Source organism: Leucobacter salsicius M1-8 (assembly GCF_000350525.1).
GTDB classification, from domain to species: domain Bacteria; phylum Actinomycetota; class Actinomycetes; order Actinomycetales; family Microbacteriaceae; genus Leucobacter; species Leucobacter salsicius.
This window is the reverse complement of the sequence record NZ_AOCN01000015.1, coordinates 1-113,891: the sequence shown is the minus strand read 5'-3', so window position 1 is coordinate 113,891 and position 113,891 is coordinate 1. Positions and strand designations below refer to the sequence as shown.

General features: G+C 65.6%; 100 protein-coding genes, 2 pseudogenes and 1 riboswitch (1 of these 103 running past the window's edge). Of the genes and pseudogenes, 35 read left to right on the top strand and 67 right to left on the bottom strand.

What is annotated here, in order from left to right:
• On the bottom strand, nt 1-317 hold the 5' portion of the coding sequence (locus tag C795_RS0105735) for a dicarboxylate/amino acid:cation symporter (RefSeq protein ID WP_017792802.1). 964 nt of this gene lie to the left of the window's left edge; the window shows 317 of its 1,281 coding nt (coding positions 1-317); it begins with the start codon at nt 315-317; the stop codon falls past the left edge of the window.
• Between the two features lie 149 nt (nt 318-466).
• On the opposite strand from C795_RS0105735, the gene C795_RS0105730 reads away from it, so the two are divergent.
• Complete coding sequence (locus tag C795_RS0105730; protein WP_017792801.1) at nt 467-1,246, top strand: SGNH/GDSL hydrolase family protein; 780 nt, start codon at nt 467-469, stop codon at nt 1,244-1,246.
• A gap of 343 nt (nt 1,247-1,589) precedes the next feature.
• Nucleotides 1,590-5,264 (top strand): efflux RND transporter permease subunit, encoded by a 3,675-nt coding sequence (locus C795_RS15315; protein ID WP_017792800.1) that lies wholly within the window; start codon nt 1,590-1,592, stop codon nt 5,262-5,264.
• Nucleotides 5,265-5,596: 332 nt separating this feature from the next.
• Here the strand turns inward: C795_RS15315 and C795_RS0105720 are convergent, their stop codons facing one another.
• From C795_RS0105720 to C795_RS0105700, 5 genes are read right to left on the bottom strand one after another with little or no spacing between them, the layout of a single operon-like run.
• Entirely contained in the window at nt 5,597-5,995 is a 399-nt protein-coding gene (locus C795_RS0105720) for a Fur family transcriptional regulator (protein ID WP_017792799.1), read from the bottom strand.
• Nucleotides 5,992-6,882: a metal ABC transporter permease gene (locus C795_RS0105715; RefSeq protein WP_017792798.1), complete on the bottom strand. Its 891-nt coding sequence runs from the start codon at nt 6,880-6,882 to the stop codon at nt 5,992-5,994. Before C795_RS0105715 ends, C795_RS0105720 begins: the two co-directional genes overlap by 4 nt.
• Complete coding sequence (locus C795_RS0105710) at nt 6,879-7,847, bottom strand: metal ABC transporter permease (RefSeq protein WP_017792797.1); 969 nt, start codon at nt 7,845-7,847, stop codon at nt 6,879-6,881. Before C795_RS0105710 ends, C795_RS0105715 begins: the two co-directional genes overlap by 4 nt.
• Nucleotides 7,844-8,629, bottom strand: a complete 786-nt coding sequence (locus tag C795_RS0105705) for a metal ABC transporter ATP-binding protein (RefSeq protein WP_017792796.1) — start codon at nt 8,627-8,629, stop codon at nt 7,844-7,846. Before C795_RS0105705 ends, C795_RS0105710 begins: the two co-directional genes overlap by 4 nt.
• Nucleotides 8,626-9,792 (bottom strand): metal ABC transporter solute-binding protein, Zn/Mn family, encoded by a 1,167-nt coding sequence (locus C795_RS0105700; protein WP_017792795.1) that lies wholly within the window; start codon nt 9,790-9,792, stop codon nt 8,626-8,628. Before C795_RS0105700 ends, C795_RS0105705 begins: the two co-directional genes overlap by 4 nt.
• A gap of 161 nt (nt 9,793-9,953) precedes the next feature.
• On the opposite strand from C795_RS0105700, the gene C795_RS0105695 reads away from it, so the two are divergent.
• Nucleotides 9,954-11,393, top strand: a complete 1,440-nt coding sequence (locus C795_RS0105695; RefSeq protein ID WP_232225443.1) for an amidase — start codon at nt 9,954-9,956, stop codon at nt 11,391-11,393.
• Here the strand turns inward: C795_RS0105695 and C795_RS0105690 are convergent.
• The 15 genes and pseudogenes from C795_RS0105690 to C795_RS0105625 all read right to left on the bottom strand — a co-directional run bounded on the left by C795_RS0105690 (nt 11,390) and on the right by C795_RS0105625 (nt 27,352).
• Nucleotides 11,390-12,451 carry a Gfo/Idh/MocA family protein gene (locus tag C795_RS0105690; RefSeq protein WP_017792793.1) on the bottom strand — a complete coding sequence of 354 codons (1,062 nt, stop codon included), beginning with the start codon at nt 12,449-12,451 and terminating at the stop codon, nt 11,390-11,392. The two genes, C795_RS0105695 and C795_RS0105690, sit on opposite strands and share 4 nt — an antisense overlap.
• A 38-nt stretch (nt 12,452-12,489) precedes the next feature.
• Nucleotides 12,490-13,119 (bottom strand): annotated as a pseudogene (locus C795_RS17835) (Gfo/Idh/MocA family protein); the annotation flags it as partial.
• A 51-nt stretch (nt 13,120-13,170) separates the two neighbouring features.
• A pseudogene (locus C795_RS17830) lies at nt 13,171-13,494 on the bottom strand (Gfo/Idh/MocA family protein); the annotation flags it as partial.
• A 51-nt stretch (nt 13,495-13,545) separates the two neighbouring features.
• A complete protein-coding gene (locus C795_RS0105680; RefSeq protein ID WP_017792791.1) occupies nt 13,546-14,352 on the bottom strand; it encodes an SDR family oxidoreductase in 807 nt (268 codons plus the stop codon).
• Nucleotides 14,353-14,449: 97 nt separating this feature from the next.
• On the bottom strand, nt 14,450-15,505 hold the full coding sequence (locus C795_RS0105675) for a Gfo/Idh/MocA family protein (RefSeq protein ID WP_017792790.1): 1,056 nt from the start codon (nt 15,503-15,505) through the stop codon (nt 14,450-14,452).
• The gene (locus C795_RS0105670) at nt 15,502-16,386 is read right to left on the bottom strand and encodes a sugar phosphate isomerase/epimerase family protein (RefSeq protein WP_017792789.1); all 885 of its coding nucleotides are present in this window, start codon (nt 16,384-16,386) and stop codon (nt 15,502-15,504) included. Before C795_RS0105670 ends, C795_RS0105675 begins: the two co-directional genes overlap by 4 nt.
• A 41-nt stretch (nt 16,387-16,427) precedes the next feature.
• On the bottom strand, nt 16,428-17,666 hold the full coding sequence (locus tag C795_RS0105665) for a Gfo/Idh/MocA family protein (RefSeq protein WP_017792788.1): 1,239 nt from the start codon (nt 17,664-17,666) through the stop codon (nt 16,428-16,430).
• A 165-nt stretch (nt 17,667-17,831) separates the two neighbouring features.
• Entirely contained in the window at nt 17,832-19,007 is a 1,176-nt protein-coding gene (locus tag C795_RS0105660; protein ID WP_017792787.1) for an MFS transporter, read from the bottom strand.
• A 127-nt stretch (nt 19,008-19,134) separates the two neighbouring features.
• The gene (locus tag C795_RS0105655) at nt 19,135-20,052 is read right to left on the bottom strand and encodes an ATP-binding cassette domain-containing protein (RefSeq protein ID WP_017792786.1); all 918 of its coding nucleotides are present in this window, start codon (nt 20,050-20,052) and stop codon (nt 19,135-19,137) included.
• Complete coding sequence (locus C795_RS0105650; RefSeq protein WP_026139483.1) at nt 20,049-21,095, bottom strand: ABC transporter permease; 1,047 nt, start codon at nt 21,093-21,095, stop codon at nt 20,049-20,051. The genes C795_RS0105655 and C795_RS0105650 overlap by 4 nt, the downstream gene beginning before the upstream one ends.
• A gap of 22 nt (nt 21,096-21,117) precedes the next feature.
• A complete protein-coding gene (locus C795_RS0105645; RefSeq protein ID WP_017792784.1) occupies nt 21,118-22,101 on the bottom strand; it encodes a substrate-binding domain-containing protein in 984 nt (327 codons plus the stop codon).
• 94 nt (nt 22,102-22,195) lie between these two features.
• Nucleotides 22,196-23,119, bottom strand: a complete 924-nt coding sequence (locus C795_RS0105640) for an NAD(P)-dependent oxidoreductase (RefSeq protein ID WP_017792783.1) — start codon at nt 23,117-23,119, stop codon at nt 22,196-22,198.
• Nucleotides 23,116-23,898 carry an HpcH/HpaI aldolase family protein gene (locus tag C795_RS0105635; protein ID WP_017792782.1) on the bottom strand — a complete coding sequence of 261 codons (783 nt, stop codon included), beginning with the start codon at nt 23,896-23,898 and terminating at the stop codon, nt 23,116-23,118. Before C795_RS0105635 ends, C795_RS0105640 begins: the two co-directional genes overlap by 4 nt.
• Entirely contained in the window at nt 23,895-25,844 is a 1,950-nt protein-coding gene (gene iolD / locus C795_RS0105630) for a 3D-(3,5/4)-trihydroxycyclohexane-1,2-dione acylhydrolase (decyclizing) (protein WP_017792781.1), read from the bottom strand. The genes C795_RS0105635 and iolD (C795_RS0105630) overlap by 4 nt, the downstream gene beginning before the upstream one ends.
• A gap of 53 nt (nt 25,845-25,897) precedes the next feature.
• Complete coding sequence (locus C795_RS0105625) at nt 25,898-27,352, bottom strand: aldehyde dehydrogenase family protein (protein WP_017792780.1); 1,455 nt, start codon at nt 27,350-27,352, stop codon at nt 25,898-25,900.
• 153 nt (nt 27,353-27,505) lie between these two features.
• Between C795_RS0105625 and C795_RS0105620 the strand changes: the two genes are divergently transcribed.
• Both C795_RS0105620 and C795_RS0105615 read left to right on the top strand, forming a co-directional pair.
• Nucleotides 27,506-28,555 (top strand): LacI family DNA-binding transcriptional regulator, encoded by a 1,050-nt coding sequence (locus tag C795_RS0105620; protein ID WP_017792779.1) that lies wholly within the window; start codon nt 27,506-27,508, stop codon nt 28,553-28,555.
• A gap of 118 nt (nt 28,556-28,673) precedes the next feature.
• Complete coding sequence (locus tag C795_RS0105615) at nt 28,674-29,555, top strand: sugar phosphate isomerase/epimerase family protein (RefSeq protein WP_017792778.1); 882 nt, start codon at nt 28,674-28,676, stop codon at nt 29,553-29,555.
• A gap of 125 nt (nt 29,556-29,680) precedes the next feature.
• Here the strand turns inward: C795_RS0105615 and C795_RS0105610 are convergent, their stop codons facing one another.
• The 3 genes from C795_RS0105610 to iolG all read right to left on the bottom strand — a co-directional run bounded on the left by C795_RS0105610 (nt 29,681) and on the right by iolG (nt 32,723).
• Entirely contained in the window at nt 29,681-30,733 is a 1,053-nt protein-coding gene (locus C795_RS0105610; protein WP_017792777.1) for a LacI family DNA-binding transcriptional regulator, read from the bottom strand.
• Nucleotides 30,734-30,909: 176 nt separating this feature from the next.
• Nucleotides 30,910-31,686, bottom strand: coding sequence for a TIM barrel protein (locus C795_RS0105605; RefSeq protein ID WP_017792776.1), 777 nt, complete (start codon nt 31,684-31,686; stop codon nt 30,910-30,912).
• A 29-nt stretch (nt 31,687-31,715) separates the two neighbouring features.
• Entirely contained in the window at nt 31,716-32,723 is a 1,008-nt protein-coding gene (gene iolG, locus C795_RS0105600) for an inositol 2-dehydrogenase (protein WP_026139480.1), read from the bottom strand.
• A 210-nt stretch (nt 32,724-32,933) separates the two neighbouring features.
• Between iolG and C795_RS0105595 the strand changes: the two genes are divergently transcribed.
• Complete coding sequence (locus C795_RS0105595) at nt 32,934-33,668, top strand: hypothetical protein (protein WP_017792774.1); 735 nt, start codon at nt 32,934-32,936, stop codon at nt 33,666-33,668.
• Between the two features lie 11 nt (nt 33,669-33,679).
• Here the strand turns inward: C795_RS0105595 and C795_RS0105590 are convergent, their stop codons facing one another.
• Nucleotides 33,680-34,705, bottom strand: coding sequence for a LacI family DNA-binding transcriptional regulator (locus C795_RS0105590; RefSeq protein ID WP_017792773.1), 1,026 nt, complete (start codon nt 34,703-34,705; stop codon nt 33,680-33,682).
• Between the two features lie 190 nt (nt 34,706-34,895).
• Between C795_RS0105590 and C795_RS0105585 the strand changes: the two genes are divergently transcribed.
• The gene (locus C795_RS0105585) at nt 34,896-36,083 is read left to right on the top strand and encodes a Gfo/Idh/MocA family protein (RefSeq protein ID WP_017792772.1); all 1,188 of its coding nucleotides are present in this window, start codon (nt 34,896-34,898) and stop codon (nt 36,081-36,083) included.
• Nucleotides 36,084-36,126: 43 nt separating this feature from the next.
• Nucleotides 36,127-37,134, top strand: coding sequence for a sugar phosphate isomerase/epimerase family protein (locus C795_RS0105580; protein WP_017792771.1), 1,008 nt, complete (start codon nt 36,127-36,129; stop codon nt 37,132-37,134).
• 98 nt (nt 37,135-37,232) lie between these two features.
• Here the strand turns inward: C795_RS0105580 and C795_RS0105575 are convergent, their stop codons facing one another.
• The gene (locus C795_RS0105575; RefSeq protein WP_017792770.1) at nt 37,233-38,282 is read right to left on the bottom strand and encodes a Gfo/Idh/MocA family protein; all 1,050 of its coding nucleotides are present in this window, start codon (nt 38,280-38,282) and stop codon (nt 37,233-37,235) included.
• 138 nt (nt 38,283-38,420) lie between these two features.
• Here C795_RS0105575 and C795_RS0105570 point away from each other — a divergent pair, with 138 nt between their 5' ends.
• Together C795_RS0105570 and pnuC are read left to right on the top strand one after the other, a co-directional pair.
• Nucleotides 38,421-38,789 (top strand): hypothetical protein, encoded by a 369-nt coding sequence (locus C795_RS0105570; protein ID WP_017792769.1) that lies wholly within the window; start codon nt 38,421-38,423, stop codon nt 38,787-38,789.
• 160 nt (nt 38,790-38,949) lie between these two features.
• A riboswitch (FMN riboswitch) is annotated at nt 38,950-39,078 on the top strand.
• Between the two features lie 68 nt (nt 39,079-39,146).
• The gene (pnuC, locus tag C795_RS0105565; protein ID WP_017792768.1) at nt 39,147-39,860 is read left to right on the top strand and encodes a nicotinamide riboside transporter PnuC; all 714 of its coding nucleotides are present in this window, start codon (nt 39,147-39,149) and stop codon (nt 39,858-39,860) included.
• Between the two features lie 75 nt (nt 39,861-39,935).
• On the opposite strand, the gene C795_RS0105560 is transcribed toward pnuC, so the two are convergent.
• Nucleotides 39,936-41,369, bottom strand: coding sequence for a sugar porter family MFS transporter (locus C795_RS0105560; protein WP_026139479.1), 1,434 nt, complete (start codon nt 41,367-41,369; stop codon nt 39,936-39,938).
• Nucleotides 41,370-41,637: 268 nt separating this feature from the next.
• Between C795_RS0105560 and C795_RS0105555 the strand changes: the two genes are divergently transcribed.
• Entirely contained in the window at nt 41,638-42,390 is a 753-nt protein-coding gene (locus C795_RS0105555; RefSeq protein WP_017792766.1) for a sulfite exporter TauE/SafE family protein, read from the top strand.
• 37 nt (nt 42,391-42,427) lie between these two features.
• A complete protein-coding gene (locus tag C795_RS0105550; RefSeq protein ID WP_017792765.1) occupies nt 42,428-43,891 on the top strand; it encodes a SulP family inorganic anion transporter in 1,464 nt (487 codons plus the stop codon).
• Nucleotides 43,892-43,925: 34 nt separating this feature from the next.
• Here the strand turns inward: C795_RS0105550 and C795_RS0105545 are convergent, their stop codons facing one another.
• Complete coding sequence (locus C795_RS0105545; protein WP_017792764.1) at nt 43,926-44,495, bottom strand: YdeI/OmpD-associated family protein; 570 nt, start codon at nt 44,493-44,495, stop codon at nt 43,926-43,928.
• 112 nt (nt 44,496-44,607) lie between these two features.
• Between C795_RS0105545 and C795_RS0105540 the strand changes: the two genes are divergently transcribed.
• On the top strand, nt 44,608-44,994 hold the full coding sequence (locus tag C795_RS0105540; protein ID WP_017792763.1) for a ParB N-terminal domain-containing protein: 387 nt from the start codon (nt 44,608-44,610) through the stop codon (nt 44,992-44,994).
• Nucleotides 44,995-45,052: 58 nt separating this feature from the next.
• Here C795_RS0105540 and C795_RS0105535 read toward each other — a convergent pair whose 3' ends face one another.
• From C795_RS0105535 to C795_RS0105525, 3 genes are read right to left on the bottom strand one after another with little or no spacing between them, the layout of a single operon-like run.
• Nucleotides 45,053-45,925: a sugar phosphate isomerase/epimerase family protein gene (locus C795_RS0105535; RefSeq protein ID WP_017792762.1), complete on the bottom strand. Its 873-nt coding sequence runs from the start codon at nt 45,923-45,925 to the stop codon at nt 45,053-45,055.
• A gap of 30 nt (nt 45,926-45,955) precedes the next feature.
• On the bottom strand, nt 45,956-46,972 hold the full coding sequence (locus C795_RS0105530) for a Gfo/Idh/MocA family protein (protein ID WP_017792761.1): 1,017 nt from the start codon (nt 46,970-46,972) through the stop codon (nt 45,956-45,958).
• Nucleotides 46,973-46,992: 20 nt separating this feature from the next.
• Nucleotides 46,993-47,919, bottom strand: coding sequence for a sugar phosphate isomerase/epimerase family protein (locus tag C795_RS0105525; protein ID WP_017792760.1), 927 nt, complete (start codon nt 47,917-47,919; stop codon nt 46,993-46,995).
• A gap of 208 nt (nt 47,920-48,127) precedes the next feature.
• Here C795_RS0105525 and C795_RS0105520 point away from each other — a divergent pair, with 208 nt between their 5' ends.
• Nucleotides 48,128-49,471, top strand: coding sequence for a Fic family protein (locus C795_RS0105520; protein ID WP_017792759.1), 1,344 nt, complete (start codon nt 48,128-48,130; stop codon nt 49,469-49,471).
• Nucleotides 49,472-49,593: 122 nt separating this feature from the next.
• Nucleotides 49,594-49,953, top strand: a complete 360-nt coding sequence (locus tag C795_RS0105515) for a cupin domain-containing protein (RefSeq protein WP_017792758.1) — start codon at nt 49,594-49,596, stop codon at nt 49,951-49,953.
• Nucleotides 49,954-50,040: 87 nt separating this feature from the next.
• Here C795_RS0105515 and iolD (C795_RS0105510) read toward each other — a convergent pair whose 3' ends face one another.
• From iolD (C795_RS0105510) to iolC, 5 genes are all read right to left on the bottom strand, one after another.
• Nucleotides 50,041-51,981: a 3D-(3,5/4)-trihydroxycyclohexane-1,2-dione acylhydrolase (decyclizing) gene (gene iolD, locus C795_RS0105510; protein ID WP_017792757.1), complete on the bottom strand. Its 1,941-nt coding sequence runs from the start codon at nt 51,979-51,981 to the stop codon at nt 50,041-50,043.
• Nucleotides 51,978-52,934: a 5-deoxy-glucuronate isomerase gene (iolB, locus tag C795_RS0105505; RefSeq protein WP_017792756.1), complete on the bottom strand. Its 957-nt coding sequence runs from the start codon at nt 52,932-52,934 to the stop codon at nt 51,978-51,980. Before iolB ends, iolD (C795_RS0105510) begins: the two co-directional genes overlap by 4 nt.
• A 76-nt stretch (nt 52,935-53,010) precedes the next feature.
• Nucleotides 53,011-54,540 (bottom strand): CoA-acylating methylmalonate-semialdehyde dehydrogenase, encoded by a 1,530-nt coding sequence (locus tag C795_RS0105500; protein WP_017792755.1) that lies wholly within the window; start codon nt 54,538-54,540, stop codon nt 53,011-53,013.
• A 100-nt stretch (nt 54,541-54,640) separates the two neighbouring features.
• Entirely contained in the window at nt 54,641-55,540 is a 900-nt protein-coding gene (locus C795_RS0105495) for a class I fructose-bisphosphate aldolase (protein WP_017792754.1), read from the bottom strand.
• Nucleotides 55,537-56,496, bottom strand: a complete 960-nt coding sequence (gene iolC / locus C795_RS0105490) for a 5-dehydro-2-deoxygluconokinase (RefSeq protein WP_017792753.1) — start codon at nt 56,494-56,496, stop codon at nt 55,537-55,539. Before iolC ends, C795_RS0105495 begins: the two co-directional genes overlap by 4 nt.
• A 174-nt stretch (nt 56,497-56,670) precedes the next feature.
• On the opposite strand from iolC, the gene C795_RS0105485 reads away from it, so the two are divergent.
• Complete coding sequence (locus tag C795_RS0105485; RefSeq protein WP_017792752.1) at nt 56,671-57,429, top strand: GntR family transcriptional regulator; 759 nt, start codon at nt 56,671-56,673, stop codon at nt 57,427-57,429.
• 20 nt (nt 57,430-57,449) lie between these two features.
• Here C795_RS0105485 and C795_RS0105480 read toward each other — a convergent pair whose 3' ends face one another.
• Both C795_RS0105480 and C795_RS0105475 read right to left on the bottom strand, forming a co-directional pair.
• Nucleotides 57,450-58,682, bottom strand: a complete 1,233-nt coding sequence (locus C795_RS0105480) for a glycosyltransferase (RefSeq protein WP_017792751.1) — start codon at nt 58,680-58,682, stop codon at nt 57,450-57,452.
• A 35-nt stretch (nt 58,683-58,717) separates the two neighbouring features.
• Nucleotides 58,718-60,886: a BCCT family transporter gene (locus C795_RS0105475; protein WP_017792750.1), complete on the bottom strand. Its 2,169-nt coding sequence runs from the start codon at nt 60,884-60,886 to the stop codon at nt 58,718-58,720.
• Nucleotides 60,887-61,133: 247 nt separating this feature from the next.
• On the opposite strand from C795_RS0105475, the gene C795_RS0105470 reads away from it, so the two are divergent.
• From C795_RS0105470 to C795_RS0105450, 5 genes are all read left to right on the top strand, one after another.
• Nucleotides 61,134-61,346 (top strand): heavy-metal-associated domain-containing protein, encoded by a 213-nt coding sequence (locus C795_RS0105470; protein ID WP_017792749.1) that lies wholly within the window; start codon nt 61,134-61,136, stop codon nt 61,344-61,346.
• A gap of 66 nt (nt 61,347-61,412) precedes the next feature.
• Entirely contained in the window at nt 61,413-63,728 is a 2,316-nt protein-coding gene (locus tag C795_RS0105465) for a heavy metal translocating P-type ATPase (protein WP_017792748.1), read from the top strand.
• Between the two features lie 76 nt (nt 63,729-63,804).
• The gene (locus C795_RS0105460) at nt 63,805-64,872 is read left to right on the top strand and encodes a cation diffusion facilitator family transporter (RefSeq protein WP_017792747.1); all 1,068 of its coding nucleotides are present in this window, start codon (nt 63,805-63,807) and stop codon (nt 64,870-64,872) included.
• Between the two features lie 112 nt (nt 64,873-64,984).
• Nucleotides 64,985-65,446, top strand: coding sequence for a MarR family winged helix-turn-helix transcriptional regulator (locus tag C795_RS15305; protein WP_017792746.1), 462 nt, complete (start codon nt 64,985-64,987; stop codon nt 65,444-65,446).
• Between the two features lie 62 nt (nt 65,447-65,508).
• Nucleotides 65,509-66,309, top strand: coding sequence for an SDR family oxidoreductase (locus C795_RS0105450; protein ID WP_017792745.1), 801 nt, complete (start codon nt 65,509-65,511; stop codon nt 66,307-66,309).
• A 76-nt stretch (nt 66,310-66,385) separates the two neighbouring features.
• Here C795_RS0105450 and C795_RS0105445 read toward each other — a convergent pair whose 3' ends face one another.
• On the bottom strand, nt 66,386-67,888 hold the full coding sequence (locus C795_RS0105445) for a catalase (RefSeq protein ID WP_017792744.1): 1,503 nt from the start codon (nt 67,886-67,888) through the stop codon (nt 66,386-66,388).
• A 46-nt stretch (nt 67,889-67,934) separates the two neighbouring features.
• Nucleotides 67,935-68,375, bottom strand: a complete 441-nt coding sequence (locus C795_RS0105440; protein WP_017792743.1) for a Fur family transcriptional regulator — start codon at nt 68,373-68,375, stop codon at nt 67,935-67,937.
• Nucleotides 68,376-68,556: 181 nt separating this feature from the next.
• Here C795_RS0105440 and C795_RS0105435 point away from each other — a divergent pair, with 181 nt between their 5' ends.
• Nucleotides 68,557-69,219 (top strand): MIP/aquaporin family protein, encoded by a 663-nt coding sequence (locus C795_RS0105435; RefSeq protein WP_017792742.1) that lies wholly within the window; start codon nt 68,557-68,559, stop codon nt 69,217-69,219.
• Between the two features lie 127 nt (nt 69,220-69,346).
• Here the strand turns inward: C795_RS0105435 and C795_RS0105430 are convergent, their stop codons facing one another.
• The 4 genes from C795_RS0105430 to C795_RS0105415 form a co-directional block, all read right to left on the bottom strand.
• Nucleotides 69,347-70,684 carry a dihydrolipoamide acetyltransferase family protein gene (locus tag C795_RS0105430; RefSeq protein ID WP_017792741.1) on the bottom strand — a complete coding sequence of 446 codons (1,338 nt, stop codon included), beginning with the start codon at nt 70,682-70,684 and terminating at the stop codon, nt 69,347-69,349.
• An 80-nt stretch (nt 70,685-70,764) separates the two neighbouring features.
• Nucleotides 70,765-71,781, bottom strand: coding sequence for an alpha-ketoacid dehydrogenase subunit beta (locus tag C795_RS0105425; protein ID WP_017792740.1), 1,017 nt, complete (start codon nt 71,779-71,781; stop codon nt 70,765-70,767).
• Nucleotides 71,778-73,010 carry a thiamine pyrophosphate-dependent enzyme gene (locus C795_RS0105420; protein ID WP_017792739.1) on the bottom strand — a complete coding sequence of 411 codons (1,233 nt, stop codon included), beginning with the start codon at nt 73,008-73,010 and terminating at the stop codon, nt 71,778-71,780. The genes C795_RS0105425 and C795_RS0105420 overlap by 4 nt, the downstream gene beginning before the upstream one ends.
• 389 nt (nt 73,011-73,399) lie before the next feature.
• Nucleotides 73,400-74,548, bottom strand: coding sequence for a histidinol-phosphate transaminase (locus C795_RS0105415; protein WP_017792738.1), 1,149 nt, complete (start codon nt 74,546-74,548; stop codon nt 73,400-73,402).
• An 89-nt stretch (nt 74,549-74,637) separates the two neighbouring features.
• On the opposite strand from C795_RS0105415, the gene C795_RS0105410 reads away from it, so the two are divergent.
• A complete protein-coding gene (locus C795_RS0105410) occupies nt 74,638-75,045 on the top strand; it encodes a phage holin family protein (protein WP_026139476.1) in 408 nt (135 codons plus the stop codon).
• 6 nt (nt 75,046-75,051) lie between these two features.
• Here the strand turns inward: C795_RS0105410 and C795_RS0105405 are convergent, their stop codons facing one another.
• Entirely contained in the window at nt 75,052-76,422 is a 1,371-nt protein-coding gene (locus tag C795_RS0105405) for a hypothetical protein (RefSeq protein ID WP_157486980.1), read from the bottom strand.
• Nucleotides 76,423-76,678: 256 nt separating this feature from the next.
• Between C795_RS0105405 and purB the strand changes: the two genes are divergently transcribed.
• The 4 genes from purB (at nt 76,679) to C795_RS0105385 (ending at nt 80,703) form a co-directional block, all read left to right on the top strand.
• Nucleotides 76,679-78,064: an adenylosuccinate lyase gene (gene purB / locus C795_RS0105400; RefSeq protein WP_017792735.1), complete on the top strand. Its 1,386-nt coding sequence runs from the start codon at nt 76,679-76,681 to the stop codon at nt 78,062-78,064.
• A gap of 200 nt (nt 78,065-78,264) precedes the next feature.
• Nucleotides 78,265-79,185 carry a siderophore-interacting protein gene (locus tag C795_RS0105395; protein ID WP_017792734.1) on the top strand — a complete coding sequence of 307 codons (921 nt, stop codon included), beginning with the start codon at nt 78,265-78,267 and terminating at the stop codon, nt 79,183-79,185.
• Between the two features lie 107 nt (nt 79,186-79,292).
• A complete protein-coding gene (locus C795_RS0105390; RefSeq protein ID WP_026139474.1) occupies nt 79,293-80,171 on the top strand; it encodes an LssY C-terminal domain-containing protein in 879 nt (292 codons plus the stop codon).
• Nucleotides 80,164-80,703 carry a hypothetical protein gene (locus C795_RS0105385; protein ID WP_026139473.1) on the top strand — a complete coding sequence of 180 codons (540 nt, stop codon included), beginning with the start codon at nt 80,164-80,166 and terminating at the stop codon, nt 80,701-80,703. The genes C795_RS0105390 and C795_RS0105385 overlap by 8 nt, the downstream gene beginning before the upstream one ends.
• Nucleotides 80,704-80,707: 4 nt before the next feature.
• On the opposite strand, the gene C795_RS0105380 is transcribed toward C795_RS0105385, so the two are convergent.
• The 9 genes from C795_RS0105380 to C795_RS0105340 form a co-directional block, all read right to left on the bottom strand.
• Nucleotides 80,708-80,989, bottom strand: coding sequence for a hypothetical protein (locus C795_RS0105380; RefSeq protein WP_017792733.1), 282 nt, complete (start codon nt 80,987-80,989; stop codon nt 80,708-80,710).
• A 50-nt stretch (nt 80,990-81,039) separates the two neighbouring features.
• On the bottom strand, nt 81,040-81,651 hold the full coding sequence (locus tag C795_RS0105375; protein WP_017792732.1) for a DUF308 domain-containing protein: 612 nt from the start codon (nt 81,649-81,651) through the stop codon (nt 81,040-81,042).
• 133 nt (nt 81,652-81,784) lie between these two features.
• Nucleotides 81,785-83,164, bottom strand: a complete 1,380-nt coding sequence (gene dnaB, locus C795_RS0105370) for a replicative DNA helicase (protein WP_017792731.1) — start codon at nt 83,162-83,164, stop codon at nt 81,785-81,787.
• A gap of 485 nt (nt 83,165-83,649) precedes the next feature.
• Nucleotides 83,650-84,099, bottom strand: coding sequence for a 50S ribosomal protein L9 (gene rplI / locus C795_RS0105365; protein ID WP_017792730.1), 450 nt, complete (start codon nt 84,097-84,099; stop codon nt 83,650-83,652).
• Between the two features lie 20 nt (nt 84,100-84,119).
• Nucleotides 84,120-84,380, bottom strand: coding sequence for a 30S ribosomal protein S18 (rpsR, locus tag C795_RS0105360; RefSeq protein WP_017792729.1), 261 nt, complete (start codon nt 84,378-84,380; stop codon nt 84,120-84,122).
• A gap of 62 nt (nt 84,381-84,442) precedes the next feature.
• On the bottom strand, nt 84,443-84,994 hold the full coding sequence (ssb, locus tag C795_RS0105355) for a single-stranded DNA-binding protein (RefSeq protein WP_017792728.1): 552 nt from the start codon (nt 84,992-84,994) through the stop codon (nt 84,443-84,445).
• 3 nt (nt 84,995-84,997) lie between these two features.
• Nucleotides 84,998-85,360, bottom strand: a complete 363-nt coding sequence (gene rpsF, locus C795_RS0105350; RefSeq protein ID WP_017792727.1) for a 30S ribosomal protein S6 — start codon at nt 85,358-85,360, stop codon at nt 84,998-85,000.
• Between the two features lie 137 nt (nt 85,361-85,497).
• Nucleotides 85,498-86,328: a PIG-L family deacetylase gene (locus tag C795_RS0105345; RefSeq protein WP_017792726.1), complete on the bottom strand. Its 831-nt coding sequence runs from the start codon at nt 86,326-86,328 to the stop codon at nt 85,498-85,500.
• Nucleotides 86,321-87,796 (bottom strand): CCA tRNA nucleotidyltransferase, encoded by a 1,476-nt coding sequence (locus C795_RS0105340; RefSeq protein WP_017792725.1) that lies wholly within the window; start codon nt 87,794-87,796, stop codon nt 86,321-86,323. The genes C795_RS0105345 and C795_RS0105340 overlap by 8 nt, the downstream gene beginning before the upstream one ends.
• A 52-nt stretch (nt 87,797-87,848) precedes the next feature.
• On the opposite strand from C795_RS0105340, the gene C795_RS0105335 reads away from it, so the two are divergent.
• The 6 genes from C795_RS0105335 to C795_RS0105310 all read left to right on the top strand — a co-directional run bounded on the left by C795_RS0105335 (nt 87,849) and on the right by C795_RS0105310 (nt 94,042).
• Complete coding sequence (locus C795_RS0105335; RefSeq protein WP_017792724.1) at nt 87,849-90,194, top strand: DUF6049 family protein; 2,346 nt, start codon at nt 87,849-87,851, stop codon at nt 90,192-90,194.
• An 82-nt stretch (nt 90,195-90,276) separates the two neighbouring features.
• Entirely contained in the window at nt 90,277-91,230 is a 954-nt protein-coding gene (gene trxB, locus C795_RS0105330; RefSeq protein WP_017792723.1) for a thioredoxin-disulfide reductase, read from the top strand.
• A 44-nt stretch (nt 91,231-91,274) separates the two neighbouring features.
• Entirely contained in the window at nt 91,275-91,598 is a 324-nt protein-coding gene (gene trxA / locus C795_RS0105325) for a thioredoxin (protein ID WP_017792722.1), read from the top strand.
• Nucleotides 91,599-91,846: 248 nt separating this feature from the next.
• Nucleotides 91,847-92,668 (top strand): hypothetical protein, encoded by an 822-nt coding sequence (locus C795_RS0105320; protein WP_017792721.1) that lies wholly within the window; start codon nt 91,847-91,849, stop codon nt 92,666-92,668.
• A gap of 9 nt (nt 92,669-92,677) precedes the next feature.
• A complete protein-coding gene (locus C795_RS17155; protein ID WP_157486979.1) occupies nt 92,678-93,088 on the top strand; it encodes a hypothetical protein in 411 nt (136 codons plus the stop codon).
• Between the two features lie 78 nt (nt 93,089-93,166).
• Nucleotides 93,167-94,042, top strand: a complete 876-nt coding sequence (locus tag C795_RS0105310; protein ID WP_157486978.1) for a class I SAM-dependent methyltransferase — start codon at nt 93,167-93,169, stop codon at nt 94,040-94,042.
• A gap of 260 nt (nt 94,043-94,302) precedes the next feature.
• Here the strand turns inward: C795_RS0105310 and C795_RS0105305 are convergent, their stop codons facing one another.
• The gene (locus C795_RS0105305) at nt 94,303-95,076 is read right to left on the bottom strand and encodes an ATP-binding protein (protein WP_017791934.1); all 774 of its coding nucleotides are present in this window, start codon (nt 95,074-95,076) and stop codon (nt 94,303-94,305) included.
• Entirely contained in the window at nt 95,069-96,721 is a 1,653-nt protein-coding gene (istA, locus tag C795_RS0105300; protein WP_017791933.1) for an IS21 family transposase, read from the bottom strand. The genes C795_RS0105305 and istA overlap by 8 nt, the downstream gene beginning before the upstream one ends.
• A 165-nt stretch (nt 96,722-96,886) precedes the next feature.
• Here istA and C795_RS0105295 point away from each other — a divergent pair, with 165 nt between their 5' ends.
• Nucleotides 96,887-97,879 (top strand): PD-(D/E)XK nuclease family protein, encoded by a 993-nt coding sequence (locus C795_RS0105295; RefSeq protein ID WP_017792718.1) that lies wholly within the window; start codon nt 96,887-96,889, stop codon nt 97,877-97,879.
• Nucleotides 97,880-98,020: 141 nt separating this feature from the next.
• Here the strand turns inward: C795_RS0105295 and C795_RS0105290 are convergent, their stop codons facing one another.
• From C795_RS0105290 to C795_RS0105280, 3 genes are read right to left on the bottom strand one after another with little or no spacing between them, the layout of a single operon-like run.
• Nucleotides 98,021-99,040, bottom strand: a complete 1,020-nt coding sequence (locus tag C795_RS0105290) for an ABC transporter permease (RefSeq protein WP_017792717.1) — start codon at nt 99,038-99,040, stop codon at nt 98,021-98,023.
• Entirely contained in the window at nt 99,037-100,536 is a 1,500-nt protein-coding gene (locus C795_RS0105285) for an ATP-binding cassette domain-containing protein (protein ID WP_017792716.1), read from the bottom strand. The genes C795_RS0105290 and C795_RS0105285 overlap by 4 nt, the downstream gene beginning before the upstream one ends.
• Nucleotides 100,537-100,562: 26 nt before the next feature.
• On the bottom strand, nt 100,563-101,546 hold the full coding sequence (locus C795_RS0105280; protein WP_017792715.1) for a sugar ABC transporter substrate-binding protein: 984 nt from the start codon (nt 101,544-101,546) through the stop codon (nt 100,563-100,565).
• 247 nt (nt 101,547-101,793) lie between these two features.
• On the opposite strand from C795_RS0105280, the gene C795_RS0105275 reads away from it, so the two are divergent.
• Nucleotides 101,794-102,930 carry a class II histone deacetylase gene (locus C795_RS0105275; protein WP_017792714.1) on the top strand — a complete coding sequence of 379 codons (1,137 nt, stop codon included), beginning with the start codon at nt 101,794-101,796 and terminating at the stop codon, nt 102,928-102,930.
• Here C795_RS0105275 and C795_RS0105270 read toward each other — a convergent pair.
• From C795_RS0105270 to C795_RS15285, 8 genes are all read right to left on the bottom strand, one after another.
• Nucleotides 102,908-103,441, bottom strand: a complete 534-nt coding sequence (locus C795_RS0105270; protein WP_017792713.1) for an Lrp/AsnC family transcriptional regulator — start codon at nt 103,439-103,441, stop codon at nt 102,908-102,910. The genes C795_RS0105275 and C795_RS0105270 overlap by 23 nt on opposite strands.
• 235 nt (nt 103,442-103,676) lie before the next feature.
• On the bottom strand, nt 103,677-106,439 hold the full coding sequence (locus C795_RS16530; RefSeq protein ID WP_198008435.1) for a leucine-rich repeat protein: 2,763 nt from the start codon (nt 106,437-106,439) through the stop codon (nt 103,677-103,679).
• 405 nt (nt 106,440-106,844) lie between these two features.
• Complete coding sequence (locus C795_RS0105255) at nt 106,845-108,344, bottom strand: amidase (protein ID WP_017792710.1); 1,500 nt, start codon at nt 108,342-108,344, stop codon at nt 106,845-106,847.
• 16 nt (nt 108,345-108,360) lie between these two features.
• The gene (locus C795_RS15295) at nt 108,361-109,650 is read right to left on the bottom strand and encodes a M20 family metallo-hydrolase (protein ID WP_017792709.1); all 1,290 of its coding nucleotides are present in this window, start codon (nt 109,648-109,650) and stop codon (nt 108,361-108,363) included.
• Complete coding sequence (locus tag C795_RS0105245) at nt 109,647-111,089, bottom strand: MFS transporter (RefSeq protein ID WP_017792708.1); 1,443 nt, start codon at nt 111,087-111,089, stop codon at nt 109,647-109,649. The genes C795_RS15295 and C795_RS0105245 overlap by 4 nt, the downstream gene beginning before the upstream one ends.
• Before the next feature lie 102 nt (nt 111,090-111,191).
• Nucleotides 111,192-112,148, bottom strand: a complete 957-nt coding sequence (locus C795_RS15290) for a LysR family transcriptional regulator (RefSeq protein WP_017792707.1) — start codon at nt 112,146-112,148, stop codon at nt 111,192-111,194.
• Nucleotides 112,149-112,218: 70 nt separating this feature from the next.
• Entirely contained in the window at nt 112,219-112,971 is a 753-nt protein-coding gene (locus tag C795_RS16270) for an McrC family protein (RefSeq protein ID WP_083879141.1), read from the bottom strand.
• A 45-nt stretch (nt 112,972-113,016) separates the two neighbouring features.
• Nucleotides 113,017-113,891 (bottom strand): IS256 family transposase (locus tag C795_RS15285; RefSeq protein ID WP_017792467.1); only part of this gene is annotated, 875 nt, incomplete at its 5' end.

The following is a 113,891-nucleotide window of genomic DNA, read 5'->3' as shown; positions in this document are numbered from 1 at the left end:
CCGCCCCCGAGTGCCGGGGTGAACAGCCAGCGGCTCACGAAGTACGCGAGCAGGCCCGCGAGAATCGTGGAGCCATATGCCAGGCCGGCCGTGAGGCCGAGCCACTTGCCGGCGCCCTTGCCCAGCTCGGCGATCGCGGGCGTGACGAGCCCCAAAATGATGAGCGGCACCGAGAAGCCCAGAATGCCCGAGAAGATCGAGTTATAGGTCAGAAAGACGTTACCCAGCCACTCGGGCATGATGGGCCCGGTGAGCATTCCGAGGATGATCGCGAGCACGATCCAGGCGAGGAGCGGCAGAGCGCGCAAGAGTTTCATGTGGATCCTTGAGTTCGTCGACTCGCGTAACTGCGGTGTGCGCGAAGGCGCGGCGCGGGGAGCGCGGGGGCGCGCCGGTGCGAAGAGTCTCCCGCAATAGTAGGCGATGCGACGGTGCCCGGCGTCCGCCCGCAACATAAGCTGGAGCGGTGAGCACTACACAGGGGCAGGCCCGGATCCGCTACGTCGCGATTGGCGACAGCTTCACCGAGGGTGTCGGAGATGAGCAGCCCGATGGTTCGGTGCGCGGCTGGGCCGATCTCGTTGCACAGGGCATCGCCGACGCGGTGGGCGAGCCGATCGAGTACGCGAACCTCGCGATCCGGGGCCGCTTGCTCGCTCCGATCATTGCCGAGCAGTTGGAGGCCGCGCTCGCCCTCGGCCCCACCCTCGTGAGCTTCAACGGCGGCGGCAACGACATGCTACGCCCGGGGACCGACATGCCCTGGATCATTGCGGAGACTGAGCGCACGCTGCTCCGGATCGCCGAAACCGGTGCGTCGCCCCTCTTGATTGCAGGCGCGAACCCGACCGCGGGCCTGCCGCGCGGCGAGGGCGTGCGGGCGAAAGGCGACCAGCTCACTTCGGCGGCTGGCGAGCTCGCCGCGCGCCTCGGCACCCAGTACTGCGACAACTGGAGCGACCCGGTGCTGGCCGGCCGCGAGTACTGGTCCAGCGACCGACTGCACCTGGCCCCCGTGGGGCATCACCGGGTGGCCTCCAACGTGCTGGGCGCCCTCGGCTATGCGACGCCCGCCGACTGGGTGATCGACGCCGCTCCAATTCCGGTGCCGTCGCGCCGTGACCAGGCGCGCTACGTACGCGAGCACGTACTGCCGTGGATCGGGCGCAGGCTGACGGGCCGTTCGAGCGGCGACGGCCGCACAGCGAAGCACCCGACCTGGGTCACAATCGCGCCGCGGGAGTAGCAGTGCCGCGCCGCGGGAGTAGCTCCGTCGCGCCGCGGGAGTAGCCGTGCCGCGCGCGTAGCTCCGCAAGCCCGGGATCCGGATCAGGGACCTCATTGAGTCCATACGCAAATGACGAGTGCATACGGTAATTGCGCAATTACCGTATGCACTCGTCATTTCGATATCAGGTGCGGGCCGAGCTGCGCGTCCGAGCTGCGTGGCTCAGCCGCGCGGGCGAATCTCATCCCGTGGGATGAGACGACTGGTACCTGAGGACGACGCGCAGGGGCGAGCGGGCCGCCAGGCTAGAAGGTAGACCACTATGCGCTGACCAGGCGCAGGATTCTGCCCGAAAGGCCCCATGTCCTTCCTCACCCTCGCCAGTCTCAAGAACCGGCTCATTGTCGGGCTCGCGACCCTTGCCGTCGCCGTCATCGGCCTCTTTTCCATGGGCGCGCTCAAACAAGAGCTCATGCCCTCGATGCAGGCCCCCATGGCGATGGTGTCGGTGCAGTCACCGGGTCTCGCGCCCGAAGAGATGGCGCGCATCGTCACCGAGCCCGTCGAGCAGGCGGTGAGCACCGTGCCCGGGGTGACTACGGTGACGTCGAACACCGCGAGCGGATACGCGACGGTCATGGTCGAGTGGCCCTTCACCGAGGGTGAAGACGAGACCATGCGCGCGATTCGGGGTGCCGCAGACGGCGTGAAGCCGATGCTGCCCGCCGGGTCCACCCTGGAGGTGTTCTCGGGCGGCACCGATGGGGTGCCCGCCATGGTGCTGAGCGCTGGTACGACGGGCGACGAGGCCGCCTTCGGGGACGCGCTGCAGCAGACGGTGGTGCCCGCGCTGCAGGCCATCGCCGGGGTGCAAACCGTGGAGCTCGCGGGCCGCGAGGACGAGCGCATCATGGTCGACCTGCGCCCGGCCGACGCCAAGCGCCTCGGGGTCGACACGGCCCAGATTGCGCTCGTGCTCGAGGCGCACGGTGCCGCGCTGCCGGCCGGTCAGGCCCTCCAGGACGGCCAGCCGCTGCCCGTGACCGTCGGATCCGAGCTCGGCGCAACCACCCCCGACGAGGCAATCGCCGCCGTCGGCGCGCTGCCCGTGTCGGGCAAGGACGGTGTCGTGCGGGTGTCTGACTTCGCCGACGTCACCCTCGAAGCAGTGCCTACCGAGGCGATCTCGCGTGTCAACGGCAAACCCGCCCTGACGCTGCAGATCATGCCCACGCAGGGCGCCAACGTGGTCGACATCTCGCACGCCGTCAACGCCGAGCTCGACCGCGTCGCCCCGACCCTCAAGGCCGAGTTCGTAGCGCTGTTTGACCAGGCGCCCTTCATCGAGCAGTCGATTCACGACCTTTCAGTCGAGGGCGGGCTCGGCCTGCTGTTCGCGGTGCTCGTGATTCTCGCGTTCCTCGGGTCGTGGCGCTCGACGCTCATCGCCGCGGTCTCGATTCCGCTGTCGCTGCTCATCACGCTGATTGGGCTGTGGTGGAGCGAGAACACCCTCAACATTCTGACGCTCGGAGCTCTGACCATCGCGATTGGGCGCGTGGTGGACGACTCGATCGTGGTGATCGAGAACATCAGCCGACGACGTGGGGATGGACCACTCACCATCGCGGGAGTGGTGGCCTCGGTGCGGCGGGTCGCGGGCGCGATCACCGCGTCGACCCTCACCACTGTCGCCGTCTTCTTGCCGATCGCATTCGTCTCGGGCATGGCCGGGCAGCTGTTTCGGCCCTTCGCCGTCACCGTCTCGATCGCGCTCCTCGCGTCCCTCTTCGTCGCCCTCACGATCGTGCCGGTGCTCGCGTTCTGGTTCATGCGCGGCGATAAGTCAGGCAAGCAGACTCCTACCGAAGAGCTGGCTGGCACCGACCTCGCCAGCACAGGCACCACACCCACCCTGGATCCGGAATCAGATCTGGCCGAAATTCACACCGCTCCTGACCGGCTACAAAAGGCAATCATGCCCATGCTGGGCGCCACGCGCCGGCACCCGGTCATCACGATCGTCACGTCGTCGCTGATTCTCGTGGGCACGCTCGCGATGAGCGCGTTCATTCCCACCGACTTTCTCGGGTCCTCAGGCCAGGAGAGCCTGCAGGTCACCCAGGTACCCAAGAAGGGGACGGCGGGCAGCGACGCCTTGGTCGCGGCCGCCGAGCCGGTCGAGCAGGCACTCGCCAAGGTCACGGGCGTGCGCGACGTGATGACGTCGATCCCGCTGGGCGCCAGCACCGGCGGGCCCACCGAGATCAGCTACACGGTGCAGCTCACAGAGGGCGCCGAGGTGCAGACGGTCGAACCCGCGGTACAGAAGGCGCTCGACAAGCTCAGCGACTCGGGCGAGCTCAGCATGGCGTCGCAGGACGCGTTCGTCGACGGTTCGGGCGGGGGCATCTCTGTGCAGATCCGAGGCAGCGACCCGGCCGCGCTGCGCGCCGCAAGCGATCTGCTTGAGCAGCAGCTCGCGGAGGCCGCGGGCGTGCAGTCGGTGAAGAGTGAGCTCTCGGGCGAGCAGCCTATTGTGCGAGTAGAGCTTGACGAGGCGAAGGCCATGAAGCTCGGGTTCGACCGCGCCACCGTCGCTGGCGTCGTTCGTGACGCCCTCGAGGGTACGACCGTCGGGCAGATGATGTTCGAGGGACAGGAACGCACGATCGTCGTGCGCACCCCGGGCGCCGAGCGCAGCGCCGAGCGCAGCGCCGACGAGCTCGGCAAGATCTTGCTGCCCGTCACCCCGCAGCAGACGGCCGAGGCGCAGAAGCGTGCGGGCGACAAGCTCCAGGAGCAGGCCGAGGTCGAAGCCGAGAACGCCCGCCTCGAGGCCAACGCAAACCTCACGAACCAGATGAACGAGGCAGCGAACGCGCGAGCCGAGCTCGTGGCGCAGCTCGCGACACTCACGGCCCAGCTCGAGCAGCTCAGCAAGGCCCCCATCACACCCGAGAAGCCGCGCACCCCCGAGGAGGATTCCGAGGTGCGCGCCGCCGAGCAGCGCGCCGAGCAGATCGCGGCACTCCAGGGCGCGATCGCGGGCGCCCAGGGCGGAATCGCCGGGCTCGACGAACAGCTGGCGGCGTTGCGCGAGGCGCAGGGCGAGGCAGCGACCCAGCTCGCCAAGCAGCAGGAGGCCGAGGCCGAGCAGAAGGCCGCGGTCGAGGTCACGGGCACCCCGATCCCGCTGTCGGACATCGCGACGGTGACCGAGGAGCTCACGGCGCCCAGCATCTCGCGCGCCGACGGCGAACGCCAGATCGCGCTCACCGTGACCCCCAAGTCGGGCCAGCTCGAGGCGGCTTCCGCAGCCATCGACACCGCCATCGCCACGACTGATCTGCCCGCGGGCGTCTCGTTCGAACTCGGCGGCGTCTCGGCAGAACAGGATGAGGCGTTCGCCCAGCTGGGCCTCGCGATGCTCGCGGCCATCATGCTCGTGCTGCTCGTGATGGTGGCGACGTTCCGCAGCTTCCGTGGCCCGCTCGTGCTGCTCATCTCGATCCCCTTCGCGGCGACCGGCGCGATCCTGGGCCTGCTCATCACGGGCACCCCGCTCGGCTTGCCCGCGCTCATCGGCCTGCTCATGCTGATCGGCATCGTGGTGACCAACGCGATCGTACTGATGGACCTGATCAACCGGCTACGTGCGAGCGGGGCGTCCCTCGCGGACGCGGTCGAACACGGCACGCGCCTGCGGCTGCGGCCAATCCTCATGACGGCCGCGGCGACGATCTTCGCGCTGATCCCGATGTCGCTCGGGCTCACGGGCGGTGGCGTCTTCATCTCGAAGCCGCTCGCGATCGTCGTGATCGGCGGGCTGATCTCGTCGACGCTGCTGACCCTGATTCTGGTGCCGGTGCTCTACACGCTCGTCGAGCGGCGTCGCGACCGCAAGATCGTGAAGCGGCGCGCACGCCGCGTGCGCCGTATGGAGCGCCGGATCGAGCGTCGCGAGGCGCGTGCGGGAGCTGCGAGCCCCACTGCGGCTTCGGAGCTCGACGCGCTCGTAGACTCGGCGAGCTAGGCCCGCGCGGGGTCAAGGCGGCCGCGATCCCGACATGGTCGTGACTGCTGAGTAGGAGATCTGCGATTTTGGGGCATCGAAACTCGAGTTTCGATCCTCAGAGAGCGCGGATCTCCTACCTGACCAAAGGCCTGGGGTGGTCACCTTGCTGGCGAGCGGTGCTGGCCCTCGAGAGCCTGGCGCCGTGGGCCGGGATCCGGATCAGCTCCTCTCTTGAGTCCATACGCCAATGACGAGCACACACGGTAATGATGCAATCACCATGTGTGCTCGTCATTTCGATATTGCCCGAAGGTCGGGCCGCTCAAGCTTTAGAGCAGAGAAGGCAGTGGTCAGGCCTCCTTGGCGCGGCAGGCCGCGCAGATGCCGAACAGGTCGATGACGTGCTCGATCTCGGCGAAGCCGTGCTCGGCGCCCACCTTGCTCGCCCACTCCTCGACGACCGTCGCGTCGAGCTCGCGAGCCGCCCCGCAGCTGCGGCAGATCAGGTGGTGGTGGTGTCCCGTCGACCCGCACGACATAAACAGGTTCTCGCCCTCAGGAGCCTGGATCGAGTCGGCCTCGCCGTCCTCGGTGAGGCTTGCGAGGGCCCGGTACACCGTCGCGAGCCCAATGGTAGATCCGGAGTCTCGCAGGGTCTGATGCAGCTGCTGCGCACTCACAAATCCGTGCGCGCCCACCAGCGCAGCGCGCACCGCCTCACGCTGCCACGTGTTGCGTCTCGGCTTCACACGCCACCTCCCGCTTCCACTACACACTCGTCACGGAGCCCCGCGCCGTGCCTCTCACGGTACCGAACTTCGCTGCTGCGCGGCTTGTTGATCCGGATCATCCCGCGCCCCAGCGCGTTCACTGCGAGGGCCGCGATGAATAGCCCCGCCATGGTGAGTCCGATCGCGCCGCCCGCGGCGACCGCGAACTCCCGTGAGATCCAGAGCCCCAGGAGCCCGCCGGCGACGCCGAGGCCGGCGGCGATGGGCGGGATCCACTCGGTGCGCGGCGCCAGCACACGCGCCGCAGCGGCCGGACCGAGGAGCACCGCTACGCCGAGGATCGCGCCGACCGCGGGCATCGCGACGACCACGGCGGCCGTGATGATGCCCGTGACGGCGAGCTCGACGGGCCAGGCCCGAAAGCCCGCCGCACGAAACCCGACTGGGTCAAAGGTGTGAAACAGGATGCGTCTACCGAAGACGGCGGCGGCGGCGAGCGCGGCCAGCAGCACCGCGGCCGTGACGGCAATATCAGCAGTGGTAACGGCGAGCGGCGAGCCAACGAGCAGCGCCTCGACGGGCACACCCAGCCCCGGGTTCAGGCTCGCGAGCAACGTGCCGAGGGCGAAGCCGAAGGCGAGCACGATGCCGCTCGCGACCTGGCGGCCCTGCCCCGGTACGCGCGCGAGCACGGTCATGAGCAGCACGAGCACGATGGCGAAGAGCGCCTGGCCGAGCAGCAGGTTCCATCCGGCGACGGCAAAGACGACCCCACCGGGGAAGGTAGCGTGGCTGAGGGCGACCGCGAAGAATGAGCGGCGGCGCAGCACGATCAGGGTGCCCGCGATGCCCGAAAGTAGCCCGAGCAGCGTCAGCTCGAGCGCGGCGAGTGCGAAGTAGCTCATGCGCGGGCCTCCCCCGGTACGGGGCAGTAGCCCGGCGTGGAGGGTGAGTCTGATCCTGTGCCGGATCCCGCCCCGGCAGCTGCGCCGCGACCAGTCGAGCTCCTGAGCCCCGCAGCGAGCCGCCACACGACCGCGACGGCATACAGCGCCACGAGCAGCATCACGACGACGGCCCCCGGCGACACCGAGGTGTCGAGCCGCACCGACCAGTCGAAGGCGAGCGCGAGCCCCGCGACGCCCGCGACCAGCGGGGTCACGATGGCGAGCGGCACGAGCCAGGCGAAGCGACGGGTCACGAGGCGGGCGACCGCCATCGGCACAATCGTCAGCGCGATCACCATCAGCACGCCGAGGGCCTGCACACCGGCGACCACGAGCAGCGCGACCGCGACGGCGAGCGCGAGGTCGGTGCGCAGCACACTCACCCCCGCGGCCTCTGCGCCCGAGCGATCGAACGCGCGAAACAGCTGCGACCTGCCCGTCAGCGCGATCACCAGCAGGGCGAGCAGCGCGACCGCGGCGATCTGCCACAGCTGCTCCTGCGTGACCGTCAGCAGCCGGCCAAACAGCAGCTCCTGCAGCTGCGACACGTAGCTTTCCTGCCGCGACACCAGCACGACGCCCAGGCTGAACAACCCCGTGAGCACGACGGCGATGGCAGAGTCGGCGTCCACGCCGCCGCGACGCTCGAGCAGCGTGAACAGCACGGCGGCCACGAGCGCGGCCACGAGCGCGCCGGGCAGCACGGCCGCCGTACCGCCGAGCGCCGCACCGATCACGAGGCCGGGAAACACGGCGTGAACGAGCCCGTCGCTGACAAACTCCAGGTCACGAAAGCTCACGAAGAGCCCCACGATGCCCGCCGCGACCGACAGAATCACGATCGTGAGCAGCGCGCGCCACATGAACGGCAGCGAGAAGATGCCGAGGGGCCCGAGCTCGGCGAGCTGCGCGATCCCGGTCACCCCTCGGTCTCCCGCGTCGTCGTGACGGTGTGCTGATCGAGTTCGACCGTGACGTCGTGGAATGCGTGCTGCACCGAGCCCAGTGTGATGGCCTCGTCCACGCGACCAAAGGACGCCGGATGCCCGGGCTGGTTCGGGTGATGCCCGCTCGCCAGCAGCAGCGCGTGCGTACACGCCTGCTGCGCGATCTCGAGGTCGTGCGTGGAGACGACCACGGTGCGCCCCTCGGCCGTGAGCTCGCGCACGAGCTCGAGCAGGGTGTCGCGGTTCTCGCGGTCGAGTCCGTTGAACGGCTCGTCGAGCAGCAGCAGTTGCGGGTTCGAAACGAGCGCCCGCGCGAGAATTCCGCGCTGCTGCTGACCACCCGACAGCTCGCCAAAGCGGCGGCCCGCGAACTTCGCCAGCCCCACCCGCTCGAGCGCGTGGGAAACGGCCTGGCGACCCTCACGCCCAATCGGGCTAATCGGGCCGCGGCTGCGGTAGAGCCCCATCGTGACAGCCTGCCGCAGCGAAATCGGCAGCGTCGTGTCGCGGGTATCGGCCTGCGGCAGAGTACCCACGCGGCTGCGTGCCCGCTCGGGCGCCTCGCCCAGCACGCGCACGCTTCCCGCGGTGCGGTCGGCGAGGCCGAGCAGCCCGCGCAGCAGCGTGGACTTGCCCGAACCGTTGGGCCCGATCAGTGCGACGGCGGCACCCACGGGCACTTCGAGGGTGAGGTCCTCGACGCGGGTGACGCCGCCGTAGCCGAACGCCGCCCCCTCGAGTGTGATCGCGGCGGTCATGCGGTGGGCTCCTTGGCTGCTGATGCTGCTGCGGTGTCTGCGGCGCTTGCGGCGGGATTCATTGCGGGCAATGGATCCGGATCAACACCCCAGGCCTCGAGAATCACGCGCGTATTGTGGGCGGTCGCGTCGAAGTAGGTGTCGGCGCCAGAGCCCGCGGGCCCGAGCGCATCGGCATAGAGCGACTCGGCGTCAATGACCTGCACGCCGGCCTCGCGGGCGATCGTGCGGGCCAGCTTCGGGCTCATGGAGGACTCGACGAAGATCGCGGGCACCCCGAGCTGCTTGATGCGAGCGACGAGCGCGTCGATTTCGGTGGCGCTGGGCTCGGCGTTGTCTTCAAAGCTCGGCAGAATGGAGCCCGCGAACGCGATGTCGTAATCGTGCAGGTAGTAACTGAGCGAGTCGTGACCGGTGACGAGCACCCTGTCGGCCTCGGGCACCCGGTCGAACTGCGCCGCGGCCCAGGCGTCGAGGGCCTGCAGCCGCTCGATGTAGCTCTCGGCCCGCTGCTCATAGTCGCTCGCGTGGGCCTCGTCGGCCGCGGCGAGCCCGCGGGCGACCTCGGTGACCATTCCCTGCGCCTGGCGCGGGGAGGTCCAGATGTGGGGGTTGACTGGGCCGTGATCGTGGCCGTCGTGGCTGTCCTCGGCGGCGTGCTCGTCGCCGTGATCAGCATGCTCGGCAAGCTCGCCGTCATGCGCGTCGCCGCCCATGTCCTCGCTGATGTGCGCGGCCTCTTCGAGGTCGATGCCATCGCTCGCAGTCACGATCTCGCCGCGGAACCCCGAGGCCTCGATCGCGCTATCGAGAAACGGTTCGAGCCCGAGCCCGTTCGTGACCAGCACGTCGGCCTCGGCCAGCGCGAGCAGGTCGGCGGGGCTGGGGTCGAAGTGGTGCGCCGAGGCTCCCGGCGCCATGAGGCCGTGGAGCTCGATGTCTCCGTCGCCCACCTCGGATACGAAGTCGGCAAGCTGCGTGGTGGTGGCCACCACGCGCAACTGGCCGGCATCTACCGCAGAGTTGCTGGCGAGGGTCGCACAGGAGCTCAGCGTGAGCGCCGAAGCCAGGGTGACGGTGAGGCCCGCGACCAGCGCGGCGGGTCGGCGATTGCGGCGCAGACCGCGTCGCTCGTGGATTACGTGAATTGGGGGGTGTGCCATGAAAAGCTTTCTAAATGAGAATGAGTCTCATTCTAGCCCCTACTGAGAACCGTTCGCAACAAGGGGGGTCCAGTGGCCATGTTTGGCCCCAGTCATGGGCCGGAACACGACCCTGAGTGAGACGGGAGGCCCGGTCAGTGCCCCGGCGGTAGGCTGAGCCCATGAGCGACATGTCAGCCAGCAACACCGCGGACCAGCTCCCGGAGTCGGCATTCGAACTACGCGAGGCGCTGCGCAGCGGCACCGCGTCGGCACGCGAACTGGTCGAGCGCTCGCTCGCCCGCATCGAAGCACGCGCCGATCTCGGTGCGTTCATCCACGTGTCGGCCAACCTCGCACTCGCCGAGGCCGACCGCGCCGACGTGCTGCTCGCGGCCGACCGTAGCTCGGGGTCAGCCAACAGCCCCCACCCCGAGACCGGCACACTCAACTTCGCGCCGCTGCGCGGGCTACCCATCGCGCACAAGGACCTGGTCGACATCGAGGGCGCCCCCACCACGCGCGGCTCCGCGGCCCTGCCGCACCTCGTCGCCAAGCGGGACTCCCCCGAGGCGGCATCCCTCCGCAAGACCGGGGCAATCTCGGTCGGCAAGACCCAGGTCCCCGAGTTCGGCCTCAACGCCTACTCCGAGAACCTCATCGCGCCACCAGTGCGCAACCCCCTCGACACCACCCGCACCGCCGGCGGATCCTCGGGCGGCATCGCTGCCGCGGTGGCCGCGGGTCTCGTGCCGTTCGCGCCCGGGTCTGACGGCGGCGGCTCGATCCGGATCCCCGCCCTTGCGTGCGGCCTCGTGGGCCTCAAGCCCGGGCTAGGCGCGATTCCCACCGACGTCCTTGCGGGGGTCATCGACGAGTTTGGTGCGCCGCGCCTGGGCGTGACTGGGCCGATCGCGCGCGATGCACGTGACGCCGCGCTGTTGTTTGACGCGATGCGGGGCAAGCATTCCGAGCCCTCGGTGTCGGCGGTGCGCGCGGCCGACGGACTGCTCGGGCTGCGCATTGGCGTGAGCTTCGCATCGCCCTTTGAAGCCACGCACCCCACCCCCATCTCGCCAGAGGAGCGCGCCGCGGTCGAGACCGCAGCGGCCGTCCTGGCGGCCCGCGGGCATGCCGTGGAGCTCGCCGACATCGCCTTCGACCCGCGCTACCCCGAGATATTTGGGCAGGTATGGACGGCGGGGCTGTCGCTCCTGCGACTCGAGGCGGACGCCGAGGAAAAGCTCACGACGTTGACGCGCACATTTCGGGAGCGCGCGCTCGAGCGCACCATGGCCGAGCACCAGGCCGCGGCGTACGAACTCACCCAGATCGCGCAGGGAATGCGCGAGGCGTGGGGCCAGTACGACGTGATCCTCACGCCGGGTCTCGCGTTCGCACCGCCGCACATTGGCGCGTTCACCACACTCGACGCCGACGCCGACTACCGGATGCAGTGCGAGTGGACACCCTTCACGTCGATGGTCAACGTGGCCGGACTGCCCGCGATCGCGGCACCCATCCAAACGCTGCCTTCGGGGCTGTCCGTCGGCGTGCAGATGATCGGCGAGATGGGTCGCGAACCGCGACTGCTGCAGCTCGCCGCCCAGCTGATGGGCTAGTGCGCCAGCGAGTCACCCATGAGTTCGCGGGCCTGCTCCATGAGCGCGACCGTCTCGAGCGTGCGGTCCAGCGGCCGCAGCGGTGACTCCGTGAGCCCGGCGTCGATGCACCGCGCCACCTCGAGCGCCTCCCAGAACAGTTGGGAGTGGGCGAGCGCGGGCTCGTTGTACCGCAACACCTCGCCGTCGTGAAACCGCACGGTGACCGGTCCTGGCTGGTAGAACGGCGCCTCAAGCGCGAGCGTCGCCTCCGAACCCGCGATATACGCGGTCGTGGGGGTGTCGCCAAACATTGATGCGCTCACGGTCGCAATCTGCCCCGCGTCGTTGCCGAGCAGGGCGTGGAACTGGGCGATCGCGGCCTCGGTACCCGCGGTGTCTGATCCGGATCGCGGTCCCCGCGTACCCCTGGCCGCTTGTACGGTGAGGCCGGGCAGCATCTCATTGGCGAACATCATCGTGTACGAGCCGATGTCGTTCATGGCCCCGCCGCCCTGCGCGGGGTCCATCGCGCGGTGGTGATCGATGAGCCGCTCGCCCAGGTTGGCGTGCACCTCGTGAACCTCTCCGAGCATGCCCGACTCGATCACCTGGCGGACCACTGAGTAGCGCGGCAGCGCGAGGGTCCACACCGCCTCCATCGCGAACAGCCCCTTCTCGCGGGCGAGCGCGACGATCGCGCGGGTGTCGGCCAGGCGCGGCGTCATTGGCTTCTCCACGAGCACGGGTTTGCCCGCCTCGAGCGCGAGGGTCGCGTGGGCCAGATGGTCGAGGTGCCCCGTGGCGACATAGACCACGTTGACGCCTGCGGCCACGAGCTCTTCGTAGGAGCCGTAGGCCTCGGCGATGCCGCGGGCGCTCGCGAACTCGGCGGCGCGGTCCAGCGTGCGCGAGCCCACCGCGACCACCCGCTGGTTCGTGTTCTGCTGCAGCGCCTCGACGAAGCGATCGGCGATCCATCCGGTGCCGAGGACGGCCCAGCGCAGGGCGGGACCGTGCATTGGATCGGGAACCTGCGGCGCGGGCAGGCCGGTCGGGCGCAGCGCGGGGGCGGTCATCGAACACCAACCACAGAAGCGGTGCCAGCACCGGCATTGATACCGGCGCCGGGCGCAGCCACTCGCACAAATGCGCCGCCCGAGCGCATCGACGCGACGGCGGCAGCGGCAACCCGTGTCGCCTGCGCGCCGTCCTCGACGGTCGCGAGTGTGGGCGCCCGGCCCTCGTTCAGCGCGGTCACCCACTCCTGCAGTTCGAGCCGATAGGCCTCCGCGAAGCGTGGCCGAAAGTCCTCGGGCAGGTCTGCCGTGGCGGCGAGCGTCGACGAGGTCACGATGCGCTGGGGCTCAGTGATCGCGACGGCGCCGGTCTCGCACAGCACCTCCGAGCGCATGTCGTAGCCGTAACGCGCATTGAGCGAGTTCTCGACGGTCGAAAGTGCGCCGTCGGCGGTGCGCAGCAACAGGAAGAAGGGGTCGCGCAGGCCGCCGCCGGTCGAGCTTGGCGTCTCGGGGGCGTGCCAGCTCACCTCGGTGACGGGCGATCCGAGCAGCCAGGGCACGACGTCGAGGTCGTGAATGGCCGAGTTGAAGATCACGGATTCGTCGGTTGCACCGGGGCCGGTTTCTACACCGCGCCCCACGGAGTGCACCATCACGGGACGGCCATGCACGCCCGAGTCCACGACACGCTTCTGCTCGACATAGCCCGGATCAAAGCGCCGCATGAACCCCTGATGCACAAGCGGAACGCCATCACCGACGACCTCGCGGTGAGCTGCGGTGACGCGCTCGGCGTCCTCCACGGAGTACGACAGCGGCTTCTCGCACAGCGCCGGCTTGCCCGCCGCGATGCAGGCGAGCGTCTGCTCGGCGTGCAAGAAATCTGGTGACGCGATGAGCACGGCGTCGACGTCGGTGCACTCGATGAGCTGGCGCGGGTCGGCGAATGCCACGGCGCCGGGGATGCCAGCCACCGCGGCGGTCGCACGCCCGAGATCCGGGTCGGCCACTGCCGCAACGGTCGCACCGCTCACCTGCTCGTGCAGGAGCTTGACGTGGAACGCACCCATGACGCCCGTACCGATGATGCCGATTCTCATGAGGCTCCTCACGCCGCCGATTTCGATGTCACTGCTGCCCAATGACACAAGTTACTGGTCGTATGCGCCCGGGACGTTCTGGTCCCAGTCGATGATCGATCCGGTGACAACCCCGCTGCGCTCACTCAGCAAGAACACGACCGCGTCGGCAATCTCGTCGGGCTGCCCGAGCTTGCCCATCGGTTGCGCGGCCGAGGCTGCATCGAGCCAGTTATCGGCGGCACCGTGAAAACCCTTCTGCGTTTGCGCCTCGCCGGGCGTCGCAGTCCATCCGATGTTGAGCCCGTTAATGCGGATCCGGTCGAACCGATGCGCAAACGCGGCGTTCTTCGTCAGGCCCGCAAGGCCCGCCTTCGACGCGACGTAGGGCGCGAGGTACGGCTGCCCACCGTGCATCGCCATCGTGATGATATTGACGATCGTGCCCGGCGCACCGCGCCCTTGCATGTCGGCCACGGCCCCCTGCATGGTCATGAACGGCACCACGAGGTTAAGTGTGAGGTGCTCGTTCAGCAGCTCGCGGCTCGTGTCGAGCAGCGTGCCGCGGCTCGTCGCGCCCGCCGCGTTCACGAGGCTGTCGACGCGGCCGAACCGCGCGACGGTCTCTGCGACCGCGCGCTCGGCTTCGCCGTCGACGCTCAGGTCGGCGATGATCGCAACGGCCTCAGGTGCGGATTGGTGCGATCCGGATCCCGCCGCACGAATCGCCTCAAGCGCGATCTCGGCCTTCGCCGAGCTGCGGCCCACGATCGCGACGCCGGTCGCGCCCTCGCGGGCGGCGGCCTCGGCGATCGCGAGGCCGAGGCCCTGCGTGCCGCCCGTGATGAGTACGATCTTGCCCTGCATGAGTGCCTGCATGGTGTGTTCCCCGATTTTCGGTCAGTTATCCATCATTGAGTGATCCACGAGTCAGCGATGTGCTGTTCGGCGGTATAGAGCTCAGCCGTTCAATCATTCAGTCGTTCAGGCGGCCGGGGCGAAGCGGCAGCCCGGTGGCCGTGTAGATGTCGTCGATCAGTGACATCGTGTTGCGCGAGCGTGCCAGGTCTTCGCTGTTGCGAACGCCTGAGCGCAGCTCACGGCGAATACGCTCGAGCTGGTACACGTACGACGACTGGGTGCCGACGCGTTCCTCGCGCTCGAAGACGCTTTCACCCGCGGTCGTGCGGACGATGAGTCGGTCGTCCTCCTGCGGCTTCACGAAGTTGGGCGAGAACAGCAAACCCTTCGTACCCGTGAGCTCGAGGCTGAAGTCGAAGACGTCGTGCTCCATGCTCGTGCGCAGCGTGACTGCAGCGTCGCCGAGCGTGAGCTCGGCCTCGACACTCGCGTCGACCCGCTCGTCTGCCGCGTAGGTCGTAGCCTTCGCACCGTCGAGGGTCACCTTGTGACCCAGCGCGTCGCCGATCGTGAGCAGCGCGTGGAGCGCGTAGCAGCCGAGGTCCATCATGGTGCCGCCGGCAAGGTCGAAGTTCCAGCGCGGGTCGGTGGCGCCGGGATCGGGCATGAGCATGTGCACGGTGACCTCGCGCAGTTCGCCGATCTCGCCCCCCTGCAGCAGTTCGAGGACGCGCGCGATGAGCGGGTGGTCGGCGTAGTGAAACGCCTCCCAGGCCCAGCCCTGCGACGTTTCGAGTCGCTTCGCCGCCCGGTCGAACTCCTCGAGGTTGGCTGCGAATGGCTTCTCAACGAGCACCGCTCGGCCCGCCTCGAGCGCTTGCGCGGTCCACTCGGCGTGGAGCCCGTTGGGCAGGCCGATGTAGATCAGATCGAGAGAGTCGTCGGCGACGAGCTCGGCGTAGTCGTCGCGAGTGCCTTCGAAGCCGTGCTCGGCAGCGTAGGCCCGTGCGCGCTCGGGGTCGCGGGCGGCGACGGCCGCGCGCGCATCGCCCGTGTGCTCACTCGCGTCGATGACGGCGAGCTCGGCGATGCGCGAGGCACCCAGCATACCGATGCGCAGCGGAGCTTCCTGGCCTGGCTGCGCGGCTGCGCTGGCCTGCGCCGCGGTCACTTGGCAACCGCCGCACGAATGAACGCGACGCTCTTGCGCGCGTTCTCGAGGGCACGGGCCGCATCCTCTTCGTTCTCGACGACGGTGTCCTGCTCAAGCACATACCAGCCGTCGTAGCCGGCGCCCACGAGCGCCTCGACGATCTCGCCGACGCAGGCATCGCCCTCGCCCAGCGCCTGGTACATGCCCTGTCGTACGCCCTCGCGGTAATCCATCTCGCCTGCGCGCACGCGCTCGGCCGCCGCGACGCTGACATCCTTGAGGTGCGCGTGCACAATGCGATCTGCGTGCTGCTTGACGAGGTCGACGGGGTCGCCGCCGCCCAGCGTGAAGTGGCCCGTGTCGAGGCACAGCCCAATCGAGGAGCCCTCGATCACGCGGGCTACCGCCTCAGGGGTCTCTACCAGGGTGCCCAGGTGCGGGTGCAGTGTCGCAACGACACCCACTGCCGCAGCTGCGCCCTGAATACGGTCGAGGTTCGCGAGCAAGGTGCCCCATTCGGCATCGCTCAGCACGGGTGCCGCGTCGTAACCCTCGGCACCCGTGGCAGCCGCGAGCACGAGGGTCGAGGCCCCCGCAGCAACGTAGGCCTCAAGCTCGCGCTCGATCGCGGGGAGCGGATCATCGGCCGATCCGGGCTCTGCAGACTTGTGCAGCACCGCGGGGTAGAAGCCGCCGACAGCACTCAGGCCGGCCTCGGCGAGCACGCGCGCGCGATCGGCAGGTGCGTCGGGCAGGAAGCCCTCGGGGCCGAACTCGGTCGCGGTGATGCCGAGCGACACCATTTCACCGAGCACCCGGTCGCGGTCGAGCTGGACGCCCCAGTCGGGGACCTCGATGACGCCCCAGCTGATGGGGGCGGAAGCGATGCGTGCGTTCATTGGGTGTGACTCCTTTGTCGTGGTTGGTGAGGTCGTGAGGCTTAGGCGTTGGCCGCGGTTGCCGACGTGGCCGACGTCGTGCCAGCTACGGGTGCGCTGGCTTCCCAGCTGCGGCCCGCCGCCGAGCGCTCGGCCGCCGAGATCACCTGTGCAGCAGACAGCGCGTCCTGAATGTTTGAGTTGACCGCGGTGCGGCCCGCGACAGCCTCCAGGAACTTCTTCGCCTCGATGACCTTGAGGTCGTCGTAGCCCATTGAGGTGCCGGCGCCGGGCTGGAAGCGACCGAAGTCGCCCATGCCCGGGCTCGCCATGACGCGGGTGTAGCCCTGGTGCGCGGCGCCGAGGCCGCTCGAGATGTGCAGTTCGTTCATGCGTTCAAAGTCCCAGTGGGCCGAGCCGTTGGTGCCGTAGATCTCGATGCCGTAGCTGGCGCGCGGGCCGACGGCGACGCGCGAAGCCTCGAGCGTGCCCACGATGCCGGGAGCGGCCGCGTCATCCGAAAGCCGCACGAGCATGGCAGCGTAGTCCTCGTTCTCGACGGGCTTCATCTCGCCGTCCTCGATCAGGGCGAAGTGGGTGCCGGTACCCATGGGTAGCTCGGGGCGCTCGGTGTAGACGGTGGAGGTGACGGCGCTGACCTCGGCGATGGGGCCCAGGCTGTACTGCACGAGGTCGACGAGGTGTCCCATCAGGTCGCCGAGTACGCCCGAGCCTGCAAGATTGCGAATGAAGCGCCAGGAAAGTGCACCGCGGGGATCGGCCGAGTAATCGGCAAACATGTGGCCGCGCACGTTGGTGATGCGGCCGAGGTCGCCGTCGGCGATGAGCTGCTTGAGGTGCTCGATCGCGGGCGCGTGACGGTAGTTGAAGCCGATGGTGCTGACAACGCCAGCTGCAGCGGCGGCCTCGGAGACGGCGCGGGTCTCATCTTCGCCGCGGCCCACGGGCTTTTCAACCCAGAAGTGCTTGCCGGCGTTGGCCGCGGCGACCGCGATCTCAGCGTGCAGGAAGTTAGGGGCGCAGATCGAGACGACGTCGACCTCGGGGTCGTTCAAGACCTCGTGGTAATCGGCCGAGGCGCGCTCATAGCCGAGCACCTCGACGGCCTCCTGCGCGCGGGCGGGTGCGGTGTCGGCGGCGTGCACGAGGCGAGTTTTGATGCCGAGATCGGGGTATGCGTAGCGCAAGTTCGAGTAAGCCCGGCTGTGCAGCTGGCCCATCCAGCCCACGCTGATGAGGCCGACGCCGATCGTAATGGTGCCGTCTTCGTTCGTCTGCATAGTCGTATCTTTCGTCGAGGTGTCAGGCACCAAGTGCGCCGTTGCGTGGCCCACTCCCGAAAGAAATGGACCGGTCCAAATTGTAAGTACATAAAGACCTGGGTGTCAAGCCACCGAGGGATGTGATCCGGCGCGCCGCTTCGCGCACAGATCGAGGCGCCCGGGTTAGCGCCGCGCGACCCGCGCGTAGATCACGAAGATCAGCAGGCCAGCTCCCAGCAGCGCGATCGCCCCAACCGGGACCGCCGCCGGGCCGAAGCCCGCCAGCAACCCGGCACCGACGAGTGCGCCCACAAAGCTGCCCATGTTTCCCGTACCCGAAGGCAACGACGACGCCAGTCGGGGAAAGCGGGCAAGCTCACGCAGGTAGAGCACCTGACCGGCCGGGCCCTGGCCGCCCAGCAGCACACCAATGAGGAGCACGCCCAGACCGGCTCCGACTCCCCCGATGCCCGGGACGACCAGCAGGGCCGCGCCCGCCGCGCCCGCAAAGATCGCACCGCCAAACGCGAGGCCGGCGGCCCGATCAGCGACGAGCCCCGCCACAAAGTTGCCGATGTTCATGCCGATACCGAAGGCCAGCATCGCAATCGCGGCGCTGAGCCATGCATCGCCGCCTCTTGCCCACAGCGTCACGGGTGCCACGTAGGTCACGATGGCAAAACCGCCTGCCGCAGAGACCACCGCGGCTCCCAGGACGAGCAGCAGGCTGCGCCGTCGGATGCGGGCTGTGCTCTTCGCCACGGCGGCATGGCCACGATCCGGAACATCGATCGCGATCAAGGCCGCGAACGGAGCCGCAAAGAACAGCGTGCAGGCCCCCAGAATGGTCCGCCAGTCCACGACCGACCCGAGGGCCGTGAGGGCAGGGACACCCGCCAGATTGGCCAGCGCGAGTCCACCATGCACGATCGCGGAGCCGCGGCCGTAGCTGTTGGAGCCCATGAGATGGGCGACCGCCATCGCCCCCACCCCGATGAAGCTGGCATGGGTGAGCGCCGAGAGAAACCGCAGCACAATCGCAAACGCGAGGGTCGGCGCGAATGCGGTCAGCAGAGTCCACAGCAGCATGCTCCCCGCGCACACCATCAGCGCGTGGCGCTCAGACATGCGGCGCACCAGCAGCGGGGTCATGAAGATGCCGACGACGACGCCGAGGGCGTAGGCCGAGGCAAGGCCACCGGTCGCCGCGAGCGCGGCATCGCGGTGGCTGCGCATGAGCTCGGGCAACAGATCGGTGGCAATCTGAGGCAAAAGGCCCATCACCAGAAACTCACTGACACCAATGCCGAATCCGCCGCAGGCGAGGGCGGCGATGAGGATCCAGCGCGATGGTTTCACTCGAGACTCCTAGGACTGGCGGCCAGCATCGGTTGCGGGGCTTGTGCTGGTGGCGCGGTACTCGCCCCACCAGCACGCAAAAGGGGCGCCCTGTACAGGACGCCCCTCTTGTTTCAGACGTCGCGGGCTAGCGCTCGTCCTCTTCTGGAATCACAACGTTGACGACCTCGGTCACGGTAACGCGGCCCACTCCAGCGGCCTCGTCCTCCTCGATTTCGTCGCGGATCGTGCGCACCGTATCGGTGCTGGTGCCGACCTGACGCAGCTCATGCACGAGCTGCTCGAGTTCAGCGCCGCCGGCCATGAGGCCGGTGAGCTCTTCAAGTGAGATGTCTGCCTTCTCGTGATAGCCGATGCTCTGGCCACGCTTGAGCAGCAGGAACCGGTCACCCACGGGGTAGGCGTGGTGCGGGTTGTGCGTGATGAACACCACACCGAGACCGCGGTCACGCGCCTGGATGATGTAGCGCAGCACGACGCCCGACTGCTTGACACCGAGGGCGGCGGTCGGCTCGTCGAGGATCAGCACCTTGGCACCGAAGTAGACGGCGCGGGCGATGGCAACACACTGGCGCTCACCACCCGAGAGGGTGCCGATCGGCTGATCGACGTCGCGAAGGTCGATGCCCATGTCGAGCAGTTCCTTCTTGGCCGTCTCACGCATGAAGGCAATGTCGAGGCGCTTAAACGGGCCCCGGCCAATCGTCTTCTCGGAGCCGAGGAAGAAGTTGCGCCACACCGGCATCAGCGGGGCAACGGCGAGGTCCTGGTAGACCGTCGCGATGCCGAGGTTGAGCGCCTCGCGGGGCGAGTCAAGCTTGACCTCGTTGCCCTCGATGAGGAACTCTCCGCCGGTGTGCTGGTGCAACCCGGCAATGATCTTGATGAGGGTGGACTTGCCGGCACCGTTATCACCGAGCACGCACATCACCTCGCCGGGGCTCACCTTGAGGCTGACATCGCGCAGGGCGATGATGTTGCCGTAGCGCTTCTCGGTCTCGCGCAGCTCTACGAGCGGCGCTGCCGTTGCGGTTGTGGCGTTCACTTTTTACCTCCCTGCGCTGCGCGTCGCTGCAGCGTGAAGTTGAGCACGGTCGCTCCGAGGAGCATGGCACCGAGGAAGAACTTGAGCCAGTCAGGGTTCCACTCGGCGTACACGACACCCTTAAGCGCCATGCCGTAGATAAGGGCACCGATGGCGCCGCCGATCGCCGAACCGTAACCACCGGTCATGAGGCAGCCACCGACGACGGCAGCGATGATGTAGAGGAACTCGTTGCCGATGCCCTCACCCGACTGCACCGTCTTGAAGGCAAACAGCTGGTGCATGCCGAGCAGCCAGGCGCAGAAGCCGACGCCCATGTAAAGCGCAATCTTCGTACGCACGACGGGCACACCCACTGCCCGTGCCGCGTCGGGAGCGCCGCCGCTGGCGAAGATCCAGTTACCAGCGCGGGTGCGCTTGAGGATCCAGGTTGCGATGGCCACGAGCAGGATCCAGTAGAAGACCGTGATCTTCACCTTCACCCCGAAAACCGGAATATCCGACGCGAACACGGCTGCGGCTGATTCAAAGCCGGGCCAATTCGCGATCGACGGGGCCGCGACCCCGCCCGTGACCAATCGCGTAACACCCAGGTTGAGGCCCGTCAGCATGAAGAACGTGGCCAGGGTGATGATAAAGCTCGAGAGCTTTGTCTTGGTCAACAGCCAGCCGTTGATGAATCCAACGAGCAACGAGAATACGAGGCCGATAATGGCACCGACCCATACGTTGCCGCCGAACCAATACATAAACAACGAGGCAGACAGCGCTGATGAGATGACACCGACGCCGGCCGACAGGTCGACCTCGCCGCCGATCATCAGGAGCGATACCCCGACCGCCATGATGCCCACGGTGGAGGCACCGTAAAGGATCGTCGCGATCGACTCGGGTTGGGTGAACTGCGGTGCGACGACCGCAAACATGATCGCCAGGACGAGTGCGGCCGCACTAGCTCCCGCTTCAGGCTTCGAGAAGAAGCGCGTGAAGAGGTTGCCAGTGGCCATACGTTCGTCAAACTTTGGCGCTGTAGCTGTAGACATAGATTTCAACTCTCTCGCAGTGTTAGTTGAACTGCGAAGCAACGCTCTCGGCGTTGGCAGCGTTTACAACAGCGGGTCCGGTGAGCACAGCCTGGCCGCCGCCGAGCACGTAGCCGCCCTCGTTGTAGAGACGCACAGCTTCGACCGACTCGTAGCCCTGCATGAACGGCTGCTGGTCAATACCGAAGAGCATCGTGCCATCCTTGATCGCCGCGTACACGTCGGGGTTCAGGTCGGTGGTCGCCAGCGTGGCGGTGCTGCCCGCATCCTTGATCGCGTCAACTGCGGTCATAGCGAAGGGAGCGCCGAGCGTGAGTACCGCGTCGATGTCCTTGTTGGTCTGCAGCTTCGACGTGATGGTCGATGCGACGTTCGTCATGTCGGTGCCCTGCACGTACAGAACCTCAGAGGTGCCCTCGAGCTTGTCGGCGAGACCCTCGCAGCGCGACTCAAGGCCAACGTGGCCCTGCTCCTGGATCACGCAGATGACCTTCTTCTTGCCAGCCTCGTTGAACTGCTCAGCGGCAGCCTGACCGGCGACGAACTCGTTCTGACCGAAGTGGGCGAGGATGCCCATGGACTTGAAGTCATTTTCACCAGCATTAATGCTGAATACGGGGATGCCTGCTTCGACGGCCTTCTTGACCTCACCCGACATGGCGTCGGCCTTGGCCAGCGTGACGACGATGCCGTCGACCTTCTGGTCTACGGCCTGCTGCACGAGCTGCGCCTGGCGCGCACCATCGGGGTCGGAGGTGTAGAGCAGATCGATGTTGTTCAGGCCTGCCGAGTTCTCGGCGCCCGCACGGATCGTGTCCCAGAACGTATCGCCGGGGGCTGCGTGAGTGATCAGCGCAACCTTCAGCTCTTCAGTCTTGGGTGCTGCGTCGTCTCCGCCGCCGCCAGCCGCGCCGCCACCCGCACCTGCGGGGCTACCGCACGCCGCGAGGAGCAGGGCTCCGGTTGCTGCAATGCCGGCAATGCCGACACGACTCCACCGCTTCATTTGTGACTTCATCGTCTTCACTCCATCGTGTTAATTGAACTAATGTCGTTACAAAGCATTCGCTCTGTTTTGTACTGTACCGCAAGTTTTCGCGTCAGGCGACCTTTACGGTAAAGGTTGGGTAACGACCGGCTAGCGTTTCGGTCACGGCCTCCGCCGCCATCTGAAACGTGGCAGCCAGTGCCGCCTGGGAGAGCCCGGTGGTGTGCGGGCTCAGAATGACTCGGGGATCGTGCGCTAATGGGTGGTCACGCATCGGCTCGGACGCAAACACATCGAGCCCGACTCCCGCGAGCCTCCCTGCCCCTAGGCCCCAGATTATCGTTTCTGTCGAGACAAGTTCGGCACGAGCGCAGTTCACGAGCACCAGACCGGGCCGGGCCGACGCCAGCAGCGCTCGCGGTAGCAGCTCACCATCGCCTCCAGGCAGGTGCAGCGTGAGCGCATCTGCCCGTGCCACCGCCTGCTCCAGTGAAACATTCTCGAACTCCTCGGCCTGCACAAACGGGTCATGCACGATCACCCGCATGCCAAACGCCGTCGCAAACCCCGCGATGATACGGCCGATCCGGCCAAATCCCACGACCGCGAGCGTCGTTCCGTGCGCGTCGCCAGGCACTGGTACCGGAGCAATACCCCAGGTGCCATTCGCAACAAACCGATGCGACTCGGGCACGCGCTTGATGAGGGCGAGCAGCATCGCAAACGCCCCCTCTGCGACCGCGCGGGCGTTGCTGCCCGGCGTCACCGCGACCGCGATGCCTCGCTCTCGAGCGGCCGCGACGTCGACGCGTTCGACCCCCACTCCGGTGCGCGCGACGACCCTCAGAGCGGGCATACGATCGAGCAGCGCACGATCGACGTCGTAGGCTGCACGCACGATCGCGCCCTGCGCGACCGCGAGATCACCCGCTGATGGGTCGCGCACAAACTGCACTCCCTCCCCCAGGAACGGCGTAACAAGTGCCGGATCAACGGGCCCGAGCCCCACGACGACCGGGGTGAGTTCCTCACTCACGATGCACCCCCGAGTCTCGGAAGCGCGGCGCGCACGGTCGCCGCGAGCAGCGTTGCGTCCGACCCAATCGCGATGAATTTGAAGCCGCGCGCGAGGTACGCCTCGGCGCCCGAACGGTCGTTCGTGAGGATGCCAGCAACCTTCCCGTGCTTCTGGCAGGCTGCGACCACCCGGTCGAGTGCCTCCTGAAACGCGGGGGCATCGAACTGGCGCGGCACCCCCAGCGCGTAGCTGAGATCTTGCGGGCCCACGAACAGCACGTCGGCACCCGGAGTCGCGGCGATCGCGTCGAGGTCATCCATCGCGCCGGCTGTTTCGATCTGCACGATGCCCACAGCACGGTCGTTTGCGGCGTCGAGTGCTGCCATCTCACCACCCCAGCGGGCTGCACGGTTATAGGTCGCGACGCCGCGGTCACCCTCGGGAGGGTAGAGCCGGTGCCGCAGCGCGGCAGCGGCCTCGTCTGCGCTGGAGATTCTGGGAAGCATGATGCCCGCAGCCCCCGCGTCAAGCACACGCCCGACGCGAATGCGGTCGGGCTGCTCGACCCGCACGAGGGTCGCGGTCCCGTAGGCACCGGCCGCCGCGACAATCGCGCCGACCTCGGCCTCGTCTCCGCCGCCGTGCTCGAGATCGGCGAGCACCCAGTCGAGGCCCGTCGACGCACACACCTCGGCCGCTGCGACCGAGCCGAGCCCCAAGAAGGTGCCGACCGTGGGCTCGCCCGCACGGAACCGCGCGCGCAGCGCGCGGTTGGGCGCGAGCGGTCCCGCGCTCATCCGTGCCACCGCTGGTTTGCGCGGCCCTCGAGGTAGTCAGCAAGTTCGACACGCGTGTCGGGCGTTTGCGACACCTCGGCGGGAGAAACGTCCCACCACACCTCTGAACTGGGCAGGTCCACGTGAGGAATGGTGGGCACAACAATGACGACCGGGCCTTGCACGTCGCGCGTCTCGGCGAGTGCCTGGCGCACCTCGTCGGCGGTGTAGGGCTTGCGCACGACGGCGCCGAGGCCGGCCGCGATCTGGGTCAAGTCGATGTCTAGGTAGCCACCCTCGAGGCGACCAGCGTCGGAGCCGGCGAGCGAGCCGCCCTCCTCGCGGTAGCGGAACTCGTTGGCAAAGTGCTCGCCCGTGCGCCACATCTGCAGTCGCCGAATCACCTGGTAGCCGTGATTCTCGGAGACCACGAGGGTGAACGGGATGCGCTCCTGCGCCGCGGTCACGATCTCGGTGGGGGCCATCACGAAGGTGCCGTCGCCAATGAATGCGGTAACGCGGTGGCTCGGGTCGGGATCGGCGAGGCGCACACCCATCGCGGCGGGCAGTTCGTAGCCCATGCACGAGAACCCAAACTCGAGGTGCGCGTGGCGCCCGTTCGTCGCGTCCCACACCTTCTGCAGGTCGCCGGGAGGTCCTCCGGCTGCAGCGACGATCGTGTCGCCGGGCTGCGCGTGTTCCTGCATGAGGCCGATGAGCTGGCCCTGCGTGAGAATGGCGTCAGTCTCGGGCACTTCGGGCCGGGTGGCCTTGTCGAAGAGCTGATCCGGATCAAGCGCCTGCGCCCTCACCGGAGCCCAGGTCGTGCGCGCGGTCTCGATGTCTGCGGCCCAGGCCGCCTCGACGCGGTAGTCGCCGAGCGCCGTCGTGAGCGCGGCGAGCGCGAGGCCGGCGTCGGCGAGCGCGGCGAACGCGCCCTGCTTCACGGCGTCGTGCTCGACGATGTTGATCGACGCGAACTTGACGTTCTCACCCTGGAAGATGGACTGCGAGGCGGTCGCGAAGTCGGTGAGCCGGGTACCGATGTGCAGCACGAGGTCGGCGCGCTCGGCGAGCCGGTTCGTCTCGGGCGAGCCCTCGAGGCCGATGCCGTCGACGCGGAACGGACCATCCTCGGTCACCGCGCCCTTGCCCGCGAAGGTCTCGCTAATCGGCACACCGGTGCGGCGGCCGAGCTCGGTGAGGCGCTCCTGCGCGTCAGAGTAGATAACACCGCCGCCCGCAATGATGAGCGGGCGCTTCGAAGCCTGCAGTAGGCGCGCGATCTCTGCGATCTCGGTGGGTTCGGGCACGCGGCGCCGGATCACCCAGTCCTTTTCGTCGAAGAACTCGACGGGGAAGTCGTAGGCGTGCGACTGCACGTCCTGCGGCAGCGAGAGCACGACTGCGCCCGTCTCCTCAGGGTTCGCGAGCACGCGGAATGCCTGCGGCAGCGCGGTGAGCAGCTGCTCGGGGCGGTTGATGCGGTCGAAGAAGCGCGAGATGGGCCGGAAAGCGTCGTTGACGGTGACATCTGGCGTGCCCGGCAGGTCAATCTGCTGCAGCACGGGACCCTGGCGGCGCGTAGCGTAGGTGTCACCGGGGAGCAGCAGCAGCGGGATCCGGTTGACGGTTGCGAGTGCGGCCGCCGTCACGAGGTTGGTAGCCCCCGGGCCAACAGACGCGGTGACCGCGAGGGTCTGGCGGCGCTTCGCGGCCTTCGCGAAGCCCGTGGCGAGGTGGGCGATGGCCTGCTCGTTGCGCCCCTGCACGAACGGCAGTTTGTCGGCGTACTCGGCGAAGGCCTGGCCGAGACCGGCGACATTGCCGTGACCAAAGATTCCGAGTGCCGCGGGCACGAAGCGGCGACGCTCGCCGTCGGCCACCGTGTACTGAGCGGCCGTGTACTTCACGATCGCCTGGGAGACCGTCAGTCTGACGGTCTTGCCCGAGAGTCCTTGCACCATTGCTGTGCTCCTTTTGCTGGTGATGTTCGTTTGTCGTGTCTGGGGGTGGCGGTCTAGCTGTGCAGGATCACTGTCTTCACCTCGGTCATCTCCTCGACCGTGGAGCGCACGCCCTCCTTGCCGTAGCCGCTGGCTTTGAAGCCGCCGTAGGGCATCAGGTCGGCGCGCCACAGCGGCGTCCACCCGAGGTGCACGCTGCCCGCGTCGATCTCTCGCATTGCGCGAATCCCCTCGGCGAGCGTGCCGCCGAAGACGCCGGCCGCGAGGCCATAGGGGGTGCCGTTTGCCGCGTCGATCGCGGCATCGAACGAGTCGACGGCGGTGACGGCGACGGCGGGGCCGAAGAGCTCTTCCTGCGCCAGCGCTTGGCGGGTGTCGACGCCGGCCACGATGGCGGGTGACACGAATCCACCATCACGCACCCCACCCGTGAGCAGCCGCGACCCCTCCTTCACGGCCTGGGTAATGCTGCGCTCGACGCGATCCGCCTCACGCTCGGTGATGAGCGGGCCGAGCGTCGTACCCTCGGCGAAGGGATCGCCCATGCGAATCGCCTCAACCCTGGGCACGAGGGCGTCGAGGAAGTCGCGTTCGACATCGCGGTGCACAATCACGCGCTGCACCGAAATGCAGACCTGCCCGCCGTTCACGTAGCCGCCGGCGGCGACCGCAGCGGCGGCCTTGTCGAGATCCGCGCCGGGCAGGATCAGGGTCGGCGAGGAGGCCCCGAGCTCGAGCGAGAGCTTCTTGATGCCTGCGAGCCGGGCGATCCGTTCGCCCACGCCGGTTGATCCGGTGAATGAGATTTTGCGCACCCGGGGGTCGCTCACGAGCGCATCGCCGATCGTGCCACCGGATCCGGTGATCACCGAGAGCACACCCTCGGGGAGGCCGGCCTCGATGAACAGCTGCGCGAGTGCAAGCGCGGTAAGCGGCGTGGCGCCCGCGGGCTTCAGAATGATGGCGTTGCCGGCGGCGAGCGCCGGGGCGAGCTTGTGCAGCACGAGCAGGGCCGGGTAGTTGAAGGGGGTGATCGCGACGACGATGCCCACGGGCTGGCGCAGGGTAAAGCCGACCTTGTCTTGGCCGGTGCCGGGGTTAGCGTCAAGCGGCAGTGAGTCACCGTAAAGCTGGGTGCCCTCCTGCGCGGCAAGCCGGATGATGGCACCCGAGCGGCGCGCTTCCCCGAGCGCTTCGGCGAGCGGTTTGCCGTTCTCTGCGGAGATCGTGGCGCCAATGCGGTCGGCACGTTCGTCGGCAAGGTTCGCTGCGCGCTGCAGGATCGCGGCACGCTCATGGGCCGGAGTGCGGCGCCAGACGGCGGCCCCGTGCTCAGCGGCGGTGAGTGCGGCTTCGACGTCGGCCTCACTGGCAAGAGCGACCTCGCCGACGGCGCGGCCGTCGAACGGTGAGCGCACCTCACGGCGGGTATTGGTGGCGGATTCGCGCCACTCTCCTCCGATGAGGAGGCCGAAGCTGCCGTAGTCGTGCGTGCCGTGATTGCTCATTGTTGCGCCTTTGCCTTGCCCGTCGTCGTTGATCTAGACCGGTAATTTGGACCGGTCCAAATTGTAAGCACATGTGGCCTGCCACGTCAACCTCGCCTGCGCCGGGCGCGGGCCGCAGCCTTTGGGGCGAGCCCGGCATGGCACGATAGACGCGTGACCACACGTGATGATGCGACTGCCCTCGAACGCGACTCGAGCACCGCGCTCCCTGCCCGGCCCACCATGCAGGATGTCGCCGATCGCGTGGGAATGTCGCGCCAACTCGTGTCCATCGTGCTGCGTGGAGCTCCTGGCGCGAGCGAAGCGTCGAAGGATCGCATTCTCGCGGCGGCACGCGAGTTGGGCTACCACCCCGACGACTCGGCACGCATGCTGCGCAGGCGCCACAGCGGCCAGATCGGCGTGCTCTTCACCATGCGTCAGCCGTTCGAGGTCGATCTGGTTGAGGCGCTGTATCGCCGCGCGGGCGATTACGGGTTCTCCCTCGCGCTGAGCACTATGGGCTCGGCACGGTCGCAGGAGACAGCCCTTGCTGAGCTCATGCGCCAGCGCATCGAGGCGCTGATTGTGCTGGACGCGGGCGACAGTGACAACGAGCAAGTGCCACTGCCCACCGGTGTCCCCGCACTCCTACTGGGCGGCCCGAACTCAGCCGCCGCCCATGACCGGGTCACGCTTGAAAACGGCGCCGGCCTGGAGCTAGCGGTCTCACACCTGACCAATCTGGGCCACGAACGCATCGCCTACTTGGGGCCACAGTCAGGGCCCAACGCGGCCGACCGCCTACACGGCTATCTCGCGGCAATGGCCACTCGCGCATTCCCTGCCCGCGTGATCGAAAGCGACTTCACCGAAGCGGGCGGCCACCGCGCCGCCACCGAAATCTTGCAAGAACTGGACAGCCCACAGGGACCCACCGCGCTCGTGTGCGTGAACGACCACTGCGCGATCGGCGCGCTGCAGACCCTGGTGCGCGCCGGGGTGCGGGTTCCCGAGGATGTGTCAGTGATCGGATTCGACGACAGCAGTGCGGCAGCGCTGCCGTTCGTGCGGCTCACGAGCGTGCGGCCCGATCCGGATCATATGGCACAGCTCGCCCTCGAGGCCGTTCGTGCCCGCCTCGATCAGCCTGCGAGCGAGCTCTCGGTGTCGCGCGTCACTCCGACGCTGTCGGTGCGCGACAGCACAGCAGCACCGCGGTAGCGGGGGCGGCAACAATGCTGCGATGCTTCCCTATTCGAACCATTAGCACGTGCTAGTAGTTCTTTGCTAGGGTGATGCAACTGCCACATTTGGTCTGTTCACCCCGCGAAGGAGCACCGTGACCACTGCACCGAGCCTGCTGGCGACCTGTTGGACCACTGCGGGCACCGCCCTGCCGCTTGCCGGCCAATCACTTAGCCCCATTCCCGTCGCCGAGCGCATCGCCGCCACGGCCGCGGGCGGCTGGCAGGGCTTCGGGCTCGTGCACGCCGATCTCGAGGCATTTCTTGTCGACCACACGCTGGCCGATTTGCGGCTCATGCTGGCCGACAACGGCATCACTCACGTTGAGCTCGAACTTATCGAGCACTGGTGGGCTAGTGACGAGCGGCGGCCCGTGTCCGACCGAGTGCGGCGCGAACTCTTCGCGGCAGCGGAGGTGCTCGGCGCCCAAACCATCAAGGTGGGGCCCGAAACGGGCGGGCATCCCGTCGACCCGACCACCTTCGCCGAAGCGTTCGACGCCCTCGCGACCGAGGCCGCCGCACACGGCACCCGCATCGCCTACGAGTTTCTGCCATTCGCCACCCACGGCCCCTCGCTCGAGGCCGGCATCGAGCTGGTGACGCAGGTCGCGAACCCGGCGGGCGGGCTGTGCATCGACATCTGGCACGTCGCCCGGCCCGGCACCGACTACGCGGTGATCGCCGAATCACTGCCCGGCGAGTACGTGTTCTCGGTCGAGCTCAACGACGCGGCGCCCGAAACGATCGGCACCCTCTTCGAGGACACCATTCACCGCCGGCTGCTGCCCGGCGATGGCAGCTTTGATGTGCCCGCGTTTATCAACGCGGTGCGCGCGACGGGCTTCGACGGCCCCTGGGGCGTCGAGATCCTCTCGGATCACCACCGCACGCTGCCCCTCACTGAGGGGCTCGCCGCCGCTCGCGAGGCGACGCTCGCCTGCTTCGCGGAGGCCGATCGGCGCCTGGTCGCGTAGCTGACGCTCGATCCGGATCGATGGGCCCGGGCCGAGGCGAGCCGCGGCACGCCAGGCCCGTTTCGCAGGGTCGCGCATCTCGTGGCGAGCCATCTCGTGCCGAGCGGGCAGCGGGCCGGTCGAGCTCAGCTCACCGTTGACGAGCCCCGCACCACAAGCCGCGGCTCGATGAGCACCTCGAGGCCCCGATCCGGAGCGTCAGCATCGAGCGCCGTGAGCAGCGCGGTCGCGGCATCACGGCCGATGCGGCGGTTGCCCGGATCGACGCTCGTGAGCGAGATGCGCGGGATCGCGGCCAACGACGTGTCGTCGTAGCCAGCGACGCGGCAGCCAGCGGGCACCGCGACGCCCGCGGATTCGAGCGCCGAGATCACGCCGACGGCAGAGAGGTCGTTGACCGCGATGATGGCCTCGGGCAGCCGCCCCTCGGCGAGCATGCGCTCGACGGCGCGGCGGGCCCCGGCCTCGGTGAAGTCAGCGGACTCAACCCAGGACCCGGCCTCGAGGCCGCGGCGAGCGATGGCCCGGGTAAAGGCGGTGGCGCGCGAGGCAGAAACCGTTCCGCCTTCGCCGCCCACGAGGGCAATCCGCTTGATGCCCTGGCCGACGAGATGGGCGATGACCAGATCGACTCCGGCGTTGTCGTCGCTGCGCACCGTCGCCACGACGTCGGGGGTTGCGTCGATCGCGCTGGCGACGACCGTAGGAATCGTGGCCGCAAGCTCGGTGAGTTCAGCAAACCCGGGGATCGTGCCGACGGTAATGAGCCCCGAGGGGCGCAGGTCGCGCAGCATGGCGATGTTGTCTTGGTCGAGCATCGCCGAGCCGCCGCCGTCGTCGACCTGGGCGCTCACGATCATGGTGCGGCGGCCCGCCTCGGCGAGCTGCGCCTTCGCGGCCCCCACGATCTCAGCAAACAGCGGGTTGTGCAGGTTTGAGACCAGGATCGCAACGAAGTCGCGGCGGCCCGCAGACAGCGATTGTGCGACGAGGTTGGGGCGATAGCCGAGCCTGTCTGCGGCGTGCAGGACGCGCAGGCGCCGCTCCTCGCTGACGTTCTCGCCGCCGTTGAACACGAGCGAAACGAGTGACTTCGAGACGGCCGCTTCTCGCGCGACGTCGCGAATGGTCGGCGGGCGTGGGGGTGCACTTGCCGCGGCCTCATTTGGGTCTGTCATCGCACCTCCTTGCACCCGTTCATCCTACGGGAGCCACACGTGATGACCCACCGCGCGGACGCGGCGCCCAATCAGGGTCAAGGGCTCCAGGGTTACCCCAGACAACAGATGGGACAGTTTGTACGCTTTAGAACGCTCATTAGCGTACAAACTGTCCCATCTGCGGCGGGTCGTGACTACTTGAACGCCGCCTTGAACGCGTCGAGAGCGGCCTCGGGGTCGTCGCTCGCCCACGCCTCCATGCCAATCACGCCGTCGTAGCCCAGGGCCTGCAGGGCACTAGCCACCGCCTCGTACCGAATCTCGCCCGTGCCCGGCTCACACCGGCCCGGCACGTCTGCCACCTGGATCTCGCCGATCCAGGGCAGCGCTTCGGTGACCAGCGAGACGAGGTTTCCCTCGCCAATCTGCGCGTGATAGAGGTCGAGATTCAGCCGCAATGCAGGGTGGTTCACCCCGCGCACGAGCGCGAGAGTATCGGCGGCTCTGGCAAACGGGGTGCCTGGGTGATCGACGGCGAGGTTGAGGTTCTCGAGCACGAACGTGCGGCCGGCGGCGGCACCGAGCTCGGCGACTTGGCGCAGCGTCTCGGCCGCGTGCACCCAGTCCTCACCGGTCACCACCGAGTGCGGCACGACCGGGATGCCACCCTCACCCAGACCCGTGCCGTGCAGGTTGAGCCGGGGCGAATCGATGATCTCGGCTGCCGTGAGCGACTCACGCGCCGTCGCGAGCAGCTCGGCCCGCCCCTCCGCAGTCGTGAGGTCGCCCCGCAGGTAGCCGGTCATCGACGAGAACTCGGCCCCGGTGGCGGCGAGCGCCTCGAGATCTTTACTGCTCCAGTCCCAGATCTCGACGAGAAACCCGCGCTCGTGGATGCGCTTGACGCGCTCCACGAACGGCAGGTCGGTGAACAGCATCTCGGCGCAGGCGGCCAGACGATACGAAGCCATACTCAGCTCCAGCAATCCAGCGCAGCGCGCTAGAGCTGAACCTTGACGGTGACGCCCTCGGTGGCCGAGCGCTGGGCAGCGTCGGCGAGCACAAGCGCAGCGCGGCCGTCTTCGAAGGTGGGGCTCGTCGAGGCCTCGCCGCGCACCAGCTTCACGAACTCACGCAGTTCGAGAGCGTAGGCGTCGGCGTAGCGCTCGAGGAAGAACTCGGGGTAGGGCCGCTTGGCCTCGACGACCGAGGCACCCGAGAAGCTCACGAGCGTGGAGGGCTCGTTCGACACCTGCAGCATGCCGTTCGCGCCGAAGGCCTCAATGCGCTGGTCGTAGCCAGCCGAGCTGTGGCGTGAGTTGATGATCGTCACGATCGCACCCGAAGCCGACGTCAACGTGGTGACCGCGGTGTCGAAGTCGCCGTGCTCGCGCGCGCCCGCGTCAAACGACTGCGTGCCCGTGGCGCTCACCGAGACGATGTCGTCGATGAAGAAGCGCGCCATGTCGAAGTCATGGATGGTCATGTCGCGGAAGATGCCGCCCGAGACCTTGACGTAATCGGCGGGGGGTGCGGCCGGGTCGCGGCTGATGATCACGAGCTGCTCCAGCGCGCCCACTTCGCCCGCGGCGACGCGCGCCTGCGCCTCGGCAAATGCCGGATCAAAGCGGCGGTTAAACCCGAGCGCCACGGGGACTCCCGACGATGCCACGAGCGGGCGCAGCGCGTCGACGCGCGCGATGTCGAGGTCAATGGGCTTCTCACACAGCACGGGCAGGCCTGCCTTGATCGAGGCCTCAATCAGGTCGACGTGGGTCGGCGTCGGCGAGGCGATGAGCACGGCGTCGACCTCGCCCGAGGCGATGAGCTCCTCGGGCGAGGCGGTCGCGGTACCGCCGAAGCGGGCGACAACACCATCGGCACCCTCGATGAAAGGGTCGGCGACCCACGACAGGGTTGCCTCCGGCATGGCCGCGATCGTGGCGGCGTGTACCTGGCCGATACGACCGGTGCCGATGAGTCCAAAACGTACGGGTGGCTGCGTCATTGCGATCCCCTTGGGGTCTCGACCCTGCTGATTTAGCACGATCTAAATTGATAGGACAATGGATTCATTGTACGCACAGAGGCCGTTCCGTCCAAGAGCAACACGAACCCGCATTTCAGCCACACTCCACCTGCCTCTAACTCGACCTCGCTCCAGCGCAGCGTGCACCCGAAACCTTTCGTCGCGATGCCGCCTGTGAGAATAGAAGGCATGGATGACCAGGGCGAACCTCGCGGGCCACGAAAGGGCCTGAAACGCATGGCGTGGGGCACGGTCGTTGCCCTCGGAGTGGGGCTTCTCGTCTCGATCGGCCTGCCGCTCTCGAGCGCATTGTTTCCCACCGAAACCCGAACAAGCTGCACGGTCACTGAGCAGCCCTTCGAAGCCAGGGGGCGCCGTGGCGGTTCATTCTTTCCCCGCATTCACACTGACTGCGGCACGTTCCGCTCAACCAACCAAGCGACGTGCACAGCCGACCCCAGCCTCCAAACGCACCTCATTCCGGGCTATACCTACGACCTCACGGTGCGCGGCGCAGACCTCCCCCTGACGACATCACGCGAAATCGTTTCGGCCGCCGTGTCACCGGGCCACAAGCCCAAGCCTCGGGAAATCATCAAGAAGCTCGAACCCACGACCGACAACGACTTGCTCAACGAGACCATCGAAGAAATACAAAGTCGCCCCGAGAGCCGCGCAATTCGCGACAAGATCGCACGGCTCGAGGCGGAGTTCTCGCCCGAGACCCTGCGAGCCTTTGATTACGTGCAGCCCCCGTTCTCGCCCGAGTGCGAGGTATCGCGACGGGTCATGACCACCAAGGGCATGCAACTCATGGACAGCACGCGGGCAGCCGAGGTACTCACCCCTCCGGCGGGCACAACCCCGCGCTCCCCGCTACTGCCTTGCGAGGACTACTTCTGCAATCCCCCGATCGTCCCCTAGGGATCGACCGCCTACACCTCCGCGGCCGACCCGCGCTGCACCAGCCGCGGCGTGAAGCTGCGCGACTCGATCCGGCTCGCGTCACCCTCGAGCCTCGCGACGAGCGCGCGCCCCGCGGCCTCCCCCAGCTCGCGCGGGTCCCCGCTGATCGTGGTGAGCGAGACGAGCCCATAGGCGGCGAGGGGCGAATCGTCGTAGCCGACGACCGAGAGGTCGCCCGGCACCGCGAGGCCCAGCTCGCGAGCGGCCCCAATTACGCCCGTGGCCATCGGGTCGTTGACGGCAAATACCGCGGTGGGGTTTGATCCGGATCGCCCCGCAGCCCCTCGCGAACCCGCCGCGAGCAGCTCGCGCGCGACCTCGCGTGCGGCGGCCTCACCGGTGTCGGGGGCCCGTGCGATACTCGGCTCGAGGCCGAGCTCGCGCATGGCTTCGGCGTAGCCGCGCTCACGTTGGCCCGCGCTGGCGCCGGGACCCGACACGCACGCGATGCGGCGGTGCCCGAGGCTCGCGAGGTGCTGCACCGCGAGATGACCGCCCGCGGTTTCGTCGCTGTCGATGACCGGCAGTTCGGGCAACTCGGCGCTGAGCGCGCGCACCCCGAGCACGACGGCCGGGACGCCGCTGCGCGTCACGGCGTCGGCGGAGGCCTCGCCCGCCAGCACGAGACCGTCGACGCGGAGGGCGCGAAACGCCTCGATGGGGTCAAGACCGAGGTGGGCATTGAGGCTCGAATCGGCGACGCTGAGCGTGTAGCCGCCCGCGGCGAGCTCTGAGCGCAGGCCCGCGAGGGCCTCCACGAACCAGAGGTTCGAGAAGTCATCGATGACGACGCCGACGCTGCGCGTGCGGGTGCCGGCGAGGCCGGCGGCGAGGCGGCTCGGCGTGTAGTTCAAATCGGCTACAGCCGCGAGCACGGCCTCACGCTTTTCCTCACTGACTCGGGGCGAGTCGCGCAGCACGAGCGAGACGAGAGATTTTGAGACGCCCGCGCGCTCGGCGACGTCATAGATCGTCGGTCGTTTTGCCACCACCATTGCCGAGTCTCCCCTCGAATGCCTTGAGCCACATCTGCCGTTGCCCGCGTGCCCCCAGAGTCACGCTGAATTCATATTGACAGAACAATCTAATCCGGGTTATCTTAATCCCAATTGGAGCGCTCCAACGATAGGACAAATACTACCGCCGGCGCCCCTTCGTCGCAATGACGCAAACGAAAGGACCCCCGTGACTTCATCAATTGGCGTAGCCGTCATCGGCGCCGGAATGGCAGGCAAGGCACACGCCGCCGCCTACCGCGCAGCCGCTTCTGTCTACAGCCCTGTCCTCCCCGAGATTCGCCTCGTCGCGATTGGTGACGTGTACGCTCCACTCGGCCAGGAGGCGGCGAAGCGGTTCGGCTTCGAGCGGCACGTCTCCGACTGGCGCGACATCGCAGCGGCAGACGACATCGACGTTGTGAGCGTCGTCGTCGCCAACTCCCTGCACCGCGAAATCGTCGCGGGCCTGCTCGCCGCGGGCAAGCACGTGCTCTGCGAGAAGCCGCTGAGCGACACGATCGAAGACGCCCGCGCGATGGCAACCGATGCGAACGCCGCAGCTGATCGCGGACTCGTAGCCCGCATCGGATTTAGCTACTTGCGCGCCCCGGGCATCGCGTTTCTGCGACAGCTCATCGATGACGGACGCCTCGGCGAGGTGCTGCACTTTTCAGGCCGCTACTGGACCGACTACGGCTGCCGCCCCGACGCGCCCATCAGTTGGCGCTATCAGGGTCCCGCGGGGTCAGGCGCGCTCGGCGACGTCGGCAGCCACCTGAGCTACATCGCCGAGTACCTGTGCGGCGACGTTCAGGAGGTCTCCGGCGGCCGATTCCACACCTCGATCACCGAGCGCCCCAAGCCGCTCGGCCAGGTCGTGGGTCATACCCGCGGCAACGTCAGCGATGAGACCGCGCCCGTCACCAACGACGACTACGCCACCTTCAACGCGAAGTTTGAGCGCTGCGTTGGCACCCTTGAGGTGTCACGCGTCGCCGCTGGTCACCCCAACGACCTGTACATCGAGGTCTTTGGGTCGAAGGGTGCCGCCCGCTGGTCGCAGACGAACCCCTCGCAGGTCGAGGTCATGCTGCACGACGAACAGGGCGATCTCTCCGGCTACCGCACCGTGCCGCTCGGCCCCGCACACCCCGGCTACGCGGGCGGCTGGGCGATGGATGCCCCAGGCGTTGGCATCGGGCAGAACGACCTCTTCGTGCACCAGGCGCGTGCGTTCCTCGAGGAGGTCGCGGGAATCCCCGAGGCCGAGTCGCTACCCCGCTGCCGCACGTTCGATGATGGCGTGCACAACATGGAGTTTCTCGCCGCCGTCGCCGAGTCGGCCTCCCTGGGTGGCCAGACCGTCACGGTCTAGCCAGCGCCACACAACAACTTACAAACTGAAGGCAGCACACCCCATGAAACTTGGCGTCTACAACGCGATCCTGCACGACCGCAGCCTCCCCGAGGCCATCGAGGTCGTACAGGGTCTCGGACTCACCGGTATCGAGCTCAACTCGGGCGGGTTTCTCCCCTCGCTCCACATTCCGAGCTGCGACGACATTCTCGTCTCGGACACCGCGCGCGACGACTTCCTCGGCCTGTTCGAGGGCACGAGCGTGAGCCCCGCGGGCCTCAACTGCAACGGCAATCCGCTGCACCCCAAAGCCGCGATCGGCGACGCGCACGCAAACGACGTGCGCCGCTCGATCCAGCTCGCGCAGCGGCTCGGGCAGGATCGGGTGGTCACGATGTCGGGCCTGCCCGGCGGCGAGCCCGGGGCCACGACCGTGAACTGGGTGGTCAACGCCTGGAACTCGGCCGCCCTCGACGTGCTCGACTATCAGTGGGACATCGCGGCGAACTTCTGGCGCGAGATGGACCGCTTCGCGGCCGATCACGGCGTCAAGGTCGCGCTCGAACTACACCCGCAGAACCTGGTCTTCAACTCGGCCGACGTGCACAAGCTGATCGAACTCACGGGCGCCACCCATGTGGGTGTCGAGCTCGACGCCTCGCACCTGTTCTGGCAGCAGATGGACCCGGTCGCCGTAGTGCGGCACCTCGGCGAGCTCGTGTTCCACGCCGCTGCGAAGGACGTGCGGGTGAATCCGGAGTGGGCGAGCATCAACGGCGTGCTCGACAACTCGTTCCGCAGGCTTGCGGCGGACGAGCCACGCACGAACCTCGGCGGTGACGAGTGGGCCAACGAGTGGCCGAAGCAGTCGGCGTGGGACTTCGTCGCTCTGGGCCGCGGCCACGACACCGCGTTCTGGACCGAGTTTCTGCGCGCATTGCGCGAGGTCGACCCCAACATGTGGGTCAATATCGAGCACGAGGATGTCTCGCTCGGCCGCATCGAGGGGCTCGAGGTCGCCGCAAAGGTGCTGCGCGATGCCGACGCGGCGCTCGCCGCTTCGCTGTGATCGCACGTTGAACCACTCGTGGGGCCTCAAGTGGGGGTCATGGCGCCGCATAACCCCCACTCAAGGCCCCACGACGCCCGATCAGGGGCCTCGCGAACCTAGGCCACGTCGACGCACACCCCGCGCACCGCGCTCTCGCGTGCCGCATCGAGAATCGCCACGTTGTGCAGCGCCTCGCTGAGCTTCACCGCGGGCTCCTCACCGGCCTCGATCGCGCGATGCAGGTCGCGATAGAACTCGCTGTAGTCGCCCCGCAATGACGGGATCCGGATCGGCCCGTCCCCGACCGACAGCGTGCCCCAGCGCTCCTCCTGCTCGATGCCCCACACCTCGCCATCGGTGTTAGGCCTGAGCCCAGTGAGCAACTGCTCGGTCTGCACGTCACTCATGTGCGACTCGTAGTGGCCCTCACGCCCCAAGACGATCATGCGGCGGTCCTCCCGCCGCGCACCCTTCGACGACGACACCGCGCTGTAGACACCGTTCGCATGGTGCAGGCCGAGGGCGAACCCAACATCGACCCGGTTGTCGACCGCCTCGGCTCCCTCCCCTTCGCTCTCCCCGACCCAGTCGAGGTGAGCGTTGACGCGCTCCACGGGGCCGAAGAGCTGCGTCAGCTGGTCGACAACGTGTGCGCCGAGATCTCGCAGTAGCCCCTCGTCTGGGCCCTGATCGAGGATCGTGCGGTCGTCCTGGTCGAGCGCGAAGTCCGCGCGCCAGATGGCGCCGAGCCGACCAGAGTCGAGTACTGAGCGCAGCGTCACCAGATCGGTGTCCCAGCGTCGGTTGTGAAAGACGGTGAGCGTGCGCCCCGCGGATTTGGCCGCCGCGATGAGTTCGCGGGCGGTTTCAGCGTCGGGCGCGAACGGCTTGTCCGCGACGACGTGCACACCTCGCTCGAGGGCCCGCAGCACGAGCTCGCGACGCGTGGCCGGCGGCGTCGTAATCACAACCACGTCGACACCGGCGTCGATAAGCGTGTCGAGTGAGTCGAAGGCCTCTACCCCCGGCGCCGCCTGGGCAAGTTCCGCACGCCGCTCGGGCGACCGCGTCACCACGCCCGCAAGGGTCCACTCGGTAGCAGCTTGAATGTAGGGCAGGTGAAACAGTCGCCCTCCCACACCGAATCCGACCAGTCCGATCCTCATGACACACACCTCTCCATTGATACTGCCGTCGAGCTCGGGCGCGCAGCGCGGTCTTGTACGACTCCCTCGAGCACTTCGAGCGTACGCCCTCGCTGCGGATCGGAGCACAGCTCACCGCAACCCGCGTACCCTTGAGGGATGCCCTCTCGATACGATGCCGCCCTGCAGCTCGACATTTCCCTGGAAATGGCGCAGCGCCACGGAATCCCTTCCCAGATCAGCCAGGCCGAGCTCGACGAGATCGATCAGCACCCGCCCGCGTGGCTCGTGCAGTCGCGCGCCAACCGCACCGGCAAGAAGCCCGTGTGGGTGAAGCTCGAGTGCGCGGTCTGTGGGTACTCCGAGCAGGCTCGCCCCAAGAAGTGGTGGCCCGCCTTCACGATGCTCGCCTGCTTCGACCACGATCTCAGCGAACTCCCTAAACCCGCGGACGCCGGCGCGCACCGCGAATTCACCTACGGCGTCGGATCCCGCTTCACCGGCATCGTCGACGCCCCCGCTGCGTAGCGCGGCGTAGGACACGGCCCCGGCACCGGCCGGTGCATATCGAAATGACGAGTCCATACGATAATCGCGCAACTATCGTATGGACTCGTCATTTCGATGTGGTCTCGTCATCGACGCCCGGGAATAGAACCCCGTGGGCTACAGTTCTACCTGATACACAAACGTGCTCCGGGGTCGGTGAAAGTCCGAACCGGCGGTGATAGTCCGCGACCCGAGGCCCGCAAGGGCTGAGGTTGAATCGGTGAAATTCCGATACCGACAGTTACAGTCTGGATGAGAGAAGCACGGGCGTGGGCCATAGCTTATGAGCTGCGCCCCACGTTCTCCTCGGCGGCTACTACCGAGAGGAGAAACAACTTGCACTGGCTGATCGACGCCTTCAACTCGCACTGGGTGTTACCCGGCGGGCAATCCCTGCTCGTTCGCGAGGTGGTGGGCAACATATTTGGGCTCGCAAGCGCGTTCGGCGGCATGCGCCGCAAGATCTGGGCCTGGCCCGTAGGCATCGTCGGCAATCTGCTGCTACTCACGGTGTTTCTGGGCTCGATTCTGAATCCGGATCACGAACTCCCGAACCTGCTCGGCCAGGCCGGCCGACAGATCATGTTCATCACGGTCGCGATCTACGGCTGGGTGCGCTGGCGCCAGGCGAAGAACGACGGCGGCCAGGTCACACCGCGCTGGGCGTCGAACCGCACCCGCGTGGGCCTCGTGCTCACGCTCGCGCTCGGTACGATCGCGCTGACCCCGCTGTTTCGCGCGCTCGGCTCGTGGGATCCGGTGTGGGCCGACGCGTGGACCTTCGTCGGCTCGCTGCTCGCGACCTACGGCATGGCCAAGGGGTGGACCGAGTTCTGGCTGATCTGGATCGCCGTCGACATCGTCGGGGTGCCGCTGCTGTTCAGCTCGGGCTACTACGCGACCGGCCTCATGTACGTCTTCTACGGCGGCTTCACCGCGGTCGGCTTCTTCGTGTGGATGCGCGCGCAGAAGGGCGCGAAACCGCGCATCGATCAGGTCATGCCCGACCCGCGAGTGAGCCCGGCGCGCGAGGATTCTCGCGTCGGCTGATCCGGATCCGGATCAAGCACACAAAAATTGCTCCCTCCCCAAGCCGGGGAGGGAGCTTTTCTCGTGCAGCGGGAACTACTTCTGGATGTAGATCGCGCCCGTGCGCACGTCGTCCTCGAGCGCCTCGAGGGTGCGGCCGCGGGTCTCGGGCACGAAGCGCCACACGAAGAACAGCGCGAGTACGCCGACCGCGGCGAACATGAAGAACGTGCCGGTGATGCCAACCGCGTCGACGATCGACAGGAAGCACAGCGACAGGAATCCGTTGGAGATCCAGAGTGCGAAGACCGAGACGCCCATACCGAAGCCGCGCATGTGCTGCGGGAAGATCTCGGAGAGGTAGACCCAGGTCGCGACGTTCAAGAAGGTCTGCATCGAGCCGACGAAGATCACCACGAGTGTCAGGATGACCCAGGGGCGGGCGGGGTTGCCGACGGGAATCGTGAGCGAGGCCAGCCCGATCAGCAGGTGGCTCACGGTGGTCAGTGAGTAGCCCGTGATGAACGTCTTGCGGCGGTCGAAGCGGTCCATCATCGTGAGGGCGATGATCGCACCGATGACGGCGATCAGGCCGGGAGCGATGTTGGCGATGAGGGCGGCGCTCTCATCGAACCCCGACTCGACGAGCACCGTCTGGCCGAAGTACATGATCGAGTTGATGCCCGTGAGCTGCTGGGCGACGCCGACTCCCACGCCAATGAGCACAATCTTCAGCAGATTCTTGTTCTTGAAAATGGCGCGCCAGTCGAGCTGGGGGCGGCCCTTCTTAGCGGCGTTCGGCCGTGTGAGCTCGTCGAACTCAGCAACCGCGCGATCCTCGGAACGTACCGTCTTCAGTACGGCGAGGGCATCGGCGGTGCGGCCCTTGTCGACGAGCCAGCGGGGCGACTCGGGCATCCGCAGCATGCCGAAGAAGAGCACAATCGCGGGGAATGCACAGATGGCGAACATGATGCGCCAGACGCCCTCGATGTGTCCGAGCGTGTTGCCGATGATCGCATTCACGATGAATGCGGCGAGCTGGCCGACCACGATCATGAGCTCGTTGCGGCCCGAGAGCGAGCCGCGAATTTCGTAGGGTGCCATTTCGGCAAGGAACACGGGCACCACGGTTGAGGCGCCGCCGACCGCAAGCCCGAGGAAGATGCGGCCGAGCACGAGGGTGCTGAGGCCGGGTGCGACGACGACAAAGATCGTACCGATGAAGAACATGACGGCAAGCAGAATGATCGTCTTGCGGCGGCCCCAGCCATCCGAGAGGCGGCCCGCGAACATCGCGCCAAACGCGGCGGCGAAGACGAGCGAGCTGGTTGCTACCCCCTCGGTGAAGGGGGTGAGGCCGAGCTCCGCGGCCATGGGGCGCAGCGCGCCGTTGATGACGCCCGTGTCGTACCCAAAGAGCAGCCCACCAAACGTCGCGATCAGGGCGACGACTCCGAGCCGCTTCTTGTGCGGCCCATTTGTAAGGGCGGGCAGCTTCCCTGCCACGGGCTGGGTGTGGGCGGACATCAGTGACTCCTTCGTCGTGCGCGGCCGCGCTGGTGTGATGCTCGGCCCCACTTCGTCATACTCACGCATCCAAGTCTTCCTCGGCCGCGCTTTCACGCAGCCTAACAATGTCATGTCAAAAGGACAAAATAGCCCGCAGCAATCTTTCAGAATGCCCGGCCAGGGGCACTTTCACGATATGAACACAATTCATTTGATGCCCATAGGATTGCATTATTTGTCAGCACAATTGAACAAACATGGCACGCAGCCATAGTCTGTACGGGTGATGACAATGCTGCCCACCCTCACCCCGATCGCATGGGGATTACTTGCGGTGGCTGCCCTGCTCGTCGGGTTCTCAAAGACCGCTTTGCCCGGCATCAACACTATCTCGATCGCCATCTTTGCCGCGGTGATGCCAGCGCGCGCCTCGACGGGTGCCCTCCTGCTGCTGCTCATCGTGGGCGACCTGTTCGCCCTCATTACCTACCGTCGTCACGCCGACTGGGCCACGCTCGTGCGTCTGATTCCCGCCGTCGTCGCGGGCGTCGCTCTCGGCGCCGTGTTTCTCGCGCTGGCCGATGATGGATCCGTACGCAAGGTGATCGGCGTGATCCTGCTGCTCGTGATCACGTTCACGCTGTGGCAGCGGGCGCGGGGGTCGCGCGGCACCGGGGCTGCCGTGGGCGCGGTAGCACGCAGCGGCTACGGCGCACTCGGCGGATTCACCACCATGGTCGCCAACGCCGGCGGCCCCGTCATGTCGATGTATTTCCTCGCGGCCCGCTTTCCCGTCAAGGCGTTCCTCGGCACCGCGGCATGGTTCTTCGCGGTGATCAACCTCGCAAAGGTGCCAGTGTCGATCGGCCTCGGCCTGATCACCCCCGGCACCCTGATGCTCGACGTGTTTCTTGTCCCGGGTGTCATTGTGGGGGCGCTCATCGGGCGCCGGATCGCCACCCGTATGAAGCAGTCCACGTTTGATTGGGCTGTCATCGTGTGCACTGTGCTCGGGGCGGTCTATCTGCTGGTGAGCTAGCGCGCCCCCCGAGCCGCATCCCGAGTAGGGTTGAGCGGTGACCTCATCTCCTTCAACGCTGCAGGCTCTGCGCCACCCGCGACAGTTCACCACCGAGGTGCTCGCCGGCGTGGTGACGACGCTCGCACTCATTCCCGAGGTGATCTCGTTCTCGGTCATTGCGGGTGTGGACCCGAAGGTGAGCCTCATCGCCTCGGTCGTGCTGGCCATCTCCATGTCGATCCTGGGTGGCCGGCCCGCCATGATTACGGCAGCGGCCGGAGCCGTCGCACTCGTCGTCGCCCCGCTAGTGCACGAGCACGGCGTGGAGTATCTGCTCCCCGCCGTCGTGCTCGCTGGGGTCGTGCAGATTCTGTTCGGCGTCACGGGCCTGGCCCGGCTCATGCGGTTCATTCCACGCTCGGTAATGATCGGCTTCGTGAACGCCCTCGGCATTCTCATCTTTGCGGCCCAACTGCCGCACGTGCTGGGCGTGCCGTGGCTCGTGTACCCGCTCTTCGCGCTCACCCTGTTGATCGTTATCGGGTTGCCCCGCCTCACGACCGCGGTGCCCGCCCCGCTCGTTGCGATCATCGTGGTCACCGCGATTGTCATCTTCGCCCGCCTCACGGTGCCGACCGTCGGCGATCAGGGCGCGGTTTCTGGGGGCCTCCCCGGGATCACCCCGTGGCTCGCACCATTCAATCTCGAGACGCTCGCCATCATCTGGCCGACCGCGTTGAGCATCGCCTTTGTCGGCCTCATGGAAACCCTGCTCACCGCCAAGCTCGTCGACGATCTCACTGACACGAAGTCGAACAAGGGCCGGGAGTCGTGGGCGCTGGGCGTCGCCAATATTCTGGCCGGGTTCTGGGGCGGCATCGGCGGCTGCGCGATGATCGGCCAGACCATGGTGAACGTGAAGCTCGGCCGCGCCCGCACGCGCATCTCGACGTTCGTAGCGGGCGTGTTTTTGCTCGCGCTCGTCACCGTGTTCAGTGATGTGATGGAGCGTATCCCTATGGTCGCGCTGGCCGCCGTGATGATGGTGGTCGCCGTATCGACCGTTGATTTTCATAGCGTGAGCCCGTCGACGCTTAGACGGATGCCGCTGTCGGAAACCATGGTCATGGTCTTCACGGTGGTGGTAACAGTCTCTACCGGCAACCTCGCCATCGGCGTCGGGCTGGGGGTGCTGCTCGCGATGGTGCTGTTCGCGCGCAGGGTCGCGCACGTCGTCACGGTCACCCGGGTCCCTGGGGCCACCGGAGTTGTGTACACGGTGCGCGGGCCACTCTTCTTCGGCAGCAGCAACGATCTCGTCGAGCAGTTCATGTACTCGGAAGACCCTGCATCGGTCACCGTCGACTTCTCGGCGGCTCAGATCTGGGACGCCTCCACCGTTGCGGCGCTCGACTCAGTGCAGACGAAGTACGCCGAGCAGGGCACCGCTGTGCAATTCACCGGCCTCGATGAGCACTCCACCCGGTTTCACGGCAGGCTCACGGGGTCACTCAGCTGAAACGCCGCGCCCCGGGCCGAGCGCGCGATCGTAACTAGCGCTGCAGGAGGCTCGCTATCAGGCGCTCGATTCTTCGTTCGAGCGTCGCAGCGGTCGTCGCGGTAAGTATGGGGTGCAGTGCACTGTAGCGCTCGGTGCGGTTGAGCTTTTCAAACGCGGCATTCGCCGCCGGGTGCGCTTTGAGGGCCCTGGCCAATTCGTCAGGTACTTCGGCTGTCGCCGGCCCCGCATAGGCCCGGTCCCAGCGCCCGTCTGCCTGAGCCCGTTCGATCTCGGCGAATCCACGCTCGCGCATCCGACCCTCTGCCGTCAGCCGAGTCACAATCTCGATGTTGCGCAGCGACCAGAGCGACTTCTGCCGCCGGGGCGTGTACCGCTGCTTAAACGTGTGGGCATCGACGCTCTTGCGCTGTCCGTCGATCCAGCCACCACACAGTGCCTCTTCGAGCGCATCCTGGTACGTCAGCGAGGTCGGATCGACTGTGCCTTTCTTCGCGAGCAGCACCCAGAGCCCGTCTGAACTGGCCTCGTGCTGGTCCAGCCATGCTCGCCACGCGGTCACGTCGGCGACCACCAGTGGCTCGGATTCTGCCCGTTCTGTCATGGCAACAACCTAGCGTGATGCCAAGCGTTCGCGAAGCGAGTGGCGCCACAGCCGCCGGCCACGTACTGTAGCGGGAGGCTTCAGTCGGTGGGGTCGCTCGAGAGGGGTCACAGTGACCAACCAGTGCGGTGAGTGCGTGCGTGACGAAGTGCTGCCCGCGCACACCGTCGCGATACTGCGGTCGCGCGACTACGGATTGCGCCCGGTCGCTGATCTGGCGCACGTCGAGGTCGGAGCACACAAGCCGCTCGAGCCCGCCGGATGGCTGGTTCGCGTCGTGGATTCCGTGCTTTCGGAGGGGATTCTCGACCCGATCCTGGTCACGCCTGGCCCTCAGGGCCTCGAACTCATCGACGGCAACCACCGGGCCTGGGCCGCCGCGCACCACGGACTTGCGGCTCCCGCACGCGTCTTCACCCCGAACTGCGGCGACTGCACCGAGGAGTCATTTGCCGAGGCTGCGATGTCGGGCACATCCGAGCTCGGCTGGAAGTACTAGAGCCCGCCCCCGGCGCATCCGGGGAGCGGGCTCGTGCACGTTGCGAGACCGTGTGCCGCTACGCGTTCGCGATGAGCTCGCGCAGCTTCGCCAGCTGCGAGCGCGAGTACTCGTCGGCCCGCTCATCCTCGGCGAACACGTTCGACACAATGAGCGCGTCCTCACGGTCGAGGTAGCCGCTCGCCTTGAGCGTGCCGAACAGCTCGTCCCAGTTCACGTCACCGTCGCCGATGGCAAGGTGCTGGTGCACGCGCACGGCGTTACCGGGCGGGTTCGTGATGTAGCGCAGCCCGTTCGAACGGTTGTGGTCAAACGTGTCGGCTGCATACACCGCGCCGAGTCGGTCGCCCAGCTCGGGGATGAGCGTGGTCGCACGGTCGCCCATGTGGAACGAATGCGAGGCAACGTAGACGAAACCCACCTGCGTCGAATCGAGGCCGCGAATGATGCGCCATGCTTCAAGGCCGTCCTCGACGAAGTCGTCGGGGTGCGGGTCAATGTTGAGCTGGACCCCCGCGCGCTCGAGCACGGGGATCAGCTCCTCCATCGACTTGTAGAAGCCGGCCTCCGAGTCCTCTGAGCGCTCGGGGCGACCCGAGAACTCGGTGTTCACCATGGGCACCTCGAGCTCCGACGCGATCTCGATGTAGCGTTTCATGTTGCGCACCGCAGCCTCGCGCTGCGGCTCCTCGGGCCACGAGAAGCGCTGCACGGGCAGCACCGACGTGATCGTCACGCCGGCGTCTGCAGCCCGCTTCTTGAGCGTCTGTAGCATGCCCGTGTCGACCTTCGGGTAGTGAAAGTGCCGCCCAAAGTCGGGGTTGGGCGTGAGTTGCAGGTACTCATAGCCCAGGCGGGCGACGAGATCAGGGAAATCGAGCAGGTGCACCGTGTTGTTGTACGGCGTGGGGTCAAGCGCAATGCGAACCATCGTGACTCCTAAGTACGGGTGGCGGGTGGACTAGGCGTAGAACGCGGGGCGTTCGGGAGCAACAACCGGCACGACGCCGCCCTCATGCATCGCCTTGACGCCGGCCTCACACGACAGTGCGACGAGGTAGCCGTCCCACGCGTTGGGTCCGTCCACGAGGTCGCCGCGGCGCACCGCGTCGACCCAGCGCTGCACCTGCGAGTCGTAGGCCGCTTCGAAGCGGGTCACGAAGCTCTCGTGCTCCTTGACGATGAAGTTACCTGCCTCCCAGCGCTGCATGCCCGAGGGCTGGCCGATGCGGGCGACGCCCTGCTCGAACACGGCCTCGGTCGCCACCTGGTAGCCGAAGGCCACGCTGACGTTCATCTCGACGTCGACGAGTACGCCGTTCTCGAGCTCCATGATCACGAGGATCGGCTCGCGCAGGCGCTCAGGGGCATGCGAGTTGCGGCGCGGGTGCTTCACTTCGACGCTCACGACGCGCGAACCCGCGAGCCACGGCACAACGTCAAACTCGTGTACAACCGAGTCATTGATCAGCATGTCCTGCGTGTAGCTGTCGGGCACCGACGGGTTGCGGTGCAACGCACGCACCATGAGCAGGTCGCCGCTGTCGCCCGACTCCACGAGCTTGCGCAGCTCCTGGTACTCGGCGTCGAAGCGACGCATGAAGCCGACCTGGATATGGGGCTTGTCGAGCTGCTGCTCGAGCTCGAGCACCTCCCACGAGCTTGCCGAATCCTGCGTCAGCGGCTTCTCGCACAGAATCGGCAGGCGCGCGTCGAGTGCGGGGCGCAGCACGGGAGCATGAAACTGGCCGGGAGTCGCGATAACCACGGCATCGAGTGCATCGGCAGCGATGGCTTCCTCGACGCTCGCGAACACCTGCGCGCCCGGGGCGTTGGCCGCGGCCGCAGCAGCGCGCCCAGCATCGGGCTCGACGACAGCCGAGACCCGGGCCCCTGCGATCCGGTTCGTAATGCGCTTGATGTGGTCAGCGCCCATCATGCCGGCGCCAACGACGGCGACGCGGAGTTCTTCAGTCATGGTGTGTCCTTTGAAAGTTGTTAGCTGATGCGGGCGAGGTGGGTGCAGCCGAAGATGTGCTCGCGGGTGCGCTTGGCGATGGGGGCCGGGTAGTCGACGTCGCAGCCGTACATGTCCTGCTCCACGATCGCGAAGATCTCGGAGTCGATCTTGGAGACCGCCTCAATCACGGGTGCGAGGTCGGGGATGCCATAGGGCGGCTCGACCATGATGCCCTGGGCGACGGCCTCGGCGAACGGGGTGTCGTTCTTCAGCACGTCGAAGATCAGGGTCGGGTCGACCTGCTTGAGGTGCAGGTAGCCGATGCGCTCGGGGCGCTCTTCGATCAGCTTCACGTTGTCGCCGCCGTAGTAGGCGAAGTGGCCCGTGTCGAGGCACAGGTTCGTGTAGCGCTCGTCGGTTTCATCGAGGAACCGCGTGACCTCACGCGTCGTGCCGATGTGGCTATCCGCGTGCGAGTGGAACTGCTGCTTCATACCGAACTCTTCAAGCAGCGCCTTGCCGAGGCGGTCGTGGCCCGCCCCCAGCTTCTTCCACTGGTCCTCGGTGAGGGTGCGTGATTCGAGCACCTCGCTCGTCGCGTCGCTGCGCCACATATCGGGAATCACGACGAGGTGCTCGGCACCCAGCTTTGAGGCGAGGCCCGCCACGTTGAGCGCCTGGTCCCAGGCCCGCTGCCACTCCTCTTCACCCTTGTGGAACCCGGTGAAGACGGTGCCTGCAGAGAGCTTCAGGCCACGCTTGCCAAGCTCGTCCTCAAGCTGGTGGGCGTCGGTCGGCAGGTAGCCGTAGGGGCCCAGTTCGATCCACTCGTAGCCAGCTTCGACGACCTCGTCGAGGAACCGCTCCCAGGGCACCTGCTTCGGGTCGTTGGGAAACCAGACGCCCCAGGAATCGGGGGCGGTGCCGATGCGCAGGCCGGGGTTTGCGGGCGGCTGATCATTCACGATTCAAACTCCATCGTTCGCGCTTTCTCTGGCACGGCCCCTGTGGTCGCACCTTTGATATGACAATAGGCCAAAATGCTGTGAGCCGCCAGCCCCACACACCCATGGACCGGGAGCCGCCACCCCACCCCTCAAGCCGATCCCAAACTCGAACAAAACGAAACAAAATTTTTGGTTTCATTTTGTTTCAATCACTTATGATGAGAACATGCCCCTTCGCCAGCCCTCTCCAGATTTCCCCGCTCTCCGGGAAGAGGTACTCCACGAAGTCGGCGAACGGCTTCTTCCCCTACTGTTTTCCTCACAGATTGACGACTCCGCATACCTACATTGGGACAAGCTGTCACGAAAAACACCCCCGGAGGGCCTCTCCTCCGAGGAATGGTGGTTTCTTGTCAAGATGAAGCGCGCCAACCAGGCTCGACCGCTCCCGCTGCTCGACAAGGAAGGCACGCCGCTCACTGTAAACCTCACCGACGAGGTGCTTCAACTGTCTGAGGAAATTGCTCGCCGGTCAGGAGGAATTGTCGGGGGAGGCAAAAACGACCTCAACCGCGCAGACACGGACCTCTATCTGGTGCGCTCGCTACTAGACGAGTCAATTCGCTCAAGCCAGCTCGAAGGCGCCTCCACGAGCCGCCGGGTAGCGGTGGAAATGATTGATAGTGGCAGGACTCCACGAGATGTGTCAGAAATCATGATCCTCAATAACTATCTGGCGATGCAGGAAGCGAAAGAGGCAGCGTCGGGGCCACTCTCTCAAGAATTCGTTCTTGGGCTCCATGAGACCTTGACAACCAACACACTTGAAAACCCCGACCACTCCGGTCGGATACAGACTGAAGATGATGAACGCATCAGCGTCTGGGCCGGAGACGTTTGTGTCCACGTCCCACCTCCCGCAGCGCAGCTACCTGAACGACTCGAGACTCTAGTTCAGTTTGCAAACGGTGCTACCGACAGCTCCCCCTACTTGCCCCCGGTCGTACGGGCGATTATTACTCACTTCATGTTTGGGTACGACCACTACTTCGAAGACGGAAACGGCAGGCTGGCTCGAACGGCGTTCTATTGGTCCATGCTGCACAATGGTTACTGGCTCGCTGAGTTTGCCACGATCTCTGGAATCCTCCGCGAAGCCCCTGGAAAGTATGGCGACGCCTATCAGCATGCAGAAGACGATGATGGGGATCTTACCTACTTCGTGCTCCATCAACTACGCGTCTTCAAACGATCCCTCGATAACCTTGACGAGCACATCGCACGCAAACAAGCAGAAAACGCCCAGCTCAAAAGAACGCTCGCAACATTGGCTGAACAGTTCAGCTTTCGTCAATCCCAGATCCTTGAATCCTTCAACGACGGCGAGTACTCAACCGTCACGGCAAGCGCGGTTGCCCGACGTTTCCACGTGACCGAGCAAACCGCGAGAAACGACTTAAAGCATCTTGAAGAGCTCAAACTCCTCGCCCGCCTCCCAAAAACTAGGCCCGCCATTTGGGTTGCCGGTGGTGAGCTCACGCAGCGGCTTCAAGCAATCACTCGCAGATAGGTGAGGGCTCGGTTCCCAAACAAAACGAAACAAAATTTTTGGTTTCATTTTGTTTGGGGCGTCGCTGCTAGCCTGAGCCCAGAGCAAACGCTCCACTGGCACGAAATACGAAGAGGAATTTCATGGCAATTGCACTCCGGGTCTCAGACATCACCGAGGATCAGAAGACCATCGCACCGCTCGATCTGCCCCTGGCAGACCCGCTCGGCGAGGACATCCAGACCGGCATGGTCAACGTGTATTCGTCGGGCGACGAGAAGCACCACGCTGGGTTCTGGGAGACCGCGGTCGGCCGCTCCCGCTGGGACTTCACCGACGGCGGCGAGGTCATTTACGTGCTCGAAGGCGCCATGACCGTCGAGCGTGACGGCGAGGCCCCCGTCGAGGTCACGAAGGGCGACCTCGTCGTCTTCGAGCCCGGCTGGGCCGGCTTCTGGACCGTCACTGAGCACCTCAAGAAGGTCTACACGATGTTCGCCTAACATCGACCGAACAGAACGGGCGTGCGAGGAAGTTCCCTCGCACGCCCGTTCTATTTGATCCGGATCAATCCAAGCTGCTCACAAGAGCTAGCCCAGCAGCGGCTTCTGTGCCGCCTGCTGCGCAACATACTCGGCGCGGGCGCGCTGCGTGGCCTCGAGCTCGGAAACCTGGGGCACCGGTACGTCCCACCAACCCGCGCCATCGGGTGAGTAGATCAGCGGATTGCTGTTGATGTGAATGAAGGTCGAGCGATCCGAGGCCTTCGCGACGGCCATGGCCGCCTCGAGATCGGTGATCGCCGAGGCCCCCGGCTCGACCTCGATGACGTCCATGCCGTAGCTGCGGGCATTCATCGCGAGGTCGACGGGCAGAATGTCTTCGCCCTGGAAGTTCTTCGTCTCGGGATCGTAGGCGCGGTACCAGGTGCCGAAGCGCTCGGATCCGACCGTCTCTGACAGGTGCCCGATCGACGCGTAGCCGTGGTTCTGGATCAGCACGACGATGATCTTAATGCCCTCGGCGACCGCGGTCACGAGCTCGGTGTTGAGCATCAGGTACGAACCGTCGCCGACCATCACGATGACGTCGCGGTCGTCGCCTGCATCGACGAGGCCGCGCTTCGCGCCCATGCCGCCGGCGATCTCGTAGCCCATGCACGAGAAGGCGTACTCGACGTGGTAGCCGAGCGCGTCACGCACGCGCCACAGCTTGTGCAGGTCACCGGGCAGCGATCCCGCCGCCTGCACAATGACATCCTTCGGGTCGGAGGACCGCTGCACGGCACCGATGATTTCGGTCTGGCCCGGCAGGTCGAGCCCCGAGGGCTCGAAGGCCGCGTCCACCGAGGCGTCCCACTCCGCTTTTAGCGCGGCGATGCGCTCGGCGTAGGCGGTATCGACACGCAGCTCGCCGAGTGCCCCGTTTCCGTGGGCGTCGAGCAGCTCCAGGAGCGTCTCGCGGGCGTCGGCGATCACGGCGATCTGCGTGCCGTGCTTGTACGCGTCGAACGACGCGACGTTGATGTTCACGAACTTCACACCGGGGTGCTGGAACGCGGTGCGCGAGGCGGTCGTGAAGTCGCTGTAGCGGGTACCGATGCCGATGATGACGTCGGCCTCTGCCGCGATCTTGTTGGCCGCGAGGGTGCCGGTCGCGCCCACGCCGCCGAGGTTCTGCGGGTGGTCCCAGGTGAGCACGCCGCCGCCGGCCTGCGAGGTGCCGACCGGGATTCCGGTGGCCTCGGCGAACTGGCGCAGCTGCTCCTCGGCGTCGGAGTACAGCACGCCGCCACCCGCAATGATCATGGGACGCTTTGCCCCACGGAGGGCCTCGATGGCGAGCGCGAGCGCGTCGCGTTCGGGCCGTGGGCGCCGGATCCGCCATTCCCGCGGCGCGAGGAACTCGAGCGGCACGTCCATGGCCTCGGCCTGGACGTCCTCGGGGAGCGCGATCGTAACGGCGCCGGTCTCTGCCGGATCCGTGAGCACGCGCATTGCCGCGAGCGCGATCGAGAACAGCTGCTCGGGGCGCTGCACGCGGTCAAAGAACTTGGAGACGGGGCGGAACGCGTCGTTGACGGTGAGGCCAATATCGTGCGGCTGTTCGAGCTGCTGCAGCACCGGATCGGCGACGCGGGTCGCGAAGGTGTCGCTCGGCAGCAGCAGCGCGGGCAGGCGGTTCGTGGTGGCGAGCGCCGCACCCGTGAGCATGTTCGTGGCGCCCGGGCCAACCGAGGCCGCGGCGGCATAGGTGCCGCGGCGGCGGTGCATGCGGGCGTAGCCGACGGCCTGATGCACCATTGCCTGCTCGTTGCGCGCCTGGAAGTAGGGCATCAGATCGGGGTTTTCGACGTTGGCCTGCTTCAGTGCCTGGCCGATGCCTGCCACGTTGCCGTGGCCGAAGATGCCGAACATGCCGGGGATCGTGCGCTCACGAACTTCCTGGCCGTTCGCGTCGCGGTCGACCGTCCACTGGTTGGCGAGAAATTCGACCAGCGCCTGGCTGACCGTCATGCGGCGGGTGTTCATCGGGTCTCCTCGGTGGTGGTCGAAGCGTCGGCGGTCGATCGAGCGTTTGTGTAAGGCAGGCGGGAGTCAAACTCTTGGCCGTCCCAGGTTTCGCGCACCCAGCCGTGGGCGGGGTCATCGCTGATGAGCCAGCTGCGCTCGGGATCGGGGCCGGCCATCACGTTGAGGTAGTACATGTCGTAGCCGGGGGCCGCAACCGCGGGGCCGTGATAGCCGTGGGGCACGAGTGCGACGTCGCCGGTGAACACCCGCGAATCGATCTCGATGGAGCCCGCTGGTGACGAGTACGTGCTGAACATGCCGAAGGCGTGCTCCTCGCTCACCCCTGCAGGGGCGCCCTTTGTCGGGGCTACCTCGAAGTAGTAGATCTCCTCGAGCTCCGACTCGTGGCCGGGCAGGTGCTCGTCGTGCTTGTGAGGCGGGTACGAGGACCAGTTCTCAGACGGGGTGATTACCTCGACGACAATGAAGCGGGCCGCATCGAGGGACTCCTTGCGGCCGAAGTTGTGTACCTGGCGACTCGAGGCACCTGCACCGCGCAACTCGACAGGCACCGACTCGACCGGCATGTAGGCCGAGGGGCGCACGATGTCGGTCGGCGAGGTGGCGACGAGGAAGCGGGTCTCGCCTGCGGAACGAGCCGTGACGGTCGCCTCGCTTGCGGCCGAGAGGTAGAGCACATCGGTGGGGCCGTCGAAAACAGAGCTGCGGCCGCTCAGCACGGTTGCCTCTCCGTCGTGGGCCACCTCGAAGGAGCCCGAGAGCGGGACGACCAGGCGCTCGACGCCGGTGCCCGAGAGCTCGATCGACGCGCCCTCGGTCAGGCGAGCGACGCGCAGACCGGTGTGCTCCCAGCCGGGAACGCTTTCGTCGACGACTGTCTCCCAGCCACCCTCGGCAAGTTCGCCGCGACGGTGAAACCAGCGCTCGGCCGGCGTTGCCTGCTCAGTCATGTGTTCTACCTCTCGTTACTGCTTGCTGGGCTGGATCCTGCGACTCGCTCCACTCCCGCAGGATCCAGGGTGATGCCTAATCGTTCTGGGGGAAGCCCAGGTTGATGCCGCCGTGCTTGGCGGGGTCGAGCCACCGGCTCGTGATGGCCTTTTCGCGGGTGAAGAAGTCGAAGCCCTGCACGCCGTAGGCCTTCGCGTCGCCGAACAGCGACGACTTCCAGCCACCGAACGAGTGGTAAGCGACCGGCACGGGGATCGGCACGTTGATGCCAACCATGCCCACGTGGATCTCGTGCTGGAAGCGACGCGCGGCGCCACCGTCGTTCGTGAAGATCGCGGTGCCGTTGCCAAACTGGCCCGAGTTGATGAGCTCGACGCCCTCCTCGAAGGACTTCACGCGAATCACCTGCAACACCGGCCCGAAGATCTCCTCGGTGTAGGCGCGCGACTCGGTCGACAGGTTGTCGATGAGGGTGGGGCCGAAGAAGAAGCCGTCCTCGTGGCCATCGACCTTGAGGTCGCGGCCATCGATGACAATGCGGCCGCCGTCGGCCTCGGCGATATCGACGTAGTTTGAGACCTTCGCACGGTGCTCGGCAGTGATCAGCGGGCCCAGATCCGGCTCCCGCGTCGTACCGTCGGCGCCCGTGGCGCCGTTGCCGACCACCAGGTTGCCGATGCGTTCCTTGATCTTCTCGATCAGCTCGTCTGCGACGGGCTCGACCGCCAGCACGACCGAGAGTGCCATGCAGCGCTCGCCCGCGGCGCCGTAGCCCGCGTTGATCGCCTGGTCGGCGACGAGGTCGAGGTCGGCGTCGGGCAGCACCAGCATGTGGTTCTTTGCGCCACCGAGTGCCTGCACGCGCTTGCCGTTCTTGGCCGCGGTCTCGTAGATGTACTGCGCGATCGGGGTCGAGCCGACGAACGAGATCGACTGCACCTCGGGGGCGTTCAGCAGGCCATCGACGGCCTGCTTGTCACCGTTGAGCACGGTGAAGACGCCGTCGGGAAGACCGGCTTCCTTCCACAGCTCGGCCATCCAGATGGCGGCCGAGGGGTCCTTCTCAGAGGGCTTGAGGATCACGGCGTTGCCCGCGGCGATCGCGATGGGGAAGAACCACATCGGCACCATGACAGGGAAGTTGAAGGGCGAGATGACGCCAACGACGCCGAGGGGCTGCTTCAGCGTGTAGACATCGATGCCGGTCGAGACGTTCTCGGAGAAGCCGCCCTTGATGAGGTGCGGGAACCCGGTCGCGAGCTCCACGACCTCCTGGCCGCGGGCGATCTCGCCCATCGCGTCCGAGAGCACCTTGCCGTGCTCCTCGGTGACGATCGCGGCGAGCTCGGTCTTCTTGTTGTTCAGCAGCTCGCGGAACTTGAAGATGACGGCCTGGCGACGCGCCATCGACATGGCGCTCCAGGTCTCGTAGCCCTGCTGCGCCGACGCGATTGCGGCGGCGATCTCGGTCTCGTTCGCGAGCGCTACCTCACGAATGACCTCACCGGTGGCGGGGTTGTGTACGGGGGCGGTGCGGCCCGACGTTGACGCGCTGCGTGCGCCGTCGATCCAGTGGCCGACCACGGGGGTGGTTGCGTTACTCATATTCGTTGCCTCTCTCGAGTGAATCTGTGGGGTGCCGGATCGGGCCCGCACGGCGCAGGGCGCCTGCGGGCCGCGATCCGGAAAGAAATTAGGAAGGAGCTTAGGCCAGGCCAGTATGCACGAGCCGTGCCGCGGTGTCGACGGCCTGGGCGACGTCGCCATCGGCGGGGTAGAGCAGCGTGCGGCCGACAGTGAGGCCGCGCACGCCTGGCAGCGCGAGCGCGCTTTCCCAGGCCGCGAAGGTCTCATCAGGGTCGCCGCCGTTGTCGCCGCCGAGCAGCAGCGTGGGCATCGTGGTCGCCTCCATGACGCGCTCCATGTCGGGCACGACGGGAAGCTTCATCCACGTGTAGGCGCTCGAGTTGCCGAGGCCCGAGGCGATCGCGGTCGAGAGGATCACGGCCTCTGCGCTCAGGTCGTTAATGACCTTGCCGTCGACGCGGCGGCTCATGAAGGGCTCAAGCATGATGGGCAGCTGGGCCGCCGCGGCTGAGTCAACCGCGCGGGCCGTGGCCTCGAGCGTTGACGCGGTGCCGGCGTCATTCAGGTCAACGCGAATGAGCGTCTTCGCGAAGTCGAGACCGTCGCGCACCATCGAGTTGATGTCGTAGGCGGTGTAGCGGTCGTCGAGCTCGAAGCTCGCGCCGCGCAGGCCGCCGCGGTTCATCGAGCCGACGACGATCTTGTCGTCGAGCAGACCGAGCGCCGCGAGGTCGTCGATAATGTCGGGAGTGCCGAGCACGCCGTCGACGCCGGGGCGCGACAGGGCGATTGCCATGCGCTCGAGCAGGTCGTAACGGTTCGCCATAGCGGTGGGGTTCGAGCCGACCGCGATCGCGCCGCGGGCCGGGTGGTCGGCGGCGACGATGAAGAGGCGGCCGTCGCCCTGAATGACGTCGCGCTTCTTACGCGTCGCGAGCTTCTGGGCGATCGTGCCGGGTGCTGAGGCGCGCAGGTCGCGCAGCGCAGCGAAGTCGATGGTGGGACTGTCGAGCGTCATGCGGCCGATCCCTTCAGTACTTCTTCGATCTCTGCGGCAGTGGGCATCGCCGTCGAGCATTCCAGGCGGGTCGCGACGATCGCGCCAGCCACGTTCGCGAACTGGAGAATACGCTCGAGGCCCCAGCCTTCAAGCAGTCCGTGGCAGAGCGCGCCGCCGAAGGCATCGCCTGAGCCGAGACCGTTGACGACGTCAACAAAGTGGGGCGGCACCTCGACGCGCTCGTCGCGCGTCTTCGCCATGACGCCCTTGGGTCCCTGCTTCACGATTGCGAGTTCGATGCCGCGCTCGAGCAGGGCATCTGCGGCGCGATCCGGATCGGTCTCGCCGACCGCGACCTCGCACTCCTCCTTGTTGCCCACCGCGACCGTGACACCCTCAAGCGCCTGGGCCACCTGGGCGCTCGCCTCTTCGGGGTGCTCCCAGAACATGGGGCGGTAGTCGAGATCGAGGATCGTGTGCGCGCGGCGGCCGCGGGCGGCGAGCGCCGCGTGGTGTGCCGCGCGGCTGGGCTCCTGGCTCAGACCGGTGACCGTGAGCCACAGGATCTTGGCGGCCTGAATCGCTTCCTCGTCGAGATCCTCGGGAGCGATCTCGAGATCCGGAGCCTTGGGCTCGCGGTAGAAATAGAGCGGAAAGTCATCGGGCGGGAAGATCTCGCAGAACGTGATGGGTGTCTTGTACTGCGGGTCGGTCTTTACCTCGCGGGGGTCGACGCCGAGGCGATCGAGCTCGCGCAGCAGGTAGCGCCCGAAGGGGTCGTCACCCACGCGTGAGATCAGTGCGCTCTTGCGGCCGTACTTCGCCGCGGCGACTGACACGTTCGCGGCGCTGCCGCCGAGGTACTTTCCGAAGCTCGTAACATCCTCGAGCCCCACACCGCTCTGCAGCGGGTATACATCGACGCCGAGGCGCCCCATCACTAGCACGTCATCAGGACGCCGTTGTTCCGACATTCAGCCGCCGCCTTTCTTTGCGCGATGCGGCGCCAGACGCGCCGCTGCATTTGTCCTAACAATAGCACGAAGGGGCCGTGAGGGCATGGGTATTCCTCGATTGGCTGTAATGTTGTCATCACATTGCATCAATAGAGCAGCCCGGCGCCGTGCTGCTTGCCCTAGGAGCACTTTATGAGCACCGAGCCCGTCTGGCCCGCAGAGCTATTCACCGACCTGGACCGCACTGGTCCGGTCCCCCTCTACTACCAAATCTCGAGCCGACTCGAGCGCGCGATCCGCGAGGGAGTGATCCCCTCGGGCGCCCGACTCGAGAACGAGATCTCAATCGGCGAGAAATTGGGTCTCTCGCGCCCCACCGTGCGCCGTGCGATCCAGGAGCTCGTCGACAAGGGTCTGCTGGTGCGCCGCCGCGGCATCGGCACCCAGGTAGTGCAGGCGCGCGTGAGTCGCCCTGTCGAGCTCACGAGCCTGCACGAGGACCTCAGCCACAGCGGCATCAAGCCCTCTACCCGCGTACTTTCGCTCGAGCGCGTACCCGCTGATGCGCAGACTGCGCAGTTGCTCAACGTGGATCCGGGCACCGAGATCACCCGCATTCGCCGCCTGCGCAGCGCCGACGGCACCCCCATGGCCGTGCTCGAGAACCTGCTGCCCCCCGAGTTCGCCGACATCACCGCGGAGCACCTCGAGAACAAGGGGCTCTACGAGATGCTGCGCGCCCGCGGCGTCACCATCAAGATCGCCAACCAGACGATCGGAGCGCGGCGCACCCAGGGCGACGAGCACGAGCTCCTCGATATCCCGAAGGGCAGCCCGCTGCTCACCATGGATCGCGTCGCGTTTGACCAGGGCGGTCGCGTGATCGAGGCCGGGCACCACTGCTATCGCCCGGATCTCTACTCGTTCTCGACCACGCTCGTCGCGCGGTAGGCGTCACCTCGAGCCGCTTCCTACTTCCGGTTGCGGCAGGCCACCGAGTAGGCCTCGATGAGCCGGTCGGCAGACGACGCCCAGCTGCTTTCGAGGGCGTGCTCGCGCGAAGCGCGACCCATGCGCTCCAGCCGCTCGGTGTCGGCGAGCAGCTCAGCGATTGCGGTCGCCCAGACCTGCGGGTCGTCGCCCGAGATCAGTAGGCCCGTGACGCCATCATCGACGGCCTCACGCAAGCCTCCGGTGGCGCGCGCGATCACGGGCACGCCAGATGCGGCTGCCTCGAGCGCCACGAGCCCAAACGTCTCGGAGTGCGAGGGCACCACCATCAGCGCGGCGGCCCGAATACGCTCGGCCAGCTCTGACCGGCGCAGGGCACCGTCAAACGAGGTCGTGCCGAGCATGCTGGCGTTAGCCGCGGCCTCGTGCAGGCCGCGCGCATATGCGTCCCCATCGGGCGGCGGCGCACCGACGACGCGCAGCGCCGGGCGAGCGTCCGCGGGCAGCAGTGCCATTGCGTCAATAATCAGGTCGAATCCCTTGAGGGGATGCAGTCGACCGACCATGATGACCTCGGGGCGGCCGCCGCGGCCGATCCAGTCACGCTGATCGGCGCACTCCTCGGTAACGCACGGGTGGAACAGCTCGGTATCGACGCCCAGGGGCACCACGCGAATGCGATCCGGATCGCCGCCCAGCCGCTCAATAACCGTCTGCCGCTCGGCCTCGCTCACCGCGATCACCAGATCAGCCTCGTGGGCGAGGAGCTTCTCGCCCGCGAGCCGCCCGGGCGACTCGGGACGCTCGCCATCGGTGAGCGGCGAGTCAGGCTCGGCGGCAATTGAGTGGTAGCTCTGCACGAGCGGGATACCACGTCCGCGCGCCACCGACAGGGCGGCAATGCCAGAGAACCAGTGCTCGGCGTGCAGTAGGTCAACTGAGTCGCCCTCGAGTGCCTCGTCGAGCCGGTGACCGAAATCGTCCATGACGGCCTCGTGCTCACCCTTTGCGAGCAGCCGCGCGGGGCCGGCGTCGAGGTGGATGACCACGAGTCCCGGCTCGACCTCGACCCTCGCGGGCGACTCCTCGTCGCTGCGGCGCGTGTAGATGCGCACGTCATGGCCAGCGCGCGCAAGCGCCTCGGCCTGCGCACGCACGACCACGTTCATGCCGCCAGCATCCTTGGTGCCCGGGATATCGAGCGGCGAGGTGTGCAGCATCACAAAGCCGATGGTCAGCGCCGCTGTATTCATGGCTCTAGCGTATCGGGTGGTGGGAGAGGCGGGCGTTACCCGGGTAGCCCCTCTCCGGGATCGGGTTCACCCGCCCCGTGTCGCGGCGCGCGGCGGGGCGCCTCGGTGTCGCCTGCGGTTCCAAACTCGGGCTCCTCGGGCCCAGACTGCTCGACCCCGGGATCCTCAGCATCTGACGCCTCTGACACCACGGGCTCGGGGCGCACCACCCGCTCGCCCACGACCTGCGACGCCTCGCCAGAGGCGGCGCGATCCGGCACATGCTCGCCCCGCGGCTGGATATGGCCTGGCTCGAGGGTGCGCCGCACGTCCTCGGAGGTGACCTTCTCGATCGGTCCGGTCGTGGCATCGACGTACCAGTCGGTGAGCGCGGGATCGGTGCTGTCGAAGCCGGCTCCCGCTCCCTCGTCGGCCGGCACCTCGCTCGCGCCAAACACGAAGTCGTCACCGAACTCGTCGATGCCGCGGCGCACGCCCTGCGCGATCGCGGCGCGCGCGTACTTGCGCCGAATGATGTAGGGATCGGTGCGCAGATCTTGCGCCCATGCATACATGATGCCGATCACGATGAACGCGAACGGTAGCGCCGACACGACCATGAGCGATTGCAGCCCCGAGAGCGCGGATTTGCCGCCCGCGAGCAGCAGCGCGATCGCGATCGTGCCGAGCAGCACGCCCCACAGAATCGTCACCCAGCGCGACGGTTCGGGCCGGCCGCCCTGCGACATCGACGCCATCACGATCGAGGCCGAATCGGCCGCGGTGACGAAGAAGATCACGACCGCCACCATCGCGATCACCGAGGTCACCATGCCCAGCGGCAGCCGCTGCAGCATCTGGAACAGCACCTCCTCGCTCGTGCCGCCACTCTGCAGATCCTCGCCCTGGGCCGTCAGCCAGATCGCGGTGCTGCCGTACACAACGAACCACGCAACCACGATCGCCGAGGGCACGAGCACGACCGTGGTCACGAACTCGCGCAGCGTGCGGCCGCGCGAAATCTTGGCGATGAACATGCCCACGAACGGGGTCCACGACACCCACCACGCCCAGTAATAGGTGGTCCACGAACCCAGAAACGCGACCGCCTCGTCGCCGTCATTGGCATTCAGTGTGAGCATGCCGCCCAGCTCCTGAAAGAACGCGATCAGCGAGGTCGGCATGAAATTCAAGATGTAGACCGTGGGCCCGGCAATGAGCACGAACAGGCCCAAGAATCCCGTGAGAATCATGTTGGTATTGGAGAGGAGCCGGATCCCCCGTTTGACCCCCGAGACCGCCGAGGCGATGAAGCACGCCGTGAGCACCGCGATCGAGCCGATGAGAAACATGTTGCCCAGTTCGCCCAGGCCGGTCACGAGCATGAAGCCGCTTTGAATCTGCAGCGCACCGATGCCGAGCGACACCGCGGTGCCAAAGAGGGTCACGATAATCGCGAAGAAGTCGATCAGGCGGCCCAGCACCCGGTTCGTCGCTCCGGGAAACACGGGTTCGAACAGCGCCGAGATGAGGGGTGCGCGGCCGCGCCGGTACGCGCTGTAGGCAATCGCGCCGCCCACGAGGGCGTAGAAGGCCCACGCGATGGGGCCCCAGTGCAGAATGGTCTGCGCCATGGCGGGCAGCACCGCCGCGGTCGTGCCGCCCTCCACGCTCTGCCCGGGTGCCGGGACGAGATAGTAGGTCAGCGGTTCGAGCGGCCCGTAGAACAACAGCCCGATGCCGAGGCCCGCGGCGAACAGCATCGAGATCCACGAGGTGGTCGAGAACTCGGGTTCCTCGTCGTCGGCGCCCAGGCGAATGCCACCCGTACGACCGTAGCCCACGGCGAGCATGAAGATCGCGATGCCGACGGCGAGCGCCCCAAAGAGCCAGCCAAAGTTCGTGGTCACCCAGGCGAGCGAGGTGGATCCGGCGATAGCGAGGCTGTCGGGGGCAACAAATGCCCACGTGATGACGCCGAGCGTTACCACCACGGCCCCGCCCAGGACCGCCTTGTTCGTGGGAAACCTGACGCCGGTCTGCTCGACGCCGATGCCGGGGATGAGTCCGGGGTGCGGGGCAACGGGTACCACGGCGGCCCGCTTGATCACCCGCTTGATGCGGCTATTTGGATCCCCCGCGAAGCCCCCGATGGGAATTTTGGCCGTGGGCTGGGGCGCACCGTTCGGTGACTGGCCGCGGTCTGAGCTGCGCTTACGCTTCATGGGTTTTCCTGTCCGAACGCCTCGTGAGCGCCCTGGGGGAGCAAATCCAACACTCTTCACGCTAGTGAATTCGGGGGGCCAAAACCAGTTGCACCTCGAGATACACCCATTGATCTGGAATTTATGGTCACAATTTGGTGACGCGACGCGCGAGATCGCAAAAAGTCGGGGTTCCGCTTTACTCACATACCCCAGGGGGGTATGCTGAATTACACACGGCACCTATCCGACCCTAAGGAGCGCCCCCATGAGCACCACCACCGAATTCCAAGTCACCGGCATGACGTGCGGCCACTGCGAGATGTCCGTCCGCGAAGAAGTGAGCGAGGTCGCCGGAGTCACCGAGATCGCCGTGAGCTCCAAGACCGGCAAGCTCAGCGTGACCCACGAGGCCCCCATCGACGATGCCGCCATTATCGCTGCCGTCGACGAGGCTGGCTACGCCGCCGTACGCGGTTAGCCACCCGGCGGGCGAGCACCCGCCACACATCCCCCACCCCCACACGTCCCACGTTAGGAAGGCAACATGTCACTCCCCCAAACCTTCGACCTCGAAATCGGCGGAATGACGTGCGCCTCCTGCGCGAACCGGATCGAACGCAAGCTCAACAAACTCGAGGGCATCGAGGCGTCGGTCAACTACGCGACCGAGAAGGCGCGCGTACATACCCCCGAGGGGTACGACCCGCAGTTGCTCATCGCCGAGGTCGAGAAGACCGGCTACACCGCCGAGCTCCCCGCGCCCCCGCAGACCGCGGCACAGGCTTCAACCCCGACCGGCACGGCGGGGGGCGATCCGGCATCGAATTCAGGGGCCGCACGCGGTGATGCCGCGAGCGACTCCGAGCTCACGAGCCTGCGCCAGCGCCTGATCGGCTCGATCTGGCTGTCGGTGCCGGTGATTCTGATCTCGATGTTTCCGATCTTTCAGTTCACGTACTGGCAGTGGGCGGTGCTGGCGCTCAGCTCCCCCGTGATCGTGTGGGCGGCGTGGCCGTTCCACCGCGCGGCCTGGATTAACGCCCGCCACGGCGCCGCGACCATGGACACCCTCGTGTCGGTCGGCACGGGCGCCGCGTACCTGTGGTCGCTCTACGCGCTCTTCCTCGGCACAGCCGGCGAGAAAGGCATGACGCACGCCTTCGAGCTGTCGATCAACCGTCACGACGGCACCGCCAACATCTACCTCGAGGTCGCGGCAGGCGTCACCATGTTCTTGCTCGCGGGCCGCTACTTCGAGAAGTGCTCGAAGCGACAGGCCGGGGCCGCGCTGCGCGCCCTACTCGAGGTCGGCGCCAAGGACGTCGCGGTGCTGCGCGATGGCACCGAAACCCGCATTCCCGTCGCCGAGCTCACGGTCGGCGACGAGTTTGTGGTGCGCCCCGGCGAAAAGATCGCCACCGACGGCCTGATCGTCGACGGCGCGACCGCGATCGACGCGTCGATGCTCACGGGCGAGTCGGTACCCGTCGAGGCGACCGCGGGTGACCAGGTCACCGGCGGCACCGTCTCCACGAGCGGCCGCATCACCGTACGCGCCACCGCAGTCGGCGCCGACACGCAGCTCGCCCACATGGCGCAGATGGTGGAGGACGCGCAGTCGGGCAAGGCCGAGGTACAGCGCCTCGCCGACCGCGTCTCGGGCGTCTTCGTGCCGATCGTGATCGTCATCGCCCTCGGCACCCTCGTCACCTGGCTCGCGCTCGGCAACCCTCCCGCGGCCGCATTCACCGCGGCCGTCGCGGTGCTGATCATCGCGTGCCCCTGCGCGCTCGGCCTCGCCACCCCCACGGCGCTACTCGTCGGCACGGGCCGCGGCGCCCAGCTCGGCACACTCATCAAGGGCCCCGAGGTGCTCGAGTCCACGCGCCGCGTCGACACCATCGTACTCGATAAGACCGGCACCGTCACGAGCGGCAAGATGACGCTCACCGATGCGGTGGCCGCCGACGGGGTCGCACGCGACCAGTTGCTGCGCCTCGCGGGCGCGCTCGAGGCCGCCTCCGAACACCCGATCGCGCAGGCCATCGCCCGCGGTGCCGCGCTTGAGCTCGGATCCTCGCTGCCGGGTCAGCTCCCCGCGGTCGAGAACTTCCAGAACACGGCGGGCAAGGGCGTCTCGGGCATCGTCGAGGGCCATGCGGTGCTCGTCGGGCGTGAGTCGCTGCTGGCCGACTGGGCTATTGATCCGGATCCCGCGCTGCGCGCGGAGCTTGCGCGCCTCGAGCAGCTGGGCCGCACCGTCGCATACGTCGCCTGGGACGGCGAGGCCCGCGGGCTCGTCGCCGTCGCGGACACCGTGAAGCCGACGAGCGCAGAGGCGATCGCGCAGCTCAAGGCGCTGGGGCTCACCCCGATTCTGCTCACCGGCGATAACCGGGCCGTGGCCGAACAGGTCGCCGCCGAGGTCGGCATTGCGGCGGGCGACGTGCACGCCGAGGTGCTGCCGAGCGACAAGGTCGACGTCATCAAGGCGCTGCAGGCTGAGGGCCGCGTCGTCGCGATGGTCGGCGACGGCGTGAACGATGCGGCCGCGCTCGCGCAGGCCGACCTGGGCCTTGCAATGGGCACGGGAACCGACGCCGCGATCGAAGCTGCCGACATCACACTCGTACGGGGCGACCTGCGCAGTGCGGCCGACGCGATCCGACTCTCGCGCCGCACGCTCAGCACGATCAAGGGCAACCTGTTCTGGGCGTTCGCGTACAACGTGGCGGCGATTCCGCTCGCCGCGCTGGGCCTGTTGAACCCGATGATCGCGGGCGCCGCGATGGCGTTTTCGAGCGTGTTCGTGGTGGGCAACAGCCTGCGGCTGCGCCGCTTCAAGAGCGTGGCGAGCTAGGTTTCATGACGCGGTTCGCGGCACATTTTTCGGTCAGTTTACGGTCAGATTCACCCCAGATTGGTATGGTCCAGGCATGAGCACGCAGCCCGATTCCCACGAGCCGCACGAGTCGCACGAAGAGGGCTGTGAGCCCGAGTTCAGCGCCGGCCATCCGGTCTCCCCCCACGATGAGGCAGCGGCTGCGGCCGCCGCAGGCGGAAAGGGTAGCAAGGGTGGCGGCCACTCGCACGATCACGGCCTACAGGGTGCCGGCACCGCAACCGGCAAGCACCGCAAACGACTCATCTGGGTGCTCTCCATCACGCTGACCGTGTTCGTGGTGCAGGTCGTCGGCGCATTCATCTCGGGCTCGCTGTCGCTGCTGGCCGATGCCGGACACATGCTCACCGACGCCACCGGCGTCGCGATCGCCCTCATTGCGAGCCTCATCGCGGCCCTGCCCGCGACCTCTAAGCGCACCTTCGGATACCTCCGCGTCGAGATCCTCGCGGCCCTCGCGAACGGCATCATCCTCGGCGTGATCGCCGTGGTCATCTTCGTACAGGCGATCCTGCGCTTCGGTAGCGAGGTCGAGGTGCAGTCGGGCCCGATGCTGATCGCCGCCATCATCGGCGCGGCCGCAAACCTCGTATCGCTGCTCATTCTGCAGGCGGGTCAGAAGGAGAGCCTCAACGTACGCGGCGCGTATCTTGAGGTGCTTGGCGACCTGCTCGGCTCGGTGCTCGTGATCGCGGCCGGCCTCGTGATCATGTTCACGGGTTGGAATCCCGCCGACCAGATTGCCTCGATCCTGATCGCGGTGCTCATCTTCCCCCGCGCGATCAGCCTGCTGCGCGAGGTCGTCGACGTGCTACTCGAGGCCTCCCCCAAGAACATCGACGTCGAGGTTGCGCGCGGGCACATGCTCGCGGTGCCCGGCGTCGCCGAGGTGCACGACCTGCATGCCTGGACGATCACGTCGGGGGTGCCCGCCTTTTCGGCACACGTCACCGTCACCGACGACGCCTGGAACGAGCGCGGGTACCACGCGATCCTCGACGAGCTGAAGGCGTGCCTCACGAGCCATTTCGACGTCGAGCACTCGACGATCCAGCTCGAGCCCGCGAGCCACCATATTCCGCACGCCCCCACGAACCGATGATCTGGTCCGGATCGGGCCGCGCGCGCTGCGCCCGCGCGCCCGAACCCGTCGCTAGGGAGCGAGAACTCACAAAGTAGTTGCCATTGGAAACTAAAGGCGTATAGTTACAAGGGTGACGACACCAACCGCGAGCTCAACCTCCGACCAACAGGTCGAGGAGGTGCTTGCCAATTTCGTCGAGCTGGTCTCCGCATGGTCATCGCCCCGCGTGCAGGGGCAGATAGCCCGCCAAACCGGGCTCGACATCAATGAAGGTGACGTGCGCACACTCCACACCCTCGGCCGGATCGGTGGCAGCGTTCGCCCGGCACAGCTCGCACTAGACCTACACCTGAGCCGACCCACGATGAGCAAGAGCCTCGCGCGACTACTCGCGGCAGGCCTCGTCGAGCGCACAGCAGTTGCCGGCGACAGACGAGCCACTGACATTTCGCTCACCCCGTCGGGGGCACGCGCGTACCAAGGCCTCATCGACGCAGGCACCGCGATGGTGCGCGATGCGCTGCGGCTAGCGCCCGGCATTGACACGAACTCCATCGTCCAGTTCACCCGCGCACTCGGCGCTACCATCTAGCCCCCGCTGCGCGTCATCTTCCCTGGCCCCAACATTTACCTCGAGAAATAAGGAGCACCAACATGACACGCACCTACGTAGTGACTGGCGCAGCCTCAGGCATCGGCGCAACGACCGCTGCGGCCCTGCGCGAACAAGGCCACACCGTTATTGGCGTCGATCTCAAAGACGTCGAAGTGCCCGCAGACCTCTCGACCCCCGAGGGGCGGGCAGACGCCGCAGAGCGCGCCAGCGCACTGGCAGGCGGCAAGGTTGATGGCGTCATCGCGTGCGCCGGCATCGCGGCGCCGATCGCGAAGACGTTCTCAATTAACTTCTTCGGCGTGACCGAATTTCTCACCGGGATGCTGCCGGCCCTGCGCAATTCAGACAAGCCCCGCGCAGCGGTCGTGTCATCGATGGCATCACTTCAGCAGCCGTCAGCCGAGCTGGTTGAGGCGGGCCTTTCGGGCAATGAAGCTCTAGCCATCGAGGTGGGCACCGCCCTGGCCGAGCAGGGACCCGAAGCCGGATACCTCAACTACTCCTCGTCAAAACGCGCGCTCTCACGCTGGGTTCGCCGCGAGTCGATCAGCGAGGCGTGGGCTGGCAGTAGCATTCCGCTCAACGCGGTAGCCCCTGGCACCGTCATCACGCCGATGACCGAGGAGCTACTGGCATCGCCCGAGGGCGCCGCAATGGTGGATGCTTCTGTGCCCATGCCGCTCAACTATCACCAGCCTGCACGCTCGATCGCGGACCTGCTGATCTGGCTCACGAGTGAGCAGAACTCACACCTCGCCGGGCAAACCATCTACTGCGATGGTGGCGCCGACGCGACACTGCGCGGTGACGACATCTGGTCGTGGAACGACGCAAAGTAACGCCCGATAAAACACGACGAAGCGGCGCCCCAGAGCATAGAACCTGGGGCGCCGCTTAGTCGTTACAACCGGTAGGTTACACGCGCGACTCGTGAACGTCGGTTGCAGGGGTGCCTGCACCCTGCGCGTACACGGCGCGCAGGATCTGGCCGAGGTTCGCGTCTACATTCGTCCAGTACTGGAAGAAACGCTCACGGATCTCGTCGATCGTGATGGCCTGCGCCTGACCACCGAGCGTGGCGTGGAAGCGGGCCTTCTCCTCGTCGTTGTACACGTCGCGGTAGAGGATGCCTGCCTGCACGAAGTCGCCGTCGTCCGAGCGCAGCGTGTACGCGGTGCGCACGAGCTCGCCGTCCGACTCCCAGTTGCCCTCAACACCAGCCTGCGCGTTGGCCTCCGGGCCGCCTGCTGCGCCAAACGAGTTGGGGTGGTAGACGCGCTGTGCAGCCGAGGGGAAGTGGTACTGCATGTTGCCCTGGTGCATGTAGTTGTTCGCCTCAGTGGCGTGCGGCTGGTTGACCGGCAGCTGGTTGTAGTTCGTGCCGATGCGGTAGCGCTGAGCGTCGGGGTACGAGAACACGCGAGCCATGAGCATCTTGTCGGGCGAGATGCCGGTGCCGGGAACCTGGTTGCCGGGCGAGAAGGCAGCCTGCTCGATCTCGGCGAAGAAGTTCTGCGGGTTGCGGTTCAGCGTGAACGTGCCCACCTTGATACGGGGGTAGTCAGCCTTGGGCCAGGTCTTCGTGAGATCGAAGGGGTTGAAGCGGTACGTCTTCGCCTCCTCGTGCGGCATAATCTGCACGTAGACGTCCCACGACGGGAAGTTGCCGTCTGCGATCGCATTGAACAGGTCGCGGCGGTGGTAATCGGCGTCGGTGCCCGCAAGCGCGTCTGCTTCTTCGCCGGTCATGTTCTTGACGCCCTGCTGCGACATGAAGTGGTACTTGACCCAGAACTTCTCGCCCTCAGCGTTGATCCACTGGTAGGTGTGCGAGCCATAGCCGTTGACCTCGCGCCAGCTGGCGGGGAGGCCACGGTCACCCATGAGGTAGGTCACCTGGTGCGAGGACTCGGGTGAGAGGGTCCAGAAGTCCCACTGCATGTCAGCGTCGCGCAGACCCGAGTCAGCCAGGCGCTTCTGCGAGTGGATGAAGTCGGGGAACTTGATGCCGTCACGAATGAAGAACGTGGGGGTGTTGTTGCCCACGATGTCGAGGTTGCCCTCGGTCGTGTAGAAACGCAGCGAGAAGCCGCGCACGTCGCGCCAGGTGTCAGGCGAACCCTGCTCGCCGGCAACGGTCGAGAAACGGATCAGCGTCTCTGCCTTGGCGCCGGGCTGGAACACAGCTGCACGCGTGTACTTCGAAACGTCCTCGGTGACGACGAACTCACCAAATGCGCCGCCGCCCTTTGCGTGGGGGTTGCGCTCGGGCACACGCTCGCGGTTGAACGCGGCGAGCTTCTCAACGAGGTAGCGGTCGTGCAGGACGGTGGGGCCATTGGCGCCGACGGTGAGCGAATGCTCGTCGTTGGCGATCGGCGTACCGGTCTGGGTGGTGGTCAGCTTCTGATCTGTCATGAGACCTCTCCTGGTAGTGAACAAATGGCTAGTAAAAACTTGGATGTCAGACTGTGGCGCAAGCGGGACACACGCCTCGATACGTGACGTCGGCGGCCAAGATCTCGTAGCCGTGGCTTTCGCTCGCCGTGAGGCACGGGGCCTGGCCAACAGCACACGGAACGTCGCGAATATCGCCGCACATCACGCACACGAGATGGTGATGATTGTCGCCGCGGTGCACTTCGTAGAGCGCAGCACCGGCAGACGCCTCGATCTTGCGCAGAATGCGCACCTCGCACAGAGCCGAAAGCACTCCGTAGACAGCCTGCACAGAGGTGCCCGGCAGCTCAACCTTGACCTCGTCGAAGACCTCGGTTGCACTCCAGTGCCCGCCGCGGCCAAGCAGCCGCATCACAGCGGCTCGAGGCGTGGTCGCACGTAGGCCGGCCGCCTTCAAACGGTCGCGCAGTTCGGCGTCCGTAGGTGGGGTCAGCGTGTGTTCCATATGGACCCATCATAGCGTCTATTTTGAGTAACTCAAAATAACAACATGACACGTGTCGGTAAACGTAGGGTCAACGATCCACCAAGTGCAGTAGACGATTCCTTGAACCACACCTGTGACCGCTCTTCGCGCGGCACTAAGCTGAATCCGCTAATTGCCATGCTCAAGGAAGAGGTACGCAATGTCGATCCGCAACGCAGTGGCCGAGGCCCTCGCCACGTTCTTGTTTGTTTTTGCGATCATCGCAGCCATCAACAACTCGGGCGACTTCGCCCCGCTCGCCATTGGCTTCGCGCTCTTGGTTCTTGTATTCGCAACCGGACATATGTCTGGCGGCCACATCAACCCTGCGATCTCGTTTGGCGCCTACCTACGCGGTGCGCTGGGACTTGCAGACCTGGTGGCGTATGTCATCGCGCAGCTCGTGGGCGGCGCACTCGGTGCCGTGCTTGCGGGTGTGCTCTTTGCCCGCCCCGCCGCCCCCCTCGAGGTTGAGATGGGCCCCGCCTTTCTCGTCAAAGCACTCTTCACGTTCGTGCTCGTCTACGTCGTGCTCAATACGGCGACCTCGAAAGACCACACGGGCAACTCGTTCTATGGTCTCGCCATCGGCACCACCGTGTTCGTGGGCGCCTCAACCGTGGGTAGCATCTCTGGCGGCAGCTTCAACCCGGCCGTCGCTCTCGGCCTCGCCGTTGGCGGCAACTTCGCCTGGAGTGCGCTCTGGATGTACTTCCTCGCTCCCCTCGTCGGCGCCGCACTCGCTGCGATCGCGTTCGGTGCGCTCAACAAGGAGGACAAGCTCGTGCGGCCGACCACCAAGAGCACGAAGATTGCGCGGTAGGCAGTAGCCACGAAGCGAGCGACTGGATTCTGCGACTCGCAAGCTCGCGCAGAATGACGAGGGCTGGAGCAGCCAACGCAAACGGGCAGGGTCCCCAGTGGGGATCCGGCCCGTTCTGCAAGAACAGCTAATCGAGCAGCAGCGCGGGCTCCTCGAGCACCGAGGCCACGTCGGCCACGAAGCGCGAGATCACGTCACCGTCAACCACGCGGTGGTCGAACGAGCCACCCACGGTCGTAACCATGCGCGGGCGCACCTCGCCATCGACGACCCACGGCTTCAGCTTGATCGTGCCCATCGCCATGATCGCAACCTCACCGGGCACCAGGATCGGCGTGCCGAAGTCCATGCCAAACACGCCAATGTTCGTGATCGTAATCGTGCCGTTGGACATTTCGGCCGGCTGCGTACGGCCATCGCGGGCCGTGAGGGTCAGCTGCTCGATTGCTCGCGCGAGGTCGAGCAGGCTGAGCTCCTGCGCATCCTTAATGTTCGGCACGATCAGGCCGCGGGGCGTGGCCGCGGCGATGCCGAGGTTCACGAAGTTGTGGTGAATGATCTCGGTCTCGGTGAACGTCGAGTTAATCTCGGGGTTGCGGCGTACTGCCCACAGCATCGCCTTTGCGAAGATCAGCAGCGGCGATACCTTTACGCCCGCGAAGTCGGTCGAAGCCTTGAGTCGCTTCACGAACTCCATGGTGCGGGTCGCGTCAACGTCGGTGAAGACGCCCACGTGCGGTGCGTCGTTCGAGCTCGCGGCCATTGCCTTGGCGATCTGCTTGCGCACGCCCTTCAGCGGAACGCGCACCTCGCGTGCCGCCTGCGGCTCGGGCGTCTCGATGTTGCGGAACACGCGCGCCTGCGACGCGTTACGCACGACGTCGTCGCGCAAGATCTCGCCCGCGATGCCACTTCCCTCGATCTGGGTGAGGTCGACACCGAGATCCTTCGCGAGCTTCCGGATCGGGGGTTTTGCAATCACCGGTGAGGCATCCGCCACAGGAATCACGGCCGGCTTGGTGCCCGTCAACGGCGGCTCTCCCCCGCGACGGCGACGCGACTTCGCGGCACCTCCGGTGCCATAGCCGACGAGCACGGCGCCGCCGGCTTCTTCTGCCGGGGCCGCCTCGACGGGTACAGCAATTTCGGGTGCAGCAGCCGGGGCGGCCGCAGGAGTCACGGTCTCAGCCGGCGCGGCAGCGTCGGGCACCGATCCGGCACCATCGGCCACGGTCACCCGCAGGATCGGTTCGCCGACCGGCACGGTGTCGCCGACCTCGGCGAGCACCTCGGTGACGACGCCCGCGAAGGGTGACGGTAGCTCGACGAGCGACTTGGCGGTCTCAATCTCGCAGATCACCTGGTTGAGGGTCACGGTGTCGCCGGGGGCGACGAACCAGGTGACGATCTCGGCCTCGGTGAGCCCCTCGCCTACGTCGGGGAGGGGGAAGCTCATCTCGCTCATGTCGGCTCCTTCTGGGTGGTGCTGCCTGGGGCGGTACCCAAAATCTGGTGGGTACCTCGTGATGGTGAAGTGTACTGGGCCTAGTAGTGCATCGTGCGGTCGACGGCCTCAAGCACGCGGTCCGCATCGGGCAGGAAGACACCTTCGAGGTGCGCGGGCGGGAACGGCACGTCGTAGCCCGACGCCCGCAACACGGGCGCCTGCAGGGAGTAGAACGCATGCTCCGCGACGTATGCAGCGATTTCGCTGCCGACGCTCGCATTGCCCGAGGCCTCCTGGGCGACGACGAGGCGGCCCGTCTTGCGCACCGACCCGAGCAGCGGCTCGAAGTCGATCGGCGAGATGCTGCGCAGGTCGACCACCTCGATGCTCGTGCCCTCTGCTTCGGCGACCTCGGCGGCCTGCATCAGGGTGGTCACCATGGCACCGTAGCCGACGACGGTGCAGTCGGTGCCGGTACGAGCGACCCGGGTCGTATGCAGATCGGTCGCGGGCTCGTCAAAATTGACGTCGCCCTTCTGCCAGTACTTCGCCTTGGGCTCGAAAAACAGCACCGGATCGGGTGATTCGATCGCCTGCTGAATCATCCAGTAGGCGTCGTTCGCAGTCGACGGTGCGACGACGCGCAGTCCCGGGGTGTGCGCGAAGTACGCTTCGGGGCTTTCCTGGTGGTGCTCGATGGCGCCGATGTGCCCGCCGTAGGGCACCCGGATCACGACGGGCATCTGGATCTTGCCGTCGTGGCGACTCGTAATCTTGGCGAGCTGCGACACGATCTGGTTGAAGGCGGGGAAGATGAAGCCGTCGAACTGGATCTCGACGACGGGGCGGTATCCGCGCATCGCAAGCCCGATCGCACTGCCGACGATGCCCGACTCTGCGAGCGGGGTGTCGAGCACGCGGGCCGAGCCGAACTCTGCCTGCAGCTTGTCGGTGACACGGAAGACGCCGCCGAGCGGGCCAATGTCCTCACCCATCAGGATGACGCGATCGTTGGCCGTCATCGCGGCGCGCAGGCCCTCGTTAATGGCCTTCGCGATGGGCAGCTGCCGCGAGATTGCGCTCGCGCCTGGGTTCACGCTGATGGTCGCACTCATGCGCCGGCCTCCTGGTCTTCGAACGATGCTTCGTAGCGGGCAAGCCACTCACGCTGTTCCTCGATGCGCGGGTGCACCTCGCTATATACGTTTGCGAACATATCATCGGCGTCAGGCACTGGGAGCGTCAGAATGGCCTCGCGCACTCGCTTCGCTTCGCGGTCTGCGGCCTCGTGGGTCTCGGCGAAGAACTCGTCGGTCACACCAAGCGAGCGAAGATATGCCTCAAGTCGCATGAGCGGGTCGCGCTGCTGCCAGTACTCGAGCTCGGCGTTCTCGCGGTAGCGCGTAGGATCGTCGCTCGTCGTGTGTGCGCCGATACGGTAGGTGAGCGCCTCGATGTAGCCGGGGCCGGCACCCTCGCGGGCGAGGCGCAGGTAGCGGCGGCTCACGGCGTAGGCTGCGAGCGGATCGTTGCCGTCGATCTGCACGGCACGAATGCCGAAGCCGAGCGCGCGGCGGTACAGCGGCGTGCGCGTCTGGCGCTCGACGGGCACCGAGATCGCCCAGCCGTTGTTCTGCACCATGAACAGCTCGGGCGTCTGGTAGCTCGCGGCGAAGATCATGGCCTCGTTGGGGTCGCCCTGGCTCGAGGTGCCGTCACCGTAGAACACGACGGTCGCCTCGCCAGTGGCGGTGCCTGCCTCGCCGGGGTCGAGCACCGAACCGGCGGAATCACCCGCAGCGAGCGCGCGCATCTTTGCGTCGAGCACCTGCCCGAGCGCGTATCCGGTGGCGTGCTGCGTCTGTGAGCCGAGCACGAGCGTGTACTGGTGAAAGTTGCCGTTGGCCGGGTCAGTGATGTCCCAACCGCCGTGGGTCACGCCACGAAACAGTGAGGCGACCCGCTCGAACGGTACGCCGCGCACCTTCGCGACGGTGTGCTCGCGGTAGGCGGGGAAGATGTGATCCTGCGGTTCGGTCGCGTGGGCGAGGCCGACCTGGCAGCCTTCTTGACCAACGCTCGGCACCCAGAGGGCGAGCTGGCCCTGGCGCTGCAGGTGTGTGCACTCGGTGTCGAAGGCACGGGTGCCCGCCATATCGACGTACCACTGCTTGAAGTCTTCGACTCCGACGCCCTCGAGCTCGCTCGCGAACTCAGCTGCCGTCGCTGAGGGGGCGTAGCCGCCCGCGTCGTCGAGAAAACGGATCGGATCAGGATCGCTACCCGTGTGCAGGGGGCCCGCAGGGGTGCTGCGCACAGCGCTGGGAGAGTTCTGCTCGGTCATCTATGCCAGTGTAATCATGCACCATGACTGGGACAGGATATGAGCCGCTTTCACTGCAATTTCGTGGGCGGCCGTGCTCTTCCTCTGGGGCCACGCTTGGGGGTTATGGCGCTCAATAACCCCCACATTTGGCCCCAGCCGGAGTGTTGGCAGCGGTGGGAGTGCGAAGCCGCCAGGGACCTGGTGTGAGGCTCACCGCCGAAGAACCTGCGGGGGAAGTTCCGCTTATGGGCCCTTCTAAAGCGGAAGAACCCGCGCATATTTGACAGGCGGTGCCTTTGGGGGCGAGGTGATCTGGGGCCGGTGAGCTGGAGGCTTGATCCGGATCGCGGCTGCGCCGCTCACCTGTGCGTAATCCACGACGGGTGGACTGCCAGCCACGCGCTCGACTAGTCGGCGAGGTGCGCGTGCACGATGCGCAGCGCCTCGGGCAGGCTTTCCGCCTCGCCGACCGAGATGCGCACGCCGTGGCCCGGGAAGGGGCGCACGAGCGTGCCGGCCTCGACGAAGTCGGCGGCGAGCGCCTGCGCATTCGGCACACCGGTTAGCTCGGTACCGCCCTGACCGGAACCACCCTGACCTGCGGCAGCCGCGCCTGCCGCAACCTCGGGAATCCAAACGAAGTTCGCTTGTGCATCGGGCACCGCAAGGCCCAGCTCACGCAGCGCTGACACGAGCGCATCGCGGCGGGCGACGAGCTCAGCAACGCGTTCGTCGTGCACCACCGTGGCCTCGGGGGCCAGCGAGGCGAGCGCAGCCGACTCGGCGACGCCGGTCACTGACAGGGGAATCGCGACGCTTGCGGCGGCCGCCAGAATCGCGGGGGAGCCGACGCCATAACCGATGCGCAGCCCCGCGAGCCCGTAGGCCTTCGAGAAGGTGCGCAGCACGACGAGGTTGGGGTACTGCGTGAGCACGTCCTCGCCGCGCACCGCGCCGGGGTCGGTGACGAACTCTCGGTAGGCCTCGTCGAGCACCACGAGGGTATCGCTGGGTACGCGGGCCATGAAGCGGTCGAACGCGTCGCGCTTCAATGCAGGGCCCGTCGGGTTGTTGGGCGTGCACAGCAGCACCACGCGGGTCGCGTCGGTGATGCGGTCGGCCATCGCGTCGAGATCGTGCTCGGCGGTGCCGGTGAGCGGCACGGCCACGGGGGTGGCGCCCGAGGCGAGGCCCAGTGACGGGTACGCCTCAAAGCTCGGCCACGCGTACAGGTATTCGTCGCCCGGGCCCGCCGCGGCATGCACGAGCTGGAACAGCAGGGTCACCGATCCGGCACCGAGAGCTACGTGATCGGGCCCGACGCCAAAGAGCGCGCCGATGGTCTCGCGCAGCTCGGGCATTGCGGCGCCGGCGTAGCGGTTGGAGTCGGCCGCGCGAGCGGCGACGGCCTCGAGCACGCCGGGCAGCGGGCTGAACGGATTCTCGTTGCTCGAGAGCTTAAAGCCGGGCTTGGTGGGCGCGGCCCCCTGCTTGTACGCGGGCGCGGCCAGCACGCTTGCGCGGAGTTTGACGGGGGGAGTCGCCTGTTCGCTCATGAGCACACAGTCTAGTGATGCCGCGGGCACGGCTACGCAGGGAGTCGACTTCCCGGCAGCATCACACTTGCCGCTGCCAGAATTGGCACATGCGTTCTGTAATTCGGGTATTGGTTGGCGCCTTCGCGCTGTGGCTCACCACGCTCATCGTCGGCGGCACCGGCGATCACGGGGTCTGGATCGTGCCCATCAGCGATGACGAGTACGCCCCGCTCATCACACTCGTCCTCGTGGCGCTCGCGTTCGGCCTCGTGAATGGCACACTCGGTCGCGTCGTGCGGTTCGTGTCCATTCCGCTGTACATCATCACCCTCGGCCTGTTCGGACTGATCGTGAACGGACTCATGTTCGCGCTCGTGGGCTGGTTGTCCGACCTCGCCGGCTTCGGGTTGAAGGTCGAGACGTTCTGGTGGGGCGTGCTTGCGGCACTCGTCATGTCAGTGCTCTCGGGCATCATGAACGGACTGCTCGGCACCGGCAAGAAGAAGAAGCCCTAACGGCCGCTACCACCAGCCGAAGCTGGCGTCGATGACGCTGGGCTTGCCGTTTTTCCAGCTGATCTCGCCCGAGAGCGACGAGCTTGACCGGTCGAGGCGTGCGGAGGCCGAGCTGCTGCGCACCTCAAACTCGTACTCCTCGGTTCTAAACGACTTGGCGCCCACGTCGCTCAGCGCCTTCGGGTACTTTGACACTTTCAGCTCGGACAGCCGAGTGTTGCGGGTGATCGCGGGGCAGCTGGAGTCCATGTTGCTCGACACCACTTCATTGCCGCCCACCCGCACGCAGCCGTCAGCGTAGGCGGCCGCCTGCGCGAGAACCTCTTCCTCAAACGCGCCATTGAGCTCGGCGGCGAGCCGCACTTCGGGCCACGTTTCGGGGTGCCCCGCGACCAGGCTGTCGCCCTCGCTCGTGAGATAGGCACCCAGGTCGCCCGCCGCGACCCCGTACACGCCAGGGTAGACATACACGGTGCCCGTGTCGTCACCCGTCATGGTGTCGGCGATCACCGTCTCAACCCCGGCTACCTGCACCGCGACGGGCATATCGCCCGCGCTCACGGGGCCGGTCAGCGAGATCGTTGCCTCAACGACGAGCGGCTCGTTGAGCTCCCAGGTCTCGAGGAGGAGCCACTCGTTGGGCCCGTGATCGACCGTAAACTCGCGCTCAAACTCCTCGCCAGCGAGCGACATGCGCGCCAGCACACGCGCAGATTCGCCCGAACGGTCCACCGTCTCGACCGAAACCACATCGATGCGCTCGTCGGCCGCCCCCAGCACCTCGTCGGTGAGCAGCGAGGCGTCGGCCACGGCCGGGTCGACGAGCTTCGCGGCCTTCTGGGCCTCACCGCTCGCGAGCAGGCCGAGATACTCCTCAACCTGGGCCGCCGGATCGCGCGAATCGTTGATCAGGGACACCGCCACCGCGGCACCGCCGGCGAGCAGCGCGACGCCCACGCCCACGCTCGCCCAGAGGATGGTGCGGCGTTTGGAACGGCGCCTGGCCGGGCGGGGAGCCTGCGGCGGAGGCGCCTGACCCCCGGGAACACCATTGCCGCCGAACCCTCCGGACGGCGCATTGCTGACAGGGGCTCCGAACGTCGGAGCCGGAGGTGCAGGCATCGGCACAGGCGCGGCGGCGGGCGCTGGCCAAGACGGCGCTCCCGGAACAGCGGGCGGAGCCGGCAGCGGCTGCGGAGGCGCAGGCATCGATGCCGGCAGCGGGGGAGGCGGCATCACCGCCGTGGGCGCCGTCGACGAATCCACGAACGTCGCAGTCGGAGCCTCATCCATGTCACCCGGTTCGGGCCACTCCGCCGCATTAGGGGTCGGAGGCAGCGGCGGGTTCCAGGGCTCATTCGGAGGAGGCAACGTCATAGCTCGAGCCTAGCAACCGGCCAGAAACGCCCCGCCTGCCTCCGACGACGACTGCTCTTACACCCCAATGTTTCCCGTGAAACAGCCTGCTGAGGCGCTGCGATCCGGGCGCCGTGGCTGATCCGGATCCCGCTCACGAGCGGCCCGCAGCCGCGTCGTGCACCCCGCTTGCTCGCGGGCCGGGATCCGGCGCCGCAATAGATGGGAGAATAGTGGGAGATTTGCCCGTTATTCGCCGACACCGCACGGAGACAACATGACGACCCTGCCCCCTCAGCCCATCAGCCCGCTCGATGGCCGCTACCGCGCCGCGGTCCAAGACCTCGGCAACACGCTCTCGGAGGCGGGCCTGAACAAGGCGCGCGTGCACGTCGAGGTCGAGTGGCTCGCCTACCTGACCGAGCACTCGCTGCTGGGCGGAACGCCGATCGCAGCCGAGCAGCTGGCAAGCCTGCGCGAGTGGGCCGCGAACTTTGGGCAGGCCGAGATCGACGAGCTCGCTGAGACCGAGCGCGTCACCCAGCACGATGTGAAGGCCGTCGAGTACCTCGTGCGCGCACGCCTCGAGCAGCAGGGCCTCGGGCACCTCGCCGAGCTGACGCACGTGTGCTGCACGAGCGAAGACATCAACAACCTGTCGTACGCGCTGACCGTGAAGCAGGCCGTCGCCGATGTGTGGCGCCCCCGCTTCGTCAAGGTGATCGCCGAGATCGCACGCCAGGCCGAGGAGTACCGCGAGCTGCCGATGATGAGCCGCACGCACGGTCAGCCCGCGACGCCCACGACGCTGGGCCGCGAGCTCGCCGTGTTCGTGTACCGTCTCGAGCGCCAGCTCAACCAGATCGATGACATCGAGTACCTGGGCAAGTTCTCGGGCGCGACCGGCACGTTTGCCGCGCACCTCGCTGCCGATCCCGCCGTTGACTGGGTGCAGGTGTCGCAGGAGTTCGTTGAGGGCCTGGGCCTCGATTGGAACCCGCTGACCACGCAGATCGAGTCGCACGACTGGCAGGCCGAGCTGTACACGCGCATCGCACACGCGAACCGCATTCTGCACAACCTCGCGACCGACATCTGGAGCTACATCTCCATCGGGTACTTCCGCCAGATCCCCGTGGCGGGCGCTACCGGCTCGTCGACCATGCCACACAAGGTCAATCCGATCCGCTTCGAGAACGCTGAGGCGAACCTCGAACTGTCGAACGCGATCCTCGACTCGCTCGCCGCGACGCTCGTGACCAGCCGCTGGCAGCGCGACCTGACCGACTCGTCGGCACAGCGCAACATCGGCGTGGGCATTGGCCACTCGGTGCTCGCACTCGACAACATCGTGAAGGGCCTGGGCCAGATCGATGCGGCACCCGAGGCGCTCGCTTACGACCTGGACCACAACTGGGAGGTGCTCGGCGAGGCGATTCAGACCGTGATTCGCGCTGAGGTGACCGCCGGTCGTTCGACGATTTCTGACCCGTACGCGGCACTCAAGGAGCTCACGCGCGGGCGCCGGATCGGCCAGGCCGATCTCATCGAGTTCGTGTCGGCGCTCGAGATCGGCGACGAGGCGAAGCAGCGTCTGCTCGCGCTGACGCCCGCGACCTACATTGGCGACGCGGTGCGCCTGGTCGACTTCCTGCAGCGGTAGTTCGTTCGCTCGGCCACAGATGCCCCAGTTTGTTTGTTTTAGAACCGTCTAAAGCAAACAAACTGGGGCATCTGTTCGTTTCCGGGAGGGGGGCGGGGCTGGAAGGGGCTCGGAAAGTGGGTACCGCTATGTCGCCAGCCGCAACCCGGCACTACCCAGGCGGATAGGCCAGAGTGGAGGTACTCCATGAAAGGACGGCCGTGACCAACGCAGATCTCCTCGCCCATTTTAACCGCCCCACCACTCGGCACCGATTCACCGCCCGCACCGTGACCGTGGCTGCGGTCACTCAGGTCGAAAACTTCATTCGGGTGAGCCTCGCCAGCCCTGAACTCCATGACTGGGCGAGCACCGGCCCGTCGGACCATGCCCGCGTCTTCTTTCCGGATCCCGACACCGGTGTGCTGAACGCTCCTGCCCCAGCCGGTCACGACACCGACGGCATAGTGCGCCCCGACCTGCCGATGCACGGCCGCGACTTCACCCCGATGAACATGCGCGAGCTGCCCGAGACCGGCGAGCGCGCCTTCGACCTCGACATCCTGCAGCACGCCAACGCCGGCCCCGCCTCACGGTGGGCCGCGGGCGCCCGGCCGGGGGACCAGCTCGTCGTCGTGGGGCCCCGTGGTTCGCGCGAGGTCGCCACTGACGCACCCCGCGTGCTCTGCTTCGTGGACGGCACGGCGCTGCCAGCCGCCGCGCGCTGGGTATCGGAGATGCCTGCCAGTGCCGATGTTCGGGTGATCGTTGATGCTGATGAGGCCGCAGCTGAGACGCATGACGCTGGAGCCAACACTCACGTTGATGCAGACTCTGTAGCTGGATCGGTCACTGACGCTGCGGAGTCCGCTCGGCGGTACCTGCGCGCGCAGTGCGGCCGGGATGTCCCGGTCACTGCCGCTACCGACGGTTTCGTCGCGGCTGCCACGGCGGCTGGCATCGACGCCGACACGTACGTGTTCGTGGCCGGTGAGGCGACCTCGCTCATTCCGCTGCGCAGGCTGCTGCGCCACGAGCTCGGGTTGCCCCGAGAGCAGTACGCCGTCACGGGCTACTGGCGACGCGGCGACACGGCGTTCGATCACCACGCACCGATCGACCCGACGGACCCCGACGAGTAGGCCAACCATCGCCAGGCCGCGCAGATGCCCTAGTTTGGACGCTTTAGACGCCTGAAAAGCGTCCAAACTAGGGCATCTGCGCGGCCACGGGTCGGTACGATGATTCCATGGGCACCTCACCGCAGCGGGCGCGACGACGCGTTTCCCTCACCGCAGTGCTCGACGAGTTCTTCTTCATCTTCGCGGGCGTCGCCGCCGTCTGGCTCGGCTGGCTCATGCTGGGCGACAGTCTCAGCGTCGGCTGGTTCGGCATCGCCTACCTTCTCGTGTTCTGGGGGATCCTGGCCTACCTGACGCTGCCCCGGCTGCACCGCATCCTCACGAGCATCTACGTGCCCGACTACTTCATCGGCCGCGCCCGCACGAGCGACGGCCTGCTCGGCGACCCCGTGAACCTCGCGTTGCGCGGCCCCGAGGCCGAACTGCACGCGGCCCTGGAGCGCGCCGACTGGATCCGGGCCGACCCCGTCACCCTGCGCTCCAGCCTGCGCATCGTAACCTCGACCGTGTCGCGCTCGAGCTACCCCGAGGCCCCGGTCAGCCCCCTGTTTCTCTTCGGCCGCATGCAGGACTTCGCGTACCAGCAGGAGGTCGCGGGTAATCCCGCCAAACGCCACCACGTGCGCTTCTGGCGCACACCCGACGGCTGGCTACTGCCCGGCGGCACCCGCGTCGACTGGCTCGCCGCGGGCACGTTCGACCGTGCGGTGGGCTTCTCACTGTTCACCCTCCAAATCACGCACCGGATCGACGCAAACATCGACATCGAGCGGGATTTTGTGGTCCAGAGCCTGCTAGGTTCTGGCCCCCATGTGGGAGTCGTACACCTCCCCGACTTCTCGACCGGTTATCACTCGCGCAACGGCGGCGGCGATAGCGTGCACACCGACGGCGACCTGCCCATCATCGAAATCGCCGAGATCGACCGGCACGACATCTCCAGGGCCGATACAGACCACAGAACGGGGGCGACGACCAATGACTGAGCTCCCCGCAAAGCGCGGCGTCACCAGCGACGCCGTCGATCTCCTGGCCTCGGCGACGCACACGGACGTCAATCCCGCGGTGCGGGGTCCTCGCCCGTCGGCGCTCACGGGCGGAGCCATACTCGTATGGTTGCGTGCGCTAGGCGGCCTACTGTGGCTCGCCGGGTTCGCGAGAGCGCTCCCCGAGGTTGCTCACGATATTGACCTCTCGCGCGACGAGCAAGACTTACTTCTGGGCATCGTGGTGACGGTGGATCTCGCCTGGGTGATCTTGCTCGCGGTCATGGCGTGGCTAGTGCTTCTCGGCAGCAACGCGGCCCGCATGCTCGTGATGGCGGGCACTACCCTCAGCATCACGGCGGCAGCACTCGCCTACTTTAGCTCGGGCGAGGAGATCACCGTGCGCACGACGCTGCTCACAGTGACGCTCGACATCCTGATCCTGCTGGCGTTATCAAGCAAAGACGCCCGCGCGTGGTCGCGCGGGCGTCGAAGGAGCCGCCGCATGGGCAGCTCGGAGTCTCAGGCGTAGAGGCTTAGTGCCAGACGTCGTCGGGGCTCTGCAGGTCCTTGCGAGCCTCGTCGTCCTCGTCACTCGGCTTGCCACCGAGCCCGATGAGCGCGACCATCATCACCGAAACGATGAATGCGACGCCGAGAAAGATAAGTGCAAGTACCCAGTCGCGCGTCGTGAGCATGACGACCAGGCCGGCAAAAATAGCGAGGACGGCCGAGAAGCCAACCAGCTCAAGCGGGCGCAGCCGGTCCCTGCGCGACGGGGTCACTGGATCGTGCTTGGCAGAGTCAGACTTAGACATCGTGTGCTTTCGTTAGAGCTTGGAAATACGAGCGAAGAGTGTGGCAGCGGTTACTGCGGCTGGGCGTTCGCGGCCGTGACAGCGGCAGCAGCACCGGCAGCGCGGTTGTCGAACGCTGAGATGCCGAGGAAGACACCTGCGAGCACCGCGTATGCCCCGAAGAAGCCAATCACGGCGACCGGATCATTGCGGAACACGAGGATCAGCATGGACAGCAGCACGCCCAGTGCGCCGAGCAGCAGCGCATCCTGACGGGAGCCCGGCTGCACGAAGGCACAGATGAACTCGAGCAGCCCGCTCACGAGCGCCCATACGGCCAGCGTGATCGAGACGAGCGTGGTGACGCCGAGATCGGGCGAGGCCATGCCGCTCAGCGGAACCAGCACGGCGGCGGCGATCGCCACGATGCCGAGCATGAGCGCGATCGGAGAACCACCGCGGCCACGTGCAGCCAAGGCATGCAGCAGGTGGGCGATACCGAGGCCGGCGAGCGAGATGCACAGCAGTGTTTGGTCAAAGCCGATCTGCTCGTGCATGGGAGCCGTGAATGCCACCGCGAGACCGGCGACGATCAACACGATCACGCGCACCAACCGAATGGCGCGGGACACCTGCACGGGAGGGGTCACCGCTTCGGCCGCTTGCATGTTTGCCGCAGTCATAGTGCTCCCCTCGAAGTAACCCAACCAGTCTATCGCGCCGTTCTGGGCATGCCTGAGTGCCCTGCGGGGCGCCCGACAAGACACCCGGCAAGACACTCAGCAAGGCAGCCGTGCGATCAGGGCGAAGCCTCCGCTACACCCCGCTCGGCATGTCAGCAAAGCGCGAGTAGTGGCCCTGGAACGCAACGGTGACGGTGCCCGTGGGGCCGTTACGCTGCTTCGCGAGGATGAAGTCGGCCTCACCCGCACGCGGGCTGTCGCGGTCTCCCACGGCCTCGCGGTGCAGCAGGATCACCATATCGGCGTCCTGCTCCAGCGAACCCGACTCACGCAGGTCGCTGATCGCGGGCATCTTGTCGGCACGCTGTTCCGACGCACGGTTCAGCTGTGACAGCGCGATCACGGGCACGTCGAGCTCTTTGGAGAGCAGCTTGAGGGCTCGCGAGAACTCACTGACCTCTTGCTGACGGCTCTCGACCTTCTTGCCGCTCGAGAGCAGCTGCAGGTAGTCGATGACGACCATGCGCAGCCCGTGCTGCTGCTTGAGTCGGCGGCACTTGGCACGAATCTCCACGAGCGTCAGGTTGGGGCTGTCATCGATGAAGAGCGGCTTCTCGGCGATGCGCGCTTGCGTGGCGGCGAGCTTCTGGAAGTCGCGATTGTCGAGGGTGCCCTTACGCAGCGTCTGCATCGGGATCGTAGCCTCGGCGGCCAGGAGTCGCATTGCGATCTCGGCGCGGCCCATCTCGAGTGAGAAGAAGACGGTGGGGGCGTCGGCGTGCACCGACGCGTTGCGGGCCACGTCGAGCGCGAGCGTCGACTTACCCATTGCGGGTCGGGCCGCGATGATGATCATCTGGCCACCAGCGAAACCATTGGTGAGGGCATCGAGCTCGGTGAAGCCGGTGGGCACGCCCATCATGCCGCCGGTGGAGTTGCTGGCCTTGCTGATCTCTTCGAGGGCGGCGTCGACGGCGAGCGAGAGCGGCACGTAGTCCTCGCCCTGCGACTCACCAGTAACGCCGTAGATCTCGGACTGCGCGACGTTGACAAGGTCAATCGCCTCACCCTCGCCGGCGTAGCCCATCTGCACGATGCGGGTGCCCGCCTCAACAAGCCGACGCAGCAGCGCCTTCTCGGCGACGATCTCAGCGTAGAAGCTGGCATTGGCGGCGGTCGGCACGATACTCGTGACGCTGTGCAAGTAGTCGACGCCGCCGGCACGCTGCAGCTCGCCGAGCTTCGTCAGCTCATCGGTGATGGTGATGACGTCGGTGGGCTCGCCGCGCGAGTAGAGCGACAGCACCGCCTCGTAGATCACCTCGTGCTTGGGCACATAGAAGTCGCCGCCGGTGAGAATACCCGTGACGTCTGCCACAGCGTCCTTCGACAGCAGCATGCCACCAAGGGCGCTCTGCTCCGCGAGCAGGTCGTAGGGCGGCGTGCGCTCAAAGCCGCGCGACGACCCCTCCTGCTCAAACTCGTCGGGGATACCGAGGTGTGCAATCGACACGCGACTACTCCTTAACTACTGCAAAAACTAAGGCGACCAGCGCCGGGAAACTACTACGCCTCGCGTTCACGCTAGGCGGCCGCGCACACGGGGGCAATATCGGTCAAATTGACCTGTGGATAACTATGTGCAAAACTCGCGAGTTTGTGCGGGAGTTTCTCCACACCTCTGGGGATAACCTGTGGATGGAATCCATGCTGTTAACACAAAGAGGCCCGTGACCTGGGCTTTACACTTTCCACAGGTGGAAAGTTATTCAACCTTCAGGTCGGGGTTGAGTCTCAGCCTACAGCGGCACGCTGTGGAGAACTCGTACGAATTTTCGATTGACGCCACGCCCGGAAGCGCATACGGCGACACCCGCAATTTACGCGCGATTCACCAAAACCGCCACAAGAAACCAGTCCAAGAAACCAGTCCAAGAAAACGCAAACGGGGCGGCGGCTCCGTGAGGAACCACCGCCCCGCAAGGCAACTACCAAGCTTTAGCGCTGGGCAATAACCTGGAGCGTGATGCGAGCGTCAACGCCCTCGTGCAGGTGCACGACAGCCTTGTACTCACCGGTCGTCTTGATCGCGGGAAGCACGACCTTACGCTTGTCGATCTCGCCCATGCCGGCCTCAGCGACAGCTGCAGCAACTGCAGCGCCCTTGATGGAGCCGAAGAGGCGTCCACCGGTGCCGGTCTTAGCGAACAGGCGAACCTTGCTTGCCTGCAGCTTGTCGCGGAGCGCCTGAGCGTCCTCGACCGAAGCGAGTGCACGTGCGTCGCGAGCTGCGCGCAGCTGCGCAACCTGAGCCTCGCCGCCACGGGTCCAGTGGACACCGTAGCCCTGGGGCACCAGGTAGTTACGTGCGTAACCGGTCTTGACGTCTACGACGTCACCGGCGGATCCGAGGCCAACGACCTCGTGAGTGAGAATTACCTTCGCCATGATGTGCTCTCCTTCGCGGCTTAGCGGCCGGAGCCGGCGTAGGGGAGGAGTGCCATCTCGCGGGCGTTCTTCACGGCCTTCGCGATCAGTCGCTGCTCCTGAACGGACACGCCGGTGATCCGGCGTGCGCGGATCTTGCCGCGCTCAGAGATGAACTTCCGCAGCGTCGCGACATCCTTGTAGTCGATGACGCCGACGGTCTGCTTCTTAGCGGGGGCGACGGTCTTTGCGTTCTTACCGCGACCCGGCTTGCGGCCTGCGCCGCTGGACTTGCCTGCCATTGTGGTCTCTTTTCGTGATGCGTTCCGAGAAACGGAACAAGAAGTAAATCGAAGCTCGCGCCCTAGAAGGGCTGCTCGTCGTCGAAGCCGCCACCAAAGCCGCCGCCCGACCCACCCTGACCAGAACTGGTCCAGGGGTTGTCCTGCTGCGTCTGAGGCTGCTGCGGTGCGGCAGCCGGCTGTCCCCAGCTCGGCTGACCCGCGGGCTGCGCGCTTCCGCCGCCGCCAAAGCCACCCACCTGGCCACGCGCTTGACCGCGTGAAACCTGTGCTGTAGCAAAGCGAAGCGACGGGCCCACCTCTTCGACCTCAAGGTCGAGTGAGGTGCGCTGCTGCCCCTGGTTGTCGGTGTAGCTGCGCTGAGTCAGACGACCCTGCACAATTACCCGCATACCCTTCGTGAGCGATGCCGCGATGTTGTCGGCGTATTCGCCGTACGCGCGGCATCCGAGCCACAGCGGTTCGCCGTCAGACCAGTCGCCCGACTGGCGATCACGCACGCGCGGGGTCGAGGCGATACGGAACGTAACCCACGACTTACCGGCCTGGCTTACGCGGGCCTCGGGATCGGCAACGAGGTTACCGACGACTGTGACTAGCGGCTCTCCGGCCATGGGTTACGCGCCAGCCTTAGCAGCTGCGCGAGCAGCCTTAGCTTCGTCGCGCTTAGCCTGAGCGGCACGCTGAGCGTTGATCTCGTCGGTGCGGAGCACCTTCGTGCGCAGCACGGCCTCGGAAAGGCCCAGCTGACGATCGAGCTCTGCAGTGGCTTCGTGCGAAGCGGTGAAGTTCACCACAACGTAGATGCCCTCGGTCTGCTTCTTGATCTCGTATGCGAGGCGACGCTTGCCCCAGATGTCGACGTTCTCTACTACGCCTTCAGCCTTGCTGATGACGGAGAGGAACTTCTCCATGCTGGGAGCCACGGTACGCTCGTCGATACCCGGATCGAGGATCACCATGAGTTCGTACGGATGCATGTACTGACCCACCTCCTTCGGACTTCACGGCCACAGGATTTCTGTGACAGGAGGGTGTATTTGCATCGTGCCCACGCGCGACAAGGGTAGCCACGCACAGACAACTTAACTAGCTTACCACTGATATGGGCAGGGCCCTACTCATTGGGCAAGGTTTCTGGCACGACTCGGCGAAATACTTCCACGGCGCGAATCGGCTCGCGCTGACCGCCCACGTGCTCCAGCTCGTCTCCATCGACAAAGACCTGGGTGGCGTGCGCGCGCAAGGCCGCGATCTTGCGATCGAGCCACGGGGCGACATCGTGTGCTTCGTAAACATGATCCGGATCATCGCCCGCGGCGGCCTGGGCCTCTGCGGTCGTAACTTCCCAGAACGGGATCATGAGGGCCTGCGCGACGGCGCGGGCGAGACGGTGGGAGAGGACATGGTCGGGGTGGCCGTAGCCGCCCCCGTCGTCGTAGCTGACGATGGCCTGCGCGCCCGACTGCTGCGCGGCGGCGAGCAGGTCGGTGAGGGGCTCGACGACGGGCACGCTCGTGAGCGCGTCGATGCCGGCGTCGGGGCCCGCGGTGGCGCGGCCGTCTTCGCCCCAGGCCATGCCCGAGTCCTCATAGATGGTGGGCGGGTGGCCTTCGGCGCGTGCGGGCTCGACGCCTAGGAAGACGTGGCGCCCGAGACCGAGCATGCCGATCGCGGTGCGCAGCTCGTTCTGGCGGGCGACCGCGAGGCCGTGGGGGGCGGCGAGCGCCTGCAGCGGCCCCGCCATGACCTCGCCGCGTTCGCCGCGGGTCATCGTGACGAGCAGCGGCTCGCGGCCGGCCTCGGAGAGCGCGGCGAGGGTGCCGCCCGTGGTGATCGTCTCGTCGTCGGGGTGGGCGTGCACGAACAGCACGCGGGCGCGGCCGTCGAACCAGTTCGCAACGTCGGTCAGGTCGGTGGGGGTCGCGTCGGGCGTCTCGTTAGGCATCGCTCGGGGTTCCTTCTGCGTTCTGGGTCTGTTGTTCGTTCTGCTGCGCGTTCCACCAGGCGAGCAGCCGCTCGGTCGCGGCCTCCTCACCGACGGGGCCCTCGTCGAGGCGTAGCTCGAGCAAGAACTTGTAGGCCCGGCCGATCACGGGGCCCGGCTTCACACCGAGCAGCGCCATGATCTGTTCGCCGTCGAGCTCGGGGCGCACCGCCGCAAGCTCCTCAGCCTCAGCAAGCTCCTCGATCCGGCGCTCGACATCGTCGTAGGCGTGCTCGAGCCGCTCCGCCTTGCGGCGGTTGCGGGTCGTGACGTCGGCGCGCGTGAGGATGTGCAGCTGGGCGAGCTCGCCGCCCGCGTCGCGCACGTAGCGGCGCACGGCCGAGTCGGTCCAGGACTGGTCGCTGTAGCCAAAGAAGCGCAGGTGCAGCTCGATGAGGCGGGCGACCCGCTTGATGGTGTCGTTGTCGAAGCGCAGCTCGCGCAGCCGCTTCCTCGCCAGCTTGGCACCCACGACGTCGTGGTGGTGAAAGGTGACGCCGGTGGGCTCGAAGCGGCGGGTGGCGGGCTTGCCGATGTCGTGCAGCAGCGAAGCGAGGCGCAGCACGATATCGGGGTCGCCGTCGGGGCCGGTCTTGCGCACGCTCTCCAGCTCGATCGCCTGACGCAGCACGGTGAGGCTGTGCTCGTAGACGTCCTTGTGGCGGCCGTGATCGTCTTGCGTCTCGAGCAGCGCCGTGAGCTCGGGGAGGAACCGCTCGGCGAGGCCCGTGTCGACGAGCAACCGAATGCCGGGCACCGGATCGTTCGCGCTGAGCAGCTTCACGAGCTCGTCGCGAATGCGCTCGGCCGAGATAATGTCGAGCCGGTCGGCGAGGCGCACCATGGCCTCTTGGGTGTCGGGTACGACCTCGAAGCCGAGCTGCGCGGCGAAGCGGGCGGCGCGCAACATGCGCAGCGGGTCGTCGGTGAACGACGCCTCGGGGGCTCCCGGTGTGCGGATCTTGCCCGCGACCAGATCCTCGACGCCGCCCGATACGTCGACGAGCTTCAGCTCGGGCAGCATCAGCGCGAGCGCGTTGATCGTGAAGTCGCGGCGCACGAGGTCGCCCTCGATCGTGTCGCCGAAGGTGACCTCGGGCTTGCGGGAGTCGTCGCGGTAGATCTCGGCCCGGTAGGTCGTGATCTCGACGGTTTCGCTGTGCACGCGCGCGGCGATCGTGCCGAAGTCGCGGCCCACATCCCAGATCTTCGCGCCGAGCGCCTCGAGGATGGCGCGCGTCTCCTCGGGTCTGGCCGAGGTGGTGAAGTCGAGGTCGGTGACCGGGCGGCCCAGCATTGCATCGCGCACGGGGCCGCCGACGAGGGCGAACTCGTGCCCGGCGCGGGCGAAGGCTTCGGCGAGGGTGGCGACGGCGGGGGCCGCGGCGATCTCGCGCAGCGCGACCATGGAATCGGCGACAGATGGCATCCGTCAATCGTACCTGGGGGCCCTGGGGGTGAACGCTCCCTACACTTGATGCATGCGCATTCGCTCCCTTATTGCTGCCGCTTCGTCAGGCGTGCTGTCGCTCGCGTTGGCATTGGGGGGCGCGCTGCCCAAGGTGAACACCACCGACACCACCGACACCACTGCTGCCAGCGAGCCCGCGCCGGAGCCGACGCTCGTCGTGGCACCGGGGGAGCCGGTGCTCACCGACCCGAACGGTCCACTCACTGTCGATGCCCTGCTGCGCAACCCGAGCGACACCGAATTGGCGGCGGGGGAGCTGCTGCTCGAACTCAGCGTCGCCCCGGTCAAGAGCGTGGACGCGCTCGATAGCCCCGACGGCCTCACCTACTCAAAGCTCGCCACGAGCGAGCTCGGCACCACGAAGGCGGCGGGCGGCCCGGCCGACACCGCTGACATGCCTGACCAAACCGCAGCGGGCACTACCGCCGGCGACGCACCCGCCAATGGCGACACCCCCGCTCTACCCGTCATCGATCCCGGCGAGCAGCGCGCCTCCGTCGAGGTGACCGCGGCCGAGTTGCCGTTCACGAACACCACCGCCCCCGGCACCTATGTGTTGCGTGCGAGCTACACGGCCGAGGGTGCCGACGCCCCCGCCGCCACGGCGACGACCCCGCTCGTGTGGCGCGGATCCGGAGAGCACAAGATCGCCCTGAGTATGATCGTGCCGTTCGTGCTGCCCGCGAATGTGCAGACCATGCCCACGCGCGCGCAGCTCGGCGAGCTCACGCCCGGCTGGGACCGGCTGCTCACCGGCGCCGAGGCCGCGAAGGCGACGCTCGCGATCGATCCGCGCATCATCGCGGGCATTCGCAGCTACGGCGTAAACGCTCCCGAGGCGGCGCGCGACCTGCTCACGCGCCTCGAGGCGACCACGAGCCCGAGCTTTCTGCTGCAGTTTGGTGACGCCGACGTCGCCGCGCAGGCCGCGCTCGGCTTCACCTCGCTCATGAGCCCCTCGAGCCTCGAGTTCGTCACGCGCTTCGGAGAGTTCGAGGCGCCCGCGGGTGAAGGTGCGGCGAACGGCGCCGGATCAAGCGCGTCCGCGACTGACTCTGCGTCTGACCCGCAGGCCGACTCTTCAGCCGACGCTTCAGCCGACGCTGGTGCCGTCGACGCGAATGCCGACGGCGCTAACGGCACCCCCGATACCAAGCCGTCCGCGGACGCCACCGAGGGTGCCGAGGCCACGGTGGCCCCACCCACCCTCACCGAACTGCTGAAGTGGAACGGCGACGTCGCCGCCTGGCCCGCCGAGGGCAACGTCGACCAGGGCACGATCGACCTATTGAAGGTCTCGAACATTCCGGCGGTCGTGCTCGACTCGGGCAACGTGAAGCACTCGGGCGGCCCGCGCGCCGACCTGCCGAACGGCACCGTCGTCGTCACCGACGCAGGGCTCGGCCAGGCGGCGTCCCAGGCACTCGCGGGCACCACCGCCACCGACCAGGCCGCGGGCCTCGCGCAGCTGGCCGGCGAGCTCGCCGTGCGCGCACAGGCCGGCGGCCCCGGGGTGGCGATCGGGCTCGACCGCGCGGTGGTGGCTGATGTGGAGGATCCGGAGCGGATACTTGCCGCGCTTGCCGAGCTTGATTTTGTGCGCGCTACCCGCGTGTCCGATCAGGAGGCCGGCACGGCCGCGCTGAAGGGCGCGGGGGCGTTGGAGGATCGGCTCGCGCTGTTGCGATCGGCGGCGAATCGCGAGGCGGCCGTGAACGAGGTGGGGGCGGTGCTCGAGCATCCCCAGTATTTGAGCGGGTATCAGCGCACCCGGCTGCTGCAGTTGTTTGCGACGCGGTATGCGCCAGCCGACGCGGGATTTGACGCCGCCGCGACGAAGTATCGCGCCCGGGATGCCGAGCTGCTCGAGGGCGTGCAGGTGATTAGCACCGAGCACACGCAGCTCGTGGGGGTGTCGACGAGCGTGCCCGTGCAGCTGCACAATTCGCTGCCGTTCGATGCGATCGTGAAGGTGACGGCGGAGCCCGTGTCGGCCGCCATTGACGTGGAGGAGCGCGTGTTCGATGACGTGCGCGTGGCCGCCGAGGGCAATGAGCGCGTGCTCGTGCCGGTGCACAGCCGCGTGACGTCGGGGGTATCTGGCATCGTGGTGACCGTGAGCGCCACGAGCGGCAATCCGACCGTGTTTACCGGCACACTCGAGCTCTCGATCAGCACAACGGTGGAGACCGTGGGGCTGTGGGTGCTGGGCGTGGGCGCGGTCGTATTGTTTGTCGCCGGTATTTTCCGCAGTCTCAAGAAGCGGCGCAAGCATGCGGCGAAGGCCGCGGCTGAGGGGTCATCCCAGGGCGATGAGTCGGGCGCTACTGAGGAGTCGTCAAGCTCAGCGGAATAGTGCGCGCCTAGGATGGGTTATATCGAAGGCGACGGCACTTAGGCGTCGCCACAGTTTCGTTGTTTCGTCATCGAGGAGCCATATGCGCCAGATCATCATCATCGGTTCCGGTCCCGCCGGGTTCACCGCCGCTATTTACGCTGCACGCGCGGGCCTCGAGCCGCTGATGTTCGCCAGTTCCGTGGGAATCGGCGGCGAGCTGATGAACACGACCGAGGTCGAGAACTTCCCCGGGTTCCCCGAGGGCATTCAGGGCCCCGAGCTGATGCAGAAGATGCAGGAGCAGGCCGAGAAGTTTGGCACCGAGGTCGTCTACGACGACGTCACCGACCTTGATCTTGACGGCGACGTGAAGCGCGTCACCTCGAGTGACGGCGTCGTGCACGAGGCCGCCGCAGTGATCTACGCAACCGGCTCGGCATACCGCAAGATCGGCGCCCCCGGCGAGGAGAAGCTCACCGGCCACGGCGTCTCGTCGTGCGCGACGTGCGACGGCTTCTTCTTCCGCGAGCAGACCATCGCCGTGGTCGGCGGCGGCGACTCGGCGATGGAGGAGGCGACGTTCCTCACGCGCTTCGCGTCGAAGGTGTACGTAATTCACCGCCGCGACGAGCTCAAGGCGTCGAAGATCATGCAGCAGCGTGCCTTCGACAACGAGAAGATTGAGTTCATCTGGAACTCCGAGGTCGCCTCCATTGAGGGCGAGTCGGGCGTGACCGGCATGACGCTGCGCAGCACCGTCGACGGCACTGAGAGCAACTTGGACGTCACCGGCGTCTTCGTCGCGATCGGCAACGACCCGCGCACGCACCTCGTGCACGGCAAGCTCGATCTCACCGACGTCGGCACGATCGCCGTCGACGGCCGCTCGTCGCGCACTTCGGTCGAGGGCGTTTTCGCCGCGGGCGACGTGATCGACCCCACTTACCGCCAGGCCATCACGGCCGCCGGCTCGGGCACCGTAGCGGCGCTCGACGCCGAGCACTACCTCGCGGCCCGCGAGCAGGCTGCGGTTTCGGTCGGCGCTTCAGCCTAGTTTTCACTTTCACATTTCGCTTTACCTAGACCGAGGAGGTCACCATGAGTGTCGCAATTAACGTAGATGAGCAGACGTTCGACAAGGTCGTGCTCGAGAGCGAGATCCCCGTACTGGTCGACTTCTGGGCAGCCTGGTGCGGCCCGTGCCGCCAGGTCGCGCCGGTGCTCGACAAGATCGCTGCTGAGCAGGATGGCAAGCTGCGCATCGTGAAGCTCAACATCGACGAGAACCCCAACCTCGCGGCCAAGTACCGCATCACCTCGATCCCCGCCATGAAGGTCTTCAAGGGCGGCGAAGAGGTGCGCGAGATCATCGGCGCAATGCCCAAGCCCATGATCGAAGATCACCTCAAGGGGATTATTTAATCCTCTGCGCTGAATGCGCCGGATCCCCTCGCTCAGCTACATGCTGAGCGAGGGGGATTCTTGTGTTTCTGGGGGGCAGTCGCCGCACCACGCCATTCTCAATCCGTGCGTCGCGTTCCCCCTTCTTGTCATGCTGCGCGACGAAGGAGTCGCAGCATCCAGGCCACTTCGAACCGCTGGAGAAGAGCCTGTGAAGTTCTCAGTAAACTGCCGCTGACAACTAAGTCATCAGATCGAATGGAATCGCGTTGAAGAAACCCCTCCTCATTGCTACTGCTGTGGCGCTCGTTGCTGTCCTAGGCGGTGGCTACTACTACTTCGGCGTGCATCAGCCCTATGAGAACGCGGTCGCTCAGTTTGAGGCCGCGAAATCTGATGCGGAATCAGCAAACAAGGACCTGCAAGTTAAGGTCGATGAAGCAAATGGTCTTCTCAAGGCAAAAGCTACTCCCTTCGACCAGGCGACATTCGAAACTCTGGAGGCCACCGCCTCTGCCGCCGAAACAGTGCTTGTTCAGATCCCCGCTCTGCCCGACAAGACTGCCGATATTCTCAAGTCTGCAGAGGTGCTGGTTGCACCCGTGAATTCGGCTGCCGAGTCCACAGCACTTAACGAAGCCATTGAGGCTTACAGGGGCAGCGTAAGGCAGCAGGAACAGATCACTGTGCCGAACGAGAGTTTTGTGGTTGAGCGGCTCACCAAGGTATCGTCGGCAACGGGAGTCCAGGCCGTCACTGAAAACAATGATCCGAACGGAAACCTAAACAAGCCAGGCGGCTATACCGCCTCAGTCTATTTCACCGATAGCCAGGTTGCTGCGGAAGTCTCTGGCGTGGACATCGTCGATAGAGGAGTCTCCGGTGGTGGTTGCGTCGAGGTGTACCCGACAGTTGAAGACGCCGAGAAGCGAGACGCATATCTCGCCAACTTTGATGGCCCGGGAGTCTTTAACCCCGGCTCCCACAAGGTTTACGGCACCACTGTGATCCGCACCTCTGAGCACCTTACTGCCACACAACAGAAGGACCTGGAGAAGCAGATTCTCGATCGACTCATCGAGCTGAAGTAGAGTCCCGGCATGACTGAAATAGCACCAGAATCACTGCCATTGCGCGTGGCCTTGCAACGCGGCGGCCTTTCGCTCCGCAATCAAGTATTCCTTGGTGAACTCGATGAAAACATCGACGTCTCGGAGTGCCTCCTGCGAGGGACCTACATCAAGGTCACGCGTCACTCAGGCGGCGGTGCGCTCCAGATTCACTCTGGTTACACGAACGGGTTTCGTTCAGAAGAAGAGATCATTCGCACGTTCGGTGACGTTGAGCGTTGGCCCAGCCAACGGTTTGAAGGCGCCTGGGGCGTGACTCACCCAGATCATGGGGCTTACCGATCCGAGAATGCTAGAACGCACCAATCACGACAGCAGGATCCCTGTCCCCTTTGTTTCACGCTGATGGCTTTGTCAGGAGTGTGCGGAAACTGCGACTAGGTTCTGGCATGTCCGAGGTCTATGTGACGCTCTCGGTGAGGGGCAGATGTGCGCCCCTCACCGAGAGAGGGTCAAGCAATGATCACAAAGCAGGATCTGCATTGGTGGTATGAAAAAGAAGCCGAGCTTGATTGGCAGTTCGCAACAACGTATGCGGAGGGCGCACCGCACGAGTACGTTGCGCTTGGCAGAACTGAAGGTCTAACTAAAGAAGACTTCGTGCGAGCCGCTCACGTAATTCGTACTTTTGGAGAACCTCAAAAGTTCTACAAGACGACTCGTATCTATCTGACGACCCCAATGGGTTGGCGGCACTGGACGATGGATTCGAGTCTCGAAGAGGTGGGCCTGGTGAATCGCGGAGCTGCTCACCACGTCTATGGCGCACAGAACGCCCCCATCACCTCCACTGGCCTCGAGTCTGGCTACGATGCTCTCGCCACCACATGGGACAAACAGTGGGGCATGACTACTGCAGAGAAAGCTTCTACCTCCGAGCTCATCCGCGCAGTATTCGGTGACAACCTGTGGCGCACTCTCGACGTTGGCTGCGGTACCGGGTTTCCGCTCGATGCAGGTCTTGTCGAGTCGGTGCGCTATGTCGGAATCGACTCCTCCACCGCGATGCTGAACTGCCTCGTTGCCAAACATCCCCTTCTAGCCGGAGTGCACCCGATGACCTTCGAGCAGGCAACCGTCAGCAAGGTGCTCTGCGGCACCAGATTTGATACCGTACTCGCGCTCGGTGGATCCGCCTCTTATCTCAGCCCGGCAGACACTCAAGAACTCCGCGATCGTTCAAAACGGAATGTGCTCCTCATGCACTATCGTCCGGGGGCAAACAGCCCAACACAGGATCTAGACATGCCCCTCGCCACACAGTCCTTCAGAACCGCAACTGAATTCGCTAAGTCTCAGTATGAGATCGGGCAGTTCATTGTGAGCGTGCTGTAAGTGGTCCCATTGATTCACGCATTGCTACATTGGTCATCATGAACGGTCCGGTTGAAATCGCAACTGTCGGCAACCTGGATTATTCATTCTTGGACGTCGCTCTCCCACCTGCTACATCACCCAAGCGACCAGTGAATGTCTACGAGATCCTCAGGGATAGTTGTGTTTAGTCGACGTTTCGGAAAGCGCGTGTGTAACGATCGGAAAGCGTGGGTGCAACGACCGTAAAGTGCTCGCTGCACCCACGCATGACCCTTGAGCTATACCTCAAGCCCGCTATCGATGCCAGTGACCGTGTGCCTACGCATGTTCGGGCCGGCCAACTGCACGATCTCTGCGTTCGACACGATCCGATTCAATATTGACTCCGCGACCACTGCATCATGAAGTGATTTGTACCAGTCCTCGGGATCGAACTGACTCGTCACCACGGTCGCGCCCCGGCCCTCCCTCGCGGCGAGAATATTGAGGACCTCGGCAGCGGTCTCACTACTGATCGGCGTCGTGAGAAAGTCATCCAGGACTAACGCGTCGCAGGCATGGAGGTCTTGTAAGAACTTCAACCTGGCTGGATCGGTGTGGTGATAGACCGCGAGCTGGTTCGCGAGGTCATCCAACCGGTAATACCTTGCCGTGTAATCACGGCGGCAGGCTGCATTCACCATTGCTTGCGCGAGGTATGATTTTCCCACGCTCGATGACCCGAGAATGACAAGGTTTGTGCAGTGATCTACCCATCTACATGCAGCAAGTCTGGCAATTACTTCACGGTGTAACGAGCGGCCGTCGAGGTAGTGGATGTCCTCGACACAGGCGGCAGGGTTCGGGGTGCGCGACGCTTTCAACAGTTTCAACATACGACGCTCACCCCGAGCCTCGGTCTCTTGATTCAGCGCGTGCCTGATCTTCTGCGAGAACGACCACTCATCAAACGAGGGATCGTTCGCGATGTTAATGACGGTTTCACCAAATGCTGTCAATCGCAGTTTGGTGAACAGGGGCATGTCGTCCTCAGTGAGGTGCTGCTCAAACATCGGCCCCCTCCGCTCCTGGCTGGATGCCGGTGAGTGCTTCGAGGCTGAACGCCCCGGGCCCTGCCAGATGCGCGCCGCTCGTGTCGCGGCCAGCGATTCGACGCGAGTGAGGAGATTCGGTCCCCGTTGTCCTCGCACCTGATCGTATGATTTGGGGGCGCTCGTCTTGCTCAGCTCTGACAACTGCCAGCGCGTGTTTCACGGCGGTATAACTGATCTGCCTGTGTGCGTCGTTATCGGTGAGCTGTTTGCAGGCGCGTTCGAGCTGCTGCCGGCTGCCCCGCTTCCCGAGATCGAGGATGTTCATGCATGACCGGAACCCTTGTGCCTCGATCTTCTTCCCATCGAGCAGCCTCGTGAGCGCGGCGACCGTTCCGGGCCCTACTTTCGCGGCCTGTCTGAGAAAATAGGCGCGCGTCCAGAGCCCCGCCGTTTCTTCCAGATAGGCGGGCGCATGTTCAGCATCGGTGACATACCCGTTCCGATGGCTGCCGCGCTGATGCGTCGCAATCACTGCGCCATCAGCAAGCACATCGAGTTGTTCGCCGACGATACGCACGTCGACGTTCAGGCCAGCGAACTCGTACGGAACTGAGTACTTGATGGTGTCGATCTGGACATGCCAGTCGCGATGTACTTTTGCTTTGCGCCACACCACCGGCTCCCATCTCTGAGCTGGCAACTCGAGGAGACCCGTCCTCTCGGCCTCCTCAAACCAGTCCATCCGGCTGCGCTGTTCACCCCGGAACGGGATCCTGCGGTTGATCCATTCCACACGCTCTGCGACTGCTCCGTTGAGATCATCGAGTGACGCGAACACTTGATCATTGAGGTAGTGAATGACCCAATTCGTGACGACTTTCACCCCAGCTTCGACGTTCCCTTTATCTCTTGGAGCAGCTGACCTCGTGGGAACAGCAGCGGTCCGGTAATGCTCGAGAAACTCCGCATAGGAGCCGTTCACGTCACGAGCACGCGAGGCCTTGCTGATCTGGTTCGATGCCGTCGAAGCGTTGTCGGGCACGACCAGCAGGGTGACACCGTTCACGTACTCGAATGCGCGTCGGTGAGCGTCATGCCAGGCAGGTTGTTTCTCATCGAGGTAGCCATACGCGAACACGAGTCCGGAGTACGGCAGTGACGCGACGAACACCGACACCGGGGTGGTTGCTCGACTGATCGGGTCGATGATCTGCATGCGGGTGCCCGCCCAATCGACTTGCATCGTATGCCCGGGCACATGCTTGATCGGGGCGGTGAGGTCTCTCACGCGTACATACTCAGCAATAATCTGGCAGAACCGCTCGTACCCGTAATGGCGTACCCCAGCAGGAGCATCTGTTTGCAGGTATTTGGCCCAGAGTACTTTCAACGGCGGTTTCTTCCGCCCTAACCTCGACTGGACCACCTTGTCGATGTCCACTGGCACAAACCCGTCCGCTGCGCTCTTGCGTCCGTCGGAGAAGAGCCCGTCGATTTCTTCCAGCGCCAACGCCGCAACCTGTTCACTGCCGACGAGTTGCTGCTCGTCGAGCACGCGGCGTACCTTAGCGATCGTGCGCTGCGAGCAGCCCAGCCGCGTAGCAATCTCCCGGTAAGAGCGTTTTTCTATCAAAAGCAGCATCAGCTGCCGATAATCCGTCATTAGAATTCCTCTCGCCCCAGCGAACACTCGTCGCCAGGGTAAGAGCCATCCTCAGCCAGAAGCCATCGAGAGCGCTACCCGATGCTTACATCAATGCTTTCCGATCGTTGCACACGCGCTTTCCGAAGCGCCTTCTAAACAAGTTGGCGCGAGACAAGGGTAGATATGACCCTTCAGTTCTTCCTCGACCCCAATGAACGTCACGGCCTTGGCACCCTGGTCATAGACGCGCTCCTACGCAATCTTGACGAGGCTCCACTCATCGGCTCTGAAGGCACCAACGGCGAGAGGCTCAACGCCGAAGATGTGATTGGCTCCTCGGAATGGGAGATCGGGACGCAAGTTGAGTTCATCGATGTCTATGCGCTGAACCGTGAACTCGATCTAGCGATCGTGCTGGAGAACAAGATCGGCCATGAACTCAATAACCCGCTCAAGAAGTACGCCGAGACCGCCCTCTCCGATGGAGTTTCGCAAGTAATTGTTGCGGTGCTAGCACCGGAGACTCGCGATGCGCCTACCGGCCTCACTCAGTGGCTATCTGCAAGCATCACATACGAGATGTTGAGCACGACGGTCAAGCAAGCTCCAGAGCTGCTTGAACATTTACTCGCTCCAGTCGATATCGACCAGCGACGCAGTCTTGACCTACTGCAGCAATTTTTCGAGGCTAGGAGCGGAGGCCCTAAGGTGTCAGATCTTGCAAACGAAGAAGCACGACTTACGACGTGGCGCGACCACTTGCGTGCGCACCAAGACGCTCTTGACGCTTTTCAGCGAGCACAGTCAGACATGCGCAAACTGATCCAGGCTCGTAACAAACGGCTTGATCCACTGATTGGCGCGTGGCTTGACGAGAAGGGATTCGAACCAGGCTGGCAAGCCCACGGCGGCAGCCCGGACGACGTGTGGAACGCCTACCATTTCCCTTCGATCAACTGGTCGATTGAACTGAAACTCACCACAAGGCCGACCCTCCCGACGATCTACGTGCAGGTGTACCCGGAGCGCGATTACAAGCGAATCGAAGTAGAAGATTTAGGTCTCCCCTGGAGCGCCAGCGATAAGGCACTTGCCGAGGCATTTGCGCACCGGGTTCAGCGTTTGTTTGATGAGGCGCAAAGTGCCAAGGACATGCACCCGAGCACGGAGATTTAGGGGTCTTTCGCCCTTGGTGATTGCTGCACCGGATCCCGTTCGCTCAGTTGCTTACTGAGCGAACGGGATCCGGTGTGCTTGGCCTGGGAGCCAAGCTCTTCATCGTCGTCTTTGCTGGAGACTCTTTGGCATCGGCCCCACTCAACTACCGACGCTGGCGGGTTCCTTCTGCGGGTCTTGCACCGCATTCTTGCCGAGCCTTGCCCACGACTTACGAATCATCTTCTGAATCGAGCTGTCGAGTGCCACCGCGATGATGAGCGTTGCACCCACAAGGATGGTCTGCAGGAAGGGCGATGCCTGGAGGAAGACCAGACCGGCACGCAGCACTCGGAAGAAGAGCAGGCCGGCGACAACGCCACTGATGCGGCCGACGCCGCCCTCGAAGGCGACGCCACCGAGCAACACGACGGTGAGCGCTTCGAGCTCGAGCCCGCTGCCGATACTGGGGTTGGCCGACTGCACCTTTGCCGAGAGCATCATGCCCGCGAGCGCTGCAAAGGCACCGCTCGCGACAAAGAGCAAGAAGCGCGAACGCTCCACTCGCACGCCCATCAGACGGGCTGCGCGCTGGTTGCCACCGATGGCCTTGATCTCTTTACCAAACTTCGTGTGGTTAAGCACATACCAACCGAGCGCCACCACGATGATGAGCAAGACGATCTGCACCGGGATGACACCGAATTTCATCGTACCGATCGCGCGGAAGGACTCCGGCAGGTCGGCCCGGGGGATCGTTCGCCCACCCGAGGCAAGCAGTGCGAATCCGCCCCACACACTCAGCGCACCGAGGGTCACGACGAACGAGTTCAGCCCGAGGTAGGAGATAAGGAATCCGTTGAGCGCACCGGCAACGATGCCGGTGACAATGGCGGCCGCGAAGCCCAACAGTGTGGATCCGGTGTTGGCCATGGTGAGCCCGCCCATGATGCCCGCCGCAGAAGCAATCGACCCCACCGAGAGATCGATCGTGCCCGACATGATGAGAAATGCAGCGGGAATTGCGATCAGGCCCAGCTCTGCGGCCTGCAGCAGGATGGTCTGGCCGTTCGCGAACCCAAAGAAGTTGGGGCGCAGGATCGAAAAGATCGCGATCAGCACGACGAGGGCGAGAAAAATGCCGTTCTTCGCCGCGAAGATTTTCAGGCGTTCAGTGTTCATTGTGCAGGTGTCATTTCTTCTATACCTCGTGCGCTCACGCCGAGTTCGAGCAGCGAGGTGAGGAGTTCTTCATTGAAGTTTTCTGAGCGAGCCACTTCGGTGACGTTTCCGCCCAGCAGCGTGTAGGAGCGGTCACACATCGACGCAATCTCGTCAGACTCGCTCGAAGCGACCACCACGGCAGCCCCCTGGGCCGCCGCCGCGCGGGCCGCTTCGACGATGTCGAGCTTGGCGCCGACGTCAACGCCCTGGGTGGGTTGCGACAGGATGAGCAGCTTCGGCCGGGCCGGGTATAGCCAGCGTGCCAACAGATGCTTTTGCCGGTTACCTCCCGAGAACTGTGACACCTCGGCTTCGCCGAGCGGCCCTCGAATGTCGAGGGCCTTTCTCGCTTTGGCGTAGATGTCCGCCCCCGATTTTCCCGAAACCCACCAGCCGCGCGATCGCGTGTGTCCGTACCAGGGCAGCATGACATTATCGATTCCGGTCTCGGAGCCAATGAGACCATCGGTGTCTCGATCCGGGGGCACAAAAAAGACGTGCTGCGAGATGGCGCTCGCCGTATTGGCGAAGTGGACCGGCTTGCCGACCAGTCGGTACGGCTGGGTAGCTCCTGGTGATGCGCCGGCAAGCTGGGCAGCGAGCTCAAACTGTTCGCCGCCTGCCATGCCAAAGAGACCTACGACCTCGCCAGCACGTGCTTGGAGGGTCCCGCCCGCTGTATCCACACTAAGGATCTCCTCGCCGGGTGTGACATGCTCAAAGTCGAGCGAACGCAGGTCGGGGACGAGCGCTTCTGCGAGCTTCGCGGGCGTGAAATCTGCGCTGGGGGCGTCAACGACGAGTCGACCGCCGCGCAGCACCACGACCCGTGTACACACCTCCATAATGTCGGGGAGGCGGTGCGATACGTAGAGGACCGCGACTCCCTGCGCCGCGAAGCTCCGGATCAGGAGGTGCAGCGCGTCGGTCTCAGCTTTGCCCAGTGCCGCCGTGGGCTCATCGAGCAGCAGCACCTTCATCTCGCCGGCCAGCAGGCCTCGGGCCAGATCGACCAGCTGCCGTTCACCGAGACCCAACGATTCCACCGGCATGTCCAGCGGAAGGTCCGCGCCCACCGTGCGCAGGGCTTCTGCGGCGCGCTTTCGCTGCTCAGCCGCGCCCAGTGTTGGGCGCGCAAGGAAGAGGTTTTCTAGCACCGTCATGTTTGGTGCGAGCGCGGGCTCTTGGTAGATCACCGTGATACCGAGCTGCGCGGCGACACGGGGGCTCAGCTTGTCCGTGACCCGGACGCCGTCGATGGAGTAGCCGCCGCTCGTAGCGGGAATGACGCCGGTCGTGACGTTGAAGAGCGTGCTTTTGCCCGCTCCGTTGTGCCCCAGGAGCCCCACGATTTCGCCGGGCTGCACTGCGAAGGTGACGTCCTCGAGCGCCCGCGTGGCACCGAAATCTACCGTGACGCCATCGAAGGCGATCCGAGATGCTGATTGCACCATACTGATTCCTTTCGCCGACCTACCTGTTACTGGTTGGCGAGCAGGTAGTCGTCAGCGTTTTCGCTCGTGACGAGGCGAACATCGACAACCTCGTCAGAGACGGGCTCGCCATTAGCCGCGGCCACCATCATGTTGGCAATGGAGCCGGCGAGCTCACGGGAGTTGGTGCCGAAGCTGAAGCGCCAGAACGATCCCTCTTGACCAATCACTTCAAGCTCGGTGTCGGTCACGTCAAGGTTGCCGAGCAGGATGCTGTCGTCGGTGGGGGAGACGCCCGAGTCGGTGAGTGCCTGGTACGCGCCCATGGCGGGGTCACCCGCAATCGCGAGCCACACCTTGGTGTTGGGGAATGCGTTCAACTGGTTCTGCACGGCCGCGTAACCGTCGTCAAGGTTGAGCACCGAATGCTCGTTGATGTTGAGGTTGAGATTCGCCTGGTCAAGCGCCTCCATCATGCCCTCGCCCCGCAAGCGCCCCAGGTCGGTGTCGGGGTAGCCCAAGAACCCGACGTCCACCTTCTCATTGCCATACTTTTCCTTGATCCACTTTGCGGCTTCTTCGCCGGCGGCGAATCCATCCTTCTTGTGGTCAAAGACGACAGCAGCAGCCACGCCGTCCCAGGTGCTGCCGTAGCCCAGCACTGGAATGCCCATGTCGTTTGCTTGCTGCGTCACCGCGATCATGGCGTCCGACTGCACCGGGTATCCCGTGATGGCCTTGATGTCACCACGCACGATCCACGACTCCCAGTCCTGCACCTGGGTTTGGGCATTCCACTTCGGGTCGTCGGTGACGAAGTCGTATCCCGCCTCGGTGACGACCTCCTCCATCATCGGAAGCATGTCGTTCCAAATCTGGATGTCCAGGCCAGCAAAGCTCATGGCAACGGCGCCCTTGGAGCTGGCGTCACCCGACCCGCTGTCGTCTGCTCCCGTGGTGCAGCCAGCGAGCACGAGTGCAGCTGTCGAGGCAATGGCAATCGAGGCGAAGATCTTCTTCATGGGGTTCATCTCAGTGACTCCTTTGTCTGTGATGGATAACTGTCTGAGTCACGTCGAAGTGAGCCCAAACCAGATGCCCCAATAAGACCACACAGATCATCGATTGGTCAATAAATTACGACTCTGAATTCTTAATCGTTACCAAGATGCCAGATTTGATTTGTGAATAATCAATGATTCTGAGTTATCGTTATGCGCACCGGCTGAGCAATGCAGTTCAACCGCAACCATTCACGTTTTGGGAAAGGGAATCGCAATGTCGCGAAACACTGGATACATCTGGCACGAGCAGTACGCCTGGCACGACACCGGAACCCACGCAGGAGTGTTCCCCTCTGGCGGATACATTCAGCCGCTCGCCAACTTTGAGAGCCCAGAATCTAAGGCGCGCATGGCCGGCCTCATCGAGGTATCAGGCATGATCAACAACCTCACCCGGATCCCGGCTACTCCGGTGACTGACGAAGACCTGCTCCGCGTGCACACCCAGCGCCACGTCGACTCGATTCGTTCCCAGTCTGACGCCACCGGCGGCGACGCGGGCGACGGCTTCTCACCTTTCGGCCGCGGCGCATTTGAACTGGCCAAGTTGGCGGCCGGCGGCACACTGGCGGCTGCCGAGGCGGTTCTCGCAGGCAAGGTGGATAACGCGTACGCACTCGTGCGCCCGCCCGGCCACCACGCCGAGCCCGACGAGGGCCGCGGTTATTGCCTCTTCGCAAATGTGCCCATCACGATCGAAAGCTTGCGCGCACGCGGGCTCGTCGAACGGGTCGCCATCTTCGACTACGACGTGCACCACGGCAACGGCGCACAGAAGATTTATTGGGAAGACCCCAACGTGCTCACCATCTCGGTGCACCAGGACCGGCTCTTCCCCCTCGACTCCGGCATGGCCGACGAGCGCGGCGGCGGTGCCGGCTTCGGCACCAACATCAACGTGCCGCTGCCGGCTGGTTCGGGCGACGGCGCCTACTGGAAGGTCGTTGACGAAGTCGCGATCCCGGCCATCACTGCGTTCAAGCCCGATCTCATCATCGTCTCGAGTGGTTTCGACCCATCAGCCTACGACCCGCTGGGGCGCATGAGCGTGACCTCCGAAGGCTTCCGCGGCATGGCGGAGCGCCTGGTGTCACTCGCAGAAGACGTCTGCGGCGGCAAGATCGTGTTCTCACACGAGGGCGGCTACTCGCCCGTCCACGTGCCCTTCTGCGGCATCGCCGTATTGGAGGCACTCAGCGACACCCGCACCGATGTGCAGGATCCCGTCAACTTCAGTGTGGGGGACTCACCGACGCGGGAGCTCTACCCCTGGCAAGACGAGATCATCGCGCACTCCGCTGAATTGGCGAAGGCACTAGGAATGGTCATTACTGATCCGGCACCTCAGTAAGCGGAAAGATCGGATGGTGCGTATGCACTGAGTTGAAGATGAAAGTCTCGATGCGGAACACCCCGGGCACTTCGCGCAGTTCATTATTGATCAGCGCGAATAGCGCCTGGGGTGTTTCTGCATACACCTCGGCAAGAATGCTGAACCGGCCCGAACCCAGCACAACATAGCGCACACCTTCAAACTCGCTGAGGCGGTCGGCCACCGGGCGAATGTCGCCAGATACCTCGATCTGCAGCGAGGCGACCGAATGCAAGCCGACGGCGTGGGGGTTCGTCACGCCGATGACCTTGACGACGTGCTGATCTTGCAGGCGCTTGACCCGAGCCCGGGCGCCGCCCGGTGTCAGCCCGACCGCATCGGCGAGGTCGGCGTAGCTGGTGCGGCCATCACGCTCGAGCATGAGGAGGAGTTGTTCGTCAATGTCGTCAAGCATCACAGACCACTGTTGATCGGCCGATCGCTTCGGGGAGTTGCCCTTCGCGCCGTCGGGTTTGTGGTTCTTGCTCATGTTTGCAGTATGCCAGTACGAGTGATGGTGAGCGCAACCTTTGTTCTAGGTTCGAATCTACGCCCTGAAGCCGACATCGGCGAGAACTCCAACCTCGCGACCAAGTGCCGCATCACCTGAAAGGAATTATGCGCTGACTGCGCCGGATCCCCCTCGCTCAGCTGGTTGCTGAGCGAGGGGGATCTTTGCATTCCTGGGGGTCGTCACCGGGATCCTTACTCGCTAGTCCGCGACCCTACTTCGCGTCTAGCCTCCTCCGCCTGCCGACAACGAGTGCGCCAAGCGCAACCAGGAGGGCGGCAACAATTGCGAGTTCGGTGCTGAGCGGACTACCAGTGGCTGCCAAGTTCGGCTGCGGAGTGGGTTTTCCAGACTCTGTGGGGTCAACCGGGATTGTGGCGTCGTCACCCTGCACTTCGATGGTCACAGTCGCCTCGATACCTTGAACAGTTGCCGTAATTCGGTGCGGGCTTGCAGTGGGGAAGGTGACGGTCAGGCCGCTCACCACATCAGTTGCAACGTCGCTAGAAAGCGTTACGTCAGCCGGGTCGATCCGGAGTGGATTTCCCGCGGCATCAACACCCGACACGGCGAACTCGAGCGAGCCACCGCGCGCTACCGTTGATGACGAGGGCGTCAGCGTGAGATTCGCGAGCGCGCCCACAACAACGTCCAGGTTTGCCGTGGCGGTCGCCCCGTCATACGTCGCAGTGAACGTGCGCGGTCCGGGTTTCGTAACAAGCACCGTCGCACCAGTAACTTTGTCGCTATCTTCAGACGACACCAATTGAACTTCAGCGGTCACATCGACAGATTTACCAAAGGCCGCATTCGCAAGTGCGGTCAGTTCGACTGCGGTACCCGACGCCGCCTTGGCCGCCGGTACGGTCAGGCTCAGTGTGCGTTTCTCCCAAATCGCATACAGGGTCAGGTTGGGCCCTGAGGCCACCGATTGGAGCAGGGTGCCCGTGTCAACGGGGGTTCCTGAGCCATCTGGCCTCGTGTTCCAGTTGGAGATCACCCATCCGGCTGCGGACGGGTCAGGGAGCTCGCTCAACCGGTCAGCATTCACCACCCCAGTCGTTGGGGCGCCCGCATCTGGCCAGTTCTCGTTCCAGGCCACGACGTATCTTGGTGACACGGTGATATCGATGGTTACTGGTGCGGCAGAAACACCCAAAACGGTCGCGGTAATTTGGCGCACTCCAGCCGTTGGAAACTCTATCTCTGTGCCATCCACCACGTCGCCCGTGACGTTGCTCGTGAGCGTCACGTTCGCGGCATCCACTGCCACTGGGTTTCCAGAAGCGTCAGCACCCGTCACAGTGAATTCGAGCGTGCCACCTTGCTCAATCGTGCCCGATGACGATGTCAGTGCGAGGGTCCCCAGGGGGCCTGCAACCACATTGAGTTCCACTGCCGCCGAGGCACCGTCAAATGTTCCGGTCAAAGAACGCGAGCCGGCAGAGGTCACCACCACCTGGGTCTTCGAAACGACATCACTCGCTACCGTCGACACAATCCGAACCTCATCGGACACGTCAAGCGTGCTCCCAAATGCCCCGTTTGCGGTGGCCGTCAAGGTCACAGTATCGCCGGCGGTCGCCGTCGTCGACGTGGCGCTCCCCGGCGCGAACGTGAGCGACAGTGCACGCTTCTCCCAGATTGCGTAGAGCGCCAGATCTGCCCCTGAGGCTACCGAGCCGAGTAGCGTATCTGTGTTTACTGTCTTACCAGTCCCGTCGGGTCGGGTATTCCAGCCGCTAATGACCCAGCCCGCGGCGGCGGGCTCGGGCAATGCAGTGAGCTTTTGGCCATTAACTACTTCGACGGTGGGAGCACCTGACCCCGGCAAGTTCTCGTGCCAGGTCACAGTGTAAGCGTCTGCGGTCCAACCCGCGTACAGCGTGAGGGGTCCGGTGACTGGGGCAGCGAAGTCGTAAGGGGTGGCCACAGTGTCCTCGGTGTACCACCCGTTAAAGGTGTAACCCGTTCGGGTGGGCGGCGCTGGATTCACCAACGTCACCCCAAGCGGCACAACTACGGGAACGACGGCTGTTCCCTCCCGAGAATCAAATGTAACTTCCGTGCTGAGGGGCTCAGCAGCATACCCTTGCCACACCGGGCTCTTGAACCCTGCAGCCCCGTAGTTATAGGTCACACGCAGGTCGCTCCCATAGCCCAAAGACGCGCCCCATTGACCACCCACAGAGACAGTCGGTGCGTTGCCCTCGAAGTGAATGGTGCGCAGGGTTTCATGGACTGTTGTAAAAGCAAACTTCTCAATCACGGTTACTGATCGCGGCACCGTCACCGAAGTAAGTTTATTGTCGTAGAACACATTCCACCCAAGTGTCTTGAGGGAAGTCGAAAGCTTAAGGGAGGTCAACGGGTTGCGAATAAAGGCATGATCACCAACAGCTGTGACCGTATCGGGTAGCACTAAATTGGTGAGACGGTTGTCGGCGAATGCATTGAATGGAATTATTGTGAGGCTTTCAGGAAGCACGAGACTTGTGATGCCGGCATCACGAAAACTGGCGTCTTCGAGCGTCTGAAGGGAATCGGGCAGGGCAACGGCACCAAGCGATGTCCCATAAAAGGCGGTATCCCCGATACTCACAAGCGAGTCAGGCAGTTCGAGACTTGTCAGCCCGGATTCTCTGAATGCTTGCCTATTGATGGTCTTGAGCGATGACGAAAGTTGAATATGCTCAATCTCGTTCTTATAGAAAGCACCCACGTCAATGACTGTGATTGTGTTTGGCATCGTCACGGAGGTGAGCCCTGCTGAGTGAAAAGCGCCCCATCCGATACTCGTCACAGTGTATGTGCGCCCATCGGCCATGACCGTTTCTGGGATGTGCACTTCAAGCGAGGCGTCTGAACGGCGATACACCTCGGCGGTGCCTGCCACCTCATCCAAGTCGAAAATGAGACCGTCAGAGGTCACACGGGGTGGGTCATCGAGAGCAAACGCGGCAACTGGGGGGCCCATGAACGCCACCATGAGACTCACAGCTGCGACAAGGGCTATCGTGATTCGCACGCTTCGGCTTTGCCTGACGCGCGCTGCTTGGGTACAGGGGGCTGTAGTCACGGGTGAATCCTTCTTCAATAGAAAAGCAGGAAGCACAAAATCCACCGAACCTAAGCTCTGCCATCTCGGGATTGCTCGCCCAAAGATCAATCAAAACCAGCCGAGGCACACTTTTCATCGACGAAAAATGGCCTCTCGTTAAGAGTGCTTCCCCTGCACACCTGTGGTGCACACGTAAAAGTATTCCTTACACCGGGATGACAGTCAAATTAAATTTGGCTTTCGTCTACCTTGTGACCGGGAGCGTAGCGCGGGGTGGCACAATCACGTGTCACGTCGCGGGGGACGGCCACAATGCGCAGTTCACAACCCCGGAAACTCCGGCATCTTAACAACTTGCTCAATCACCGCGCCGATCTCGAACACCATGCCCTCGTCCCACGGGTGACCCACGACCTGCACGCTCGTGGGAACGCCCACCGACGAGATGCCGCTCGGCACCGCGAGCACCGGGCAGCGGTTCGCCACGTTGAAGGGGCTCGTCAGGTGCGCCTCCCAGTAGTGCCCCAGCTGAACAAGCTCGCCATCAGCATCAAGCACGCGAACCCCCGAGAGGTAGTCGCCGGCCGCATCGAGCATCTCGATGCCCTGCGTGGGGGCGAGCAGCGCGTCCAGCCCGTCCATTGCAACAGCCAGCTCCTGCTGCAGCTGGGCGTCGAGCGCCATCGACTCAGGAAGACTCACGCCCGCAGCAGCACGGGCCGCGTCCGCAATGAACTGGCGGGTGTACGCGGCGGGCTCCGACTCGGTGCCCGCCGTGAGCTGCGCCATGGCGGGGCCGAGAATGTGGCCGAAGTGCGCGAAGGTGGTGGCGGTGATGCGCTCCGTCGTCCACGGCAGCGTGACCGGCACGATCGTCGCGCCAGCCGCCTCAAGTAAAGCCGCCACGCGCTCGGTGTTCTCGCGCACGCTGGACGCAATCGGGTAGTCCCCGAGGATCATGGAGAGGCCGACACGTCGCCCCTTCAGCGAACCACTCAATTGGGCTTCGGCAATCCGGTCAAGCGGCCGCAGTAACTCACCAGCACCGACAACTCCCACCGACCCGTGATCCAGCGGATGCACCCCGCTCATCACCTCTGCGAGCAGCGCCGTGTCTGCCACGGTGCGCGCCATCGGTCCGTCACCCCGGTACCAGTCGGCCGAAAGCGGCGGCAGCCCCGGAATGCGCCCATACGGTGCCTTGTACCCGACGGTGCCAGTGAAGCCCGCCGGAATGCGCGTGCTGCCCGCGATGTCCGAGGCCGTCGCGAGCGTCGCCATTCCGGCGGCGAGCGCGGCCCCCGCCCCTCCCGAGGAGCCGCCGGGTGACGCCTCGAGGTTCCACGGGTTGCGCGTGACGCCCCACGCGGGTGAGTGCGTGACGGTGGCGCAGGAGAATTCGGGCGAGGTGGTGCGGGCGTGAATGATGCCGCCCGCGGCCAGGATCCGCTCCACCACCGGGTGGTGTGCCGCGGCCAGCACACCCCGCTGCGACGCGAGCCCCTGCTCCAGGCTGCGACCGGCGAGGCCGTGCTTTTCTTTGGTCGCGACCGGGATGCCGAGCAATGCGGGTGGTTCGATGCCGGATCGGCGTGCCGCCGCCCAGGCCGCATCGGCGGCCCGGGCGGCGGCACGCGCCTCCTCGGCTAGCACCTCGGTGAATGCGTTGATGCCCCGCTCGCGGTCCCCGTTCACCTCGTCAATGCGGTCGAGGGTCGCCTCCAACAGCTCGCTCGGCTCGAGCTTGCCCGCCTTGAACAGGGCGCGGGCGGCCTGCGCATTGAGCTGGGTGAGCGGTGAGGTGTGCTGGCTGGTGAGCATCGATTTTCCCTGTAACCTACGCGAATGCGTGCGCGGGCACCGGATCTGCGGCGTCGGCATCAGAAGCGAGCGCCCCGTGCACGAGGCGCCACCCCACCTCGGCGAGCATCTCGACGCCGGCGACCATGTCTTCGTCGCGCGAGAACTCTCGCTCGCAGTGGCTGACGCCGTCGACGGAGGGAATGAACAGCATCACGGTCGGGGCGATGCGATTCATGGCGACTGAGTCGTGGCCCGCCATCGTGCGAATGCGGCGGGAGCCGAGGCCAAGATCCAAGGCGACCTGGTCGGCGAGCTCGAGCCCCTGCTCGGGGTAGTGCTGGTTGTCGCGCACGTCGAAGTCACGTGCGTTGATGACGAGGCCGTGCTCTGCCTCGATCTCGCGAATGTCGGCGAGGATCTGGTCACGGGCCCGGAGCACGACCTCGCGGTCGTCGGCACGCAGGTCGGCGACGAGGTGCACGCGGCGCGCGACGACGATGGGGGAGTTGGGTTCGAGCGTCATCTGCCCCACCGAGGAGACGAGGGTCTCGGGCTCGAACAGGTCGGTGACCTCGTGCACCCGCTGGATCACCTTGGCCGCACCGAGCAGCGCGTCATGGCGATCCGACATGAGGGTCGCGCCGGTGTGTGACTGCTCACCCAAGACCTCGATGTCGAGCTTCTGCGTGTACCAGGACCGATCGACCGCACCGATCGCGATGCCCTCGCGCTCGAGGATGCGGCCCTGCTCAATATGGATCTCGGCGTACGCGGCGATCTCGGGGCGTTCGTCGGTGCCGAGGTAGCCGATCTCGCCAAGCGCCTCGCGCACGGACACCCCGCGCAGATCGCGCACGTCGAGCATCTCGTCCTCGTTCATGAGCCCCGCAAACACCGAGCTGCCCATGATGGACGGGGCGAAGCGGCCGCCCTCCTCGTTGAACCAGTTCACGACGGCGAGGTTAAACTGCGGCGCGGCACCGCCCTCGGCGGCATCCGCAGCCACACGGCGGGCGATCCGGTCGGCAGCGTGCAGCCCCGCGATGACGCCGTAGGCGCCATCGAAGCGGCCCCCGAGCGGTTGCGAATCGAGATGGGACCCCAGCAGCACGTAGGGGGATCCGGGGCGCAGCTCGATCAGTGCGAGCTGATTGCCGATGCCGTCGACCCGCAGTTCCCAGCCCCGCTCCTTCGCGAAGGCACGAAACCACTCACGCGTCTCGCGGTCCTCGGCCGTGGCGGCCTGCCGGTCGACCCCGTTGTTGGGAGTCGCGCCGATCTGGGCGACCTCATGGAAGTCGGTGAGGAAGGTGTCGGTAGTCACTTGGTGGCTCCTGTCGTGCGGGCGTGCTTCTTGAGCGGGTGGGTTTCGGGGATGCTGGTGAAGACCAACACGAGGAAGACGATGGCGCCGGCGATGGCCATATAGACGCCGGGGCTAGCACCGTAGCCCGTGGCGCCGACGAGCCAGGTGCCGACGAACGGGGCCGTGCCGCCGAAGATCGCGTAGCCCACGTTGTAGCTGACGGCGGCCGAGGTGAAGCGGGTGCGCGTGGTGAAGATTTCGACGAAGAAGGTGTAGCAGCCGCCGCCGTAGATGCAGACCGCGATCACGAAGATGAATTGGCCGAGCAGCGCGAGCCCGAAGCTGCCCGAGGTCACCAGCATGAAGGCTGGGACCGAGATGACAGCGATGACGAGGGCGCCGGCGATGAGCATCGGTTTGCGGCCGAAGCGATCGCCCAGCATGCCGGTGAGGGGGAGCACGAGCGTGTAGAGCAGCATCGCGGCCGCGTTGGCGAGTAGCGCGGCTTCGCGGCTGAGGTCGCCCGCGGTCTGGACATAGGCGACGAAGTAGCCCGAGAGGAAGTAGAAGCCCATGGCGGTGAGCCCCATGACGAGTACCACCTGCAGCATCTGGCGCCAGTTCTCACGGAAGGCGTCCCGGATCGGGGTGTGCTGTTCCTTCTGGGCCTGCTGCTTCTGCTGCACCTGCTTGAAGGCCTCGGATTCCTCGGTGTGGGCCCGGATCCAGAGACCGAAGAGCGCGAGCGGCAGCGCGATGAGGAACGGGATGCGCCAGCCCCAGGATTCGAAGGAGGCGGCCGACATGTTCTGTGAGAGCAGGAGGATCAGGGTGCCGCCGATGACCGAGGGCATCGCGGTCGCGGCGAGGGTGATGTTGAGCCACATGCCGCGGCGGTTCTTGGGGGCGTGTTCGAACACGAACGCGGGGGCGCCCACGGACTCGCCGCCGGCCGAGAAGCCCTGCAGCAGCCGGCACAGCACGAGGAGCGCAGGCGCGGCCATGCCGATCTGTGCGTATGTGGGGAGCAGACCGATCGCGGTGGTGGCGATGCCGATCGTGAGCAGCGTGACATACAGCACCGGGCGGCGGCCGTACTTGTCTCCCAGCGCCCCGAAGAAGAGTCCGCCAAGGGGACGCACGAAGAATGCGACGCCAAATGCGGCGAAGGTCGAGAGCAGCGCGAGTGCCGGGTCAACCGAGGGGAAGAACAGGGCAGAGAGCGTCAGGGCGGAAAGCCCGTAAAGGGTGAAGTCGTAGAACTCAATGAATTGCCCGACGCTGCCTGCGAGTAGCACGCGGCGGCGATCCCTGGTGAGGGTGCGGCGCTCGGCGACCGAGATGGGCCCGGTCGGCAGATTGACCGGATCAGTGTGCGGGTTCACGTTGGGTGTCGTAGCTTGGGGCGCTGGTCTCGCAGCGATGGCTGTGGCTGTGTCGTCGGATTGCGGCGTCATTGCGTCCTCCTGAGTGGGTGCCCCGCACCTATCCAGTCGGCGTCATTACCGGCTGCGTGCGAGGCTCGTCCCTCTAGTGTTGGTCGTACTGTGTGATCGCGTCTAACGAGTTATTTCGTTGTCACCGATCGAGAAAATCGATTCTTGACGGTTCTGGGCCATCAGCTCCGTGCAGACCTCGGCGAAGGCCCGGGCCTTCCGGGTGGGAGCGATGCCGCGGCGGCTCACGAGCGAGGCCTCCATGGGCTGGAGCTCATCCAGGAGCCGGATCGGGACCACCCGGGAGCCCGAATAGGTCATGCCGTGCCCCACCCACTGATTCAGCACGGAATAGCCGTGACCGCGGGCCACGAACGAGCGCACGGTTTCGTAGCCGAGGGAGACGTGCCGCACGCGCGGCTTGATGCCGAGCTGCCGAAACAAGCCGAGGTAGTACTCGCGCGTGTACGGCAGATCGAGCAGCACGAGGGGGTCGTCTTTGAGTTCGTCCAGGTGGACTTCGCTTTGGCCCTGGATGGCGAGGGGGTGGCTTTCTGCGACGATCACGTGCGCAGGCACCCGGTCAATCACGGTGCGGTCGAATCGATCGTCGACGCCAAGGTCGTACATGAGGGCGATCTCGCAGCGCCCGTCGTAGATCTCCTTTTGCAGGGTGTCTTGGTCGCCCTCGACGAACGTCACCGAAACCTCGGGGAAGCGCTCTTCGAACTGCTGCAGAATCTCGGGCGCCTGAAACGGGGCGAGCGGAGCGTAGATGCCGACCGAGATGGCACCCTTGAGTGCGGCATTCGCCTGCTGCGCCTCGCGCGCGAGCTGGTCGGCGTCTTCAAGAAAGGCGGCGCTGCGGGCGAGCAGCGCGGTGCCCGAGTCGGTGAGGTTGAGGCCGATCCTCGGGATTCTCGTGAAGAGCTCAACCCCCAGCTCGCGCTCAAGCTGGCTGATTGCGCTCGACAGGGTGGACTGGGTGACGTTGAGCTCGGCGGCAGCCGCCGTCATGTTCTCGAGCCTGGCGACGGTCGCGAAATAGCGCAGTTGGACGAGTGTGAACGACGCTGTCATGGGTCTAGTTTGGCAGGTTGTGGCAGCAAGGCCCTCTAGGTTTCATGAAGACTCAGAGCAATTCACTACTTCATGGCAGTTCCGCCACAGTCTGCCTACGCTGGCAGGTGGTCAGTACAAATTCTGCGAAGGCTTTCAATTGGATCCCGCAGATCCACAAACTCCACCGCAACCGTGACGCCGTCCGCAGAGACGAACGGTGGTACTCCCTCAGTGATCTCATCCGTCTGCGGGTAGAGCAGTAGCACCTGCCCTGCATCATACTTTTTGCGTAGGCATACATTTGATACATGTCGCCTTGCGAGATGCCGTAGATTCGTGAGCCCTTTGCGAGCATCTTCCACTTCGTGTCTATCACCACCGTCTGGTGTGTGCTCTCGAGCACAACGTCGGGCCGCAGGGAGAACGTCGGGTGAGGAAGGGTAAAGAGGGTGTGCGTGCGGTCTTGTGTTTTCACCGACACATGCTTTGGAGCAAGCACGCGCAGCTTGGCCGCAACATAGCTTTCAAAGATCTTCTCCATCGGGAACAGGATCGCGACTGCAGCCTCAGACCCAGCAAAGACAGTAAAGCTTGACCGATTCAGAAAAATTCTGCTCCACCCGAGCGCACGCTGGTAGTGCTTCATGCCTCGCGTCACGTTACAGTCGCGAAAGTCGAGGGTGTAGTTCGCGGAGTGCGGCACGCCCTCGAAGTGAGCAAGCAACTGGCTCGCGAGCATCTTGTTACGGCTCACTCGAGTCGTCGCACGTAGCAGCATGAGCGTTGATTTGAGCAGTCGGTTCTCTGGCCTGTTCGGACTCAGTAGGTCCTGCTCGGTCAAGTCCCGTGGAGTGGTGTAACGAACATTCTTCGAGAATGAGCTTGGCTACGCAGTCAACGTGAGGGGTAGTTCCACAGCCACCTCCTCAGCAACGTTGTCCGTGATGAGGCGAACCCTGCAACGAGCCAACACCTCGAGTCCGAGGTATCGGCGGCCCTCCGCCCACTCGTCAGATTGCTCTGCCAGGACCGCTCCAACGAGCCGGGTGATCGCGTCTCGATTCGGGAAAATACCGACAACGTCAGTGCGACGTCTGATTTCTTTGTTGAGACGTTCGTTGGGATTGTTCGACCAGATCTGCTGCCACACATCTTTCGGGAACGCCGTGAATGCGAGGATATCGGCGCGGGCAGCATCGAGATGATCGTGCACGCCAGGCAGTTTCTCGCCGACGTAGTCCAGGAGCCGGTCGAACTGTGCCTCGACAGCTGCAACGTCGGGCTGGTCATAGACGGAATGCAGCATTGCTTTCACGGCAGGCCACATCTGCTTCGGGCAGGCCGACATGAGGTTCGCGGCGTAGTGGGTGCGGCAACGCTGCCAACTGGTGCCGGGAAAGTTGGCCCGCATGGCCTCGACCAGGCCAGCGTGTGCGTCTGACGTGATGAGCTGCACTCCGGTCAGTCCTCTCGCGACGAGGTCCGCGAAGAACATGTTCCACGCCGCCCCGGTCTCGCTCGTCGCGACCTGCATGCCGAGCACTTCACGATGCCCATCGGCGTTGACGCCGGTCGCGACGAGCACGACCGTGTTGATCACTCGCCCGCCCTCACGTACTTTCATGGTGAGGGCGTCACACGCGACGAACGTGAACGGGCCGGCATCGCTGAGCGGTCGGGTGCGGAACTCGGTGACGTGTTCGTCGAGATCAGTGGCCATGCGAGAGACCTGCGATTTCGACAGTGAGTGAATGCCGAGCG

What these genes read in the sequence shown, in the direction of transcription:
- C795_RS0105285 (WP_017792716.1), bottom strand. Translation starts at nt 100,536, where the DNA reads ATGGTGCAATCAGCATCTCGGATCGCCTTCGATGGCGTCACGGTAGAT.
- C795_RS0105695 (WP_232225443.1), top strand. Translation starts at nt 9,954, where the DNA reads ATGAGCGACATGTCAGCCAGCAACACCGCGGACCAGCTCCCGGAGTCG.
- C795_RS15290 (WP_017792707.1), bottom strand. Translation starts at nt 112,148, where the DNA reads ATGACAGCGTCGTTCACACTCGTCCAACTGCGCTATTTCGCGACCGTC.
- iolD (WP_017792757.1), bottom strand. Translation starts at nt 51,981, where the DNA reads ATGAACACCCGCCGCATGACGGTCAGCCAGGCGCTGGTCGAATTTCTC.
- C795_RS0105575 (WP_017792770.1), bottom strand. Translation starts at nt 38,282, where the DNA reads ATGAGGATCGGACTGGTCGGATTCGGTGTGGGAGGGCGACTGTTTCAC.
- C795_RS0105310 (WP_157486978.1), top strand. Translation starts at nt 93,167, where the DNA reads ATGATCACAAAGCAGGATCTGCATTGGTGGTATGAAAAAGAAGCCGAG.
- C795_RS0105375 (WP_017792732.1), bottom strand. Translation starts at nt 81,651, where the DNA reads ATGACTGCGGCAAACATGCAAGCGGCCGAAGCGGTGACCCCTCCCGTG.
- C795_RS0105255 (WP_017792710.1), bottom strand. Translation starts at nt 108,344, where the DNA reads ATGCTCACCAGCCAGCACACCTCACCGCTCACCCAGCTCAATGCGCAG.
- C795_RS0105500 (WP_017792755.1), bottom strand. Translation starts at nt 54,540, where the DNA reads ATGAGTAACGCAACCACCCCCGTGGTCGGCCACTGGATCGACGGCGCA.
- C795_RS0105545 (WP_017792764.1), bottom strand. Translation starts at nt 44,495, where the DNA reads ATGACAGAACGGGCAGAATCCGAGCCACTGGTGGTCGCCGACGTGACC.
- rplI (WP_017792730.1), bottom strand. Translation starts at nt 84,099, where the DNA reads ATGGCGAAGGTAATTCTCACTCACGAGGTCGTTGGCCTCGGATCCGCC.
- C795_RS0105440 (WP_017792743.1), bottom strand. Translation starts at nt 68,375, where the DNA reads ATGGAACACACGCTGACCCCACCTACGGACGCCGAACTGCGCGACCGT.
- C795_RS16530 (WP_198008435.1), bottom strand. Translation starts at nt 106,439, where the DNA reads ATGGGCCCCCCAGTTGCCGCGTTTGCTCTCGATGACCCACCCCGTGTG.
- C795_RS0105450 (WP_017792745.1), top strand. Translation starts at nt 65,509, where the DNA reads ATGACACGCACCTACGTAGTGACTGGCGCAGCCTCAGGCATCGGCGCA.
- iolC (WP_017792753.1), bottom strand. Translation starts at nt 56,496, where the DNA reads ATGTCGGAACAACGGCGTCCTGATGACGTGCTAGTGATGGGGCGCCTC.
- C795_RS0105420 (WP_017792739.1), bottom strand. Translation starts at nt 73,010, where the DNA reads ATGACCGAGCAGAACTCTCCCAGCGCTGTGCGCAGCACCCCTGCGGGC.
- C795_RS0105570 (WP_017792769.1), top strand. Translation starts at nt 38,421, where the DNA reads ATGCCCTCTCGATACGATGCCGCCCTGCAGCTCGACATTTCCCTGGAA.
- C795_RS0105385 (WP_026139473.1), top strand. Translation starts at nt 80,164, where the DNA reads ATGACTGAGCTCCCCGCAAAGCGCGGCGTCACCAGCGACGCCGTCGAT.
- C795_RS0105475 (WP_017792750.1), bottom strand. Translation starts at nt 60,886, where the DNA reads ATGAAGCGTAAGCGCAGCTCAGACCGCGGCCAGTCACCGAACGGTGCG.
- C795_RS0105340 (WP_017792725.1), bottom strand. Translation starts at nt 87,796, where the DNA reads ATGCCATCTGTCGCCGATTCCATGGTCGCGCTGCGCGAGATCGCCGCG.
- C795_RS0105610 (WP_017792777.1), bottom strand. Translation starts at nt 30,733, where the DNA reads ATGACAGACCCAAATGAGGCCGCGGCAAGTGCACCCCCACGCCCGCCG.
- C795_RS0105590 (WP_017792773.1), bottom strand. Translation starts at nt 34,705, where the DNA reads ATGGTGGTGGCAAAACGACCGACGATCTATGACGTCGCCGAGCGCGCG.
- C795_RS0105470 (WP_017792749.1), top strand. Translation starts at nt 61,134, where the DNA reads ATGAGCACCACCACCGAATTCCAAGTCACCGGCATGACGTGCGGCCAC.
- trxB (WP_017792723.1), top strand. Translation starts at nt 90,277, where the DNA reads ATGCGCCAGATCATCATCATCGGTTCCGGTCCCGCCGGGTTCACCGCC.
- C795_RS0105530 (WP_017792761.1), bottom strand. Translation starts at nt 46,972, where the DNA reads ATGACTGAAGAACTCCGCGTCGCCGTCGTTGGCGCCGGCATGATGGGC.
- C795_RS0105425 (WP_017792740.1), bottom strand. Translation starts at nt 71,781, where the DNA reads ATGAGTGCGACCATCAGCGTGAACCCAGGCGCGAGCGCAATCTCGCGG.
- C795_RS0105405 (WP_157486980.1), bottom strand. Translation starts at nt 76,422, where the DNA reads ATGACGTTGCCTCCTCCGAATGAGCCCTGGAACCCGCCGCTGCCTCCG.
- C795_RS15315 (WP_017792800.1), top strand. Translation starts at nt 1,590, where the DNA reads ATGTCCTTCCTCACCCTCGCCAGTCTCAAGAACCGGCTCATTGTCGGG.
- C795_RS0105715 (WP_017792798.1), bottom strand. Translation starts at nt 6,882, where the DNA reads ATGAGCTACTTCGCACTCGCCGCGCTCGAGCTGACGCTGCTCGGGCTA.
- C795_RS0105270 (WP_017792713.1), bottom strand. Translation starts at nt 103,441, where the DNA reads ATGAGCAAGAACCACAAACCCGACGGCGCGAAGGGCAACTCCCCGAAG.
- C795_RS0105605 (WP_017792776.1), bottom strand. Translation starts at nt 31,686, where the DNA reads ATGGCTTCGTATCGTCTGGCCGCCTGCGCCGAGATGCTGTTCACCGAC.
- C795_RS0105700 (WP_017792795.1), bottom strand. Translation starts at nt 9,792, where the DNA reads ATGGCACACCCCCCAATTCACGTAATCCACGAGCGACGCGGTCTGCGC.
- C795_RS0105515 (WP_017792758.1), top strand. Translation starts at nt 49,594, where the DNA reads ATGGCAATTGCACTCCGGGTCTCAGACATCACCGAGGATCAGAAGACC.
- C795_RS0105705 (WP_017792796.1), bottom strand. Translation starts at nt 8,629, where the DNA reads ATGACCGCCGCGATCACACTCGAGGGGGCGGCGTTCGGCTACGGCGGC.
- C795_RS0105595 (WP_017792774.1), top strand. Translation starts at nt 32,934, where the DNA reads ATGGATGACCAGGGCGAACCTCGCGGGCCACGAAAGGGCCTGAAACGC.
- C795_RS0105520 (WP_017792759.1), top strand. Translation starts at nt 48,128, where the DNA reads ATGCCCCTTCGCCAGCCCTCTCCAGATTTCCCCGCTCTCCGGGAAGAG.
- C795_RS0105665 (WP_017792788.1), bottom strand. Translation starts at nt 17,666, where the DNA reads ATGCAGACGAACGAAGACGGCACCATTACGATCGGCGTCGGCCTCATC.
- trxA (WP_017792722.1), top strand. Translation starts at nt 91,275, where the DNA reads ATGAGTGTCGCAATTAACGTAGATGAGCAGACGTTCGACAAGGTCGTG.
- C795_RS0105245 (WP_017792708.1), bottom strand. Translation starts at nt 111,089, where the DNA reads ATGACGCCGCAATCCGACGACACAGCCACAGCCATCGCTGCGAGACCA.
- C795_RS0105465 (WP_017792748.1), top strand. Translation starts at nt 61,413, where the DNA reads ATGTCACTCCCCCAAACCTTCGACCTCGAAATCGGCGGAATGACGTGC.
- iolB (WP_017792756.1), bottom strand. Translation starts at nt 52,934, where the DNA reads ATGACTGAGCAGGCAACGCCGGCCGAGCGCTGGTTTCACCGTCGCGGC.
- C795_RS0105635 (WP_017792782.1), bottom strand. Translation starts at nt 23,898, where the DNA reads ATGAGCGCGGGACCGCTCGCGCCCAACCGCGCGCTGCGCGCGCGGTTC.
- C795_RS0105345 (WP_017792726.1), bottom strand. Translation starts at nt 86,328, where the DNA reads ATGCCTAACGAGACGCCCGACGCGACCCCCACCGACCTGACCGACGTT.
- C795_RS0105280 (WP_017792715.1), bottom strand. Translation starts at nt 101,546, where the DNA reads ATGAACCCCATGAAGAAGATCTTCGCCTCGATTGCCATTGCCTCGACA.
- rpsF (WP_017792727.1), bottom strand. Translation starts at nt 85,360, where the DNA reads ATGCATCCGTACGAACTCATGGTGATCCTCGATCCGGGTATCGACGAG.
- C795_RS0105670 (WP_017792789.1), bottom strand. Translation starts at nt 16,386, where the DNA reads ATGAACGCACGCATCGCTTCCGCCCCCATCAGCTGGGGCGTCATCGAG.
- purB (WP_017792735.1), top strand. Translation starts at nt 76,679, where the DNA reads ATGACGACCCTGCCCCCTCAGCCCATCAGCCCGCTCGATGGCCGCTAC.
- C795_RS0105460 (WP_017792747.1), top strand. Translation starts at nt 63,805, where the DNA reads ATGAGCACGCAGCCCGATTCCCACGAGCCGCACGAGTCGCACGAAGAG.
- iolD (WP_017792781.1), bottom strand. Translation starts at nt 25,844, where the DNA reads ATGGTGCAAGGACTCTCGGGCAAGACCGTCAGACTGACGGTCTCCCAG.
- C795_RS17155 (WP_157486979.1), top strand. Translation starts at nt 92,678, where the DNA reads ATGACTGAAATAGCACCAGAATCACTGCCATTGCGCGTGGCCTTGCAA.
- C795_RS0105555 (WP_017792766.1), top strand. Translation starts at nt 41,638, where the DNA reads ATGACAATGCTGCCCACCCTCACCCCGATCGCATGGGGATTACTTGCG.
- C795_RS0105305 (WP_017791934.1), bottom strand. Translation starts at nt 95,076, where the DNA reads ATGTTTGAGCAGCACCTCACTGAGGACGACATGCCCCTGTTCACCAAA.
- C795_RS0105430 (WP_017792741.1), bottom strand. Translation starts at nt 70,684, where the DNA reads ATGAGCGAGATGAGCTTCCCCCTCCCCGACGTAGGCGAGGGGCTCACC.
- C795_RS0105580 (WP_017792771.1), top strand. Translation starts at nt 36,127, where the DNA reads ATGAAACTTGGCGTCTACAACGCGATCCTGCACGACCGCAGCCTCCCC.
- C795_RS0105275 (WP_017792714.1), top strand. Translation starts at nt 101,794, where the DNA reads ATGTCGCGAAACACTGGATACATCTGGCACGAGCAGTACGCCTGGCAC.
- C795_RS0105295 (WP_017792718.1), top strand. Translation starts at nt 96,887, where the DNA reads ATGACCCTTCAGTTCTTCCTCGACCCCAATGAACGTCACGGCCTTGGC.
- C795_RS0105335 (WP_017792724.1), top strand. Translation starts at nt 87,849, where the DNA reads ATGCGCATTCGCTCCCTTATTGCTGCCGCTTCGTCAGGCGTGCTGTCG.
- C795_RS0105495 (WP_017792754.1), bottom strand. Translation starts at nt 55,540, where the DNA reads ATGACGCTCGACAGTCCCACCATCGACTTCGCTGCGCTGCGCGACCTG.
- C795_RS0105390 (WP_026139474.1), top strand. Translation starts at nt 79,293, where the DNA reads ATGGGCACCTCACCGCAGCGGGCGCGACGACGCGTTTCCCTCACCGCA.
- C795_RS0105445 (WP_017792744.1), bottom strand. Translation starts at nt 67,888, where the DNA reads ATGACAGATCAGAAGCTGACCACCACCCAGACCGGTACGCCGATCGCC.
- C795_RS0105535 (WP_017792762.1), bottom strand. Translation starts at nt 45,925, where the DNA reads ATGGTTCGCATTGCGCTTGACCCCACGCCGTACAACAACACGGTGCAC.
- C795_RS0105650 (WP_026139483.1), bottom strand. Translation starts at nt 21,095, where the DNA reads ATGTCTACAGCTACAGCGCCAAAGTTTGACGAACGTATGGCCACTGGC.
- C795_RS0105410 (WP_026139476.1), top strand. Translation starts at nt 74,638, where the DNA reads ATGCGTTCTGTAATTCGGGTATTGGTTGGCGCCTTCGCGCTGTGGCTC.
- C795_RS0105560 (WP_026139479.1), bottom strand. Translation starts at nt 41,369, where the DNA reads ATGTCCGCCCACACCCAGCCCGTGGCAGGGAAGCTGCCCGCCCTTACA.
- istA (WP_017791933.1), bottom strand. Translation starts at nt 96,721, where the DNA reads ATGACGGATTATCGGCAGCTGATGCTGCTTTTGATAGAAAAACGCTCT.
- rpsR (WP_017792729.1), bottom strand. Translation starts at nt 84,380, where the DNA reads ATGGCAGGCAAGTCCAGCGGCGCAGGCCGCAAGCCGGGTCGCGGTAAG.
- C795_RS0105625 (WP_017792780.1), bottom strand. Translation starts at nt 27,352, where the DNA reads ATGAGCAATCACGGCACGCACGACTACGGCAGCTTCGGCCTCCTCATC.
- C795_RS0105480 (WP_017792751.1), bottom strand. Translation starts at nt 58,682, where the DNA reads ATGAATACAGCGGCGCTGACCATCGGCTTTGTGATGCTGCACACCTCG.
- C795_RS0105290 (WP_017792717.1), bottom strand. Translation starts at nt 99,040, where the DNA reads ATGAACACTGAACGCCTGAAAATCTTCGCGGCGAAGAACGGCATTTTT.
- C795_RS0105435 (WP_017792742.1), top strand. Translation starts at nt 68,557, where the DNA reads ATGTCGATCCGCAACGCAGTGGCCGAGGCCCTCGCCACGTTCTTGTTT.
- C795_RS0105415 (WP_017792738.1), bottom strand. Translation starts at nt 74,548, where the DNA reads ATGAGCGAACAGGCGACTCCCCCCGTCAAACTCCGCGCAAGCGTGCTG.
- C795_RS0105645 (WP_017792784.1), bottom strand. Translation starts at nt 22,101, where the DNA reads ATGAAGCGGTGGAGTCGTGTCGGCATTGCCGGCATTGCAGCAACCGGA.
- ssb (WP_017792728.1), bottom strand. Translation starts at nt 84,994, where the DNA reads ATGGCCGGAGAGCCGCTAGTCACAGTCGTCGGTAACCTCGTTGCCGAT.
- C795_RS0105680 (WP_017792791.1), bottom strand. Translation starts at nt 14,352, where the DNA reads ATGCAGGCACTCATGCAGGGCAAGATCGTACTCATCACGGGCGGCACG.
- C795_RS0105690 (WP_017792793.1), bottom strand. Translation starts at nt 12,451, where the DNA reads ATGACCGCCCCCGCGCTGCGCCCGACCGGCCTGCCCGCGCCGCAGGTT.
- C795_RS0105380 (WP_017792733.1), bottom strand. Translation starts at nt 80,989, where the DNA reads ATGTCTAAGTCTGACTCTGCCAAGCACGATCCAGTGACCCCGTCGCGC.
- iolG (WP_026139480.1), bottom strand. Translation starts at nt 32,723, where the DNA reads ATGACGCAGCCACCCGTACGTTTTGGACTCATCGGCACCGGTCGTATC.
- C795_RS0105485 (WP_017792752.1), top strand. Translation starts at nt 56,671, where the DNA reads ATGAGCACCGAGCCCGTCTGGCCCGCAGAGCTATTCACCGACCTGGAC.